Origin of the sequence: Tropicimonas sp. S265A, assembly GCF_049800835.1 — a bacterium.
Taxonomy (GTDB): domain Bacteria; phylum Pseudomonadota; class Alphaproteobacteria; order Rhodobacterales; family Rhodobacteraceae; genus Dinoroseobacter.
Genome location: NZ_JBNAFU010000001.1, coordinates 1,347,417 through 1,462,017 on the forward strand (window position 1 = coordinate 1,347,417; position 114,601 = coordinate 1,462,017).

The 114,601-nt window shown below is 60.7% G+C and carries 103 protein-coding genes, 5 tRNA genes, 3 rRNA genes and 1 other RNA gene (1 of these 112 running past the window's edge); 34 read left to right on the top strand and 78 right to left on the bottom strand.

The features are described from left to right. Window positions 1-963: the 5' portion of a cytochrome-c oxidase, cbb3-type subunit I gene (ccoN, locus tag ACP15N_RS06705; protein WP_425091446.1), read on the bottom strand. The gene continues 639 nt to the left of window position 1, outside the view; only the first 963 of its 1,602 coding nucleotides appear in the window; the start codon lies at window positions 961-963; its stop codon lies off the left edge, out of view. A gap of 313 nt (window positions 964-1,276) precedes the next feature. After that, a complete protein-coding gene (gene fnrL / locus ACP15N_RS06710; protein WP_425091447.1) occupies window positions 1,277-2,026 on the bottom strand; it encodes a transcriptional regulator FnrL in 750 nt (249 codons plus the stop codon). Between the two features lie 51 nt (window positions 2,027-2,077). Here fnrL and hemN point away from each other — a divergent pair, with 51 nt between their 5' ends. After that, complete coding sequence (gene hemN, locus ACP15N_RS06715) at window positions 2,078-3,439, top strand: oxygen-independent coproporphyrinogen III oxidase (protein WP_425091448.1); 1,362 nt, start codon at window positions 2,078-2,080, stop codon at window positions 3,437-3,439. Here hemN and ACP15N_RS06720 read toward each other — a convergent pair whose 3' ends face one another. The 5 genes from ACP15N_RS06720 to ACP15N_RS06740 all read right to left on the bottom strand — a co-directional run bounded on the left by ACP15N_RS06720 (window position 3,440) and on the right by ACP15N_RS06740 (window position 9,929). Continuing rightward, window positions 3,440-5,041, bottom strand: coding sequence for an ABC transporter ATP-binding protein (locus ACP15N_RS06720; RefSeq protein ID WP_425091449.1), 1,602 nt, complete (start codon window positions 5,039-5,041; stop codon window positions 3,440-3,442). It abuts the gene before it with no gap. Then, a complete protein-coding gene (locus ACP15N_RS06725; RefSeq protein ID WP_425091450.1) occupies window positions 5,038-6,216 on the bottom strand; it encodes an ABC transporter permease in 1,179 nt (392 codons plus the stop codon). The genes ACP15N_RS06720 and ACP15N_RS06725 overlap by 4 nt, the downstream gene beginning before the upstream one ends. Before the next feature lies 1 nt (window position 6,217). Next, a complete protein-coding gene (locus ACP15N_RS06730) occupies window positions 6,218-7,312 on the bottom strand; it encodes a microcin C ABC transporter permease YejB (protein ID WP_425091451.1) in 1,095 nt (364 codons plus the stop codon). A gap of 6 nt (window positions 7,313-7,318) precedes the next feature. Further along, on the bottom strand, window positions 7,319-9,217 hold the full coding sequence (locus ACP15N_RS06735; RefSeq protein WP_425091452.1) for an extracellular solute-binding protein: 1,899 nt from the start codon (window positions 9,215-9,217) through the stop codon (window positions 7,319-7,321). Between the two features lie 199 nt (window positions 9,218-9,416). After that, complete coding sequence (locus ACP15N_RS06740) at window positions 9,417-9,929, bottom strand: c-type cytochrome (RefSeq protein ID WP_425091453.1); 513 nt, start codon at window positions 9,927-9,929, stop codon at window positions 9,417-9,419. 161 nt (window positions 9,930-10,090) lie between these two features. Here ACP15N_RS06740 and ACP15N_RS06745 point away from each other — a divergent pair, with 161 nt between their 5' ends. After that, entirely contained in the window at window positions 10,091-10,921 is an 831-nt protein-coding gene (locus ACP15N_RS06745) for a prephenate dehydratase (RefSeq protein WP_425091454.1), read from the top strand. A gap of 7 nt (window positions 10,922-10,928) precedes the next feature. Here ACP15N_RS06745 and ACP15N_RS06750 read toward each other — a convergent pair whose 3' ends face one another. Together ACP15N_RS06750 and nudC are read right to left on the bottom strand one after the other, a co-directional pair. Next, the gene (locus ACP15N_RS06750) at window positions 10,929-11,399 is read right to left on the bottom strand and encodes a hypothetical protein (protein ID WP_425091455.1); all 471 of its coding nucleotides are present in this window, start codon (window positions 11,397-11,399) and stop codon (window positions 10,929-10,931) included. After that, window positions 11,399-12,349 (bottom strand): NAD(+) diphosphatase, encoded by a 951-nt coding sequence (gene nudC / locus ACP15N_RS06755; RefSeq protein ID WP_425091456.1) that lies wholly within the window; start codon window positions 12,347-12,349, stop codon window positions 11,399-11,401. The genes ACP15N_RS06750 and nudC overlap by 1 nt, the downstream gene beginning before the upstream one ends. A 125-nt stretch (window positions 12,350-12,474) precedes the next feature. Between nudC and ffs the strand changes: the two genes are divergently transcribed. From ffs to ACP15N_RS06780, 5 genes are all read left to right on the top strand, one after another. Beyond that, an RNA gene (gene ffs, locus ACP15N_RS06760) (signal recognition particle sRNA small type) lies at window positions 12,475-12,571 on the top strand. 142 nt (window positions 12,572-12,713) lie between these two features. Next, on the top strand, window positions 12,714-14,489 hold the full coding sequence (locus ACP15N_RS06765) for a DNA polymerase III subunit gamma/tau (RefSeq protein ID WP_425091457.1): 1,776 nt from the start codon (window positions 12,714-12,716) through the stop codon (window positions 14,487-14,489). Window positions 14,490-14,539: 50 nt separating this feature from the next. Further along, window positions 14,540-14,884 (top strand): YbaB/EbfC family nucleoid-associated protein, encoded by a 345-nt coding sequence (locus ACP15N_RS06770; RefSeq protein WP_425091458.1) that lies wholly within the window; start codon window positions 14,540-14,542, stop codon window positions 14,882-14,884. A 1-nt stretch (window position 14,885) separates the two neighbouring features. Further along, complete coding sequence (gene recR, locus ACP15N_RS06775) at window positions 14,886-15,488, top strand: recombination mediator RecR (RefSeq protein WP_425091459.1); 603 nt, start codon at window positions 14,886-14,888, stop codon at window positions 15,486-15,488. A 212-nt stretch (window positions 15,489-15,700) separates the two neighbouring features. Further along, complete coding sequence (locus tag ACP15N_RS06780; RefSeq protein WP_425091460.1) at window positions 15,701-16,234, top strand: putative adhesin; 534 nt, start codon at window positions 15,701-15,703, stop codon at window positions 16,232-16,234. A 72-nt stretch (window positions 16,235-16,306) separates the two neighbouring features. Here the strand turns inward: ACP15N_RS06780 and ACP15N_RS06785 are convergent, their stop codons facing one another. After that, on the bottom strand, window positions 16,307-16,852 hold the full coding sequence (locus ACP15N_RS06785) for a hypothetical protein (RefSeq protein ID WP_425091461.1): 546 nt from the start codon (window positions 16,850-16,852) through the stop codon (window positions 16,307-16,309). 311 nt (window positions 16,853-17,163) lie between these two features. Between ACP15N_RS06785 and ACP15N_RS06790 the strand changes: the two genes are divergently transcribed. Next, a complete protein-coding gene (locus tag ACP15N_RS06790; RefSeq protein WP_425091462.1) occupies window positions 17,164-17,988 on the top strand; it encodes a cobalamin B12-binding domain-containing protein in 825 nt (274 codons plus the stop codon). On the opposite strand, the gene uvrC is transcribed toward ACP15N_RS06790, so the two are convergent. The 7 genes from uvrC to ACP15N_RS06825 all read right to left on the bottom strand — a co-directional run bounded on the left by uvrC (window position 17,961) and on the right by ACP15N_RS06825 (window position 24,631). Further along, window positions 17,961-19,823 carry an excinuclease ABC subunit UvrC gene (gene uvrC, locus ACP15N_RS06795; protein WP_425091463.1) on the bottom strand — a complete coding sequence of 621 codons (1,863 nt, stop codon included), beginning with the start codon at window positions 19,821-19,823 and terminating at the stop codon, window positions 17,961-17,963. The two genes, ACP15N_RS06790 and uvrC, sit on opposite strands and share 28 nt — an antisense overlap. Before the next feature lie 286 nt (window positions 19,824-20,109). Further along, complete coding sequence (locus ACP15N_RS06800; RefSeq protein WP_425091464.1) at window positions 20,110-20,904, bottom strand: SDR family oxidoreductase; 795 nt, start codon at window positions 20,902-20,904, stop codon at window positions 20,110-20,112. 10 nt (window positions 20,905-20,914) lie between these two features. After that, a complete protein-coding gene (locus tag ACP15N_RS06805) occupies window positions 20,915-21,871 on the bottom strand; it encodes a calcium/sodium antiporter (RefSeq protein WP_425091612.1) in 957 nt (318 codons plus the stop codon). Beyond that, complete coding sequence (locus tag ACP15N_RS06810) at window positions 21,872-22,048, bottom strand: hypothetical protein (protein ID WP_425091465.1); 177 nt, start codon at window positions 22,046-22,048, stop codon at window positions 21,872-21,874. Continuing rightward, a complete protein-coding gene (locus tag ACP15N_RS06815; RefSeq protein WP_425091466.1) occupies window positions 22,049-22,846 on the bottom strand; it encodes a S49 family peptidase in 798 nt (265 codons plus the stop codon). It abuts the gene before it with no gap. Between the two features lie 91 nt (window positions 22,847-22,937). Continuing rightward, window positions 22,938-23,699 (bottom strand): ABC transporter permease, encoded by a 762-nt coding sequence (locus tag ACP15N_RS06820; RefSeq protein ID WP_425091467.1) that lies wholly within the window; start codon window positions 23,697-23,699, stop codon window positions 22,938-22,940. Continuing rightward, window positions 23,696-24,631 (bottom strand): ABC transporter ATP-binding protein, encoded by a 936-nt coding sequence (locus tag ACP15N_RS06825; RefSeq protein ID WP_425091468.1) that lies wholly within the window; start codon window positions 24,629-24,631, stop codon window positions 23,696-23,698. The genes ACP15N_RS06820 and ACP15N_RS06825 overlap by 4 nt, the downstream gene beginning before the upstream one ends. A 195-nt stretch (window positions 24,632-24,826) precedes the next feature. On the opposite strand from ACP15N_RS06825, the gene ACP15N_RS06830 reads away from it, so the two are divergent. Then, window positions 24,827-25,750 carry a ring-cleaving dioxygenase gene (locus ACP15N_RS06830; protein WP_425091469.1) on the top strand — a complete coding sequence of 308 codons (924 nt, stop codon included), beginning with the start codon at window positions 24,827-24,829 and terminating at the stop codon, window positions 25,748-25,750. Further along, window positions 25,747-26,412 (top strand): alpha/beta hydrolase, encoded by a 666-nt coding sequence (locus ACP15N_RS06835; RefSeq protein ID WP_425091470.1) that lies wholly within the window; start codon window positions 25,747-25,749, stop codon window positions 26,410-26,412. Before ACP15N_RS06830 ends, ACP15N_RS06835 begins: the two co-directional genes overlap by 4 nt. Window positions 26,413-26,446: 34 nt before the next feature. Here ACP15N_RS06835 and ACP15N_RS06840 read toward each other — a convergent pair whose 3' ends face one another. The 3 genes from ACP15N_RS06840 to ACP15N_RS06850 all read right to left on the bottom strand — a co-directional run bounded on the left by ACP15N_RS06840 (window position 26,447) and on the right by ACP15N_RS06850 (window position 28,868). Continuing rightward, window positions 26,447-27,031, bottom strand: coding sequence for a hypothetical protein (locus ACP15N_RS06840; protein ID WP_425091471.1), 585 nt, complete (start codon window positions 27,029-27,031; stop codon window positions 26,447-26,449). 325 nt (window positions 27,032-27,356) lie between these two features. Further along, on the bottom strand, window positions 27,357-28,280 hold the full coding sequence (locus ACP15N_RS06845) for a jacalin-like lectin (RefSeq protein WP_425091472.1): 924 nt from the start codon (window positions 28,278-28,280) through the stop codon (window positions 27,357-27,359). Window positions 28,281-28,592: 312 nt separating this feature from the next. Further along, entirely contained in the window at window positions 28,593-28,868 is a 276-nt protein-coding gene (locus tag ACP15N_RS06850; protein WP_425091473.1) for a hypothetical protein, read from the bottom strand. Between the two features lie 162 nt (window positions 28,869-29,030). Here ACP15N_RS06850 and ACP15N_RS06855 point away from each other — a divergent pair, with 162 nt between their 5' ends. After that, window positions 29,031-29,648, top strand: coding sequence for an RNA polymerase sigma factor (locus ACP15N_RS06855; RefSeq protein ID WP_425091474.1), 618 nt, complete (start codon window positions 29,031-29,033; stop codon window positions 29,646-29,648). Beyond that, the gene (locus tag ACP15N_RS06860; RefSeq protein WP_425091475.1) at window positions 29,645-30,418 is read left to right on the top strand and encodes an anti-sigma factor family protein; all 774 of its coding nucleotides are present in this window, start codon (window positions 29,645-29,647) and stop codon (window positions 30,416-30,418) included. Before ACP15N_RS06855 ends, ACP15N_RS06860 begins: the two co-directional genes overlap by 4 nt. 61 nt (window positions 30,419-30,479) lie before the next feature. On the opposite strand, the gene ACP15N_RS06865 is transcribed toward ACP15N_RS06860, so the two are convergent. The 10 genes from ACP15N_RS06865 to ACP15N_RS06910 all read right to left on the bottom strand — a co-directional run bounded on the left by ACP15N_RS06865 (window position 30,480) and on the right by ACP15N_RS06910 (window position 40,427). Then, window positions 30,480-32,591, bottom strand: coding sequence for a molybdopterin cofactor-binding domain-containing protein (locus ACP15N_RS06865; RefSeq protein WP_425091476.1), 2,112 nt, complete (start codon window positions 32,589-32,591; stop codon window positions 30,480-30,482). Beyond that, the gene (locus ACP15N_RS06870; RefSeq protein WP_425091477.1) at window positions 32,588-33,046 is read right to left on the bottom strand and encodes a (2Fe-2S)-binding protein; all 459 of its coding nucleotides are present in this window, start codon (window positions 33,044-33,046) and stop codon (window positions 32,588-32,590) included. The genes ACP15N_RS06865 and ACP15N_RS06870 overlap by 4 nt, the downstream gene beginning before the upstream one ends. Next, window positions 33,043-33,519: an OsmC family protein gene (locus ACP15N_RS06875; protein WP_425091478.1), complete on the bottom strand. Its 477-nt coding sequence runs from the start codon at window positions 33,517-33,519 to the stop codon at window positions 33,043-33,045. The genes ACP15N_RS06870 and ACP15N_RS06875 overlap by 4 nt, the downstream gene beginning before the upstream one ends. After that, a complete protein-coding gene (locus tag ACP15N_RS06880) occupies window positions 33,516-34,775 on the bottom strand; it encodes an LVIVD repeat-containing protein (protein WP_425091479.1) in 1,260 nt (419 codons plus the stop codon). The genes ACP15N_RS06875 and ACP15N_RS06880 overlap by 4 nt, the downstream gene beginning before the upstream one ends. Then, on the bottom strand, window positions 34,772-36,286 hold the full coding sequence (locus ACP15N_RS06885) for a tripartite tricarboxylate transporter permease (RefSeq protein WP_425091480.1): 1,515 nt from the start codon (window positions 36,284-36,286) through the stop codon (window positions 34,772-34,774). The genes ACP15N_RS06880 and ACP15N_RS06885 overlap by 4 nt, the downstream gene beginning before the upstream one ends. Beyond that, on the bottom strand, window positions 36,279-36,806 hold the full coding sequence (locus ACP15N_RS06890; protein ID WP_425091481.1) for a tripartite tricarboxylate transporter TctB family protein: 528 nt from the start codon (window positions 36,804-36,806) through the stop codon (window positions 36,279-36,281). The genes ACP15N_RS06885 and ACP15N_RS06890 overlap by 8 nt, the downstream gene beginning before the upstream one ends. A gap of 52 nt (window positions 36,807-36,858) precedes the next feature. Next, the gene (locus ACP15N_RS06895) at window positions 36,859-37,851 is read right to left on the bottom strand and encodes a tripartite tricarboxylate transporter substrate-binding protein (RefSeq protein ID WP_425091482.1); all 993 of its coding nucleotides are present in this window, start codon (window positions 37,849-37,851) and stop codon (window positions 36,859-36,861) included. Window positions 37,852-37,930: 79 nt separating this feature from the next. Further along, the gene (locus ACP15N_RS06900; RefSeq protein WP_425091483.1) at window positions 37,931-38,686 is read right to left on the bottom strand and encodes a sulfite exporter TauE/SafE family protein; all 756 of its coding nucleotides are present in this window, start codon (window positions 38,684-38,686) and stop codon (window positions 37,931-37,933) included. Between the two features lies 1 nt (window position 38,687). Further along, window positions 38,688-39,722, bottom strand: coding sequence for an ABC transporter substrate-binding protein (locus ACP15N_RS06905; RefSeq protein ID WP_425091484.1), 1,035 nt, complete (start codon window positions 39,720-39,722; stop codon window positions 38,688-38,690). Window positions 39,723-39,728: 6 nt separating this feature from the next. Continuing rightward, complete coding sequence (locus ACP15N_RS06910) at window positions 39,729-40,427, bottom strand: fumarylacetoacetate hydrolase family protein (RefSeq protein ID WP_425091485.1); 699 nt, start codon at window positions 40,425-40,427, stop codon at window positions 39,729-39,731. Window positions 40,428-40,563: 136 nt separating this feature from the next. On the opposite strand from ACP15N_RS06910, the gene ACP15N_RS06915 reads away from it, so the two are divergent. Together ACP15N_RS06915 and ACP15N_RS06920 are read left to right on the top strand one after the other, a co-directional pair. After that, on the top strand, window positions 40,564-41,265 hold the full coding sequence (locus ACP15N_RS06915; protein ID WP_425091486.1) for a FadR/GntR family transcriptional regulator: 702 nt from the start codon (window positions 40,564-40,566) through the stop codon (window positions 41,263-41,265). A gap of 55 nt (window positions 41,266-41,320) precedes the next feature. Continuing rightward, the gene (locus ACP15N_RS06920; protein WP_425091487.1) at window positions 41,321-42,028 is read left to right on the top strand and encodes a substrate-binding domain-containing protein; all 708 of its coding nucleotides are present in this window, start codon (window positions 41,321-41,323) and stop codon (window positions 42,026-42,028) included. A gap of 52 nt (window positions 42,029-42,080) precedes the next feature. Here the strand turns inward: ACP15N_RS06920 and ACP15N_RS06925 are convergent, their stop codons facing one another. The 8 genes from ACP15N_RS06925 to ACP15N_RS06960 form a co-directional block, all read right to left on the bottom strand. After that, window positions 42,081-42,965: an MBL fold metallo-hydrolase gene (locus tag ACP15N_RS06925; protein WP_425091488.1), complete on the bottom strand. Its 885-nt coding sequence runs from the start codon at window positions 42,963-42,965 to the stop codon at window positions 42,081-42,083. Window positions 42,966-42,991: 26 nt separating this feature from the next. Beyond that, a complete protein-coding gene (locus ACP15N_RS06930; RefSeq protein ID WP_425091489.1) occupies window positions 42,992-43,429 on the bottom strand; it encodes a DUF6691 family protein in 438 nt (145 codons plus the stop codon). 3 nt (window positions 43,430-43,432) lie between these two features. Then, window positions 43,433-43,867 carry a YeeE/YedE family protein gene (locus ACP15N_RS06935; RefSeq protein ID WP_425091490.1) on the bottom strand — a complete coding sequence of 145 codons (435 nt, stop codon included), beginning with the start codon at window positions 43,865-43,867 and terminating at the stop codon, window positions 43,433-43,435. Further along, window positions 43,867-44,076: a YgaP family membrane protein gene (locus ACP15N_RS06940; RefSeq protein WP_425091491.1), complete on the bottom strand. Its 210-nt coding sequence runs from the start codon at window positions 44,074-44,076 to the stop codon at window positions 43,867-43,869. The genes ACP15N_RS06935 and ACP15N_RS06940 overlap by 1 nt, the downstream gene beginning before the upstream one ends. 103 nt (window positions 44,077-44,179) lie before the next feature. After that, the gene (locus ACP15N_RS06945) at window positions 44,180-44,854 is read right to left on the bottom strand and encodes a Crp/Fnr family transcriptional regulator (RefSeq protein ID WP_425091492.1); all 675 of its coding nucleotides are present in this window, start codon (window positions 44,852-44,854) and stop codon (window positions 44,180-44,182) included. Between the two features lie 80 nt (window positions 44,855-44,934). Then, a complete protein-coding gene (locus tag ACP15N_RS06950; RefSeq protein ID WP_425091493.1) occupies window positions 44,935-46,059 on the bottom strand; it encodes an ABC transporter permease in 1,125 nt (374 codons plus the stop codon). Then, complete coding sequence (rbbA, locus tag ACP15N_RS06955) at window positions 46,060-48,756, bottom strand: ribosome-associated ATPase/putative transporter RbbA (protein ID WP_425091494.1); 2,697 nt, start codon at window positions 48,754-48,756, stop codon at window positions 46,060-46,062. Beyond that, window positions 48,753-49,745 (bottom strand): HlyD family secretion protein, encoded by a 993-nt coding sequence (locus ACP15N_RS06960; protein ID WP_425091495.1) that lies wholly within the window; start codon window positions 49,743-49,745, stop codon window positions 48,753-48,755. Before ACP15N_RS06960 ends, rbbA begins: the two co-directional genes overlap by 4 nt. A 909-nt stretch (window positions 49,746-50,654) precedes the next feature. On the opposite strand from ACP15N_RS06960, the gene ACP15N_RS06965 reads away from it, so the two are divergent. Beyond that, window positions 50,655-55,778 (top strand): RecQ family ATP-dependent DNA helicase, encoded by a 5,124-nt coding sequence (locus ACP15N_RS06965; RefSeq protein ID WP_425091496.1) that lies wholly within the window; start codon window positions 50,655-50,657, stop codon window positions 55,776-55,778. A 10-nt stretch (window positions 55,779-55,788) separates the two neighbouring features. On the opposite strand, the gene ACP15N_RS06970 is transcribed toward ACP15N_RS06965, so the two are convergent. From ACP15N_RS06970 to ACP15N_RS07025, 12 genes are all read right to left on the bottom strand, one after another. After that, window positions 55,789-55,944, bottom strand: coding sequence for an integrase arm-type DNA-binding domain-containing protein (locus tag ACP15N_RS06970; protein ID WP_425091498.1), 156 nt, complete (start codon window positions 55,942-55,944; stop codon window positions 55,789-55,791). Window positions 55,945-56,121: 177 nt separating this feature from the next. Next, window positions 56,122-56,196 (bottom strand) — tRNA-Phe (locus tag ACP15N_RS06975). Window positions 56,197-56,294: 98 nt separating this feature from the next. Further along, window positions 56,295-56,477 (bottom strand): DNA gyrase inhibitor YacG, encoded by a 183-nt coding sequence (locus ACP15N_RS06980; protein WP_425091499.1) that lies wholly within the window; start codon window positions 56,475-56,477, stop codon window positions 56,295-56,297. Then, a complete protein-coding gene (locus tag ACP15N_RS06985) occupies window positions 56,474-57,520 on the bottom strand; it encodes a ribonuclease E/G (protein WP_425091500.1) in 1,047 nt (348 codons plus the stop codon). Before ACP15N_RS06985 ends, ACP15N_RS06980 begins: the two co-directional genes overlap by 4 nt. Next, complete coding sequence (locus tag ACP15N_RS06990; RefSeq protein WP_425091501.1) at window positions 57,517-58,101, bottom strand: Maf family protein; 585 nt, start codon at window positions 58,099-58,101, stop codon at window positions 57,517-57,519. The genes ACP15N_RS06985 and ACP15N_RS06990 overlap by 4 nt, the downstream gene beginning before the upstream one ends. A 12-nt stretch (window positions 58,102-58,113) precedes the next feature. After that, window positions 58,114-58,332, bottom strand: a complete 219-nt coding sequence (infA, locus tag ACP15N_RS06995) for a translation initiation factor IF-1 (protein WP_007205486.1) — start codon at window positions 58,330-58,332, stop codon at window positions 58,114-58,116. A 113-nt stretch (window positions 58,333-58,445) separates the two neighbouring features. Next, complete coding sequence (locus ACP15N_RS07000) at window positions 58,446-58,901, bottom strand: low molecular weight phosphatase family protein (RefSeq protein ID WP_425091502.1); 456 nt, start codon at window positions 58,899-58,901, stop codon at window positions 58,446-58,448. A 4-nt stretch (window positions 58,902-58,905) separates the two neighbouring features. Beyond that, entirely contained in the window at window positions 58,906-59,385 is a 480-nt protein-coding gene (locus ACP15N_RS07005; RefSeq protein ID WP_425091503.1) for a UPF0262 family protein, read from the bottom strand. Then, window positions 59,382-60,695 carry a histidinol dehydrogenase gene (hisD, locus tag ACP15N_RS07010; protein ID WP_425091504.1) on the bottom strand — a complete coding sequence of 438 codons (1,314 nt, stop codon included), beginning with the start codon at window positions 60,693-60,695 and terminating at the stop codon, window positions 59,382-59,384. The genes ACP15N_RS07005 and hisD overlap by 4 nt, the downstream gene beginning before the upstream one ends. 62 nt (window positions 60,696-60,757) lie before the next feature. After that, window positions 60,758-61,231, bottom strand: coding sequence for a DUF2948 family protein (locus tag ACP15N_RS07015; protein ID WP_425091505.1), 474 nt, complete (start codon window positions 61,229-61,231; stop codon window positions 60,758-60,760). Then, entirely contained in the window at window positions 61,228-62,496 is a 1,269-nt protein-coding gene (gene murA, locus ACP15N_RS07020; protein WP_425091506.1) for a UDP-N-acetylglucosamine 1-carboxyvinyltransferase, read from the bottom strand. Before murA ends, ACP15N_RS07015 begins: the two co-directional genes overlap by 4 nt. Before the next feature lie 12 nt (window positions 62,497-62,508). Then, a complete protein-coding gene (locus ACP15N_RS07025) occupies window positions 62,509-62,685 on the bottom strand; it encodes a hypothetical protein (RefSeq protein ID WP_425091507.1) in 177 nt (58 codons plus the stop codon). 108 nt (window positions 62,686-62,793) lie between these two features. On the opposite strand from ACP15N_RS07025, the gene ACP15N_RS07030 reads away from it, so the two are divergent. From ACP15N_RS07030 to ACP15N_RS07045, 4 genes are all read left to right on the top strand, one after another. Then, window positions 62,794-62,868: transfer RNA gene (locus tag ACP15N_RS07030), tRNA-Thr, on the top strand. Between the two features lie 170 nt (window positions 62,869-63,038). After that, a complete protein-coding gene (locus ACP15N_RS07035) occupies window positions 63,039-63,512 on the top strand; it encodes a hypothetical protein (RefSeq protein ID WP_425091508.1) in 474 nt (157 codons plus the stop codon). A gap of 27 nt (window positions 63,513-63,539) precedes the next feature. Then, window positions 63,540-65,603: a glycosyltransferase family 2 protein gene (locus ACP15N_RS07040; RefSeq protein ID WP_425091509.1), complete on the top strand. Its 2,064-nt coding sequence runs from the start codon at window positions 63,540-63,542 to the stop codon at window positions 65,601-65,603. Continuing rightward, window positions 65,593-66,186 (top strand): hypothetical protein, encoded by a 594-nt coding sequence (locus ACP15N_RS07045; protein WP_425091510.1) that lies wholly within the window; start codon window positions 65,593-65,595, stop codon window positions 66,184-66,186. The genes ACP15N_RS07040 and ACP15N_RS07045 overlap by 11 nt, the downstream gene beginning before the upstream one ends. 28 nt (window positions 66,187-66,214) lie before the next feature. Here the strand turns inward: ACP15N_RS07045 and ACP15N_RS07050 are convergent, their stop codons facing one another. After that, window positions 66,215-67,657, bottom strand: coding sequence for a hypothetical protein (locus tag ACP15N_RS07050; RefSeq protein WP_425091511.1), 1,443 nt, complete (start codon window positions 67,655-67,657; stop codon window positions 66,215-66,217). A gap of 288 nt (window positions 67,658-67,945) precedes the next feature. Here ACP15N_RS07050 and ACP15N_RS07055 point away from each other — a divergent pair, with 288 nt between their 5' ends. Then, the gene (locus ACP15N_RS07055) at window positions 67,946-69,076 is read left to right on the top strand and encodes an efflux RND transporter periplasmic adaptor subunit (protein ID WP_425091512.1); all 1,131 of its coding nucleotides are present in this window, start codon (window positions 67,946-67,948) and stop codon (window positions 69,074-69,076) included. Window positions 69,077-69,082: 6 nt separating this feature from the next. Further along, window positions 69,083-72,211 (top strand): efflux RND transporter permease subunit, encoded by a 3,129-nt coding sequence (locus ACP15N_RS07060; RefSeq protein ID WP_425091513.1) that lies wholly within the window; start codon window positions 69,083-69,085, stop codon window positions 72,209-72,211. Between the two features lie 64 nt (window positions 72,212-72,275). Here the strand turns inward: ACP15N_RS07060 and ACP15N_RS07065 are convergent, their stop codons facing one another. The 6 genes from ACP15N_RS07065 to ACP15N_RS07090 form a co-directional block, all read right to left on the bottom strand. Then, a complete protein-coding gene (locus tag ACP15N_RS07065) occupies window positions 72,276-73,838 on the bottom strand; it encodes a peroxidase family protein (protein ID WP_425091514.1) in 1,563 nt (520 codons plus the stop codon). A 160-nt stretch (window positions 73,839-73,998) separates the two neighbouring features. Continuing rightward, window positions 73,999-74,469 (bottom strand): cyanase, encoded by a 471-nt coding sequence (cynS, locus tag ACP15N_RS07070; RefSeq protein WP_425091515.1) that lies wholly within the window; start codon window positions 74,467-74,469, stop codon window positions 73,999-74,001. Between the two features lie 22 nt (window positions 74,470-74,491). Further along, the gene (locus tag ACP15N_RS07075; protein WP_425091516.1) at window positions 74,492-74,995 is read right to left on the bottom strand and encodes a DUF1348 family protein; all 504 of its coding nucleotides are present in this window, start codon (window positions 74,993-74,995) and stop codon (window positions 74,492-74,494) included. Next, on the bottom strand, window positions 74,992-75,930 hold the full coding sequence (locus ACP15N_RS07080) for an ABC transporter ATP-binding protein (RefSeq protein ID WP_425091517.1): 939 nt from the start codon (window positions 75,928-75,930) through the stop codon (window positions 74,992-74,994). Before ACP15N_RS07080 ends, ACP15N_RS07075 begins: the two co-directional genes overlap by 4 nt. A gap of 9 nt (window positions 75,931-75,939) precedes the next feature. After that, window positions 75,940-76,773, bottom strand: a complete 834-nt coding sequence (gene ntrB, locus ACP15N_RS07085) for a nitrate ABC transporter permease (protein ID WP_425091518.1) — start codon at window positions 76,771-76,773, stop codon at window positions 75,940-75,942. 3 nt (window positions 76,774-76,776) lie between these two features. Next, window positions 76,777-78,165, bottom strand: coding sequence for a CmpA/NrtA family ABC transporter substrate-binding protein (locus ACP15N_RS07090; protein ID WP_425091519.1), 1,389 nt, complete (start codon window positions 78,163-78,165; stop codon window positions 76,777-76,779). 203 nt (window positions 78,166-78,368) lie between these two features. Between ACP15N_RS07090 and ACP15N_RS07095 the strand changes: the two genes are divergently transcribed. Beyond that, window positions 78,369-80,234 (top strand): sigma 54-interacting transcriptional regulator, encoded by a 1,866-nt coding sequence (locus tag ACP15N_RS07095; protein WP_425091520.1) that lies wholly within the window; start codon window positions 78,369-78,371, stop codon window positions 80,232-80,234. A gap of 61 nt (window positions 80,235-80,295) precedes the next feature. Here ACP15N_RS07095 and katG read toward each other — a convergent pair whose 3' ends face one another. Continuing rightward, window positions 80,296-82,497 (bottom strand): catalase/peroxidase HPI, encoded by a 2,202-nt coding sequence (katG, locus tag ACP15N_RS07100; protein WP_425091521.1) that lies wholly within the window; start codon window positions 82,495-82,497, stop codon window positions 80,296-80,298. A gap of 204 nt (window positions 82,498-82,701) precedes the next feature. Between katG and ACP15N_RS07105 the strand changes: the two genes are divergently transcribed. Continuing rightward, window positions 82,702-83,658 carry a hydrogen peroxide-inducible genes activator gene (locus ACP15N_RS07105; RefSeq protein ID WP_425091522.1) on the top strand — a complete coding sequence of 319 codons (957 nt, stop codon included), beginning with the start codon at window positions 82,702-82,704 and terminating at the stop codon, window positions 83,656-83,658. Here the strand turns inward: ACP15N_RS07105 and ACP15N_RS07110 are convergent. From ACP15N_RS07110 to msrP, 11 genes are all read right to left on the bottom strand, one after another. Further along, window positions 83,637-84,071, bottom strand: a complete 435-nt coding sequence (locus ACP15N_RS07110) for a potassium channel family protein (RefSeq protein ID WP_425091523.1) — start codon at window positions 84,069-84,071, stop codon at window positions 83,637-83,639. The two genes, ACP15N_RS07105 and ACP15N_RS07110, sit on opposite strands and share 22 nt — an antisense overlap. A gap of 117 nt (window positions 84,072-84,188) precedes the next feature. Beyond that, window positions 84,189-85,397, bottom strand: coding sequence for a sodium/glutamate symporter (gene gltS, locus ACP15N_RS07115; protein WP_425091524.1), 1,209 nt, complete (start codon window positions 85,395-85,397; stop codon window positions 84,189-84,191). 141 nt (window positions 85,398-85,538) lie between these two features. Further along, window positions 85,539-86,525: a hypothetical protein gene (locus tag ACP15N_RS07120; RefSeq protein WP_425091525.1), complete on the bottom strand. Its 987-nt coding sequence runs from the start codon at window positions 86,523-86,525 to the stop codon at window positions 85,539-85,541. A 306-nt stretch (window positions 86,526-86,831) separates the two neighbouring features. Then, window positions 86,832-86,908, bottom strand: a tRNA-Met gene (locus tag ACP15N_RS07125). Window positions 86,909-87,000: 92 nt separating this feature from the next. Then, window positions 87,001-87,115, bottom strand: a 5S ribosomal RNA gene (gene rrf, locus ACP15N_RS07130). Between the two features lie 123 nt (window positions 87,116-87,238). After that, window positions 87,239-90,106, bottom strand: a 23S ribosomal RNA gene (locus ACP15N_RS07135). A 478-nt stretch (window positions 90,107-90,584) separates the two neighbouring features. Further along, window positions 90,585-90,660 (bottom strand) — tRNA-Ala (locus ACP15N_RS07140). A gap of 170 nt (window positions 90,661-90,830) precedes the next feature. Beyond that, window positions 90,831-90,907 (bottom strand) — tRNA-Ile (locus tag ACP15N_RS07145). Between the two features lie 288 nt (window positions 90,908-91,195). Beyond that, window positions 91,196-92,659: ribosomal RNA gene (locus ACP15N_RS07150) — 16S ribosomal RNA — on the bottom strand. Together the 16S, 23S and 5S rRNA genes with 3 tRNA genes alongside form the textbook arrangement of a ribosomal RNA operon. A gap of 878 nt (window positions 92,660-93,537) precedes the next feature. Next, window positions 93,538-94,158, bottom strand: a complete 621-nt coding sequence (msrQ, locus tag ACP15N_RS07155) for a protein-methionine-sulfoxide reductase heme-binding subunit MsrQ (protein ID WP_425091526.1) — start codon at window positions 94,156-94,158, stop codon at window positions 93,538-93,540. Then, the gene (msrP, locus tag ACP15N_RS07160) at window positions 94,158-95,069 is read right to left on the bottom strand and encodes a protein-methionine-sulfoxide reductase catalytic subunit MsrP (RefSeq protein ID WP_425091527.1); all 912 of its coding nucleotides are present in this window, start codon (window positions 95,067-95,069) and stop codon (window positions 94,158-94,160) included. The genes msrQ and msrP overlap by 1 nt, the downstream gene beginning before the upstream one ends. A gap of 391 nt (window positions 95,070-95,460) precedes the next feature. Here msrP and ACP15N_RS07165 point away from each other — a divergent pair, with 391 nt between their 5' ends. From ACP15N_RS07165 to ACP15N_RS07175, 3 genes are all read left to right on the top strand, one after another. Further along, window positions 95,461-95,952, top strand: a complete 492-nt coding sequence (locus ACP15N_RS07165) for a fasciclin domain-containing protein (RefSeq protein WP_425091528.1) — start codon at window positions 95,461-95,463, stop codon at window positions 95,950-95,952. An 88-nt stretch (window positions 95,953-96,040) separates the two neighbouring features. Continuing rightward, a complete protein-coding gene (locus ACP15N_RS07170) occupies window positions 96,041-96,538 on the top strand; it encodes a fasciclin domain-containing protein (RefSeq protein ID WP_425091529.1) in 498 nt (165 codons plus the stop codon). 92 nt (window positions 96,539-96,630) lie between these two features. Continuing rightward, the gene (locus ACP15N_RS07175) at window positions 96,631-97,395 is read left to right on the top strand and encodes an SDR family NAD(P)-dependent oxidoreductase (protein ID WP_425091530.1); all 765 of its coding nucleotides are present in this window, start codon (window positions 96,631-96,633) and stop codon (window positions 97,393-97,395) included. Window positions 97,396-97,648: 253 nt separating this feature from the next. On the opposite strand, the gene ACP15N_RS07180 is transcribed toward ACP15N_RS07175, so the two are convergent. Next, complete coding sequence (locus ACP15N_RS07180) at window positions 97,649-98,065, bottom strand: thermonuclease family protein (protein ID WP_425091531.1); 417 nt, start codon at window positions 98,063-98,065, stop codon at window positions 97,649-97,651. Between the two features lie 114 nt (window positions 98,066-98,179). On the opposite strand from ACP15N_RS07180, the gene ACP15N_RS07185 reads away from it, so the two are divergent. Beyond that, window positions 98,180-98,407 carry a helix-turn-helix domain-containing protein gene (locus tag ACP15N_RS07185; RefSeq protein WP_425091532.1) on the top strand — a complete coding sequence of 76 codons (228 nt, stop codon included), beginning with the start codon at window positions 98,180-98,182 and terminating at the stop codon, window positions 98,405-98,407. A 42-nt stretch (window positions 98,408-98,449) separates the two neighbouring features. Here ACP15N_RS07185 and ACP15N_RS07190 read toward each other — a convergent pair whose 3' ends face one another. Beyond that, window positions 98,450-98,974: a hypothetical protein gene (locus ACP15N_RS07190; protein ID WP_425091533.1), complete on the bottom strand. Its 525-nt coding sequence runs from the start codon at window positions 98,972-98,974 to the stop codon at window positions 98,450-98,452. A gap of 112 nt (window positions 98,975-99,086) precedes the next feature. Then, complete coding sequence (clpB, locus tag ACP15N_RS07195; protein WP_425091534.1) at window positions 99,087-101,702, bottom strand: ATP-dependent chaperone ClpB; 2,616 nt, start codon at window positions 101,700-101,702, stop codon at window positions 99,087-99,089. A 218-nt stretch (window positions 101,703-101,920) separates the two neighbouring features. On the opposite strand from clpB, the gene ACP15N_RS07200 reads away from it, so the two are divergent. Next, complete coding sequence (locus tag ACP15N_RS07200) at window positions 101,921-102,922, top strand: endonuclease/exonuclease/phosphatase family protein (protein ID WP_425091535.1); 1,002 nt, start codon at window positions 101,921-101,923, stop codon at window positions 102,920-102,922. 36 nt (window positions 102,923-102,958) lie between these two features. Here ACP15N_RS07200 and ACP15N_RS07205 read toward each other — a convergent pair whose 3' ends face one another. Next, entirely contained in the window at window positions 102,959-103,306 is a 348-nt protein-coding gene (locus ACP15N_RS07205) for a hypothetical protein (RefSeq protein WP_425091536.1), read from the bottom strand. A 328-nt stretch (window positions 103,307-103,634) separates the two neighbouring features. Here ACP15N_RS07205 and pyrF point away from each other — a divergent pair, with 328 nt between their 5' ends. Beyond that, a complete protein-coding gene (pyrF, locus tag ACP15N_RS07210) occupies window positions 103,635-104,336 on the top strand; it encodes an orotidine-5'-phosphate decarboxylase (protein ID WP_425091537.1) in 702 nt (233 codons plus the stop codon). Between the two features lie 14 nt (window positions 104,337-104,350). Then, entirely contained in the window at window positions 104,351-104,983 is a 633-nt protein-coding gene (locus tag ACP15N_RS07215) for a TIGR02466 family protein (RefSeq protein ID WP_425091538.1), read from the top strand. On the opposite strand, the gene ACP15N_RS07220 is transcribed toward ACP15N_RS07215, so the two are convergent. Beyond that, window positions 104,980-105,264, bottom strand: coding sequence for an NfeD family protein (locus ACP15N_RS07220; protein ID WP_425091539.1), 285 nt, complete (start codon window positions 105,262-105,264; stop codon window positions 104,980-104,982). The two genes, ACP15N_RS07215 and ACP15N_RS07220, sit on opposite strands and share 4 nt — an antisense overlap. After that, entirely contained in the window at window positions 105,264-106,151 is an 888-nt protein-coding gene (locus ACP15N_RS07225; RefSeq protein WP_425091540.1) for an SPFH domain-containing protein, read from the bottom strand. The genes ACP15N_RS07220 and ACP15N_RS07225 overlap by 1 nt, the downstream gene beginning before the upstream one ends. Before the next feature lie 222 nt (window positions 106,152-106,373). Between ACP15N_RS07225 and ACP15N_RS07230 the strand changes: the two genes are divergently transcribed. Continuing rightward, window positions 106,374-107,291 (top strand): MBL fold metallo-hydrolase, encoded by a 918-nt coding sequence (locus ACP15N_RS07230; protein WP_425091541.1) that lies wholly within the window; start codon window positions 106,374-106,376, stop codon window positions 107,289-107,291. Window positions 107,292-107,636: 345 nt separating this feature from the next. Then, complete coding sequence (locus tag ACP15N_RS07235) at window positions 107,637-108,026, top strand: metallopeptidase family protein (RefSeq protein ID WP_425091542.1); 390 nt, start codon at window positions 107,637-107,639, stop codon at window positions 108,024-108,026. 5 nt (window positions 108,027-108,031) lie between these two features. Here the strand turns inward: ACP15N_RS07235 and ACP15N_RS07240 are convergent, their stop codons facing one another. Beyond that, on the bottom strand, window positions 108,032-109,705 hold the full coding sequence (locus ACP15N_RS07240; RefSeq protein WP_425091543.1) for an NAD+ synthase: 1,674 nt from the start codon (window positions 109,703-109,705) through the stop codon (window positions 108,032-108,034). 180 nt (window positions 109,706-109,885) lie between these two features. On the opposite strand from ACP15N_RS07240, the gene ACP15N_RS07245 reads away from it, so the two are divergent. Then, window positions 109,886-111,322 (top strand): 2-isopropylmalate synthase, encoded by a 1,437-nt coding sequence (locus ACP15N_RS07245; protein WP_425091544.1) that lies wholly within the window; start codon window positions 109,886-109,888, stop codon window positions 111,320-111,322. Between the two features lie 91 nt (window positions 111,323-111,413). Here ACP15N_RS07245 and ACP15N_RS07250 read toward each other — a convergent pair whose 3' ends face one another. Further along, window positions 111,414-112,949, bottom strand: coding sequence for a cryptochrome/photolyase family protein (locus ACP15N_RS07250; protein ID WP_425091545.1), 1,536 nt, complete (start codon window positions 112,947-112,949; stop codon window positions 111,414-111,416). Then, the gene (locus ACP15N_RS07255; protein ID WP_425091546.1) at window positions 112,946-113,608 is read right to left on the bottom strand and encodes a C factor, cell signaling protein; all 663 of its coding nucleotides are present in this window, start codon (window positions 113,606-113,608) and stop codon (window positions 112,946-112,948) included. The genes ACP15N_RS07250 and ACP15N_RS07255 overlap by 4 nt, the downstream gene beginning before the upstream one ends. A gap of 126 nt (window positions 113,609-113,734) precedes the next feature. Between ACP15N_RS07255 and ACP15N_RS07260 the strand changes: the two genes are divergently transcribed. Further along, window positions 113,735-114,532: a hypothetical protein gene (locus ACP15N_RS07260; protein WP_425091547.1), complete on the top strand. Its 798-nt coding sequence runs from the start codon at window positions 113,735-113,737 to the stop codon at window positions 114,530-114,532. The last annotated feature ends 69 nt before the right edge of the window (window positions 114,533-114,601 follow it).

Here is a 114,601-nt window from a genome sequence, read left to right on the forward strand (position 1 = left end):
CAGTGCCGTGTAGTGCAGGTGGTGGGGACCGGCCCAGATATACAGGAAGATCAGGGCCCAGAAGTGGATGATCGACAGCTTGTAGCTGAACACCGGGCGCTCGGCCTGTTTCGGGACGAAGTAGTACATCATGCCGAGGAAGCCCGCCGTCAGGAAGAAGCCCACGGCGTTGTGGCCGTACCACCATTGGGTCATCGCGTCCTGCACACCAGCAAACAACTGCACTGACCGGGAGCCAAAGATCGACACCGGAATGGACAGGTTATTGACGATATGCAGCATCGCTACCGTCACGATGAAGCTCAGAAGGAACCAGTTCGCAACGTAGATGTGCTTTTCCTTGCGGGTCATGATCGTCCCGAGGAACACCATCAGATAGGCGACCCAGACAATGGTCAGCCACAGGTCAACGTACCACTCGGGCTCTGCGTATTCCTTGGACTGGGTTGCCCCAAGCAAATAACCGGTCGCCGCAAGGACGATGAACAGGTTGTAGCCCCAGAACACGAACCACGCGAGGTTTCCGCCCCAAAGCCGCGCAGCGGAGGTCCGCTGGACAATGTAGAAGGACGTGCACAGCAGCGCGTTGCCGCCAAAGGCGAAAATCACTGCGGACGTGTGCAGCGGACGCAATCGGCCAAAGTTCGCGTAGCCTTCGGCCCACGCGAAGTTCAATTCCGGGAAAGCCAACTGGAACGCAATAAACGTACCCGCCAGAAACCCGACAACGCCCCAGAGGGCGGTTGCGATGACGCCGTAGCGTACAACGCCGTCCATGTATTCACTTGTGTCGATGACCTTGGGCTCGTCCACTCGGCGAACTTGCCAGAGGAACATCCCTCCGGCGATGACCATGATCAAGACAGCGTGGATCTGATAGGCCAGGTCATGTGCATAGTTGGCGGCGATTGCCGCGCCCAGTGCGACCAGACCAAGCAGTACGATTTTAACGTAGTCCCACATTGATCGTCCCTTCTTTTGACCGAAGCGACCGACTCAAAACACGGACTCCGGCGTTAATTATGGGGTTTACATGCGGGTTTCGGATTGGGGCCTCCTTGATCCATGTCAAAACTTTCAGTGGACCGCTTCAGAAGCCCCGAGATTTGAGACCAAAGTCGTAACCAATACGCACCTTTGGCCGAGGCAATCCGGCTTTCTTAAAGAAAATCAAGTGGTTCGAATAAGCCGTGTGTCAATCAAACTGGACACTTCGCGCGATTTGCGACAATCGCGCGCAGATGCTCACAAACATGGGGAACCGCAGAGTGCGAGATCAGACGAGGAAACCGCCGTCGCTGTCGTCGCCTGTTTCATCGAGCAAAACAGAGAAATCCGGGATCGTGACTTCGCGCTTGCCCTGCAACTTGATCACACCATCGCGCTTGAGCGCGGAGACCTGTCGCGACACGGTTTCGAGCGTAAGGCCGAGGTAGTCAGCCATGGCCTCGCGGGTCATCGGCAGATCAAAGGTGAAATCGGTCTCGTGATCATGCTGGGCGATCGCTGCCTTGCGGCGGGCGATGATCGCCAGAAGGCTCGCGATCTTCTCGCGCGCGGTCTTACGCCCCAGCAGCAACAGCCATTCCCGCGCCGCATCCAACTCGTCCAGCGTCATCTCAAGCAGGCGCTGTGCAACGTGCGGCGTGGTGTTCATCAACTCTTCGAACGGGCCGCGACGGAAACAGCACAGCGTAACCTTGGTCGATGCCGTGACGTCGTAGGGCGCCACGAGTCGACCGGGCCGGCCAAGGAAATCAGACGGCAAAAGCAAGCCGACCATCTGGCGCCGGCCATCTTCCATCGTCTGGCTGAGCGAGGCGATTCCGTCCACAACGGACGCAACGAAATTCAGTTCGTCACCAGACCAGACGATGGTCTGTCCAGCCTCGAAATCGCGGTAGTATTTCATCGACTCCAGCAATTCCAATTCCTCGGCATCGCAGCGTGCGCACACTGCCCGATGACGGATTGGGCATTCAGAGCAATCTTTATTGAATTGAAGCGTTTGGGTGGCCGTTTGCATGGATTGATCTGGGTCAAGGACATAGGAGATGAGTTGTTCGATGGTAGCCGTATGGATACCAAAACGCAACTTGCACGGCTTGGCCTATTTGACGCGCGTGTGCCCCGCTACACGAGCTATCCGACAGCGACGCATTTCGCTGACGGCATTGGGCCAAGGAACTTTGTGGACTGGATCGGTCAGATCGCTCCGGAAACGGAGATCTCACTGTACGTGCATGTGCCGTTCTGCCGCCGGCTGTGCTGGTTTTGCGCATGTCGGACGCAAGGAACGCAATCGACGGAACCGGTCCGCGCCTATGTGGAAACGCTGAAGACCGAGATAGAAATCCTCCGTCAGGCGCTGCCCGAAGGGGTGAAGCTTTCGCGCCTGCACTGGGGCGGCGGCACACCGACCTTGCTTGCCCCTGACATGATGGCAGACCTGGCCACGGCACTGTTTTCTGTGGCGCCCAAGACAGACAGGACCGAATTCTCGGTCGAGATCGATCCGAACGAGATTGACGACGCGCGGCTTGATGCGCTGGCGTCGGCCGGCATGAACCGTGCCTCGATCGGTGTCCAGGACTTCGACCCTGATATCCAAAAAGCCATTGGCCGGGATCAGAGCTTCGAGATCACGCAAGCCGCTGTGGATGGGCTGCGCGCGCGCGGGATCACCTCGCTCAACGCGGATATCCTGTATGGTCTGCCCTATCAGAACGATCAGAAGATCACGGACTCCGTGCAGAAACTTCTGTCACTCAACCCGGACAGGGTCGCGCTTTACGGATATGCGCACGTGCCCTGGATGGCGCGGCGCCAGAACCTGATCCCGACCGAGGCCTTACCAACGCCGGAACAACGCTTGGCACTCTTCGACATCGCGCGCAGGCTGTTCCGTTGGGACAATTACGCCGAGATCGGGATCGACCATTTCGCCCGGTTCGACGATGGGCTGGCACAGGCTGCTCAGGCCGGCACGCTGCGCAGAAATTTCCAAGGTTACACGGATGACACTGCGCCTGTGCTGATCGGGCTTGGTGCGTCTGCAATCTCGCGCTTCCCTCAGGGATATGCGCAAAACGCCCCGGGCACGGCTCAATATCAAAAGGCCATTCGGGCGGGCCAGTTCTCGGTCGCCAAGGGACACGCGTTCCGCGACGAAGACACTCTGCGGTCACGCATGATCGAGATGATCATGTGCGAGTTCGCAATCAACGGCACAGCACTTCAAACCGAATTCGGCGTGCCCGCAACACGCCTGAAAGAGATGTACCGGGTCGCAGAAGCCGCTTTTCCCGGCATGCTGGAGCTAGTTGATGGTGGGCTGTCGCTGCGCATCAAGCCCGATGGGCGCCCCCTGACACGCATGATCGCGCGCGCATTCGACGGCTACGAAGCGCCTGCGGGAAGCCACTCTATCGCGACGTGATCAAGCCGCTCCGCGGTCCATGAAGGCCGCGGCAAGCAGTTCACGCGTGTAGTCAGAGCTCGGGTTTTCGAAGATCTGCGTCCCTTCGCCCACCTCCACGACATCACCAGCGCGCATGACAATCACCTTGTGGCTCAAAGCGCGCACAACCTTCAGGTCGTGCGATATGAAGATATAGGCGAGGTTGTGCTTGCGTTGCAGGTCACGCAACAGATCCACGATCTGAACCTGCACAGTCATATCGAGCGCGGACGTCGGTTCATCCAGAACGACAAGTTTAGGACGCAGGATCATCGCGCGCGCGATGGCAATACGTTGCCTTTGACCTCCGGAGAATTCATGCGGATAGCGATCCATCATGGACGGATCCAATCCGACCTCGGTCAGGATTTCGGCCACCATCTCGCGCGGGTTGCGCCCGTCTTCGACGCCGTGCACCCCCAGACCCTCGGCGATGATCTGTGCAATGGTCATGCGCGGGCTCAGCGAACCATAGGGGTCCTGAAACACCACCTGCATGTCCTTGCGCAGGCTGCGCAGTTTCTTGGAGGACCAGCCCTGAATATTCTCACTCGCGTACACGATCCGGCCTTCGGACGAAATCAGGCGCAGGATTGCCAGCGCCAGCGTGGTCTTGCCTGATCCGGACTCGCCCACCACCCCCAGTGTCTCGCCCGCGCGGACCGAAATCGACGCCTCATTCACGGCCTTCACGTGACCGACAGTCTTTTTCAGGATCCCGCGCTGGATCGGAAACCAGACCTTGAGGCGATCGGTCGAAACGATTTCTTCCGCGGTTTCCGGCACGGGACCGGGTGTACCGGATGGCTCGGCTGCCAGCAGTTTCTGTGTGTAGGGGTGTTGGGGGTTCGCAAAAATTTCGGCCGTCGGGCCACTCTCCACAATCTCGCCGCCTTGCATGACGCAGACCCGATCTGCGATCCGCCGCACGATGGCGAGGTCATGCGTAATGAACAGAAGGCTCATGCCTTCGGACGCCTTGAGATCGGCAAGCAGGTCAAGGATCTGCGCCTGAATCGTGACATCCAGCGCGGTTGTCGGTTCATCCGCGATCAACAGGTTGGGACCGTTCGCCAGCGCCATCGCGATCATGACCCGCTGGCGTTGCCCGCCCGACAGCTGGTGAGGATAGGATCCCAACCGGCTTTCGGCGTCACGAATGCCCACCTTCTCCAACAGTTCGATGATGCGGGCGCGCGCTGCGTCACCTTGTAGGTTCTGGTGCAGCGCGAGGCTTTCGGCGATCTGCTTTTCTAGAGTGTGAAGCGGGTTGAGGGACGTCATCGGTTCCTGGAAAATGAAGCTGACATCGTTGCCACGGACCCGGCGCAGTTCCGGCTCCGGCGCCCCGATCATCTCGGCCCCCTCGTAGGTCACCGACCCTGCCACCTGTGCTGACTCCGGCAACAGGGACACCGTGGAAAGGGCCGTGACCGACTTGCCTGACCCGGACTCGCCCACAAGTGCGACCGTCTCTCCGCGGTCGACCACGAAGCTCACGCCGCGCACCGCCTGCGAGGTCTTCCCATCCTGCGTGAAACTCACGCGCAGGTCAGTCACCTGAAGGACCGGATCGCTCATGAAAAGGTCTTTCTGGGGTCAAAGGCATCGCGGACCCCTTCGAAGATGAACACCAGCAGCGACAGCATGATCGCGAAGGTGAAGAAAGCGGTAAAGGCCAGCCACGGGGCCTGCAGGTTCTGTTTGGCCTGCAACGTCAACTCCCCCAGGGAGGGGGCCGAGGACGGCAAACCGAACCCGAGGAAATCGAGTGCAGCGAGAGACCCGATCGTTCCGGTGATGATGAAGGGCAGCATCGTCACCGTGGCAACCATGGCATTCGGCAGCACGTGGCGAAACATGATCGTGCCGTTTGAAACACCAAGCGCGCGGGCCGCGCGCACATACTCGAAGTTGCGCGCTCGCAGGAATTCCGCCCGCACCACGCCGACCAGCGCGGTCCAGCCAAACAGCACCATCAAGAACACAAGGAGCCAGAAATCCATCTGAAAGATCGCAGCGACGATGATGATGATGTAAAGGCTGGGTGTGGCCCCCCACAACTCGATGATCCGCTGAAAGATCAGGTCCGTCAGCCCCCCGAAGTAGCCTTGGATTGCGCCTGCCGCGATGCCGATCACGGATGTGATTACCGTAACGACCAGCGCGAAGGCCACCGATAGTCGGAACCCGTAGATGACACGTGCCAACACATCGCGCGCCGTATCGTCCGTGCCCAGAAGGTGGTTGCCGTCGGGGGCGGACGGGGCGGTGCCCTGGATGTCGTTCACAGTGTCGAAGCTGTAGGGAATTGGCGGCCAGAGCACCCAGCCCTTGTTAATCTCCTCTCCATCGACAATGCCGTCCTCGGCGTCCTCGATCACCCCCTCCGGATCATCCCAACACGCCTCGAGACCGCCGGACACGATAAGGCATTCAACTTCCACATCGCGGTAGACAGCCTCCGTCCGGAAATCCCCGCCGAATGCCGTTTCGGGATAAAAGGTCGTAACGGGTGTAAAGTAGTCATCCTGATATTTGACCAGCAGCGGACGATCGTTGGCGATCAGTTCCGCGAACAGCGAAAGTCCGAACAGGATCGAGAATATGATCAGAGACCAGTAAGCCCGCCGGTTCGCCTTGAAGTTCCGCCACCGACGCTGACCCAGCGGTGAAAGCGCGAAGAACCATTTTTTCTCGGGCGGCACAACAACTTCGGGTACGGGATCCGGGTGATGATCTTCGGCAACGGCCATTTCAGGTCTCCCGCGTCTCGAAATCGATCCGGGGGTCAATCCAGACATACATCAGGTCAGACAAGAGCCCGACCACAAGGCCGATGAGACCGAACACGAAGAGGGTCCCGAAAATCACCGGATAGTCGCGCGCAACCGCGGCCTCGAATCCCATCCGCCCCAAGCCATCAAGGCTGAAGATCGTCTCGATGATCAGTGAGCCGCCGAAAAACACGCTGACGAACACGGCCGGAAACCCGGCGATGATGATCAGCATCGCGTTCCTGAAGACATGCCCATACAGGACCTTGTTTTCGGCCAGTCCCTTGGCCTTGGCTGTCATGACGTACTGTTTCTTGATCTCATCGAGGAAAGAGTTCTTGGTCAGCAGCGTCAGGGTGGCAAACGCAGAGATCGTGGATGCCAGAACCGGCAAGGTGATGTGCCAGACATAGTCGATGATCTTACCGAACAGTGTCAGTTGGTCGAAATTGTCGGAGGTCAGGCCGCGCAATGGGAACCACTGGAAGTAAGACCCGCCGGCGAAAAGTACCAGCAGCAGGATCGCGAACAGGAACCCCGGGATCGCATAGGCCACGATTATCAGACCGGATGTCCAGGTATCGAAACTGGTGCCGTCGCGTACCGCCTTTCGGATGCCAAGCGGGATTGACACGAGATAGGCGATCAACGTGGACCAAAGCCCCAGCGTGATGGAGACAGGCAATTTCTCGATCACCAGATCGACGACCGAAATCGACCTGAAGTAGCTTTCCCCGAAATCGAACCGCGCATAGTCCCAGAGCATGTTCAGGAACCGGATATGGGCGGGTTTGTCGAACCCGAACTGGGCCTCCAGTTCTGCGATGAACTCCGGTGGCAAACCGCGCGCGCCCAGGTATCGGTCATCACCACCGCCTGCCCCGACATCGCCGCCACCGCCGCTGTCTCCTCCGCCGGCGATGTTTTCGAACACGTCTCCGCCACCTTCGAGTTGGGCCAGAACCTGCTCGACCGGGCCACCGGGAACGAACTGCGTGAGCGAGAAGTTGATCAGCATGATGCCGATCAGGGTCGGGATGATCAGCGCCAGACGACGCAGGATATACGCGCCCATCTTGGCTTACAAAGCGCCTTTGGCGCGCAAGTTCTCGGCTTTCTCGGCGTTGAACCACCAGAAATCGAGGTTGCCGAGGCTATAGGGCGGCAGTGTTTCCGGGAACTCGTACATATCGTAATAGGCGACCGTGTGCGTGTTCTTGTTCCACTGCGGGATCCAGAACTTCTCAGCCCGCAGAACGCGATCCAATGCGTGAACGGATGTTTTCAACTCTTCCGCACTCTTGGCTGCCAAGACAACCTCGATCAGGCGATCGACCGCTTCGGATTTCAGGCCCATCTTGTTAAAGGTCGACGTATCTGCTGTCTCAGACCCGAAATACTGCCGCAGGGAACTGCCAGGGATGTATTCGGTCGACATGAAGGTTGTGACCAGATCGAAATCGTATTGCGGGGGGCGCTCTCGCGCAGTCGCCTGGGCATTGTCGATCCGTGTATGGCGAGCATCGACCCCAAGCCGTTTGAGATTTTCGACAAACGGGTTGATCACGCGATCAAATGTCTGACTGTCATTCAGGAACTCCACCCTCAAGGTCTGCCCATCCTTGCGGCGCAAACCGTCATCTCCCACGATCCAGCCAGCCTCATCCAGCAGCGCCGAGGCACGACGGAGGTTTCCGCGATCTAACTGGCGGGGCCCGCTTTCGGGGTAGCTGAACGGCTCGGACGTGAGAATGGAGGCATCCAGCAACCCGTCATCCACAAGCGGCTGCAACAGGGCAACTTCCTCCGGGCCGGGCACGCCGGTGGCCTCAAGCTCGGAATTGTCCCAAAGGCTGTCGACCTGGTCATAAATGCCGTAGAACAGCGTCTCGTTCGACCAAGTGAAGTTGAACATGGTGCCAATGGCCTCGCGGACCAACGGGTCCTGTAACTGCGGTCGGCGCAGGTTGAATACCCATGCCTGACCGGTTGCTTTGGCGCCGTTCGGCAGTTCTTTCTTGACGATGGTTCCTTCCTGAATAGCCGGGAAATCGTAGCCGGTTGCCCAGATCTTGGAAGAAGCCTCGTTTCGGAAAGTGTAGGTGCCTCCCTTGAACCCTTCGAAGGCGGCGTTGTAGTCGGCGTAATACTCGATGCGGATCGCATCGAAATTACCGCGCCCGATGTTGATTGGCAGGTCTTTGCCCCAGTAGTCGGGGTTTCGTTCATAGACGACCGTCTGACCGACATCCATGCGCCCAAGAACGTATTCACCGGACCCCAGCAAGGGCTCGAGCGACGTCTCCTCAAAATCGCGGTCATTGGCCTCGTAATGTACCTTCGAAAACACCGGCAAGGCCCCAACATCGGAGATCAGGTCGCGTGTCGGGATATCGGGCTTGAACACGAACCGCACCGTGCGCGGGTCAATCGCCTCGACGGTCTCGACTTTCTGCGCAAGCTGGGCCCTGAAACTCGGCAATCCCTTCTCAAGCAGGATGTTATAGGAGAAGACGATGTCTTCCGTGGTCAGCGGTGAACCGTCGGAAAACTCGATACCCTCGCGCAGGGTAAAGGTGACCTCAGAGCGGTCCTCCGGGTAGGTCAGGCTTTCACACAGCAGACAGTATGACGCGCCGATCTCGTCGGCCGTGCCGGTCATCAGGGATTCGAAAAAGGCGTTCGACAGGCCGGCGGCACGACCTTTGAGCGTATAGGGGTTCATCGAGTCAAACGATCCGAATGCCCAAACCGAAATCTCGCCCCCTGTTGGAGCGTCCGGATTGACATAGTCGAGATGGGCAAAATCCGTTGGGTACTTCAGATCGCCAAAGGTCGATATCCCGTGTGACGTGATCGGCTCAGCCCTGACTTGTGCGGCAGCGAGGCCGGACAGGGCCACCAACACGAAGCCCGCGCATAAGCGCCAGTCAGCGTAGTGGTCTTTCGGGCTGAGTGCTACGGCCTTGGTCGATCGCATTGAAGTCCTCCTGTCCTGAAGCACGCTGTCGCCATCAAGCTAAAGACGGGGGCAGCGGAGTTTCAAGCCTTCACGGCGGCATTTCACGAGGAAGTATGTCAGCGCGAGCAAAAAACGAGGGGGGCGCGCCCGGCCGCATTGGAAACGCACAAAAAAAAGGGCCGCCCGAGGCAGCCCTTATTTTTCGTACAACGCTCGCCTACTGGAACGTGGCGAGATAGGCGATCAGGTTGGCGCGGTCTTCGGCGTCGCCCATACCGCGGTAGGCCATCTTGGTGCCGGGCGCGTATTCTTTGGGGTTCTCGAGGAACCCGCTCAGGTTTTCGGGGGTCCAGGCGCCGGTCGTCGCCAGCAGACCGTCTGAATAGTCATAGCCGTCCGCAGCGTGCTTTTCGCGCCCGACAACACCGTGGAGGTGCGGCCCAACCCCGTTCGCACCCGGATCCAGCTTGTGACATGCTTGACACTGGCGCCACAAACGCTCGCCCGCGCCGGCATCTGCCACGGCATAAAGCTCTTCGAAGGGAACTTCCTCAACCACTTCTTCTACGGCATCTTCGGAGCCGGTATCGATGGTGTATGCCTGCGCATGGTCATCTTTGTGTCCATAGTCGCCATACAGAACCTGGGCTCCCCAAGCGCCCAACAGGAAGATCAGTAATGCGCCGCACAAGCCGCCCACGATCTTCGTCATTGTCATGGTGTCAAACATGTATCTTCCACTCTCTGCGTGATTTGACCGCTAACTATGGCTTCCCCTCTCCGGAGGCAAGGTGTAGGTACCGCGACCAAACGCCCGCAGGGCGGATAATTGGTCACAGTTACCGGTAACGCGCGCAATTGAGACCTGTCGCAGACAGGCAAGGACGAGACATGACCGCGAAAATCGCTTTCCAGGGAGAACCCGGCGCGTACTCCCACCAGGCCTGCCGCACAGCGCGCCCGAACCACGAAGCGGTTCCCTGCCGCACGTTCGAAGACGTGTTTGCAGCCGTCCATGACGGGGTTTGCGAACTTGGGATGCTGCCGGTTGAAAACTCGACCTATGGGCGGGTGGCCGACATTCACCGGTTATTGCCCGAAAGTGGTTTGCACATCATCGACGAAGCTTTCGTACGCGTGCACATCAACCTGCTCGCGTTGCCCGGAACGCACCTAAACCAGATCAAGAGCGCGATGAGCCATACCGTGCTTTTGGGTCAGTGTCGCGATTTCCTGCGAACCCACAACATCCACGCTGTGACCGGTGCAGACACCGCCGGATCTGCGCTGCATGTTGCGCAGGAACGTGACGCGAGCCTTGGTGCGCTCGCCTCCGAACTGGCCGGAGAAATTTACGGCCTCGACGTGTTGGCGCGCCATATCGAGGACCATGACAAGAACACCACACGATTTCTGATCATGGCGCGCGACGAAGACCTGACCCGCCGCGCAGAACGCATGATGACCTCCTTCGTTTTCGAAGTGCGCAACATTCCCGCTGCCTTGTACAAGGGCATGGGCGGGTTTGCGACAAACGGCGTGAACATGACCAAACTCGAAAGCTACATGCTCGACGGCTCGTTCACAGCCACACAGTTCTACGCGGATATCGAAGGACACCCCGACGACCGGGCAGTGCGCCTCGCGCTCGAAGAACTGGACTATTTCACGTCGCACCTGAAAATACTGGGCGTGTATCCTGCCGACCCGCAACGCCCATGATGCCGGATCAACCCGTGGACGTTGTACCGCGGCTTTCCACTTGGTGCAGGAGACGCCTGACCCCCTTGCGGTAGCGTTGCACAACGCGGCCGCGTGCCAATTTCATCGATTGCAGTAGAACTTTGGCCGACATCGACCGCGCGCGGAGTTTGGTTGAAACGGTAACCTCCGTCGAGTTGCTGTCTAGGACGCGACAGGCAACACTTGTTTCAAACAGCAATCCGCCAACATGGCCTTCGTACCGCATGCCAGTGGGACGGGTGTATTTGACAAGCTCGAACTCCGCTTCGCGATCGCGACCGCGCGCAAAAAACGCTACTTTCCACTGCATCCCCTCGCCAGGCGTTCCGAGGGCGTCCCGCCTCTGCACGTCCAACCCCCGCTCCATCGCGGCAGCCTCTGCCGCTGCGAAATCAGACAGGGCCGCGAAAACATCTTCGATGTGACCATGCAGTATTTCGGTGGACCTGAGCTGCATCAGCGTGTCTCCGTTGCGCCATTGACCCAAGCCTCCAGCAGGGAATGCGCGATCGCGCCGCGTCGCGGTTCGCGCATACGGGGATGGGTTCCGGCGAACACATCCTCCATCTCCGAGCGCGAAATCCAGAACCCGTCTTCGACCTCTGCCGGATCCAGCGTAATCCGGGTTGTTTCCGCCTGCCCCCAGCAGCCGAACATGAGAGACGCCGGGTAGGGCCAGGGCTGCGAGGCCAGATAGCCGACCTCGCCAACACGCACGCCGGCCTCCTCGAAGACCTCACGGCGGACAGCGGCTTCCATGGTCTCGCCCGGTTCAATGAACCCGGCCAGCAACGAGTACATCCCTTCGGGCCAGCCGGGCGAGCGGCCCACCAGAACCTCGTCCCCATGGGTGATCAGCATGATCACGACCGGGTCGGTGCGCGGAAAGTGGTGCCGTCCGCAAGCCGCACAATCGCGCTGCCAGCCCGCTTGCGCCGGTGTGCTTTGCGCACCGCAATTGGCGCAGAACCCGTGAATGCGATGCCATTCGATCAGCGCGCGCGCCGTGGCCGCGAGTTCAGCATCGCGCCGCGACAGACGGGTCATTTCTGCCCGCAACTCCGCGAAAACCTGTCCTGCGGGCAAACCGGGATGCTGTTGCTCTGTTCGATCGCGAAAACCATCAAGATCGACGGGCGTACCGGGGTCCCACGCAGAGACATCGCGCGCGAACCGGGGACCGGCCTCGTCAAGGCCCAGAAAGATCGGGTCCGCCACCGCGTCAGCGAACACCCGATGATCCGCGGCCAGTCCGACAAGCCCGTCCGCGTCTACCAGAGGCTTGCCACGCCACACTGGCACAACGCGGGCGTTGGGGTCGTTCAACAGGGCCAAGGCGTCGCCACGCCGATGTGCGGCGCGGTCCAGCCCGGACGTCGCGAAAGTGATCTTGTCCTCAAACGGCATTCCCGCTCCCGTTCCCCGTGTGTGCAGGTGTTCTTGTGTAGGAGTTCTGATGCCACGCCGACCGGAGGCGCGCAACGTCACAAGCCCCCCTTGCGAGTCCCAGAGCCGCGATTTATATGGTCCACGAGAGGTTGGCGCGGGCGAGCGCCTCGCCAACCCGGTCAGATCCGGAAGGAAGCAGCCGTAACGAGCCCCGCTTGGGTCGTTGTCCAGCCTCTCACCTGACCCCCGCAATCCTGTAACGACCCGCGTGGCGCGGTTACGCGATGTGCTTGTGGGTTTTTGGGGCAGGTCGACCCGGCGGCGCTGGACGTCGCTTGCACACGGGCCTACCCTTTGGCCTCGACGAGTCACGTGGGGGCCCATGAGCGACACCGACACCAGCGGCTATCAGGTGCTTGCAAGAAAGTACCGGCCTGCGAATTTCGCCGACCTGATCGGCCAGGATGCCATGGTGCGAACGCTGAAGAACGCCTTCTCGGCAGACCGCATCGCACAGGCTTTCATGATGACCGGCATCCGTGGCACGGGAAAGACGACCACTGCGCGGATCATCGCAAAGGGCATGAATTGCATCGGGCCCGATGGCGAGGGCGGACCGACTACGGATCCATGTGGCATGTGCGAGCATTGCACCGGCATCATGGCAGGGACCCATGTCGACGTGATCGAAATGGATGGCGCCAGTCAGACCAAGATCGACGACATACGGTCGAACATTCTGGACAGCGTGCATTACGCACCCGCCTCCGCCCGTTACAAGATTTACATCATTGACGAGGTTCACATGCTCTCGACCAGTGCGTTCAATGCGCTGCTCAAGACGCTTGAGGAGCCGCCTGCGCATGTGAAGTTCATCTTCGCGACAACTGAAATTCGCAAGGTTCCCGTGACGGTACTGAGCCGCTGCCAGCGGTTCGATCTGCGCCGGATCGAACCGGAGGACATGATTGCCCATTTGGCGAAAGTCGCCGCGCAGGAGAACGCCGAGATCGCAGAGGATGCGCTCGCGCTGATCACGAGGGCCGCCGAAGGGTCCGTGCGCGATGCAATGAGCCTGCTCGATCAGGCGATCAGCCATGGCGCGGGCGAAACCACTGCGGACCAGGTCCGCGCAATGCTGGGGCTTGCCGACCGCGGTCGGGTCATGGATCTGTTTGATCTGGTGATGAAGGGCGATGCCGCCGCGGCCCTGACAGAATTGTCCGCACAATATGCCGATGGCGCGGACCCGATGGCGGTCCTGCGCGATCTGGCCGAAGTTACGCACTGGGTATCGGTCATCAAGATCACCCCGGATGCCGCCGAAGACCCCACCGTCAGCCCGGATGAACGCGCACGCGGGCTCGCTGCCGCCGAGGCGTTGCCGATGCGGGCGCTGACACGGATGTGGCAGATGCTGCTGAAAGCGTTGGAAGATGTCGCCAATGCGCCCAACGCGATGATGGCCGCGGAGATGGCCGTGATCCGGCTGACACATGTCGCCGACCTGCCCAGCCCGGAAGAACTGGTCCGCAAGTTGCAGGACATGCCTGCGCCAGGACCAACGGGCGGTGGCGCCCCGACGAGCGGCCCCGCATCCGGGGGCAGTGTGACGGCGCGCGGCGCCCCTGCGCCAGGCAGTGCCCCTTCGGTCACGCATGCCCCGCGCGCTGCGGGCGGTTCTGCGGCTGTTGCCGTTGCCCCCTCGTCGGAGATTGCCCTTGCGCGGTACGCGCGCTTTGATCAGGTCGTCGATTTGATCCGCAAGCAGCGTGACATGCGGCTTCTGGTCGAGGTTGAAACCGCTCTGCGTCTCGTCAGTTACAGCCCCGGACGGATCGCATTTACGCCAACCGACACAGCACCGCGCGATCTGGCGGCTCGACTGGGCCAGCGCCTGCAAGGCTGGACCGGTGCGCGGTGGGCGGTCAGCGTGGAAAACGGCGGCGAGGCGCCGACGATCGCGGAACTGCGCGATGCCGACCGGCTGGCCGCCGAGGCAAAAGCGAAGGATCACCCCCTGGTTGCCGCCGTTTTCGCCGCCTTCCCGCAGGCTGAGATCAAGGATATCCGAAGCCACGCGGCGCTTGCGCAGGAGGCCGCAATCGAGGCTTTGCCGGAAGTTGAAGACGAATGGGATCCGTTCGAGGACGACTGATCGTATCTCGGGTTCACCCGCACACCCCTCACCGTAAAGGATTGAAAACAATGCTCAAAGGACTTGGACAACTTGGCGACATGGCCAAGGTCATGAAACAGGCACAGGAAATGCAGGCTAAAATGGCCGAGATGCAGGAGAACCTGAAGACCGTTATCGTGGTGGGTGAATCCGGGGCCGGTCTGGTCAAGGCGACTGCAACGGCCAAGGGCGAGTTGACCGGGCTGGAGATCGACCCATCCATCTTCAACCCCGAGGAAAAGGAAGTCGCGGAGGATCTGATCCTCGCGGCAATCAAGGACGCGCAGCAAAAGGCGCTGGCCAAGGGGCAGGAAGAGATGGCCAAAGTGACCGAAGGGCTGAACCTGCCCGAGGGGATGAAACTGCCGTTCTGACGTGAGCCAGACCCCCAAAGACATCGAAGCCTTGATCGGGCTGCTTGCTCGCTTGCCGGGGCTCGGGCCAAGGTCCGCACGCCGCGCCGTCTTGCATTTAATCAATAAACGCAAAGGCTTACTGCAACCGCTGGGGGAGGCGATGCTGGCGGTTGCGGCGAGTGCGCGGGAGTGTGTGCGATGCGGAAACATCGGCACCACCGACATTTGCGAGCTGTGCGCTTCGGAGAAACGCGGGATCGGAGAGATCTGCGTGGTGGAGGATGTCGCCGACCTGTGGGCGATGGAACGCGCCGGTGTGTTCAAGGGGCGCTATCATGTGCTGGGCGGCACCCTGTCCGCACTGGATGCCGTTGGACCGGAAGACCTTGGAATCCCGAAACTTCTCGCCCGACTTGCGCCGGAGAACGTGACGGAAGTGATCCTTGCCGTGGGGGCGACGGTGGATGGCCAGACCACTGCGCATTACATCGCAGACGAATTGGAAAGCATCGCGGGTGTGCGCGTCACGACGCTGGCTCAGGGCGTGCCGATCGGCGGCGAACTGGACTACCTGGATGACGGTACGATCTCTGCCGCGTTAAAGGCGCGTAAAGACTTCTGAGTGAGTTTGTACATTTTGTAGCATCCTCCAGAAGCCGTTTTTACATTTTGCAGCAATCCGCCTGAGACCTTCGTTGGCGAGGGAATCGGGCCCGCAATGGTACGAAAACAGCTTTGGGTTCGCGGGATGCTTGATCGGAAACCCGATCGACTGCACCATCCGCGCGGAGGCGCGCCACTCGGGCATGTCGAGCAAGATAGGACACTGAAAATATGGTTAAAAAAGTCTTTCTGAGTGGTCACGGCGGTTGGAAGCCCGAGAGCGGATACACCCGCCTGCCAAAGGGCTGCAAGATTCACTTCTACACGGATTTCGCGAAAAACCTGATCACGGGGATGGAGTACCAGATCCTGCGCGGTGACTACACCGACATCCAGCACAGCGTCGACGAATACATGCAGTGCCCCGATCTGCGACTGTCGAGCCAGGACGAGAAGTGGACCAAGAGGTCGGAGACGGAGCTTGCCAAACGGAACGATCCCGACTGTTCGATCATGATCGCCCCGGCGGGAGGCGCGACCTTGTCGGAACTTTTCCAAAGCTGGACAAAGGGTAATTCCGGCGAGGTCGAATTTCACTGGATGGCCTGCCAGACCCTTGGGTTGAAACAGGTCGGCGGCAGAAGTCATGGCCTGAATGCGGGCGATTTTTCCCACAGCGACAAGGCCAAGGCGCGCTACCGGATCAAGTCGAACGGCAAGGGCAAGTACATGTGGATGACAGACGACGGAAAAATCGTCGCTTAGAGAACGAGGCAACTGGAACACAGCCACGTCCATTTACAAAACGGCTGCCCGCGCGCGCGGGCAGCGCCTAGGTTACTTGATGCTGACCAGTACCAGGCATTCGATCTCACCAAAGGTTGAGCCCTCTGCCCGCACGAGCGAATTGTCCTGCTTTTGCAAGAAAGGCAGGTAGCTGCCCATCATGAAATCATCTGAGTCCATCAGACCGATCCCCGCCGCCGGATCGAGAATGAGGTACTTTTCACCACCACCGCACTTATTGGTCACAAGCACCGCATGATGGCCCCCATCGCGTTTGACGAACAGTACACCGACAACCAGCCCGTTTATCTTTTCGATGTGCTTGAAGACTTCATTTTCGTCGATCACTTCGTATTTGAAGTATCGCGTCAGACACAAAACGAAGTCGGCGGAGTCGACGCCACCGTCGTCCCAATTGATTTTCCCTTGCGCAGTTGTTTCGATGGTTGCCCGCGCAACCGACTCTTCGTATTTCGGGCGACCAGCGAGTGGCCACATCATCCTGAGACATGCTGCAGCGCAGGACCAATCCTTCTCCTGTTTGAAAAACAGATAGATCTTGCCATCCCCACCTTGTGCGATCGGAATATGTGCCATGTGAAATTCCCCTTTTGAAACACGTGAGACCCGACGCAGCTGGGTCTGGATCACCTTCAAAAATACCTTGCGACCAAATCCTCGCGGTCACACCAAGCCTAGAATGCCGGGAACGGGAAAGGTAGCCTTTTGCAGTCCGAGGGGCTGTTGCATTGCGGGGCGACCCGGTTGGACGGCAGCTTCTGTCACCCTGAAATATATATTTCAATGTCAGCTTTTATTGACACGGCGGGGATAACGCCGCAGGTTGGCCTGACCGCGCGGGGAGATGCGTGCACCTGACACGGGGTTCGCAATGGGGAGTACGGCACTTGGCTTTGAACCTCGATCGCTACCGGGATGCGCAGGCCAGACTTCTTGAGCTGAAATCCCGCCTTCCCGAAGATGCCGTGACAGCCCTGGCGCGCGAGGTCCTTGACCGCGTGGCAGCGCGGGCGGCGGCCGAACGCCTTGCCGCGCCACCCGATGCCGAGATCGCGGCGTTGTGCGCGGCCCTGCTGTCGGAGGACCCGCAGGCCGGCGCGCAGTATATTCGCGCCGTGCGCGCACGGGGCATTTCAGTCGACCGGGTGTACCTGGGCTTTCTGGCCGGTGCGGCCCGCAGATTGGGTGCGCAGTGGGACGAGGACCTGCTGACCTTTGCCGAGGTGACGCTCGGGACCAGTCGGATTTTCGGCATCGTGAATGCGCTGCAAACCGACGACATGACACCGGTTTCCTCCCCCCGTCGAGCCGCCGTTTTTGCCGCGGTTCCGGAAGAGACCCATACGCTCGGTGTGCGCATGGCGGCTGATCTGTTGCGCAAGGACGGGTGGGAGATCGACCTGCTCGTGGACTTGTCGCATGACGACCTTGTGGCAGCGATTGGCGCGAGAGAACCGCCTGTCGTCGGCCTGTCAGCGGCAGGCACGCGTGCGATCAAGGCGCTGTCTAGACTCGTGGTCGCGCTGAAACTGAACGATCCGGCCATTCGGATCGTTGTCAGCGGGGCGGTGGTGGACAGGGATGCAGAGACGCTCAAGCTGCTGGCCCTGGACGGCATGGCGGCGGATTTCGCAGCCGCCAAAGACCTGCTTGAAGACCTGTGCCAGCCCCATGCGCGCGCGGGTCAGCCCCGCGCGTTGAAAAAGTCGTAGATGGTTTGCGCCATCGCTTCGGAGATACCGTCCACCGCCTTTAGGTCCGCAAGGTTGGCGCGGCTGACCGCCTTGGCGGAGCCGAAATGCGCCAGCAGCGCGCGCTTGCGCGTGGCGCCGACGCCCGAGATTTCATCGAGCGGCGTGCGCGAGACGGATTTGGAGCGTTTCGCCCGGTGGGTGCCGATGGCAAAACGGTGTGCCTCATCCCGCAGTCGCTGGACGAAGTAGAGCACCGGGTCGTTGTGTTTGAGGGCAGTGGGCCGGGCGCCGGGGCGATAGAACTCCTCCTTGCCGGCGTCGCGGTCCACGCCCTTGGCGACGCCGATGAAGGGGACATCCTCAACCCCCAGATCGCCAAGGATATCGGCCACGGCAGACACCTGCCCCGCCCCGCCATCGATCAGCAGAAGGTCAGGCCATGTGCCGCCCTCTCGGTCCGGGTCTTCTTTGAGCAAACGCTTGAAACGGCGGCTGAGCACCTCTTTCATCATGCCGAAGTCATCGCCCGGGGTCAGGTCATCGCCGCGGATGTTGAACTTGCGGTATTGCGATTTCACGAAGCCCTCCGGCCCGGCCACGATCATCGCGCCCACGGCGTCGGTGCCCTGGATATGAGAGTTGTCGTATACCTCGATCCGGGCGGGTGGCCCGTCAAGGTCGAAGGTATCAGCAAGGCCCCGCAGCAATTTGGTCTGTGCCGCGGATTCCGACATGCGCCGGGCAAGACTTTCCCGGGCATTGCGTGCAGCACCAGCGATCAATTCCGCCTTCTCGCCGCGCTGGGGAACGAGGATGTCCACCTTGCGCCCGCGTTTCTCGCATAGCGCCTCGGCCATCAGGTCGGCGTTTTCGATCCCGTGGCTGAGCAGGATCTGGCGCGGTGGATCCTTGTCGTCGTAGAACTGCCCCAGGAAGGCTTCGAGGATCTCGGCCTCCGCCGCGCCAGACCCGGTGCGCGGATAGAAGTCGCGGTTGCCCCAGTTCTGGTTGGCGCGGATGAAAAAGACCTGCACGCAAGCCTGCCCGGCCTCCAGGTGCAGGGCGATCACATCGGCCTCCGACACGGTGCGCGGGTTGATGCCCTGGGCCGTCTGCACCTGCGTCATGGCGCGGATACGGTCGCGCAGGGCGGCGGCGCGTTCGAACTCCATCGCCTCGGACGCGGCGGCCATGTCCTTGGCCAGTTTTTCCTGCACATCGGTCGATTTGCCTGACAGGAACCGTTCGGCATCGCGGACCGAGGCGGCATAGTCGGCTTCGGAGATGTACCCGGTGCAGGGGGCCGAGCAGCGCTTGATCTGATACAGCAGGCACGGGCGCGTGCGGCTTTCGAACATCGCGTCCGAGCAGTTGCGCAGCAGAAACGCCTTTTGCAGCTGGTTCAGCGTGCGGTTTACCGCCCCCGCAGACGCGAAGGGGCCGTAATACGCCCCCTTGGACGCCTTGCGCCCACGGTGCTTGCGGATCTGAGGATAGGCGTGGTCCTTGGCGACGAGGATGTTGGGGAAGCTCTTGTCGTCGCGCAGCAGCACGTTGTAGCGCGGCTTGAGTTGCTTGATGAGGTTCTGTTCTAGCAACAGGGCTTCGGTTTCGGTGCGCGTTGTAAGGAACATCATCGACGCGGTTTCCGAAATCATCCGCGCAATGCGACCCGAATGCCCCGAAGGCCGCGCGTAATTGGACACACGCGCCTTGAGGTTGCGTGCCTTGCCCACATAGAGCACGCGCGACTGGTCATCGAGCATCCGGTACACCCCCGGCGACGCATCCAGCGTTCGCAGGTAGGACTGGATCACATCGTGTCCCTTGGGTGGTGCTGCGGTTTCGGTCATGGGTTCGACAATAAAGGCTGGAGCGGCAGAGAAAAGACGCCAAACCGGGGCTGTGGATAAGTCTGTGCAGAACTTGGCGGCAAGTGGAATTTCCCTTTGTAGGCCGGGGACTTCTTAAATTTGCCTAAAAAACAGTCAACTCCTTAAGTCATTGAAATCGCATGCATTCCTAAATCCAAGCGCGCTTAACAGTCTCAACGTCACAGAATCATTACACATTTGTGACCCCTAGCAAAGCGGTGGACAAGTCAACCGCAAAGCGACTGATTTCTACAGAAACCGCGGGTTATTCCACACCGACGACATCCGGTGTTTCCCACGCAAGATGCTGGCCGCCATCGACACACAAAAGCTGTCCGGTGATCGCAGGTGCGTCGAGGAAATAGCCCAGTGCGGCGCAGATGCCGTCTGGATCGGCCCCACGCTGCAGGAGGGTGGCAGCGCGCTGCTTGGCGAAGTGTTCCTCGGACTGGCGGCCGCCACGCAAGGTCGGTCCGGGACCGATCGCGTTGACGCGGATCTGCGGCGCCAGCGCCTGTGCGGCGGTCTGGGTAAAGGCCCAGAGCCCCATCTTGGCGATGGTGTAGGTCATGAACTCGGGCGTCAATTTGCGGACCCGCTGGTCCACCATGTTGATCACCAGCCCCGAGGCCAGCGGCTCGTCATTCGCATCCGTCCTTGTTGCAGGTGCCTGCGCGGCAAAAGCCTGGGTCAGCAGAAACGGCGCGCGCAGGTTGGACTGCATGTGCCGGTCCCAGCTGTCGCGGGTGGCGGTGGCGAGCGTGTCATACTCGAAGATCGACGCGTTGTTGACCAGCACCGCCAGCGGGCCCAGCGCGCCCGCGGCGCGTTCCACCAGCGTCTCTGTCTGCGCGTCATCCAGAAGATCGGCCTGCACGGCAACTGCGTTGCGGCCCATCGCGCGCACCTGTGCGGCAACATCTTCGGCGTCCTGCGCAGAGCTGGCGTAATGCACGGCCACATCATGGCCCCGCCCGGCCAGATACAGCGCCATGGCGGCCCCCAGCCGTTTGCCGGCACCGGTGACGAGTGCGGCCCCTTCGATCTTCAAAGCTGTCATGAACGCCCCTCTAGTTCAGGAGCATCACGAGATAGACCCCGTAGAGCGCGGTCAAGACCACACCGACCATGCGGGTGATATTCGCCTTCTGAAAGGCGAAGGGCAGCAACAGGACCGACGCGCCCAGCATGACCCACAGGTCGAAATGCAGGAACTCATCCGCAACGGGGATCGGGCCGACGAAACTGGCAATGCCAATGATGGCCAGCAGGTTGAACATGTTGGAGCCGATCACGTTTCCAAGCGCCACATCCGCCTGATTGCGCAACGAGGCCATGACCACGGTCGCCAGTTCCGGAAGGGACGTTCCGAACGCGACGAGGGTCAGGCCGATCACCTCTTCGGAGATGCCGAAGGCCCGGGCGATATTCACCGCGCTGTCGACCAGCAGGTCGGCCCCGAGCGGCAGGCCCACGAGACCCAACACCAGAAACAGGATGATCTTCCACCACGGCATGTCCGGGTCTGCGCCTTCGAGGTCCTCTTCCTCCTCGATCATCGCCCCGTTGGCGGCTGCGCGATGGGCCTTAGCCTCCCGAAAGGCATCAAAGAGCATGAAGGCGAGCGCGCCGAGCAGCACGAGACCATGCATCCACGTGATCGGGCCGAAGAAGCACAGCGCGATGAAAAGCGCCGTGGCGGCCATCATTTGCAAGTAACTTCGGCGCGTATCGCAATTGTTGGTGTGGATGGTGGCGATCAGGACCGGCACGCCGATCACCAACAGGATATTGGCGATGTTCGAACCGACCACGTTGCCGAGTGCGAGACCCGGCGCGCCATCCTCGATCGCCGCGATCGAAACCAGCAGTTCCGGCGCAGAGGTGCCAAAGGCCACCACTGTCAGCGACACGATGAGGGCGGGAATGCCGATCCGCAAGGCAAGGTTGACTGCACCTTTGACAAGGCTGTCCCCGGCCAGCACCAGAATGACGAGGCCGAGGGCCGCAAAGACGAAATCCATCAGTTACCCTTTGCGGCTCTTGCAACTGCAGGGATCGTTCGAAAACAGATACCGCCCACAGGACTTGCACTTCGTGGGCTTTTTCAACGCCACTTTTCCGACCCCCGGTACACGCAGTTTCCCGAACATGGCCAGAACGGCCATGAACACCAGAAACAGCATCACGATCTTGAGGATCATTCAGAGGCCGTAGCGGGCCCAGAGGCTCCGCTCCTCAAGCGTGGATATCGCATCTTCGAAGAGGCGCAGGCCAAACCGGCTGAGCATGCTGCGGCGCGCGCCGTAGGTGCGGAATTTCACCTTGTCGCCGAACTTGTCCTTCATGACCGGCACGACATGGCCAATCCCGTCGGCCAGTCCGACGTCGATGGCGGTTTGCCCGATCCAGACTTCGCCTGTGAAAAGATCCTGGTCGGCGGGCAGTTTGGCCCCGCGCCGCGACGTGATCTGGGTCTTGAAGGTTTCATGCAGCTGAGCTTGCAGCGCTTTCAGCCGCTCCACATCCTCGGCGCGTTCGGGACGGAACGGGTCAAGCATGCTCTTGTCCTTGCCGGCGGTGTAGACGCGCCGTTCGATACCCTGTCTTGCCATCAGTTCGTGGAAGCCGAAGCTGGCAGAGATGACGCCGATGGACCCGACGATGGATGTGGCATCCACCCAGATCTCATCCGCAGCCGAGGCGATCCAGTACCCGCCCGAGGCTGCGACGTCTTCGACGAAGGCGTAGACGGGCACCTCTTTTTCCTCGGCCAGACGGCGGATGCGGGCCCCGATCAACGAGGATTGCGCCGGGCTGCCCCCCGGGGAGTTGATGACAAGGGCCACGGCCTGCGGTTTGCCCCTGCGAAAGGCGCGTTCCAGCAGCGGTGCGGCCGTCTGGTCATTCAGCGTGCCGCGCGTGCCGCTGGCGATCGCGCCGGTCAGGCGGACAACGGCGACAGACGGGTCGTTTTTGACGAAGGGGAGCCAGCGTTTCATGGTGCGCCATGTAAGCCCCGCCATAGGGGGCGACAAGGCGCGTCTGACCCGCGCGGAAAATAAGTGTTGCGGGCCTGCCGCGCCCGGCGGATCACGACCGGATGCGGTAGCCGGAGCGGAAAATCCACCAGATCGCGCCAAAGGCGAGTGCCGTGAAGGCGGCTATCGCCAACAGGCTGGTCAACACCGGCACATCCGCCGTCCCGAAGAACGACCACCGAAAGCCGGAAACCAGGTAAACCACGGGGTTGAACAGGCTGATGGTTTGCCAGACCGGCGGCAACATGGTGATCGAATAGAAGCTGCCGCCAAGAAACACGAGCGGCGTGATGACCAGCAGCGGGACGAGTTGCAACTGTTCGAAGCTTTTGGCGAGAATACCGATGATGAACCCCAGCATCGAGAACGACACACAGGTCAGCACCAGAAAGGCCAGCATCCACACCGGATGGGCGATGGTCAGCGGCACGAACAGGAACGAGGTCGCGAGGATAATCAGCCCGATCATCAGCGCCTTGGTGGCCGCCGCCCCGACATAGCCGATCACGATCTCGGCCGAAGAGACCGGGGCCGACAGGATTTCGTAGATCGTGCCGATGAACTTCGGGAAATAGATGCCGAAAGACGCGTTGGACACGGCCTGCGTCAGCACCGTCAGCATGATCAGACCGGGCACGATAAACGCGCCATATGCGGTGCCGTCGATGCTCTCCATCCGGGACCCGATGGCCGCGCCGAACACCACGAAATACAGCGAGGTCGAGATGATCGGCGAGATCAGGGATTGCAGGATCGTGCGAAAGAACCGTTTCATCTCGTAGCGGAAGATGACCCGGATGGCGATGAGGTTCATGGCGCGTCCCCCTCGTGGACCAGTTGGACGAACACCTCTTCCAACGAACTCTGCCGGGTCGACAGGTCGCGCATGGCGATGCCTGCGGCGTCCAGATCATTCAGCAGTCGGCGGATACCCGTGCGCTCGGCGCTCGTGTCATAGGCGTAGATCAACTGGCAGCCATCCGCGTTGAGGCTCAGGTCGTAGGGCTTCAGCGCATCGGGAATGGCGCTGAGCGGGGCGGCAAGGTCGATCAGCGCCTCCTTCCGGCCCATGCGCGCCATCAGGCTGGCGGTGTCTTCAACCAGCATGATCTGACCCTTGTTGATCACGGCAATGCGGTCGGCGATGGCTTCGGCCTCTTCGATGTAGTGGGTGGTCAGGATGATGGTTGTGCCGCCGTCTTTCAGCTTCTCGACGACCCGCCACATGTCGCGGCGCAATTCCACATCCACCCCGGCGGTGGGTTCATCCAGAAACAGGACCTGTGGCGCGTGGCTGAGCGCCTTGGCGATCAGGACGCGGCGCTTCATGCCCCCCGACAGCTCGATGATCTTGCTGTCGCGTTTGTCCCACAGCGACAGGTCGCGCAGGATGGTCTCGATATAGGCGTCGTCGCGCGGCTGTCCGAACAGCCCACGGGAAAACCGTACCGTGTCGCCCACCGTCTCGAACGGCTCCAGCGTCAGTTCCTGCGGGACGAGGCCGATCATCCGCCGCGCGGCGCGAAACCCGTCGACCACGTCATGGCCGCCCACCCGGATCGTGCCGGAGGTCGGGATGGCGATGCCACAAACGGTGGAGATCAACGTGGTCTTGCCCGCCCCGTTGGGACCGAGCAGCGCGAGGATTTCCCCGCGTCTGATCGACAGGTCGACACCGTTGAGGGCGACGAAGCCGTCCGGATAGGACTTTGCGAGATTTGATATCTCGACAATCGGGTCAGTCATGATGCGGCCTTTATGGGGTGTGTGCGGCGCAACCTAAGGTGCATTGAGAGCGCGCAACAGAGAGTTTTCCGCGCGAAGCACCCTGCGTTTTTGCACAGAAACAGCGCGGCGTCACGGAATTGTGTGAATTCTCGAAGGGTTTAAATAGCGGGGCAACGGCAGGACCCCCCTGCCCTTCAAACCCAGGAGGATGAGATGTCCAAGACGCATATTCCCGGCCTTCACCACGTCACCGCCATATCCGGCCCGCCCCAGCCCAATGTCGACTTCTATACCGGCGTGCTGCAACAACGGCTGGTCAAGAAAACGGTGAACTTTGACGACCCGGGCACCTATCACCTGTATTACGGCGACTATGCCGGCACGCCGGGCACGATCCTGACCTTCTTTCCCTTCGCGGATGCCGGGCCGGGTCGCGCAGGGCCGGGTATGGCCAGCGCCTATGCCTATGCTGTTCCCGCAGGCGAGTTTGACGGCTGGATGGAGCGGCTGGCCGAGCAGGCGATCGACTTTGACGGCCCGACCGAGCGCTTCGGCCACCGCGTGATTACCGTGCGCGACCCCGATGGCGCACCGGTGGAACTGGTCGAGACCGACCGCGTCACAGACGATCCGCTGGACGGGTTCCATTCGGTCACCCTGTGGCTGCGCGATCTGGCGCCCACGGCCAAGCTGTTGACAGATGTCATGGGGTACGAGGACCGTGGCTCGGAAACCGTCGACGGGGTCGAGCGGCTGCGGTTGGCCGCCCCCGGTGACGCGAAAGGTACGGTCGTTGACCTGATGCGGTCGGACGCGCCATCCATAGGCCGGCCCGGGGCCGGTACGATCCACCACGTGGCGTTTCGCGCGGAGGACAACGACACGCAGCTTGCGTGGCAGGAGGCCGTTCAGACCGCAGGTCACTCGGTTACGCCGGTGATCGACAGGCAGTATTTCAACGCGATCTACTTCCGCGAGCCCGGAGGCGTGTTGTTCGAGATTGCCACCGATCCGCCAGGCTTCGCCACCGATGAGCCGGTGGAAACCATGGGGCAGTCTCTGATGCTGCCGGCCAAGTACGAAGGCATGCGCGACCGGATCGAGCGGGTTCTGCCACCGCTCAAGGGTGCGGCATGACCCATGCTACCGGCGCGTCCCTGATCCGCGGGGGCGCGCCCGCGGCGCGTGCGACAACCGGGCTCGTGTTGATACACGGGCGCGGCGCATCTGCCGCGGATATACTGGGCCTGGGCGAGGCACTCGCCCTGCCCGACCTCGCCCTGATTGCGCCCGAAGCGCCGGGCCGGTCGTGGTGGCCGACCTCCTTTCTGGCGCCGATGGCCCAGATGGGTCCGCCGCTTGCAGCGGGTCTTGCCGCGGTCGAGGCCGCCGTATCGACGCTGGAGGCTGACGGCCTGCCACGCAACAGGATTGCGGTCGCCGGGTTCAGCCAGGGTGCCTGCCTTGCGCTGGAATACGCCGCGCGGTTCGGGGCCGGATTGCACGCGGTGTTCGGATTGTCCGGCGCGCTGGTGGGCACTGGCGACAGCGGTGCACCGCAAGACGCGCTATACGGATTTGGGGACAAGGCCTTTGCCTATGACACGACGCTGGAGGGACTGCCGGTTTATGTCAGCGTGCACGAGCATGACCCGCATATCCCGTTGAAACGCGCGCGCGACAGTGTGGCGGTGTTCGACAGGCTTGGGGCGGCGACGCGGCTGGAAACGGCGCCCGGGTCCGGACATGGGCTCCTGGCTCCGGATGTCGCGGCCTTGCGAGCGCGGCTCAACACCTGACCAAGGGCGCGGCCCCCCTCCGGAGCCGTGCCCGTCACCCCGACGATCGCCTGACAAGGATCACCGCGATCAGGGCTCCGGCCGCGTTAAAACACAGGTCAAGGGCGGTGTTGTAATAGCCACCCACATTCGTGTCCGGAACGGACAGCACGGCAATGAACTCGATAATCTCGTTGGTGGCGCCCAAGCCGCAGGCCCCGAAAAACGGCAGATAGAAAGCCGTCCATGTGCCGCGCGTGTCCGGGAAGTGGTGGGTCAGCAGGTGCCACAGCACCCAGGCCGAGATGCCGAACCCGTAGGCATGCACGACCTGATCGTATTTCAGGATCTGGATCAGTTCGGTTTGAAATACCGGCACCACCATCCAGTTATACAGGACACTGCCATCAACCGGCACGCCGCCCCCGGCCATGTGCGCGACCCCCCAAAACGACAGCGCCCAGAGCATGGAGATAGGATAGGAGGCGAAACGCAGACTGGCGCCGACCAGCCCAATTAACACCACCATGGTGATCACATAAACGACGAACTCGTAATTGCCGTTGACCAGAAACCAAACGGTCGCCGCGACGACATATCCGACGGTGAAAACCGCGACAGCCCGTTCGCCGTCCGTCATGCTCGCCCACATGTTTTGCCCCTGTCCGACTGATATTCGCGAAAAACTAAGCTGGATCAGACACTCACGCAACGTCTGCGAACTGGCGCTTACTCGAAAACCATCGGCGCGATAGCGCAAACGCGAACGGCTGAGATCACCGATATCAGTCAAGCCACCACTCATGGTGGTCCGGACGCTCTGGCGGACGGACCGGCGCGAAGACCGGAGAGGACCAGTTATTCAAAGGTCTTCGCGCCACCTGCATATGTGCGAAATGCAAACACTGCGTAAACTCGGGCGCTCCTTTCTGCGGGGGCGCCCCTTTTTCTGGTTTGAGCGCCGGTCAGGCCAGCGCAGGCTCTGTTTCGTAGTGGTGATAGCCGTCGCGCAAACGGTGTGCCTTGGCCATGTCCGGAAAAAAGCGTTGGAGCGACCCGGTCAGATCGAAAAGATTTTCCTGCAACGCCGCCCGGCCACCGGCCGGAACCGATACGATGGACGGTCTGGTCACCGGAAAGAACCACAGCGGCCCCTCTGCAGTGTGCGCCTTGAATACATCGACCGCGACAACCTGAAGCCCGAGCATTCCGGGCGGCGGGACATAGAGTTCGCACAGGCCTTGTGCAACCTCCGGTGCCGTCTGTTCGTCAAAGGCAATCTGGCTGGTGACGGACAGCCCGAAGGTGGCGTTGGTCCTGGCCATGAACTCCGCCTTCGCGCCGGACAGGAGCGGCCCGGTTTTATCGCCGGGCGGCGTATCGAAGACTGTTCGGGACAGATGCCGCACTGCCGCGAGATGCGCGATCCGGTTCGACATCGGTGCCTCGAACTTCCGACCCTGCGGGATCACGGCGAGCACGGCGAGCCGCCCTCGGTCCACAAGGCGGGAACCGGTATGCGCCTTGACATACCGGATGCGGATCTTGTCGAGCGCGGAACCGCAGTTCCCACCCAACCCGATGACGCGGATCGCGGTCAGCTTTTTCTCATGCCCGGTGAACGTCCCCGCGCTGAGACCTCTGCCGTGGTTCGTCATCAGTCGGATGCCGTTGACCCGGTCCTCGCTGTAGATGGCCATGTTGGCGATGTACTCATCGGTCTGAAGAACGAGCGTGCTACCCGGGTCTGCGCCTTTCGCACCGTAGAGCATGCCGTTGAGATCCATTGCGGCGATACCGGCACGGGTGCGGAACCCGATGGAGGCGACTGGTTGAATGTCAAAAGGGGCGCCGCCTTCGCCGCCAAAAGCAAGTGTTTCAATTGTCATTTCAAGTCCTCTGTTTCTGCATTTTCAAATCTGAATGAATTCGCAAGGCGGTTCTAAAATTTAGGATTTAAACGCTGCATTATTCCGAATGAATATCGTTATTTCTTCCTCGCGCGGGCCGCAGTGAAAACAAAACGGGCGATCATGTCCAATTTCATGATCGCCCAAAACTCGTTACGCACACGTCCCGGAGACAGCGGGATCAATAATCCGGCGCTCCGTAGACAGAAGAGGTCGAAACTGAATACGGCGCGCTCGGCTCACAGGCGGCAACGGCCAAAATGACACATAAAGCAATGAATTTGCGGGACATTACTGCACCTCCGGCGCGGTAATCTTGCGCAGTTTCGTGCACTTCCCGTGGCGACGCTCAACGCATTCGAGGCCCCTGTAGGCGGTGGCCCGGATGTCGAGCAGAGCATCCCCGAAAGAGGCATGACGCGCACTGCCACGGCGGTGGGCGGTCTCTGTTTGATACCCGGCTGCGATAGCCTTCGTTTCAATGGACTCGCTGGACACCGATTGCGCCCACACGGCTGTTCCCAATACGCCGAAGATGGCAATAGACAAGATAAACTGACGGTTCATTGTATTCGTCCTTTTCAATGTGCGTTACGTGGAGAAATGTCCCTCACTGCCAGTCTCTACGCCCCAGCCCGGCGGGTTATTCACGCAGTGCGAAAAAAAGTTGAAATTTTTTTGCCCCCCGGGGCGTAACCCTTGTGACGTGAGAGTTTGGAGTGCGTAGTGATGAGCGGTTTTCCGTCGGTCCGGGTCGACCAACGACATTGCATGATGGAGCATGGCGGTGCACAAAAGTGGCACGGCGTTCCGATATTCATCCTGACTTTGCGAGAGCTTGCCTTGTCGACCGATCTCAAGCGCGACATGATTGCGCTGCTTCCACGGCTCAGACGTTTTGCGCGCGCGCTGACACGCTCGGTGGCGGAGGCTGACGATCTGGTTCAGGAAGCCTGCCTGCGCGCACTGTCCCGGGCAGATCAGTGGGACCGCAGCCAACCGTTGGACCGCTGGATGTTCCGGATCACGCGCAACCTGTGGATCAGCGAAATGCGCAAGCGCGGCGTACGGTTGGGGCAGGGTCATGTGCCCGCAGAGGAAACCACCGAGTTGGTCAGCCAGGAAACCGGCGAACACGCGCTGGCGGCAACGGAGTTGCGCGGGCGGATCGACGCCTTACCTGAAGACTTGGCCTCGATCCTTCTGACCGTGTCAGTCGAAGGCTACAGTTATGCCGAGGCTGCGGAGTTGTTCGAGATACCGGTCGGGACGGTCATGAGCCGGATCCACCGGGCGCGAAAAGCGCTGGCGCGCGAGATCGCCCTGGCCGCAGGAGAGGACCAGTGACCCAGTACGACGAAAAACTGAGCGCGTTTCTGGACGGAGAGCTGTCCAGGTCCGAGGCGCAGGATATCGAGGACCAACTGGCTCGCGATCCGCAGTTGCAGGCGGATCTGGAGGCGTTGATGGCGGCGGATGCGGAAGCCGAAAAGGCGTTTGGCGAGATGCTGGACGACCCCGTGCCCTTCGATCTGGCCGCAGCCATCCACAGTGCACCGGTCGCAGGCGCGGCGAACGAGGCTGCGGCCCCGGCCCCACACGGCTGGCTGGCGATTGCGGCGACGGTTGCAGCCCTCGCAATCGGTGGTACGGGAGGGTATTTTGCAGGGTCGAGCCAAGTCCCGCAGGTTGCTGCGGCGCCGGGCTGGCTGGACGCGGTGGCCGATTACCACCGGGTGTATGCGGCCCAGACCCGCCACCTGGTAGAGGTTGGCGCGGACGAGGCCACCCATATCGAGACATGGCTTTCCAATACGGTGGGCGCACAGGTGCGCATCCCCGATCTGACGGCGCAGGGTCTTACATTTCGGGGGGCACGCCTGTTGGTGGCAGCGGGCAAGCCGGTCTCGCAACTTGTGTTCACGGACGCCCAGGGCGGTGTTGTGGCGCTGTGTCTGATCCAGTCTGACACCCCGAACGAGGGCTTCGCGAACCGCACGATTGACGGCTTCGACATGGTGACCTGGGGCGGGGCCGATGGAAATTTCGTCCTCGTTGGGGATGAAGGTCGCGGGGACCTGCGCGCGATCGCAGATGTTGCGTCCACCCAGACCTGATAGCGCCCCGGTCTTGCGATGCACGCGGCCCAGACACAAGGTCGCGTGACCCGATGCGGCCTCAACTCTCAAGTGCCGCGCTGGTCAGCGCATCGGGCGTGAAGGGCAACCGCCTGAGGCGAAGGCCGGTTGCATCATGCACCGCGTTGGCGATAGCTGCCAGTGTCGGGCCCGGTGCGGCCTCCCCTGCCCCCACCGATTTTTCGTCCTGCCGATCCAAGACGACCACATCGATCTTCGGCACGTCGGGAAAGCGCAAGACAGGGTAACTGTCCCAGTCGCGCGAGGTGATACCGTCGCGATCCCATGTCACTTCCTCGTAGAGGGCCCAACTTGCGGCCTGAAGAAACCCGCCTTCAAGTTGTGCCACCAGCCCGTCACGGTCCACGACGCGCCCGGCATCGGCGACGATGATCACGTCGCTGAGCCGGATTTGAGCAGTGTCGGTCACCGTCAGGTCCACCGCGACAGCGACTCGCGTCATGGCATTCTTGTATTGCGCATAGGCAATGCCGCGCCCGCCGGCAGCAGGTTTGGGGCGGCTTTCAAGGTCCTTTTCCAGCGCGTCGATCACCGCGATGGCGCGCGCGTCCGACAGGTTGCGTTTGCGATAGTCGAAAGGATCGAGGCCCTTGTCCTGCACGATCTCGTCCACGAAGCTTTCAATGGCAAAAACGTTCAGAGCGGCGCCAAGGCAGCGAAGCGCCGAACTGCGCAGCGGAGCCTCGGGGATCAAGTTTTTGACAAGGCGCATCTGCGGGATGTCGTAGATCGGGGTCAGGTTCCGGTGCAGTCCGCCGTGCCGGTTCATGTTCGGCACAGCTCGGTGCGGCCCGATGGGCGCGGCCTTGAAATGGTTCCCGAGCAGCTTGGCAGGCCCCGCCCGGTCCGGGCCGCTGCGCGGACGCCCGCGAAAGGTGCCGCCGATGGCGTCGGCCGAGAAGGCCTCCGGATCGCCATTCTCCGCAAGTCGGGCCGCCATATCCACGGCACTCGCCGGGCCAAACGGCTCCCACGCATGTTCATCGTCCCGCGTCCATTTCAGAAGGATCGGCTTGCCCGGCAAGGCCCGGGCGATCAGTGCTGCATCGTAGGCCGCATCGTCCGCCCCGTTGTGGCCGTAGCATCCCGAACCGGGCATGTAGGTCAACTCGACCGCCTCGGGTGCCAGATCAAGGCTCTCCGCAATACTGTCCCGCAAGACGTAGACCCCTTGGCTATGCGTGGTGATCCTGAGGAACTTGCCGTCGCACAGGGCCATGGCTGCGGAAGGCGCGAGCGACCCGTGCATGGTGAAGGGGCGCGTGTAGCGTGCGGAGTAATCTGGGTTCGCCAGCGGGTCCGGGATCACACCGCCCATCTGCGGCACCCCGTCTTCGACGTTCAGGCGGATCGCGTTCCCAGGGCGCAACACCTCATCGACATCGCCCGGGTCGAGCCCTTCGCCCATGTCCCAATCGGTGGTGGTGAACAGCCGCGCCGCGGCCCGGATCACCGACCATTCTTCGGGTCCGGCGACCGCAAGGAAGCTGCCGTCGCGGATCACGCGGAGGCCACGGGCTTCGAGCCCGGATACAGCCGCATCGTCCAGGGTCTTAAGCCGCGCCTTGGCATGGGGCGGGCGCACGACGCGGGCGTGCAGCATATCCGGCACGTCGAGGTCCTGAAGAAACCTGTACGCGCCGGTTACAAGGTCGCGCAGACCGCGCATGGGCAGGGCTTCGGCAGCGCCGGGACGCGCGACTTTCGCGTCTTTCCGGATCGGAATATCCAAGTCGACATCCGCTGCCAGATCCAGCAGGGGCAGAGGTCGGTTGGTGCCGGGCCCGGACACCCCCGTTTCGTCAACCTGCCAGTCTTCCGGCGCACCGCCCACGCGTTCGACCACGCGCGCGATGATGGCTTCGCGCAGCGTGGCACAGGCCAATCGCACGGCGCGGCCTGATTGTTCGATCGAGTTGCTGCCAGAGGTCATGCCCTCGTCCGGGCTGGCCCCCGTGCGCACCGGTTCGACATCGATAAGGTCAAGCGGAAGCGCCAGTTCCGACTGCGCGACCCCCACAAGCGCGGTCGATACACGCTGACCGATGTCGACCTTGCCGGTGCGCAGCCACAACTTGCCTGCATCGATGGCGAGCCAGTCGGAAAGTCTGGGGTGCTCTTCGATGCTCATGTCTGATCGCGCGCGATCTCGATGGCTTGCAGAACGCGGGGATGGGAGCCGCATCGGCACAAATGGGGCGCGAGCGCCGCTTTCACCGCCTGCGGGTCTTCGGGCACACCTTTGGCCACCAGCGCGGTGACCGCGACGACAAGTCCGGCTGTGCAATACCCGCACTGTGCCGCGTTCACTTGCACGAACGCGTCCTGCACGCGGCGTCCAACCCTCGTGTCCGAGAGCCCCTCGACGGTGACGATCTCCTGCCCCTCGAAGCTGGCGGTTGGCGCGTTGCACGTCATTTGCGAAACACCGTCGACCAACACGGCGCAGGCCCCGCACTGCTCCAGACCGCAGCCGAGCTTTGACCCCTTGAGCTTCAACTCGTTCCTGAGCACGAACAGGAGCGGTGTGTCCGGGTCCGAGGCAATCTCGTGCTCCGCGCCATTGATGCGAAGCGTCAGGGTCACGGAGCGACCTTCTCCCACGTGACATCAAGTGCGACATCTGCCGACCGGAACAGGTTCATGACCGGGCAGCGATACTCGACATTGCGCGCAAGACGGTCAAAGCGATCCTGCGTTTCCTCGGTATGGACCCGGATGCGCAGCCGGACCGAGTTGAAGTAGGGCCTGACCCCTTGCACACCGCGACTGCCGCGCTGGTCCACCTCGCCATCGGCATCGATATCGACCGCCGAATACTCGAACTTCATCGCCTCCGCACAGCGGTTGATGATGACGCCCTCGCATCCCAGCAAGGATGACAGGCACATCTCAAGCGGGGTCGGCCCGGTGTTGGTGCCTTTCTCGTCGGTGACAAGAACATGGTCACGCACCATCATCACCGTGCGCGTCGAGGCTTCGTTCCGGGCGCTGACGCGCCGGATGCCGATTGCCGATTTGTTGGGGTCCACGCTGGGGGGAAGCAGGTCGTCTTTCATGAGGACATCTCCAGAATGTCAAAACCGCGCACGCGGTCGAGTAAGTAGATCAAGCCGTTTTCGTCCACGTCCACATCGTTTGATTGCGGCGCGCGGCCTTCGGGAAACTCCGGCATGTAGTGGGCCACTTCGACCGGCAATAGCGGGTCTGTCAGGTCCAGAACGCGCAGTCCGCCTGCGAACCAGGTGGCATAAACCAGTGTCCCATCGAGTTTCTCGCGATACTGATGTGCGCCGAACCGCACCCCGGGCTCACCCACCCAGGGGCACGCGCGCTCAGACAGATCCCATGCGGCAACAGGCTCCATGGCCTTCAGGTCGGTAACGTCCATGACCCAGAGAAAGCCATGCAAGCGTCCCGGCTGGTGCGCGTGTTCTTCGTCAATGGCGAGCGCGTAGCGCCGCCCATCCACCCGCCTTTCCATGGGCATAATGGTGTGCGTCGGTTCCGGGATCGCCTTGGGGAAAACGTAGCTGCCAACAGTCTTGAGTTTCGTGATGTCACTTGCGTCCAGCACACGGATCCCGGCATGCCAGACAGCGGCCCAGAACTCATCGCCCACCCGCATCGCGTGGTGGAGCCGGTTGCCATAGCCTGTCCAGGTCGGTGTCTCGCCCCCCGCCAGATGCTGGCCCGGCATGTGCCACCTTGAGACCTCGACCGGGTTGGTGGGGTCCGCGAGATCATAGACCACAAGGATATTGCCCACGTAGCCGTCCATCTCGGTGGAGATGTACGCGTAGTTCTCGTCCATATCGAACCGGTGGACCCCGAACCCGTGCGTTCTGACATAGGACAGAAGCTTCGGCGCGCTCTTGTCGGAAATATCCCAAACCCGGAAGCCGCCGGAATGATACCCGCGCTCCAGAGCGTCTTCGAGAACCGCGATGTCAGACAGCTCTACGCCAAGGGCCTCGGCAATCGCCGCGTCGTCATGGCCTTCGTTGCGAAGACCGGCGATGCGCTGGCCCTTCCTGAGGAAGTGGCGGCGGTCCTGCTCGACATTGGTGATCATGAGATTGCCGGCCACGCGAACCTTGTGGGTGTGCGACCACTCGTCCGGTGGCGCCACATGCGCGACGACTGTGGGGTTGGACGGGTCGCGCACATCGATGATTGATGTGCCCATCGGTGGTTTCATGTGGCCAACAAACGCGTATCCGTCCTGCACGACGACCTGGCCGCCCCCTTCTATTTCGAGCCCCCCGAGGCGCCGCACGTTCCGTGCCAACTGATATTCGATTTCACGCTTCATTCTGTTGCGACCTCCCGGTTCTGACGGTTTCTGCGCCATTGCATTAGGACCGGGAGTGCAAGCGAGGCGACGAGTCCGACCCAGAGGATGTTTCCGATCGTTGACGAAAAGAGCACGGTGACATCCCCGCCCGACTTTCTGAGCGCCAGCAGGAAGTAGCGTTCCAGTAGCGGGCCGAGGATAACCCCGATCAGGATTGCGGCCACGTGGTACCCGGTTCGCCGCGCGATGTAACCGATCACGCCGAAGGCCAGTGCAAGGTAGAGATCGAACATGTATTCGCGCGGCACGAATGCACCCACCAGCGTGAACGAGATGATCAGCGGCGCGAGGTAGATCGTGGGCACGGTCGTCACGTGGCTCATGTAGCGCGACAGCGGCAGGATCGTCAGGAACATGATCAGGTAGCTGATCGCCATGGCCATGAACATGCCGTAGCCGACCTCGGGGTTCCGCTCGAACAGGGTCGGGCCGAAGCTGACGCCGTGGAACTGCATCACCACAAGCATGATCGCCGCCGTGGCACCGCCGGGGATGCCCAGCACGAGCAGCGGCACAAGCGTGCCCGAGGTGACGCCATTGTTGGCGCTTTCGGGCGCGATGAGTCCCTCGGGATGGCCGGTGCCGTAGCGCTCGGGCGTCTTGGAGAATGTGCGCGACTGCTGATAGGCGACGAAACTTGCGATGGACGCCCCCGCCCCCGGCACAACGCCAATGACCAGACCGATGAGCGACGTCCAGATGATGTGCCACCAGCGTTTCAATGCCGTCAGCGCGCCTTCGACGGTATCGTGCCAGTTGGGATGTTTTGGTTCGGCATCCTCGCTGATGATCATCCGCTTTTCGATGATGATGAACGCCTCGCTCACCGCGAAAAGCCCGACCAGCGCGGGGATCAGCGGCACGCCATCATACAATTCCAGAAAGCCCATCGTGCCGCGGGGTGTGGCGTAGACCACATCCGTGCCGATTGACCCGATCATCAATCCGAAGAACCCGGCAATCAGGCCCTTCAGCATGTCGCGCGCTGCGATCGCCGCGATGAGCGAGATGCCAAACAGCATGACCACGATCATCTCGACCGAATGCATGTAGAACCCGACCCGCGCCAGAAGCGGCATGGTTGCAAGGGCGATCAGCGTTGTCAGAAGCCCGCCGATGCAGGAAGCCACGAACGAGATCGACAGTGCCTGCTGGCCTTTGCCCGCCTTGGCCATCGGGTAGCCATCAAGCGGGGTTGCCGCGGCCCCGGCCGTGCCCGGGATATTGACCAGGATCGCGGGGATCCCGGCACCCATGCGCGCCGCACAATAGAGCGAGACCATGAATACGATGCCGGTTTGCAGGTCCATCGCGAGCGTCAGGGGCATGAGGATGATGATCGTGTTGGCGGCCGAGAACCCCGGGATGCCGCCCACGATAAGACCGAGGAAGATGGTGGGTACGATCACCCACCAGTAACCGATGGTCTGAAAGAAGACCTCTGTCAGAAGTGTCGCCGTTTCACCCATTGGACAGCATCGCCTGCATGAAGGTCTCAAAAACGCCACGGGGGAACCGCGTGTCGAAGGCAAGTATGAACACCGCCCACCCGATCAGCGAGATGACCGCGGACAGAAGCACGACAAGCCCCATGCGCCGCGCCTTGCCGAGTACAGTCATGCTGACCAGCAGAAAAAGGAATGTCGTCAGCGTGAACCCGAGCGGTTCAATCAGCAGGCAGAAGCCGATGGTGGTCGCAAAAAGCCCGAGCCTGCCGGTGCGGATATCTTCCTTGTTCACGAGGTTCGCAAACCCCAGCGTGCCTTCACCGCGCGCGAGCCAGAGGACGCAGCGGATCACGAAGATGCCGCAGGTCAGCAACAGTACGCCTCCGACCAGAAACGCGCTGACCTGGGCAGTCCAGGGCGAATTCCAGATCGTCGTGAAGTAGTAGATCGTGAACACGACCGCCAGAACGGGGATCACGAGCTCACCACCGAGTTGCCGGGGGCTTGCGCTTTTTTCGGGTTTCATGGCCAGACCAGTCATTGAAAGGGAACGGACGGCGGCACGATTTGGCCGCCGCCCCGTGTCGGCAGGTTTATGCGCCGGTCAGCAGCGGCCGATAACGCGCACCGAGCTCGAGCATGGCCTGCTTGAACGCTGCACATTCCTCGACACCGCCGAAGTTCAGGTATTCGGGCGTGCCGCGGGCTTCGACATAGGCATCCAGCAACGCCGGATCGTCGAAGGTTTCACGGAATGTCCGCTGCAGGATCTCAAGACGATCTGGATGATCGTCGGCAGCTTTCCTGTGGATGCCGAAGGCACGGGCCGACAGCATCTCAGGCAGGTCCATGCCATAGGCGTCGTTGATGTTGGGCGCGTTGTTGAGCCGCTCGCCCACGCGGTTTTCTCCGAAGATCAGGAGCGTCTTGACCGCGTCGCCAGCCGCGATGACCGATCCGGACGTCAGGACCGAGAAGTCCACCTCGCCGGTGACGGCACCGGCCACGGTGTTTCGGCCACCCGAGAGCGGGATCAGGTTGAACTGTGCGCCGGTCTCGTCACCAAGAGCCAGCAGACCGATAGATGCGGGATGCGCCATCCGGCTCGTCCCGACGTTGAGCACGCGTTTCTTTCCCTCGGCGATGATGTCATCCATCGTCTGGAGCGGGCTTTCGGCACCGACAAACAGACAGCACGGGTCTGTGTCGACGCGACCGAAATAGAAGTAATCATCTATGTCGAAGGTCGGTGGCTGCATTGCCCAGTTCAGAACTTCGGGTCCCATGTTGCCGAAGATCAGGCTGTAGGCATCGGGCTCGTTCTTGCCCATGTAAACCTCGTAGCCCACGCGCCCGGACGCTCCGGGAAAAAAGCCCGGTTCGAAATCGGTGCCCAGCTTTTGCTTCCAGATGCTGGTAAAGGCGCGGTAGTTACGATCCGCCCCGCCGCCTTCGCGCGTCGGAATGATCACGTTGATGTTGCGGTCCGGATAGGCCGACGCCCGGGCAATACCCGGCGCTGCGAGTGCCAACGTGCCGGCAGCGGCGCTGGTTCTCAGGAACCCCCTGCGGTCAAGTCTTTTCATGTTGTCTTCCTCCTCCTAGAGACAAAACTGGTGTCTTTTCCACCCTTTATTTCAATGCGTTGCTCGACTTCCTCTCAGTTCAGGTGATTAAGAAATCCGCTGTTCCCGCGTAAATCAGGCGCGCGGCGAGCAGCGTAAGAATGACGTTCAGGATGAGCCGGAAGCGATGCTCGTCGACCCTGACGAGGACACGCCGACCGACAATGGTGCCGAGAAACCCCGATGCGATCAGCAGACCGATCAGTCCGGCCCAAAGCGAGAACGCAAACCCCAGAAAGCCGAATGCCACGGTCTTCAACGTATGCTGGATGGTCATCAGCGTTGCATGGGTTGCGGTATGGCTCATCTTGCCAAGTCGCAAGGACGTGACGAATGCGGCCACGAACGGGCCGGTGGCTCCGAAAAACATCGTCAGAAAACTGGAGATCGCCCCGGCAATTCCCGCGGATCGGCGCATGAAGGCTGGCGGCTTGAAGAGGATCGACCACAGGATGAAGAGGCCGACGCCGATCTGTATGGCCGCCGGGTTCAACTGCACGAAGAACAGCGTCCCGAGGCCCACGCCAATCAGCGCGCCCACGGCGAAGAGCGATGCGACACCGGTTTTCAGGTGACGATATGTCAGTGCGGTGCGCCCCGCGTTTGACCCGAGTTGGACGAGACCATGGACGGGAATGATGGCGGCTGCCGGAAGAAGCGTCGCGAAGACCGCGAGCATGACCTGGCCGCCACCGATGCCGAAGGCGACGGTGATGAACGAGCCGAGAAAGCTGGCCGCGATCAGGGTCAGTGCGATCGGCCAGCCGAGCCCTGCATGAAACAACTCCGCGGTCATCTCAGGTCTCCAGCACGGATGGGTGGAACAGATCCTCGGGTGTCACCCGTCTCGCCGCCAGATGTTGCTCCACCGAGTAGCGGCAGATCGCGTCGAGTTCGACACGGTTTGCCGAGAATCCGTAGCTCCAGTAGTCGTGGCCAAGTGTTGCAAGGGTGCGTTCCATGCTCGCATTCAGCCACGGCAGCGTCAGGCGGTTCGCGTTGCCCAGCCAGACCTGTCGCAACCTTTCGATGGCGAGGGTCTTTGCATCGACGAACGCATCGTAAAGCTTGCGCGGCAGATCGGGATACTGATCGGCAAGGGTCTTGCGCAGGCCGATCACGTGCATGATCGGAAAGAACCCGGTCCGTGCATGGTAGTCGCGTTCCGCGGCCTCGAAATCAGGGAAGAGCCGGACGAAACGGTCGTCACCCTCAAGGAATGCCCTGGGCGGCTTCGGTGCCAGAAGCCCGTCAATCTTGCCCGCCTGCAGGAGGTCTTGCAGTGTTTCGCCCCCGGCGATCGGCTCGACGATCATGCCATCCGGCAAGGCCAGGTCCAGCCGCTCCCGGCGCACGCCGTGATCGAGCGCGCCCGTGCGCCAATGCACCTTCGCAGGATCGACCCCGTAGTCGTCAGACAGCAACCCGCGCATCCACAGCGCGGCGGTCATCTGGTATTCGGGGACGCCGATGCGCCTGCCGGCGAAATCCGCCGGGCTCCGTATCCCAGCCCCCTTGCGCGCGAAGAACCCGGAATGCCGGAAGGCCCGGCTGACGAAGGCGGGGATGGCAATATACTCCCCAACCCCGCGGGACACCTGCATCACAAAGCTGGAAATCGACATTTCGGTTATGTCGTGCGGGGCCGGGCCAACGGCGGCGGGGAAAAGCCTCGACGTGGGCTCAACAACACTTCGGAACGTCACCTCCGGGAGGGTCACGCGTCCGTCATGAAGCGCCATCACACGGTCATGGTCCCACGTGGCCAGCGTCAGTTCGAGCGCCCCTGCCGCCTGCGACGTTGCCTTTTCTGAGATAACCGCGCCCGGCATCGCGGTTCAGACAACTTTGACCGACATTGCGCCAAGGCCTTCGACGGCGATTTCCATCACGTCGCCCGGCACGACCGGCCCCACGCCCGACGGTGTGCCGGACAGGATAACATCCCCTGGTGCCAGTTCGTAATACTCCGACAGATAGGCGATCTGTTCCTGCACTTTCCAGATCATCTGGTTCAGGTCGCCATCCTGGCGCAATTCACCGTTCACCTTCAGCGTGATCCGCCCTTCGGACAGGTGCCCGACCTCGGCAACGCGGTGGATCGGACCGACCGGGGCCGATGCCTCAAACGCTTTGCCGATTTCCCATGGCCGCCCCATCTTTTTTTGCGCGCCTTGCAGATCACGGCGGGTCATGTCGAGTGACAGCGCGTAACCGAAGACATGTTCAAGTGCATGCGCGACCGGAATATCGCGCCCACCCGATGCGAGCATGACAGCAACCTCGACCTCGTGGTGCACATCGTTGGTCTTGGGCGGGTACGGAAACTCCGCGCTGGGGCTGAGGTTGTCGGGATTCTTCTGAAAGAAGAACGGCGGCTCGCGGTCGGGGTCATGCCCCATTTCGATCGCGTGCGCGGCATAGTTCCGGCCGATGCAGTAGACGCGGCGCACGGGAAAGAGTTGATCCGATCCTGCGATCGGCAACGCCACCACGGGTGGACGCTCGATAGCGAATTGTCTGGCGGTCCCGTCCATAAGTCTCTCCCCTGACTGCGCAACCGACGATTGGGTTCGAACCAATCTGACCAATTTGGCTTATTGTCGCAATTTATGTTGCATTTTGTCGCAGCTTACCGTTATTTTTGACCAATTCAACCAAAATGATCGACCAATGCAAAACATAGCCCTGTCGAAACACGAAACGGCTGACCGCGTCGAGGCGCGGAGTATCCTTGTAGATTTCATTGAAACGCAGGGGTTCAATCCCGGCGACCGCCTGCCCCCGGAACGCGAGTTGATGGTCAGGCTGGGCATGTCGCGGTCCATGCTGCGCAAGGCACTGGATGCCCTGGAACATGACGGACGCATCTGGCGCCATGTCGGCAAGGGGACCTTCATCGCCGCACCGTCCGGCGTTGCGCGCCCCGGTCGGCTGGCGGACCTGGCGTCCAAAGTCACGCCCCATCAGGTGATGCGGGCCCGCCTGTCGCTGGAGCCGGCCATCGCACGGGAGGCCGCGATCAATGCCTCGGAAGCGGATGTTAGAAGGCTCTTCGACGCGCGCGATGGTGCGCGAGAGGCCGTGGATTGGGACGCCTACGAAGCCGCGGACGATCTTCTGCACCGCGCCGTTGCGGAGGCCACGGGCAACGTCCTGCTGCTGGAGCTGTTCGAACAACTCAATCAGGTCCGCCGGGCCGTGGCCTGGAGCGCCGTTGTGCGCACCACCGCAAGACCGCCCCGCGATCATTCCAGTTTTGCCGAGCATGATCGCCTTGCTGCCGCAATCTCCGCGCGCAATCCGGTGGACGCGCACAGCGCGATGAAAGAGCATCTTGGATCGGTCGCCGCGCGGCTCTTCGGCGAGGTGTAGGGATGCGCGCCTTGAGCGCAACCCTTCGCGTGCATGCCGCCACTGACCGCTTCGCATGACACCATGCCCCGGCGACATTCATGTCCTGAGCGCAGGAGCCCTCAGAACCGGTCTTCGCCTTTGTGTCGCGGCATATGCGCAAAGCACCGGTGATGCGTGTCATATTGAGTTCGCCACGGCCCCCGGGATTGAAAAGTGCCTCGGGGACGGCGGGTCTGCCTACGACATTGTGGTCGCGCCCCAGTGCGCATTTGCAAAAGGCCCTGTGGCAGCGGCTTGCATGCGGGAGACGTCGATCCCGCTCGGCTCTATCGCGGTGGGTGTGGCGGTCAGGCACGGATCGGACGCGCCAAACCTGTGTTCGCCGGATACTGTGCGCGCGGCGCTGCGAAGGGCTGACCCGGTCATCTACAATCGCGCGTCCAGCGGAACCTACATCGAGACAATGATCGAGACCCTTGGCCTGAGCAACGAACTCGCGGAGCGTACGGTCAGGCCGGAGACCGGTCGGGCCGTTATGGAAGAGCTCGTCTCCGCCGTTTCAAGTCGCGCGCTCGCCTTCGGACAGGTTACAGAGATAAAGCGTCTTGAGCATCTTGGCCTGCGCCTTGTCGGCCCGCTGCCCGATGGGCTGGCGAACAAGACCGCGTATGGCGCAGCGCGCACGCGCACATCCAGACCGCCTGCCGGAGCGAAACGCCTTATGCAGTTTCTTCAATCAGCTGAGGCGCGGAGCCTCCTGAAGCAAAGCGGCCTGGAGTAAGGGGGCATGCGCGCGAGAGTGGTGGCGCAGAGGCCCCTTGGGTCGGCAGCCGTCAGAGCCGGTTGACCGGCACCTTGAGCATGGGGTTCCCATCCTTGTCAGTCGGGACCTCGCCCGCGCGCATGTTCACCTGCAGCGACGGGATGATAAGCCGCGGCATGTCGAGTTGCGCATCGCGCTCGGTCCGGAACCTCACGAAGTCTTCCTTCGTCTTGCCGCCGCCCACATGGATGTTGTGCGCCTTTTCATCGCCCACCGTGGTTTCCCACTGGATATCGCGCCCGTTCGGGCCGTAGTCATGGCACATGAAGAGCCGCATATCATCCGGAAGGGCCAGAAGCTTCTGGATGCTGTCGTAAAGCGTGCCTGCATCCCCGCCCGGGAAGTCGGCACGGGCAGAGCCGCCATCGGGCATGAACAACGTGTCCCCGACAAAGGCCGCATTGCCCACGACATGAACCATGCAGGCGGGCGTGTGGCCCGGGGTGTAGATGGCGAAAGCCTGCATGTTCCCAATCGAGTAGGTGTCCCCATCCTCGAACAGGCGATCGAACTGCGACCCGTCCCGCTGGAATTCGGTGCCTTCGTTGAACACCTTTCCGAACGTGTCCTGCACAACCATGATCTTCGAACCGATGCCGATCTTGCCGCCCAGTTTCTGCTGAATATACGGAGCAGCACTCAGATGATCGGCATGGACATGGGTCTCGATGATCCATTCGAGCTCAAGGCCCTCGGTCTCGACGTGGCGGATCAGTTCGTCGGCGTGGTCATGGGTGATGCGCCCAGCGGCGTAGTCGATATCCATCACGCTGTCGATAATGGCGCAGGCCTTCGACGATGGATCTTTCACGATGTAGCTGATCGTGTTTGTGGCTTCATCGAAGAAGGCCTGTACGATCGGTTTGACATCCATGTTGACGGGATAATCGGTCATAAGGTGTGCCTCCGCAGGATTCAGGGTCAGCGGGTCGCCTGCGCTGCCCGCGCGGCGGTTGATTGAAGCGCTTTTGCCAGAAGGATGCCTCCGATGAGGGCTCCGGTGAATACAAAAACCTCCCATCGGCCGGTTCCGAGTGCGGGCAACGCCCCGCCCGGACAGAACCCCGCGATGCCCCAGCCTATGCCAAACACGGCCGATCCGCCCACGAGCCTTGCGTCGATGGCCCGGGATGTCGGCAGGCTGAAGCGGGGTTCGAACACTGGTGCGCTCCGTCCGAACACAAGCTTGTAGCCAATGAACGTCGTCACCAATGCACCGCCCATCACGAAGATCAAAGAGGGGTCCCATGTGCCGGCGACATCGAAGAAGTTGAGCACTTTCGATGGGTTGGCCATGCCCGAGACCGCGATGCCGGTACCGAAGATCAGGCCGATGAGATATGTCGCGATGAGTTTCATGTTTCAGCCTCCGATGACGTGGCGGACAACAAACACGGTGGCGAACGTTGTGGCCATGAAGGTCAGAGTTGCCACGATTGACCGCGGACTGAGCCGGGCCATACCGCAGACCCCGTGCCCCGAGGTGCACCCGGACCCATAAGTCACGCCCAGTCCGACGATGAGACCGCCGATGATCAGGGCTGGCACAGAAACGGGTACCTCAACCGCGGGCATTTGCCCCGTCAGGCCCCAAACCAGCAGAGGGCCGGTGACCATGCCCGCCAGCAACGCGGCACGCCAGGCAAACTCGGCCCGCGAAGCTGGCTGCACCAGCCCAGACAGAACACCGGTGGCGCCCATGATGCGCCCGAGCGTGAGCATAAGGAGTGTCGCGGCAAGTCCGATCAGGACGCCGCCCGAAAGCGACGCCCATGGGGTAAAGACGGTCTCTATCATCAGCAATCCCGGCAGGTCTTGAGCCCGATGATGCTATAGAGCGGGCAGTTGCCGACGAAGGATGTCAGCGTGAAGACACCTGCAACGACAAGCGCAAGCCAGAACAACAGGCCGCTGCCAAGCACCCCGGTGCCAAGTGCCAGAAAAAGCAGGACGGCTGCTATCGCAAGACGCCCGCCGCGGTCGAATTTTCCCATATTGGTGATCATGTCTTACTCCTTTGAGATTCCGTAACCCTAACCTCGCACGACGCCGGGGCTTTTCTTGGTGACTTGGTCACCAAACCTTGCCCCTGCCGCAAGGAAACCGCCCTCACCCGTGCGCGCCGGAGGATTTGGCCAAGCGCGCCAGCCCTTCGCGGCCCGTCAGGCGCACCTCTCCGCGGGCCTGTTCAACCCAGCCCCTGCGATGAAATTCCGCAAGCGTCCTCGAGACAACCTCGCGGGCGGTGCCAAGCTCGGTCCCCAGCATAGCGTGCGTGGCGTGAACGATGTTATCCGCATCCGCAAGTTCGAGCAGGCGGGCGGCCAGCCGCACATCCATGCGCTGAAAAACGATGTCGTCGATCAACGTGAACAGGTCGGTAATGCGCCGCGAGTACGCGGTAAAAACGAACTCTCGGAACACCGGCGACTTCGCAACAAGATCGTCAAAGGTCTTGCGCGGGATGGCAACGGCGGTGACATCCGTCTCGGCGGTGCCTTCGGCGGAATAATCCTCGAAGGCCAGCATACAGGCGGTGGTCAGAACGCAGCTTTCCCCCGCATGCACCCGGTAGAGGAACACGTCGCGCCCGGTCTCTGACGTCTGGTGCACGCGCACTGTGCCTGCCAGCAACAATAACAGGCTGTCGGCGGTCTGCCCCGGGGCAAAGACCTGCGTGCCCGCGGGTACGGAAACGATTTGGCTGCCCGCCGCCAGGGCCGCGCGCAAATCGTCCGGCAATCGGCTCAGACCTTTGAAATTGTCGATCCATGTTGCGTCCATGGTGCGCCTCCCACTTCTGTCGCATCGCTCTGATTTTAACGCTGTTCCCGGGGATCAAAACAGTCTGATCCGGTCGCCTCCTAGCTGTCATGCACGACCGATCGGCGGAACAGCAGAAGGCTTGTCGCCAACAAAGCAAGCCCGAGCAACGCCATCCACAGGAATTCGGGCCAGACAGTCTCGACGCCGGCCCCCTTGAAGACGATGGCCTGGCTGGCAGACATGTAATGGCGCGATGGCAGGATCAGCGTCGCGGTCTGAAGCCAGGGCGGTTGCCCTTCGATCGGGGTTTCACCGCCCGACAACATCAGCATCGGCAAGACGATGAGCATGACCAGCAGCGCGAACTGCGCCATGGACCGGGCGATTGTGGCAAGGAACACGCCGAGCGCGGTCGCCGTAAACAGAAACAATGCCGTCCCGAACAGAAAGAGCGCAGTTGATCCCGCAATGACAATGCCCAGGGTGCCCTGCATGACGAAGACAAGCGAAAGCCCCGCCGCGACCAGAACCACGGCGGCGTTCGCCCAGATCTTGGCCATCGCGATGTCGAGGGGGGTCAACGGCATGGCCAGCAGGTGCTCGATCGTGCCGTGTTCACGTTCTCGGATCATGGCCGCCCCGGTCAGGATGGTGGTGAGCCACATGATCTGACCGATCAAGGCCACGATCCCCGCAAAACGCACCGGCTCGCGGTTGGGGTTGAAGGCGCTGCGCAGGATCAGATCAACCTGTGGTGGGTCAACAAGGTCAACCCCAACCGCGAAGCGGTAGATCTCGGCGCTCAGGATGTTGGAAATATAGCTGACACCGATACCTGCCTGTTCCATTGCCGTGGCATCGATCAGCACCTGAATTTCCGGAGCGCGGGCAGCGCGAATATCCTTTTCGAACCCTGGCGGGATCGCGACGACAAACAGATACCGGCCGGCATCCATCTCGGCGGGGCCTGTGCCGGGTACAATCTGCTGCACCGGCTGAAACTCGGGCGGAAAGAAAGCGTTGGCGAGCGCACGTGACAGGGGCGAGTTGTCTTCATCCTCGAACGCGATGGACGCGTTGTTGACCGAACTCGAAACCCCGGTCGCCTCCATCACGGGTGCCAGAGTGAACGACCATGCCAGCAACGCCATCATGACCCAGTCGCGGCGCAGGCTCATCACCTCCTTGAGACCCAGCCAGAAGATACAACGCAACCGTCGCATTCACTTCTCCTGCGCGCGCAGAGACAGCGCCGCGAGCGCGGTCAGCACCGGCCCGAAACATGCCAGCGCCAGGATGTCGGGACCAAGCGCTTCCCAACTGAGCCCCTTGGTGAACGCCCCCACGTTGAGATGCAGGAAATAAGAGGACGGCCAGAGCGATCCGATCATCTGCGCGCCGCCTTCGAGGGTGGAGACGGGCTGCAATAGGCCAGAGAACTGGATTGTCGGGACAACCGACGCAATGGCCGTGGCGAAGGTTGCGGCCACCTGGCTTGAGGTCATCGTCGCGATCAGCAGCCCATAGGACGTGGTCGCCCAGACATAGAGCAGCCCGCCAATGGCCAGTGGCAGCGGATCGCCCTTGAGCGGGACACCAAAGAGGAACACCGTCATTCCGGCCAGCAGCAGGAAATTGGCGAAAGCTATGGCGATATAGGGCAACTGCTTGCCAATCAGGAACTCCAGCCGGGTTGTTGGTGTGACATAGAAATTGGTGACGGAGCCAAGCTCCCGCTCCCGCGCGACGCTGACAGCCGCGAGAACCGCAGGCAGCATGATTAGCAGGATCGCAGGCATTGCCGGGGCCATCGCGGCGATGCTTTCAAAGCTCTGATTGTACCTGAAACGCGGCTCGATGCGGGCGATTTCAGGTTGCGGGATGCCGTTCTGCCGTGCCTGAACCCCGAGAAATGTCTGGTGCAGCCCGGCCATGTAGCCCTCGACCGTTTCTCCCTTGAACGGAATGGCACCGTCCACGGTCGCCAACACTTCGGTCGGCTCGCCGGCGCGCAGCTTTCGCCCGAAATCCGGCGGCAGTTCCACCACCAGCGAAACGTCACCGGCCGTAAGCCGGGCCCGCCCCTCGGCCGCATCGGCAAGGGGGGGCGTGGCCTCGAAATAGCGCGAGCCTGCAACTTCGGAGATATAGGCGCGACTTTCGGGGCCCTGTGACAGATCCAGCACGGCAAATTCGAGGTCTTCGATGTCGAGCGAGATGCCGTAACAGAAAACCAACATCAAAATTGCAGACCCCAGGAATGCAAAGGCCAGCCGCACCCGGTCGCGCAGCACCTCGACCGTTTCGCGCTGCGCATACGCGAGCACGCGCCCCAGCCCGCCGCCAGCGCCCGCGCGCGCGATGTCCGCGGCCCCTTCTGGTGCGGTCACCTGCGGCGGAGTATCAGCGGCCTCAAGGATCGAAATGAACGCCGCTTCTAGGGTTGCCGCCCCTTCCGCCGCCTTCAGCGCATCGGGGGTGCCTTCGGCAAGCACACGCCCGGCATGCATGAACGAGACGCGGTCACAGCGTTCCGCCTCGGCCATGAAATGGGTAGAAACAAAGATCGTCACGCCATCCTTGCGTGACAGTTCGATCAGCAGCTCCCAAAAGGCATCTCGCGCGCCCGGATCAACCCCGGAGGTCGGCTCGTCCAGGATCAAAACGCGCGGGCGATGGATGACCGCGACCGCCAGCGACAGACGTTGCTTGATGCCCAACGGCAGAGCGGTGGCCAGCGTGTTGGAATGGGCCGTCAGCCCGAACCGGTCCATCAGGGTCGCGATACGCTCTTCCGCTGCGTCGATCGCAAAGATGCGGGCATGCAATTGGAGGTTCTGCCGCACCGTCAACTCGCCATAGAGCGAGAATGCCTGGCTCATGTACCCGATGTCACGCCGCATCTTGGGATCGTGCGCGTCCACCTGCGCCCCAAACAGCGATGCATCACCCGAGCTTGCGGGCAGCAGTCCGGTGAGCATTTTCATCGTCGTCGATTTGCCGCAGCCATTGGAACCGAGGAACCCGAAGATCTCGCCACGGTTGATCGAGAAATCGACGTTGTCCACGGCGGTGAAATCACCAAAGCGTCGTGTCAGACCCCGCGCCGTTATGACCGGGTCTGCCGCCACGGTCCGGCGCGCGGATTGCGCGAACAGACCTCGCTCAGCCCCCTGCGCCTGCAAGGTGCGATAGGCCGTTTCAAGCGTGTCGGCTGTGCCCTTGAGCGCGTCGGGCGTTCCTTCGAAAAGGACGCGCCCGGCATCCATCGCGACGATCCAGTCGAACTCTGCGGCCTCTTCCATGTAAGCCGTCGACACGAGCACGGACAGCTTCGGGTTGTCCGCCCGTATTGCTGCAATCAGCGCCCAGAACTGCCGCCGCGACAACGGGTCCACACCTGTTGTCGGCTCGTCCAGAACCAGAAGTTCCGGATCGTGGATCAGGGCGCAACACAGCCCCAGTTTCTGTTTCATGCCCCCGGACAGTTTGCCCATGAGCCGATCCGCGAACGGGGCGAGGCCCGTAGCCCCGAGAAGGGCCGTGATACGGGCTTCCCGCTCTGAATGGCCCTGCCCGAAGAGCCGCGAGAAGAATTCAAGGTTTTCGCGCACCGACAATTCCGCATACAGGTTACGACCGAGGCCTTGCGGCATGAAGGCGATCGCAGGGCACACTGCGCGCCGGTGCGCCGGGTCATCGATTGGTCCGCCCAGCACATCGATCGCGCCGGACTGGAGTTTCTTTGCCCCGGTAATCAACCCCAGAAGGGTGGATTTTCCGACCCCGTCCGGGCCGATGAACCCGACCATCCGGCCTGCAGGCAGGTCCAGAGTCAGCGCATCAAGGGCGCTCTGCCTGCGGTAGAGATGCGTGACCTGCGCGATACGGATCACGGGTGGCGCGGTGTCGGAGATCATTCGAACAACTCTGGCGGGATGCGTTGCTGCAACGCGTCGGGCCAGGGCGTTTCTTCGGCGAGCCTGATGATCGCAACACCACGGAGCCCGGTCTTGACGTGTTCTATCCTTCCTTCAACCAGGTCAGTTGGAATTCGGACGCGCACGCGAAAGACCAACTGCTCGCGCTCGCTGAGCGTCTCGACCTGTTTTGGCGTGAACTGTGCCTCCGGCGAGACGAAACTGACCTTGGCCGGGATCGCGTAATCAGGCAGCGCATCCAGAACGATGCGCGCGTCCGCCCCGATGGGGAGGAGACCGGCATCAAGAGCGGGGAGAAACACCTCCATGTAAACGTCTTCGAGACTGAGCAGAGTGAGGATGGGAGCGCCCGCCGCAACCACCTCGCCCGGTTCTGCCAAACGGTAGAGCACCCGGCCACCCATCGGGGCAAACAACGTACTGTCCTCGATCAGCGACGCGATCCGGCGTGCCTCCGCCTCTGCGGCGGCAATCTGGCTCTCGGCCGTGGCGACCCGCGCCCGCGCGGCACCAAGCACCGCTTCGGCTACCTGAAAGGCGGTTTCCCGGTCCTCGAACATGGTCTCCGAAATGTTCTGTCCGGCGAGCAGGACCCGCGCCCGGTCCAGTTCGTGTTGCGCCCTGCGTGCCTGACTTTCGCGCTGCAGGACAATGGCTTCTGCCTCCGCCCTCGTCTGTCGTGCCAGGGCAACCTCCGCCGTGGCCCGGTCCAGCGAGGCAGCAAGCTCGTCCGTGTCCATCTCCACCAGCATATCGCCTGGCGCGACGAGGCTGCCCTCTGCGGCCAGTACACGGGCAACGCGTCCGGAAATTGTTGGCGCGATATCGACCTGTTCGGCTTCAATCCGCCCGTTTCCCTGAACAAATCCGGCCGGCAGCCCCTCCTCCCCGTCGGAGACGAGAGCGAGCATCACAGCGCCCGCAAGCGCGACAGCCAAAGCCGCGAACAATCCGTTTCTAGATGTCATGTAAAATGCTCCCCCCTCCGCTCGTCCAAGCGTAAAGCCGGAGGCGAAAAACCGCTTTGCGCTGGGTCAAGAGCGCAGGCGTTTTGATCACTCTGGCAGGAAAACGCCCCCGAGGAGCCGACGGCAACCAAGCGTTCCAGAGCGCAGAGAGAAGAGCGTGCCCATAGCAGGTGATAGTTGGCCTGCGGTCAAATCTGGCCGGAAACCGGTACGACCCGGGCCATGACCAGCCGTGACGCAGCCCTTTAGGGAGGCCGCTGTCTCAGATAGCGCTGTTCCCACGGCTGATTAAGCGTCTGAAACAGGCTTCACCATGACCGATGGCTTCAAGCAGTTGCCAAGAGATTGAATGGCATGGATGGGATGGCTGAAATGATGGTGGCGGGGGCGGAGTCGTGTTTTCCAACCAACCCACTCCTTTCAAGCAATTTTTTCCTAATCAACTGAATTTTGATACCCCTGTATGTACCCGCGCGGGGGTATGCTTCTACTCTCAAGTATTTGAAATATTTGTATGATTCCGTGTTTGGGAATCGAATTGAGTTTCCACTGATAGCCAAGATCATCCATTGTTGTCCAGCGTAGTTCGCGTTCTGGGCGCTGTCTACGAGGGCTATCTAAGGCTCCCCAAATCCCTGTCGATTTTGACCACTACTCTGTTGCGAGCTGTGCGCGACCGGCTCTGCGCTTAAGGACTGTCGCCGCAATTTGGAACGAACTAACCGTAGGGAATTACTCGAGACACGCCAAGGCTAAGCCCAGCTTGCTTTCGAGGTCTGTCTCGATACCGCCACGGGAACCAGCTTAGTATTCTCGTCCACTAGACTCACCTTCTCGAGGTCCGCCATACTAGGGTCAAAATAACCTGTATTCTTCGGGGCTTAAGGCAGAACCTGTTGTGCGCTGACAATGAACAAAGTTACGGATATCGCCCGTTCGGAGATCTTGTCTCGATCAGTCTCAATTGATCTCGAGGTAAATCCAGATAAGGCTCAGATCTTTGCGCTTGCAGCGGTCTCGTTAGACGTGAGCGGCCCAAAGGTTGTGGCAAGTGAAAACGTGTCCGAAGCACTTGCAAGCCTCGATACGTTCTGCAGGAACTTTGATCATATCATTGGACACAATATCCTTCGCCACGATCTACCCCATCTCGCCGCTGCATCGCCAAAATTCGCGGCTCTAGCTATGGCACCTATAGATACGCTTTGGCTGAACCCCCTCGCATTTCCGCGCAATCCTTACCATCACCTTGTAAAGCACTATCAGGATGGCCGGCTTCAAACAGGTCAAGTCAATGATCCCGAATTTGATGCGCGGCTCGTCTTCGATGTTCTGCGAAATCAGATTGATGCGTTTGCGGAGCTAAATCAGAAGTCTCCAGATGCGATAGTGGCGTACCACTATCTATGTTGCCAATTGCCAGGAAGCGACGGTTTCGACCACCTCTTTTCTACTGTCAGAGGCAAGAGTATGCCGAGGGCAGAGGACGCAAGAAGCTCGATCGAGCGCCTGCTAGACGGCGCCGCTTGCCTTCCAGCACTAGAAGCAACCCTAGATCGCTTGAGTGATGCAGGTCTTGGCTGGCCTATGGCCTATGCGCTGTCTTGGATCTCGGTTGCGGGTGGAGATTCAGTCATGCCACCTTGGGTGCGCGCACAGTTTCACGAGGCCGCTCGTATCGTTCGCAGTCTAAGAGACACCGATTGTGGTGACTCATCCTGCAAATATTGCCGCGTCAACAACGATCCAAAGCGCGCGCTCAAACGCTGGTTTGACTTCGATGCGTTTCGCCCAGAGCCAACAGATGAGGCAGGTCGCCCACTGCAAGAGGTCATCGTCGCGAGCGCAATGAGGAGAGAGAGCCTGCTTGGCATCTTGCCTACGGGTACCGGAAAGTCAGTCTGCTACCAGATTCCCGCACTCTCTCGGTTTGATAAAACCGGCGCTTTGACCGTGGTGATCTCGCCTTTGGTGGCCCTCATGGCCGACCAAGTGCAAGGTATGGCCCGCGCGGGTATTGCCTCGGCAGTCACCGTAAACGGAATGCTGTCGCTCCCTGAGCGTAGCGATGCCCTCGACAAAGTACGAATGGGCGACGCGGCAATTCTGATTATATCGCCTGAGCAGCTGCGGAGCGTCTCGGTGCGTTCCGTCCTGGCGCAACGTGAGATCGGGCTCTGGGTGCTCGACGAGGCTCACTGTGTCTCGAAGTGGGGTCATGATTTCCGACCAGACTATCGCTACATCGGCCGCTTCATAAAGGAGACCTCAGGCGATGAGATTGCACCTGTTCTCTGCCTCACTGCTACTGCTAAGCCTGACGTAGTTGAAGACATCTGCAATCATTTCAACGCGCGCTTGGGGCTTGAGCTCAAACGGATTGATGGTGGCGCCAGCAGATCGAACCTTAGCTTCGAAGTGTCTTCTACCCAACGCGCAACCAAACACGCGGATATTCTGGAGGCAATCGAAGCGCATCTGCCCGAGGGTGGAGCATCAGGCGCCGTCGTCTACTGCGCAACCCGTAGCAATGCGGAAAGAGTGGCCGAGTTCCTGCAAGCTCAAGGCCTGGCTGCTGACTATTATCACGCAAAACGTACAGCCGAAGAGAAAACGGAGATCCAAGAGGCATTTCGAGTTGGAGAGCTTCGCGTCATCGCAGCGACAAATGCCTTTGGAATGGGCATCGACAAGCCTGATGTACGACTAGTTGTGCACGGCGACGTGCCTGGATCACTCGAGAACTATCTTCAAGAGGCAGGACGAGCAGGCCGTGATCGGGCGCCTGCACGCTGTCTCCTATTATTCAGTGAGGAAGACGTAGACAGGCAATTCAGCCTTAGTGCGCGGTCGAGGCTGGCACGTCACGAAATTAGCGCAATCCTAAAAGCCGTGCGCCGGTTGGATAGTCGCACACGCAAAAACGGCGAAGTCGTCGCAACTTCCGGCGAGATCGTCAAAGAGGAGCGTGACTACGAGTTCCAACGAGACGATGCGACCGATGACACGCGCATCAAGACAGCGGTAGCCTGGTTGGAAGAAGCGAAATTGCTTCGACGCGAAGAAAACCGAGTACAGGTTTTTCCAGCCTCTCTCGCAGTTCGAGGTCTAGAAGAGGCAAAGGTAATACTTGAGAGCGCTGAAATATCTGATGCAAGGCGAGGAGAACTACTTAGGGTCGTTCGGCATATCATTAATGCCCCGAAGGAAGAGGGCATTTCGACCGATGAGTTGAGCGGAGCGAGCGGGTTGTCGGCGCCGGCGCTGCGTAAAGTTCTAACTGATCTTGAGACGCTGGGCATATCAACCGACGACACAAACATCACGATCTTCGTTCACGTTGGCGTGGAAGACCGGTCGAGTGTGCGCTTAGAAGCTTCATCCCATCTAGAGAAAGATTTGATAACGCTGCTCCGGGAGGAGGCACCTGACGCCGAAAATGGTGAACCTTCACCGTTTAACTTAGCGGCGATCTGCCAAGTTCTACGCGAGAATAGTCACGCTGCCGTACGTCCCGACATCGTCGCAGGTTTGCTCTACGGCATTGCGCAGGACGGTCGTGATATGGACGGCGGGCGCGGAAACATCCATGTTCGCCGAGCCTCACATGGGAGCCTCTTTGTCCGCCTGCAACGTTCCTGGAGCGTCGTCGAAAAAACCGCTGAGCTAAGACGACAAGCGGCTGCAAGACTTCTGGCGCATCTGGCCGAGAAGGTTCCGAAAGGCGTTCGCGGCAAGGATATTGCGGTGGAAACCACCTTGGGTGATCTCCTAGCTGGTATTAACGGCGATGCAATATTGCGCGCGTCTGTAAATGACACCAACAAACTTATGGACCGGGCACTTCTCTGGCTGCATGAGCAACATGTTGTGACTCTCGGCAAAGGTTTGTCGGTTTTCCGGCCCGCTATCACGCTGCACTTAAATCCAAAGGGCGGCCAGTTCACTGTCGATGACTTCACACCGCTAGATGAACACTACACCGAGCAAACAATCCAAACCCATGTGATGGCCACTTATGCGCAAAAGGGTTTGGAAAGCATGCAAGATGCGGAAAGGTTGGCACTCGACTACTTTGATCTCGATCGAGACCGCTTCATGCAACGCTGGATGCCAGGTCGCGGAACTGAATTCCGACGGCAAGCGACAGGCGAAACCTGGTCCCGCATCGTCGATGCGTTGGGCAATACCACGCAGGAGCAGATTGTTCGGGACAACCGCGAACAGACAAACGTTCTCGTTTTGGCAGGACCAGGCTCTGGCAAGACGCGCGTGCTCGTCCATCGCATCGCATACCTCGTAAAGATCAAGAGGGAAGATCCGAGGGGCATATTGGTTCTTGCCTACAATCGGCATGCAGTTGCGGAGATCCGGGAAAGGCTTCGTCAGCTCATTGGAGATGAGGCACGCTTTGTAGCCATTTCAACGATCCACTCTCTGGCAATGCGACTTGTCGGGGCCAGCTTCGCCGGTCGCGATAGTGCAGACCGTCATGACTTCGACACGCTCCTTCTCGATGCCGTAAATCTCGTTCGTGGCTATGGATTGGACAAGAATGCGGCAGAAGCTCTGCGCGAGACGTTGGTGCAGGGTTACCGCTGGCTGTTGGTCGATGAATATCAGGATGTAGGCCCAGAGGAGTATGCGCTCATTGCCGCCGTTGCTGGACGCAGTCTAGACGATCCGGACCTTAGAATAAGCCTATTTGCCGTAGGCGACGATGATCAGAACATATACTCGTTCTCCGGTGCATCGGTCCGTCACATTCGGCAATTCGAGGAAGACTACTCCGCGAGACCGGTCTACCTCACAGATAACTATCGTTCCTCGCAACATATCATCACGGCGGCAAATGCTGTGATCGAAGAATCCGGCGACCGAATGAAAGTGGATCATCCAATAATTATCGATGAAGCTCGCCGAAATAGCCCGGCTGGCGGTGTAATGTCTGACCTCGATCCAGTAGCTCAAGGCCGGGTGCAGATCCTGGAATGCCCGACCGGCAATGATGCGCAAGCCATGGCCGCGCTTGACGAATTGCAGCGGCTGTCTCGACTGGTTCCTGACTGGAATTGGTCGCGGACGGCGATTATCTCGCGGGATTGGCAAAAACTAGCACCAGTGCGTGATTATGCTGAGGCTTTGGGTATTCCAGTAGAAGTCGCCAATGAGCGGCTGCCTGGTATTTGGCGAATGCGCGAAATGCAGGACTTCGTCGCGGGGCTGCGCGACGTGCGAGGCGATCTCCTGAGGATTACTGACCTCACTGGACATCTTAACCGGATCCCGTCTTCGAGGTGGACAAACCGGATCGGTGAAGGTCTCGGGCTTCTCGCACGGGAAATCGACAACCGCGCACTTCCCGCGGAGGATATTATCGAATGGCTGGCAGAGTGGGCGGGCGAGGCGTGGGGTGAGCAGCGTGGCCTCAAGCTCGTGACCGCGCATAGTGCAAAGGGCCTAGAGTTCGATGATGTGGTTATTCTTGATGGAGGCTGGGAACGGCCGGGTAAGAATGAGGATCAAGACGCCCCCCGTCGCCTCTTTTACGTTGCAATGACACGTGCGAAACGAAATCTGATCGTAATGAGCAACGACAACCACGAGTATCTGCCAACGAGGTCTCCATCGATTATTAGCCGGATTGTCAAACCAAACACTGATGCATCTCCAAAGCCACGACGTTTCTTTCAGTCAGCCGAAGCGCGTATGGTCGACTTGTCGTTTGCTGGGCGACTTCAGGAGAACAACCCATCTCTAAAGGCGATTTCCGAAGCGCGTACAGGCGATCCGGTCACATTGAAGTTGCAGGAAAACTGTGTCTGGGCGCTCACCGATGCCGCAGGTCGCCTACTGGGGCGTATGGCAAAAAAGAACTACTCAGCTCCTGATGGCGCAACATTCGCCCATGGAGAAGTCGCGGCCATCATCCGGAGATATCGGGAAGACAACGAAGAGGTTTTCCAGCACCTCCTGAGGCGAGATGTCTGGGAAGTCGTCGTCCCCGAGCTGGTGTTTGAAGGAAAGCCGTGAGTTTCGGCGTCTAGCTCTCATGCGCCGTCCCCCTATACCGGTACTTCATGCGCCAGAGTTTCGACCCCGAACGGGTCACCAGAACATGCAGACCGTTGCCGTCGAACATCTTGTAGTCACGATCGCGAGGCTTTGCATTGCGGAGGGCGGTGTCTGTCAGGGGCATCGAGGTGGGAATCGAATTGGAGTTTGCGCCAATGTGATTTTCATTTTATCCCCTGTGATACCCCCAGTTTCGTCGGCTGCCCCCGGATTCCGCTGTTCAACCTTGGACTGTAATTGCAGCAAAATCACGGCGTTACCGGCCATATCGGACACCACTGGAATTCTCTGGAAGAGGTGATGGTGCCCGGGGGCGGAATCGAACCACCGACACGAGGATTTTCAATCCACTGCTCTACCCCTGAGCTACCCGGGCACGGGGCGGCGGACCGCCTCAGGGTGGATGCGTTCTAGTAGGTCGCCGAACTGGTGTCCAGAGGCGCAAATGCAAAAAATCGCGTTTGGTTTCGAACCCTAGTGTGGGCGTTCGCGGGATGGCGTGTCGTGCGGACTGTCTTCGCTGAATGCGTCCTCGTCGGTCACCGGAATTGCGTAACTTCCGGTCATCCATCGACCAAGATCCACGTCTGCACATCGCTTCGAGCAAAATGGCCGGTAGCGCGCCACAGGGGCTTTCTTGCAGATCGGGCAGGTCATGGCAGATCCTGTGCGCTGAGGGGGAGGCGATCGCGTTTGCGCTGCAACTCGAAATGGCCCATCGGGGTCCACCCGACAAGGCTCGTTTCGACAGAATCGGCCCGCAACGCAGCGCGCAGCACCTGTTCGAGTTGCTTACGGTCTTTCTTGGGCATCGGCGCAAAGTCGATGACGATCTGTCCGCCAAGTCCCTTGAGCCGCAGCAACCGGGGCAAGGCGCGGGCCGCCGAAATGTTGGCTTTCAGACCGGCGGCCGGAGAGGTATCGGCGCCGGTATTGACATCGACCGCGACCAGCGCCCGGGTCGGTTCGACAAAGAGCCGTGCCCCGCTGGCGAGAGGCGACCCCGCCCCGCGCAACCCGTCCAGCGCCTCCAGAATACCGTGATCGGCGAAACCGCCGGCCTCCGTGATGATCTGGTCCGGCGTGGGGTCGCCCCAGTCACGCCAGGCAAGATGATGCGGGTCAGGCGCGTCCAGGAGCAGTGCGGGGGCGCCGTGGGAGCCATCCTGCACGACAGCATCGGCAAGGGCGATCTGATCACGCAGATCTTCGCCAACCTCGTCCACATCGGCTTCGGCCGCAGCAGACCGAACGATCACACCATATCCCAACCCGCCAAGCATTTCTTCGGCGAGCGTTTTCAGATCGTGGCGCACCGCCTCGTCCGTCAGTGACTTCGCGACGTTCACACCGGGCGCGCCGGGTGTGATGATGCAATAGCGGCTCTTGAAGAGAACGCGCGCCGTCACGGGAATGGCCTTGCCGGGTTCTGCCACCCCTGTCACCTGCACCAGCAGCGGTTTGCCTGGAACCGGGGGTTTGCCGCCCCCCCGCAGAAAACCATTGAACCCATCGAGCTTCACGATCCCGCCGCCCTGGCCTTTCATTGGCCGGTCTGCGACCGCACGAAAAATCGCCCCCGGCAGCGGTGGCGCGGACTCGGGAGGCTCAATCGCCACATCCTGAAGCACGCCATCCACCAGCAACGCCGCGGCCGGTCGCTCCCCCAGATGGTCGAGGACAATCACGCGGCCTTTCATCGGGCAGGCTCCAATATACCATAGCTGCGCAACAGGGCGCTTGTCTCGGCCAGCGGGAGCCCGACGACGCCGGTGAACGAGCCGCTGAGCCACGGAATGAACGCTCCGGCTGCGCCTTGGATGGCATAACCGCCTGCTTTGCCTTCCCATTCACCACTGGCGACGTAAGTGGCAATCTGATCGGCACTCAGATGGGTCATGCGCAAGGCGGTCGTAACCTGTCGTTCTGACATGCGGTCCGCACTGCGCACCGCGAGGGCTGTGATGACCTTGTGACGGCGCCCGGACATCAGGCGCAGGAAGCCGGCCGCCTCCTCCGCGCCAGCCGGTTTGCCAAGAATACGCAGACCAACGCAAACGGTTGTGTCAGCAGTCAACAGCACCTCACCATCCGCCAGCGACAGCGCTTCGGATTTCTCGCGGGCCAACCGTGTCACGTAGGACAAAGGCCGTTCGCCCGGGCGTGGGTCTTCGTCGATATCCGCCGCGCGAATGTCATCGGGGATTACACCGATCTGCGCCAGCAGGTCACGCCTGCGGGGTGAGCCCGAGCCGAGGATCAGCCGGGGTCGGTCCGCCATCGGAAACGGCGCTTACTTGAAGCGGTAGTTGATCCGACCCTTGGTCAGATCATAGGGGGTCATCTCGACCTGTACCTTGTCGCCGGCCAGAACCCGGATGCGGTTCTTGCGCATCTTGCCTGCCGTATGTGCGATGATCTCATGGCCGTTTTCCAGCTCGACCCGAAACGTCGCATTCGGCAGGAGTTCCTTCACGACGCCTGGAAATTCGAGCAGTTCTTCCTTGGCCATGGTGTCTCCATCATTGTTTCGCTTGCCAAACTGCAAGCGCGCCTTCATATGCGCGCAGTTCGCCCGGTTTTCAAGGTTAAGTTTTAAGCGCGCCCCCCAAACGACAGGTCCGTTTACCTGCCCGGACCCGGTGGGCCGAAGCGGGACATGATCTCGCTGTAGATCTGATCGCGGGTCTGGCGATAGGCGATCAGCTTGGCATCACGAGCCTTGCCAATGCCGACAGGGTTCATGATCGGCCAGTACTCCACCTCCAGATGGAAGACGCGCGTAAGTTCCAATGCCTGCCGCTGGGAGGCTGGCGAAAGGGCAACGATCAGGTCGAAGGAGCTCAGATCATCCCCCCATTCCTGCATCTCTTCGAAGGTGCGCGACCGGTGGCGTTCAAGTTCCACGCCGATCTCGGCGCAGACCGCTACGGCAAACCCGTCAATGTCCAGATCACTTTTGACCCCGGCGGACTGGACGTAAGCGCGTTGCCCGTAGAACCGTTTCATCATCCCTTCGGCCATGGGCGAGCGGATCGCGTTATGATCGCAGCAGAACAGAACCGAAGAGGGAAAGGGCAACGCCTCAGCCCCCGTGATGCAGGACACAGATCAGGGTGAAGAGACGTCGCGCAGTGTCGATGTCGACCTCTGCCTTGCCGTCGAGCCGCTCTTCCAACACCCGGGCACCTTCATTGTGGATGCCGCGTCGGGCCATGTCGATGGCCTCGATCTGAGCGGGGGGCAAGCGTTTGACCGCCTCGAAGTAGTTCTCGCAAATCTGCCAATAGTCCTTGACGATTTGCCTGAACGGGCTGAGCGACAGGTGAAACTCCCCCAACGGGTCGCCATTTTCGGACCCTATATCGAAGACCAGCCGGCGGTCTCGGATTGCCAGTTGCAGCCGATACGGCCCCGGCGGCACCTCTCGGCCTTCGCGGGTCGGAAGACGAAAGGTGTTGTCCTCGAGCAGGTCGAAGATCGCAACCTTGCGCTCCTGCTCGATGGCAGGGGTCGGCGGCGGCAGCGCGCTGTCATCAATGGAAATGTCGATAAGGCTGCTCATGCGGCACCCTCCTGGTTCAGTTTGTCCAGCCGGGCGCGCACGGACAGGCCGTGCGCCTCAAGGCTTTCTGAAATCGCAAGTTGCTCGGCCGCCGGACCTATTGCGGCAAGGCTCTCAGGCGTCATCCGCGCCAGCGTCGTGCGCTTGACGAAATCCATCACCGACAGCCCCGACGAGAACCGCGCCGAACGCGCCGTGGGAAGAACGTGGTTCGGACCACCGACGTAGTCGCCAATGGCCTCCGGTGTCCAGGCACCGAGAAAGATCGCCCCCGCATGGGTGATCTGATCCGACAAGGCTTCGGGATCGGCCACACATAACTCCAGGTGTTCCGGCGCGATGCGGTTCGACAGTTCAGCGGCCTTATCCAGGTCGGCCACAGTGATCACCGCTCCGAAATCGCGCCAGCTCGGACCCGCGATCGCGCGTCGTTCCAGCGTTTCCAGCCGCGCCTCCACGGCGGACGCCACCGCGCGCCCGAAGGCGGCGTCATCCGTGATCAGGATGGATTGCGCGCTTTCATCGTGCTCTGCCTGGCTCAGCAGGTCTATGGCAATCCAGTCCGGGTCGTTATCGGCGTCCGCAATGACCAGGATTTCCGACGGACCCGCGATCATGTCGATACCGACCTTGCCGAACACCCGGCGCTTCGCGGCGGCGACGAACGCGTTGCCCGGCCCGGTGATCTTGTCCACCGGGGCAATGGTTTCGGTACCGTAAGCCATGGCCGCCACTGCTTGTGCGCCGCCAATCCGGTAGACGGTATCCACGCCGGACAGGCGCGCCGCCAACAGGACCAACGGGTTGACGATACCGTCTGGGGTGGGTGCGCAGATCACCAGCCGCTCGACCCCTGCCACCTGCGCCGGAATCGCGTTCATGAGCACCGATGAAGGATAGCTTGCCAACCCGCCGGGCACGTACAACCCGGCCGCCGACACCGGCGTCCAGCGCCAGCCCAGTTCCGCTCCGGTCGGGTCGGTCCAGCGGGCATCCTCGGGCAACTGATGTGCGTGATAGGCGCGGATCCGATCCGCAGCCAGTTCCAGCGCCGCGCGGTCCGCTGCGGGAACCTTCGCGATTTCCGCCGCCATCTCCGCGGGAGTAAAGGCAAGGGTTTCGGGGGTCAGATCGAGCCGGTCGAACTTCGCCGTCAGGTCAAGCACAGCCGCGTCGCCGCGGGCGCGCACATCGGCGATGATACCTGCCACAACGGCATCCACGTCGGGGCTGTCCTCGCGCTTCATCGACAACAGGCGCGTGAACTCGGCCTCGAAGTTGGCCTCGCTGGCATTGAGATACATGGGCATGGGCCAGTGCTCCTTCTTGAGGATGCTACATAGCGGCGCCGCCCAACACCCTCAAGCGCGTGTCACTCGTGGGTGGGCACTTTGCGCGACGGGGCCAGATAGGGGCGGGTCACATCCTGCAGGGTGACGTTCAGACACTCGACATCCAGTCCGATCGCCCCGTCGCCTGCCAATGTTATCTCGACGCGGCCCGTGCCGTCCTCAACCGGGTCGAACGTGATCGCCAGCACCGACAGAACCGTGTCTGCATCGCGGCTGATCCCGGCGGTCTGCACCTTCGAAACGTCGTCGATGGCCAGAACCGATTGCACCCGTTCCAGCGGGCGGCCGCGCTGCGTGGCGCGGTCCTTGTCTTCCCAGCGAAACCGGTTCAGCAGCATGCCAAAGCGCCGCTGACTGGCTTTCCATGTCATCTCGGATCCCGGCAGCACCGCGTCCTGCAGCAACGCCGAGATGACTTGCAAGTCGTCTGTATCTTCGGCCTTCAACCGCAGCGGGCGTTCAGCGCCATCCTCGAAACTGGCATCTTCGCTCATGACGCTTTCACCCGTTCGATCTGAGCTCCGCAGGCGCCCAGCTTTTCTTCGACCCGCTCGTACCCGCGGTCGAGGTGATAGACGCGGCTGACCACTGTCTCGCCCTCTGCCGCAAGCCCGGCAAGGATCAGCGATACGGAGGCCCGCAGATCGGTCGCCATGACCGGCGCGCCTTTCAGTCGGTCCACGCCGGTGACGGTTGCGGTGCCGCCATGCACATCAATCGCAGCCCCCATGCGCATCAGTTCCGGGGCGTGCATGAAGCGGTTTTCAAAGATTTTCTCTTCCAGCACACTTTTGCCCTCCGCCGTGCAGAGCAGCGCCATCATCTGCGCCTGCAGGTCGGTGGGAAAGCCGGGGAAGGGTTCTGTCACCACATCCACGGCGCGCACCCGTCCGTTCTTGCGTGCGACCCGCAAGCCGCCAGGTTCCTCGGTCACCGAAATCCCGGCCTGATCGAGCTTTTCGGCAAAGGCGCCGACCAGATCCATCCGCCCGCCTTCCAGCAATACCTCTCCGCCCGTGATCGCCGGAGCCAGCATATAGGTCCCAAGCTCGATCCGGTCGGTCACCACAGGGTGCGTTGCGCCATGCAAGCGGTCCACGCCCTGAACGGTGATTTCGGAGGTGCCTTCCCCCTCGATCTGTGCGCCCATCGCCCGCAGACACCGTGCCAGATCGACGATCTCGGGCTCGCGCGCGGCGTTCTTGATCACGCTGGTACCCTTGGCCAGCGTCGCCGCCATCAAAACGTTCTCCGTGGCCCCGACCGACACGAACGGAAACTCGACCACTGCGCCCTTCAGCCCGCCGGGGGCCTTGGCATGCACGTATCCTTCGCGCAGATCCAACTCCGCCCCCAGCGCCTCCAGCGCTTTGAGATGCAGGTCAACCGGCCGCGCCCCGATCGCGCAACCGCCTGGCAACGAGACGACCGCATGCCCGTCGCGCGCCAGCATCGGCCCCAGCACAAGGATCGAGGCGCGCATCTTGCGCACGATGTCATACTCGGCGGTGTGGTTGTTGAGATCGTGGCTCGACATGGCCAGGACCTTGCCGTCCTGAAGGCTGCTCACCTCCGCCCCGAGAGATGCCAGGAGCTCCGTCATCGTCGCGATGTCGCTCAGACGCGGCGCATTGGTCAGGGTCAGCGGCTCTTCGCTCAGCAAGGTTGCCGGCATCAGGGCGAGGCACGCGTTCTTCGCCCCGGCAATCGGGATCGCCCCCGACAAGGGTGCGCCGCCCCGTACGATTATCTGATCCATCTGCCCTTGCCCCTAGTCTGTCGCGGTGCTGGTTTTGTCCTGCGCGCCGCCTGCATCCGCCTTGCGTGCCCGTGCCTGAGCCTTGCGACGGCCCATATTCGCCTTGAGCGCCGCCTTCAACCGCGCCTCGCGCGCGGCTTTGGGTGTAAGCTCGGCTGTCCCGTCGCTGCCCTTTGGATTTCTTGCCATGCGGTTGTCTTACCCCAGCGCGGAAAAAGCGTCCAGATTGCGCTTGCGTCACGCCGCGATTGCGTCTAATCAGCCGCCCACATTGGCGCGCGAACCTGCGCCCCGGATGCTGTGGTAGCTCAGTGGTAGAGCACACCCTTGGTAAGGGTGAGGTCGAGAGTTCAATCCTCTCTCACAGCACCACCTCCCCCATCGACCTTTCATTTTGCGAGCGATGAACTGCTGCCGACCCCGTATCGGATGATCCCTCGCCGACGGGATGCCTGTCGCTGTAACGCGGCACAATATGGTTAACATAACTTGAAAAAGGCGGCAGAAACTGCCAAACCACGTTGGGTGGATAGGTATTGATTATGGTCGCTTTTCAGAGACTGAAGACAACATTGGCATATGCGCGGCTTGGCTTGATTTCGCTGACCGCAACGATCGCGCCGATTACCGGCACTGCGCAAGAGCTTTGCGGGACCGACCTTTTTGAAGGCGAGCCGGACGCAGACATCCTGATGAACCTGACGGTGGAGTTTCTCGATGTCCTTGAAAGCAACGGGGTTGTCGCGTTTCAGGGTAGCGATGGGCGCGTGTCGATCGATGCCGCGCGTCAGGCACTTCAGGACGGCGTCGGAAGTGCGAACCTGTTGGCCTGCGTGGTGAACTCTGACGCGATCGAATTTGCGGGAGGCGCGCAAAACCAGGTCATCGGGTGCGGGACCGGCGGGCAACCATCCTTGTTGCAGGCGGGCAGCCCAAGGATCGGAACCGCCACAGGGCAGCTTTTCTGCACGCAGGAGGTTGTGGCCAGATCGCAGTTTTTCGGGTCGGAGTCCTGACGTCCGCCCCGAGTTGGAAAACACTTCATGATCTCGGCAATCGTCCCATTCCGTAACTGGTCACTGGAAAGGCTTGAGGTGTGCATCGGCTCGCTGCGCGACCTGCCTGCGATTTCTGAAATCATTCTCGTGGATTTCGGATCCTCCGAACCGCTGGCTCCGGTACCCGGGTGCCGCGTTGTGCGGGTTGAAGCCGACAGATGGTGCCTGTCTGAGGCCAACAATATCGGCATCGCGGAAGCGACAAACGACGTCATCCTCAAAATCGACGCCGATGTGCGATTGCTGGTCCCAGACGACACACTCCGGCAACTCGCCCAAACCGTCGCTGACGGCGATGTGGCCTTCTACGTCCTTCAGGCGACCGACTTTCAGTTCCAAAACGGACGTCCAAGCCGCAAACGGCTGCGTGCGAATTGGGGCGAAGGATGTTGCAACCTGTTCAGCCGTGCCGACGTGATTGAAATCGGTGGGTTCGATACCCGATTTTTCGACTATGGCGGCGAGGACAACGACCTGTGCCAGCGCTTGCGACGCTATGGCAAGCGGGTAGAGATCTATCTGTCCGACAAGGTGATGCACGAACGCCATCCACCTTCCGAACCGCAAGCCTCGGGCCGGTTCACTGACAGCCACAAGAAGACGCTTCTGGCAGACTGTTCAATCTTTCGTCCGCAACCGTTTCGCTACTCCGATTATCTGGACGAGGGCGTTTTTGGACCTGCGATCACCGTAGCCATCGCGACCATCGATCGCCCCAACAGGGCGGAACACCTGGCCTATTGCCTGAACGGGCTGGCACAGCAGACCTTCAAGAGTTTTGAGGTGCTGATCTGCGAGAACGGGTCGCCCAAGGCAGCGCGCCTGAAGGAAGCGGCGCTGCGCAAATCCTTTCCCACACTCGATATCCATCTGCACGAGCTCGATGATCCGTCGATCCCCAAAGCGCGTAACCTGATCACCGACCGCGCACGCGGCTTCTACATCGCGATCCATGATGACGACGATTTCTCCGTACCGACCCGCTTTGAGGAGCAGATGGCCTGCATGGCGGCAGAGGACGGCGCGCATGGTTGCCACTCCAGCTGGGTCGAGTTCGACGAGGAGTCCGGGCGCCTGACCTCCTTTCTCGGGCAGGCGCGCGACATAAACCAACTGCTGCGCCGCCGTGGGAAAGTGACCTTGCACAGCTCCGGCTTTTACCGCCTAGATGTGCTCGGACGCGTACGCTACGACGAAACGATGACACTCGGTTCTGATTACGACCTCAACATCCGGATGCTTTTGGCAGGGTACGAAATCCCGCATACCGGAAAGTTTCACTGTTTGCGCCGCTGTCACGATTCCAGTGTTTCCAAGCATGGGGTCATTACGCAAAGGGAAGTCTCGGACCGCACCAACGGGGCCTACAAGTACTTTCTCGGGGAACCGTTTTTGGCAGCGGTTCGGGCCGAAGCCGAGGAAGGGTTGTGGGTCACGGGCTTTCCGACAATGCGGGAAATGCTGGCCTTCCTACCCACCGGGTTCGGCGCGTTTCATATCGACCTCGACCTGGAGGCCGCCTTGATCCTTGGTTGCGATCCGATTTTTGGCGCCACGGGGGAAGGCAGACACTGCACGGTGGAAGGGCTCGATTTCCTGCCCGCTTCACAGGGGTATGGCAACAACACCAGGCTCGTCATGCGGGCGCGCCAGGCTTTGACCGCTGGAGAAACGCTGGAAAAACTGCCCGCGTTTTCCGGCCTGCCGGGTGTCAGCGTGGTGTCTGCATCCGAGTTGGAGGCCCATTCAAGTCTGCAAAGCCTCGACGGGCTTCGGGTGGAACGGGGCCAACGGCGTGTGATCTCGCGCTGCTACGCGGATATGACAGAAGCCTTGAGCGCGCTGCCCGCCTCCGTGCTGTCCTTCGGACTGGAGGAGATCGAGTTTTTTGCCGTGAACCATCCCGAGCCTGGGGTTCATGTCCTGCTGGGCGCATTCGAAACCGTGGCAGACCTTAACTATGCTCTGGGCGTGGCGAACGCTGGCACGGTCGGAGATTTCTTTGCCGTAACCAACAAGGGCAAGCGCGGAGGGTTCAATGGAACTTAGCTTCGACTATGCGCCCGACCGGCAATTCTACGTTGTCCGCTTCACGGCGGGCAGCTACGAAAGCGTTCCGATCATTCGCGAGATGCGGTTCTGGGGGGTTGACCGCGCGCCATGCCCACGCCTGAGCACCATGGCCGCGCTTCTGGCGCTGAAACACCACCCGATGGCGACGGTGACTTTAAAAGACGCGGCGGTGAACCCGCCCGTGTGCACGGCGCTCTCCCAATACTTCGACGTTGAAATCCATCCGGACCGATATGACGTCAACCGCAGGGATCTGGCCGGCGGGGAAAAGATCGTCGCCCCCGCGCGCTTCAGTCAGGCGGGAAAACAGAACTTCGTCGAGGGGTCCGAGGCCCTGACATGGATAAGTCTGGAAGACCTGCGTGGACCATTCGGTGGACATGTCAGAACCAACTTGGATGCTTTCGATCTGACCGAAGACGAAAAGAACCTGATCATCGCCCTGTGCTGTGCCGGCAGGGATGTCGGTCATATCGTGATGGACAAGGCGCGGCCCGAGCTTGCCGAGGTTCTTCACCGGATCGGACTGGAACTGGTCGATCTCTCGGACGCGGCCTGACGCGGCAGACGGCTTCCCGCGGCCCGAGCTACCTTTCCAATCGACCGCGCAACTTTGCAATGACGCTGTTCCGCAACCGATCTTCAGCGCTGGGTTGCGGCGCTCGCGCAGGTCGCGATGCCGCGGTGGAACTGCCTGCGAGATAGATTTCCAGCGTCCCGGGTTCAGGGTTCACCCCGGAGCGCGTGAAGTCCCGCGCAATTCCTCCGATCTTGGTGGCGAGCAGACTAGCGGCCGCCGCCGTCGAGGCATCGTAGTACCGAACGTGGTTCTGGGAGATCCGGTAGCCAACCCGCCGGATCGCCACAACCGGAAGCCCGTAGCTTTCCACCACGGTCTGGGTGGTCTCGATCGCGTCGTCTACAACCGTGCCCGCTGCGAAGATAGCCATCGCCATGCTGGTTGCGCCAGGAATGGCCGGAGCCGGTGGGCTCAGGCCAGCCGCAGGCAAGGCCCCGGCAGCGGGTGCCACGCCAAGCGCATCGGGCTGTACGAACGTGGTGAACGCATCATCCAGTGCCGCCACGGCAACATCCGGGCCCGTCTCTCGAGGGCCCGCAAATGTCCCGATAGACAGCGACGCCAGAAGCTCGGGCCTGGTCGGAGTGGCGGTGAAAAGCCCCGCAACACCTGCACGCGGGGCAAAGACGGGCAACGGGCTTGGATCGGCCCGCAACCGCTCAAGACTTGGACGCGTCGCGACCGAAGTACGACCGCTGAGTGCGGCATCGGCACCCGCAGGGGCAAACGAGGTCAAGATCGGAGCGGTATCCTGCAAGCGCGGCGTTGCCGCTATGCCGATCGGCGGCGTCTGTAGCACCGCCCTCGTTGCAGGCTCTCCGACATCCGGCAGGGTATCGGCCTGTGGCGCGTTCGGGAACGGGATGTTCAGAGCTGCAAGCGCAATCCCCGCTTCCTCTACCGCTCGGGGGATAGACGGCGCGGTCGGCTGAGAGAAGGACGCCAAGGGCACAATCTCCGCCGTGAGGTTGTCCAGCACCGAAGGCCCCCTTTCAGGCACCTGCACGGGGTCCGCAGTCGCTACAGCACGGGTAAATTCTGCCGGTGGCGCGGCAGCGGTATCGCGCACCTGTGTCAAAGGCATAGTCTGAGTGCTGGCCACGTCGTCGCGCAAGGACAACTGATCCGGCACCAACATCACACCGACGCCAACGCCGATCCCGGCGCAGAACCCGAGGCTGATTTGAACCAAGCGTTTCCACGGCGCGCGGGTTTCGTTGGCAGCTCGGACCTTGGGGCTGACCGATGCGCTGGTGGCCCCGAACCGCATCTTCTCTGCCATCTCGACGCTTCGAATGCTGGGTTCTCCGAATGGCTTCGTCTTGATCGGCGTGCCTTCCTCCGCACGCGCGCGCAAAACCGCCTCTCGCTGAGCGCGCGCTTTCTCAAGGCGCTCTTCCCAGTTCGTTTCAGCACGAATTCTCTGTTCTTCGGACGAAATGCTTTCCACTCGTCAAACCTCCAACACTGGAGCTTCCTAATTTTCGGTGAGTCTCGAGTCGACCCTAAAAACCAAAGCATTGCATGGGCAGGCACGGCAACGCAATCACAGGTCTGCGATATGAACCGGTCCAGCCGTTCATGGCGAGGCTTCCTTGCGCGGCGCACGCTACAACGTGCTTTCCGCTGTCAAACCGGACCTGCGGGTCAAAAGATGCAACTCCACTATTGTGGGATGCGTGTTGCGGCGGCAGTGTGCGAGGCAGGTTCGCCTCGCTCACGAACGGAGAAGATCTGAATGGTTACCCTACTGACGCGTCACATCGCCGTGTGGGCCTGCTTGGCCACCCTCGGCTCCACGGCACTCGCGCAGGACCCTCCGGCCCCCAAGGTGACCGTCGCGGCGGCGTATACCGAAGAGTTGATCGACGAGGTGCTGTTCATCGGTCGCGGAGAGGCTGTCGACAAGGCCGACCTTGTCGCGCGGGTCAGCGGGTTCGTCGACGAAGTCCTGGTCAAGGACGGCCAATTTGTTCAGCGCGGCGATGTGCTGTTCCGGATCGAGCCGGACATTTACGAAGCAACCCTTGCCGCCCGCGAAGCTGACCTCGGACAGGCAAACGCGAACCTCGATCTCGCAGAACTCGAGCTTGTTCGCAAGGAAGAGTTGCTGGAACGGGATGTGGGCACCGAAGCGGAACGGGATATCGCGTTTGCCAACAACCAGGTCGCGCAAGCACAGGTCAAAATAGCGGAATCCGCAGTACGCATGGCTCAGCTCGATGTCGATTATACCGAAGTTCTGGCCCCCTTTACCGGGCGTATTGGCCGCGTCGGTGTCAGCGTCGGGGAACTCGTGGGCCCCACAACGGAACCGCTGGTCAACATTGTGCGCGTGTCGCCGATCTATGTAGAGTTTTCTCTGACGGAGCGTCAATTCGTGAACGTCCTCGAACAGACCGGCGCAACGCAGAACGAACTTGTCGGCAGCGCAACGACCCCGGATGTCTACGTGATCCTGCCCAACGGAGACGAACTGCCTGAAAAAGGCCGCGTGGTGTTCGTCGACAACCGTGTGGACCCAACGACGGCGACAATCACTGTGCGTGCCGAGTTTCCGAACGAACGCGAACTGATCATCGACGGATCATTTGTCACTGTTCGCATCGAAGAGACAGAACCGACCGAAGCGCTCTTGATCCCGCAGGCAGCTGTGCAGCGGGACCAGCGTGGGGATTTCGTGCTGGTCGTGGGCCAACAGCAAACGGTTGAACAACGTTACATCACCAGCGGACGGCAGGTTGAAACCGCAGTGGTGGTCGAAGATGGCCTGCGCGAAGGGGAAACCGTGATTGTGGAGGGTCTGCAACGCGTCCGCCCGGGCGTACCGGTCGATTCCGTACTCGCCGGCACCCCGGTCGAGGAGTAGGGTCGCGTGTTTTCCTCGATCTTCATCGCCCGCCCGAAAACATCATTCGTCATCTCGATCGTCCTGACGATCATGGGTCTTATAGGTTTCACCGTTCTGCCGGTGGAACAGTTCCCGGATATCACACCGCCTGTCGTCAACGTCAGCGCGACCTACACCGGCGCAAACTCGGAGACGGTTGAAAACACGGTCGCGGCCCCGATCGAGACGCAGGTGAACGGCGTCGACGACATGATCTACATGTCCTCTGACAGCACCGACACCGGGTCCTACAGCCTGTCTGTGACCTTCGAGATCGGAACCGATCCCGACATCGCGTCGGTCAACGTGCAAAACAGGGTTGCACAGGCCACAGCGTCCTTGCCTACGGAGGTGACATCGTCGGGCGTCGTCACGCAGAAATCGTCCACCAACATGCTGATGATCATCACGCTGTCATCGCCAAACGGGACCTATGACGAGGTTTTCCTGTCCAACTACGCATCGATCAACCTCAAGGATGCCCTCGCCCGCGTGCAGGGAGTTGGTCAGGCTGATGTGATGACCAACTTCGAATATTCCATGCGGATGTGGATGGACCCGGATCGCATGGCTGGTCTGGGCTTGACCCCCGCTGACCTGATCGACGCGATCCGCGAACAGAACCTTGAGGTTTCGGCGGGTCAGATCGGCACGCCCCCCATTCCGACCGGGCAGCAGTTCCAGTATACGATCAAGTCGCAAGGTCGCCTGACCACCGTCAACGAGTTCGAGAACATCGTTCTTCGCACCGGGGACGCGGGCAGCATTGTGCGGATCAGGGACGTTGCGCGGGTCGAGCTGGGGTCCAGCAACTACAGCGCTTCGGGCAGGTTTTCCGGCAACGCCGCCACGGTTCTGGCGATCTATCAGGCGCCTGGCGCGAACGCACTGGCGGTGGCCGAGCGCGTAAACGCCGAGCTCGAACGACTCTCGCGCGCGTTTCCAGATGACGTGACATACGACATCCCGTTCGACTCCACGCTGTTTGTCGAACAATCGCTTCGAGATGTGATCACGACACTGGCACAGACGTTCGTGCTGGTTATCGGGGTCGTGTTCATTTTCCTCGGAAGCGTCCGGGCAACGGTGATCCCGGCGATCGCAATCCCCGTTTCATTGATCGGGACATTCGCGTTTCTTCTGCTCTTTGGGATGTCGCTCAACACGATTTCTCTGTTTGCGCTGGTTCTGGCGATCGGGATCGTGGTGGATGATGCAATCGTTGTCGTCGAAAACGTGGAACGGATCATCGCCGAAGAAGGGCTCAGTCCCGCCGAAGCGACGCGCAAGGCCATGGGGCAGATCACGGGACCGGTGATTGCAACGACGCTGGTCCTTCTGGCGGTTTTCGTACCCGTGACCTTCATGCCCGGCATCAGCGGGCGACTTTACTCGCAATTCGCTGTCACGATTTCCACGGCTGTGGTGATTTCATCCATCAACGCACTGACCCTGTCTCCAGCGCTATGCTCGCTGATCCTCAAGCCGCGCTCCGGGCCGCCAAAGGGTATTCTTGCGGGGTTCGAAAAGGGCATCGACGGTGTTCGATCTGGGTATGTCGGGATCGTGCGGCAACTCGTTCGGGTTCCTCTGATCGCGGTTGCCATCCTCGGCGCCGTGATCATGGGGTCCGGTACGTTGCTGAGCACGACCCCGGCGGGGTTCATTCCGCTTGAGGATAACGGCTATCTCTTTGCAGATGTCCAACTGCCCGATGCAGCGTCTCTGGAGCGGACGGAGGCCGTGACCGACCGGGTCAATGCGCAGATCCTCGCCATACCCGGCGTTGCCTCCACCGTCGTGGTCAACGGCTTCAGCCTGCTCAACGGCAGCGGGTCCAATGGCGCGATGATCGTTGCGAACCTGACACCCTGGGACGAGCGCACGACCGAAGACTTGAGCGCCAACGGCGTGCTGCGCAACATCTTGATGATCGGCAATCAGGAAGCCGCAGCGAGTGTGATCGCGTTCAACCCGCCTCCGATCTCAGGCCTGGGAATGAGCGCCGGGGTCGAAATGAAGGTTCAGCAAAGCGGTGGAGGAAACGCCCAGGATCTTGCAGCAGCGGTCGGATCTCTGGTGTACGCAGCCAATCAACGGCCGGAGATGGCGCAGGTCTATTCAACCTTCCGCGCAAATGTGCCCAAGGTCTTTGTCGACTTGGACCGGGAGAAGGCAAAGTCGCTGGATGTCCCGATCTCGGACGTGTTCCTGACCCTGCAATCGTACATGGGGTCGTACTACGTGAATGACTTCAACCTGTTTGGCCGTGTGTACCGCGTCATGATTCAGGCGGATGGCGAGTTCCGCGACACGGTCGATGATCTAAACGCGCTTTACGTGCGATCCCGGCAGGGCGAGATGGTGCCACTCGGCACTTTGATCAGTGTACGCAATGAACTCGGCCCGGTGGCGCTGAACCGCTACAACATGTTCCGCTCCGCCACCGTAACCGCCGTTCCGGCCGAGGGGTTGTCCACCGGTGATGCCATCCGGGTTCTGGAGGAAGAGGCGGCAAACGCCCTCCCCCCGGGATATGCTTATGAATGGACCGGCACTGCCCAACAGCAACAGGCCGCTGGCGGGCTGGTGTTCGTGATCCTCGCGATGGCGGTGATCTTTGGCTACCTCTTCCTTGTCGCGCAATACGAGAGTTGGACAATGCCGTTCGGCATCCTGCTATCAGTCACAGTCGCCTTGTTCGGCGCGATTGCGGCCGTGGCCGTGACCGGTGGGGACGTGAACCTTTACACCCAGATCGGGATGATCATGCTGATCGGGCTGGCCTCAAAGAACGCCATCCTCATTGTCGAATTCGCGATGGAACGGCGTGCGAGCGGGCTCAGCATCCGGGAGGCCGCTATGGAGGCGGCAAGCCAACGCTTCCGCGCGGTGATGATGACAGCGTTGTCGTTCCTTCTGGGGGTTATTCCGCTGGTCTTGGCCAGCGGTGCAGGTGCCGCCAGCCAGCAAGCCATCGGCATCGCAGTCTTTGGCGGGATGCTCGCCGCGACGGTGCTCGGGGTGATCATCGTCCCGGTGCTCTATGTCCTGCTGCAACAGGCACGCGAATGGATGAAAGGCAAGCCCAAGACCGAGACCCCACAAGTCTGATCGAGACGCACGCGTTTGGCGAGGGCCTTGCCCCCTCGCCCGCTGCTTGGTCGGCAGATGCGCCCTATTCGGGCTGCCACTCCGCTCGGGTCATTGCGATGAAGCTGTCACCCACGCCATCCACAAGATTGCGGTCGAGCACATCGCGCAGGGTTTGAGTGCGCGCAATCGCACGCCATCCCGGGGCCGAAAATGTCGAGGGCTTGAACACGTGCTTGGACAACAACGGGTTGGTCAGCGCCTGACTGAACGCATCGAGGGCGACAAAGGACAGAACGAGCGCGGGGAGCGGACTGTTCGGCACACGGTCCTGACAAAACAGGCCGACGAAAAAGTCGACGTCGCGCGGACTATCGTAGAATTCGGACAGCTTCTGCGCCACATCCGGGTCGGACGAGATCGCGGAAAATGACACCGGACGCCGCTGCCCCAAGTAGTCACAATAATCCGAGAAACTCGCGAGTTGACAGAAGTGATCCTGGAGAATCGACGCAACCTCGATATGCAACAAGTCGGGATGCGTGTTGCGCGGACCGATTTCTGCCGCCTGTGTCGCGCTGATATCGACAAAGCTTTGCAGCATCCCGGCGTCCAGAAGCAGTTGATTGTTCATGAAAGTCGTTGGCACCGGACGCGCCGTCCCGCCCCATTTGATCGCATCCGGGATCAGCGCGTGCCAACGGTAGAGAAGACTGAATTCCGTCGTGATCCAGTTGGGCTTGTTCCAAGGCGCCGTCCAGGCCCCCGACGGGTCGGCGCGCAAGTTGAAGGGCATCGGCGAGATGTGGTTGATGTATTCCTCGACCACGATCTTGATGAACATGACGATCACGCAGTTGCGGGCCGTCTCGAACACGCGATCATCATCCCAGTCGGGATTGTCGGCCTCGATCTCTGCTGCCAGACGGTTGTGTTCCCGTAGAAACAGCGTGTTCAGCATCGCGACCTGTGGCACGGAATTCGCCCTGTCTCCGCCGAACGCAAAAAGCTTGGCGCGGCGCGCGTCGTCCAGGTCGCTGCTGCCCAGCGGCGGGTCCAGTATCTCGAATTGCGGGTCGACAATGCCATCCTTGTAGAGGAACGGGGCATAGTCCCCGTCCTTCCCCGGTTGGGTCTTGAGGCGCCCCTTTTTGCCCGCAGTGTCTGACCGCAACCGAAGTGCGTTGGTCTGCGCCTCCGTACGGCCGTAAAGCGGGCAGAGGTCGATCTCATGGTTAGACGTGTTGCGGCGCAAGCGAGTGCTCTGGCTTTCGCCCTCAAGCGTCAGGTCCTCTGTCTCCGTACGAATGAACCCGTCCGTCAGGTATTGCGCAAAAGCCGGGAAAAGACAGGTCGATTTCGGGCACATGCGCTGCGTGCCGGCACGCCTTTCGAACAGGACCTTCAGCTTGTCCGGATCGGGACGTTTCTCAGGGGTCCGCGGTGGCAGGTGACGACCGCTCCAACGGCGGTCGGTCAGGCCCGGCCAACACACATAGTCGCGTTCCGTACTGAGTGGATGCGGGCGGCTTCTCGCGCGCCGGACAATGCGATCGATGGCAAAACGGTTCACCCACGCGGCCAGCGGTTCGATCGCGGAAATGACAGAAAACAGCACTTTCTGAACAGAGTAAGGCAAACTGAACATGACAAAGAACTCCCCAAGGCATCAATGAATGCGCCAGTCTTCCTCATCCCGGTGTTAGTTTCCAGTTATTCGAGCGTTTGCGGCCTGCGTTAAAAGTAAGAACGCCGCGCCCCGGCTTTGGGACGCGGCATCGTGAACTCACGCAAAACACGCGCGAGGTTTACCAGCTGTTATAGGCCAAGTACTTGCCGGACATCTCGATCTTGACCCGGTCACCCTTGGGGTTCGGGACCTTGGTGATCTGCATATCGAAGTCGATGGCCGACATGATGCCGGTGCCGAATTTCTCTTCGATCAGGGCCTTGATGGTGGGGCCGTAGACGCCAACGATTTCATAGAGGCGGTAGATACACGGGTCCGTTGGCACGGCCTGTTCCCAAACCTTTGTCGGACTTTCCTCCAACACGCTCGCCGCTTCTTGCGGCAGTCCGAGAACCGTGCAGAGCGTCTTGGCGTTTTCCAAAGGCAGGGCGTTCATGCCCATCGCGGCGGAATGCGTGTAAACAGGGGACATATCGATCTTTTCAGCGATCTCTTCCCAGCTCATGCCGGAAGTCTTCTTGGCCGAAAGGATCATCATTGTGACGTCCTCTTTTGTCATCATGGCGGGTACCTCGAACGTGTCCTTCATGGGGTCCTCCTCAGTCATTGAATTAGAGGCCGAGCGCGCTCAGACCTGGGTGATCGTCGGGCCGCGGACCGTGCGGCCAGTGAAACAAACGCTGGTCTTCTGAAATCGCGACATCGTTGATCGACGCATGGCGCACGGCCATGTAGCCGTGCGCGTCGAACTCCCAGTTTTCGTTGCCATGGGCCCGAAACCAGTTGCCGTCCGTATCGTGGTACTCGTAGCAGAACCGCACAGCGATGCGGTTCTCCGCATGGGCCCAGATTTCCTTGATCAAACGGTAGCCATTCTCGGTTGCCCACTTGCGGGTGAGAAAGGCCTCGACCTCTGCCCGGCCATTCAGGAACTCGGAGCGATTGCGCCATTTTGTGTCGGGCGTGTAGGCCAACGCGACCTTTTTCGGGTCGCGTGTGTTCCAGGCATTTTCCGCCATACGCACCTTCTGTACGGCCTCGTCATAGGAAAAAGGTGGCACCGGAGGACGTGGTGCGATTGCGGCCTCCGGCGCCAGAGTTGCCTCAGAGGTCATTGGTTCACCGCCCGCAATGTCGGAGCGTCGGGCTTGATCCGCGCAGGCTCGGGGTCCGGAACAGACGCTGCGGCCGGACGAGATGCTTTCTGGCCGGGACGCACGGTTTCAGGCTTGTTGTCGTCAGCACCTGTCGGCGCACCGGACAGCTCCTTGGATCTTTCACCAAGGAAGTGCACGAGATGGTTGCGGATGGCATAATAATTCGGGTCATCGATGACTTCTGTCCGTGACCGCGGACGTGGAAGATTGATCTCGACCGACTCCGCGACCCGTGCATAGGGGCCGTTGGACATCAGCAGAATTCGATCCGCGAGGAAAATAGCCTCGTCGATATCATGGGTGATCATGAAAACGGTCTGCTCGGTCCCGCTCCAGATCTTGACCAGTTCGTCCTGAATGGTGCCGCGCGTCAGCGCGTCCAACGCACCGAAAGGCTCGTCCAACAGCAACAACTTGGGGTGATTGGCAAACGCCCGCGCAATGGATACCCGCTGCCGCATCCCGCCCGAAAGCTGCGCAGGCTTTCGATGGATTGCTTCTCCCTCCAGCCCCACCATCGCAAGGTAGTCTCGGGCGTGTGCCTCGACTTTGTCTTTCGACCAGTCAGGGTAGCGCGCCTTCACACCGAAAATGACGTTCTTGAGGGCGCTGAGCCATGGCAGAAGGGAATAGTTCTGAAACACGACGCCCCGGTCCAAAGACGGACCGGACACCGCAAACCCGTCCATCTTGACGACCCCGGAGCTTGGCTCCGCAAGCCCTGCGAGGATGTTCATGATCGTGGATTTGCCGCACCCAGAGTGGCCCAGGATACAGACAAACTCCCCCTTTTCGATCCCGAAGGTGGCATTCTCGAACACGGTCAATGTGCCGCCACTTCCATCGGGAAACTGTTGGGTCAGGCGTTCGACGCTGACATAGGGTTTAGACATGCGTTTTCCTTATTCGGCATAGGCCACAGCACGGCTGAGGGCGCCGAAACAGGCGTCCAGCAGCATGCCGACAATGCCGATCATGAGGATGGAGAAGATGACAGACGTCAGGTCGAGGTTGTTCCACTCGTTCCAGACATAATATCCGATCCCGGTGCCACCGACGAGCATCTCGGCCGCGACTATCACAAGCCACGCGATCCCGATGGAAATGCGCATCCCTGTGATGATTGTCGGCGCTGCCGCCGGCAGGATCACCGTGAAGGCCGTCTTGAATGGACCCAGCTCATGCGTGCGCGCAACGTTGACCCAGTCTTGTCGGACGCCGGCGACACCAAAGGCAGTGTTGATCAGCATGGGCCAAATGGAACAGATGAAGATCACGAAGATCGCGCTCGCCTCGCTGTCCTGAATGATGAAGAGAGCCAGAGGCATCCACGCCAGCGGAGAGATCGGGCGCAGCACCTGAATGAACGGATTCAGCGCCTTGTAGGCCACCGGTGACATGCCGATCAGGAAGCCCAGCGGAATGGCCACCATCGCCGCCAGCGCGTACCCCGCCAAGACACGGTAGATCGAGTATCCGATCTGTATGCCGATGCCCTTGTCATTGGGGCCAGCGTCATAAAACGGATTGCTCAGCTCTTCCCATGCTTTGGCCAACACCTCGGATGGCGGGGGCACGCCCGCCTTGGGCGCACCACCACCGGTCAGAAGCTCGTACTCGGTCAGCTCGCCCGCTGCCTGCTGCGCTGGAATGGAGAGCTCCCACACAAGGAGCCCTCCGACCAGCAGCAGGACCGACAGCAAGGCAGCCCGTTGGTTGAGCGAGAGCATCCCCATGGGTCAGCCCTGACCAATCGCGAAGCTGGACACGTAACCTTCCGGGTCGGCCGGATCGAAGGTCTTGCCCATGATCGTGTGAGTCTTGTAGGTGACGTCCGGCGCGTCGTAGCCAAGGTCTTCCATGACCTTCTTGGCGTCGGCTGCAAGATAGACCTGTTCTGCCACGCCACGATAGTCGACATCGCCCTCGATGTAGCCCCAGCGCTTCATCTGTGTCAGGATCCAGACGCCCATCGAATGCCACGGGAAAGGATCGAAATCGATCCGGTCCGGCACGCGCTGCACCTCGCCCAGACCATCTGCAAACGTGCCGGTCAGGACCTGCTCGATCACGGGGACCGGCTGGTTGAGATAGTTTGTGGGAGCAATGGCCGCCGAGATTTCCTTGCGGTTGTCCGGGTTGGAGGCGAACTGTGTGGCGTCGATAATCGACTTCAGCAGAGCGCCGTAGGTGTTCGGCAGTTCCTGCGCAAAGCTCAGCGGTGCTGCGAACGCACAGCACGGATGCCCTTCCCAGATGTCCTTGGTCAGCAGGTGGATGTAGCCAATCCCCTCCCAAACCGCGCGCTGGTTGAAAGGATCCGGGCTGAGGTAGCCATCGAGGTTGCCAGCGCGCAAGTTTGCGACCATTTCTGGCGGCGGGACCACGCGGATCTGGATGTCGACATCCGGGTCGAGCCCAAATTCAGCCACGTAGTAGCGCAACAGGAAGTTGTGCATCGAATACTCGAACGGCACGCCGAAGGTGAACCCCTTCCACTGTGTCGGATCGCGCTTGTCGAGGTGTTCGTTGGACAGAACGATTGCCTGACCGTTGATGTTTTCCACCGCAGGCATGATGTACGGCTCGGCCACGGACCCGGCCCCCAAGGTCATGGCCAAGGGCATTGGTGTCAGCATGTGCGACGCGTCGTATTCACCAGACAGCGATTTGTCCCGCGCCACTGCCCAGCCCGCGGTCTTGATGACCTGTGCATTCAGGCCGTAGCGTTCATAAAATCCCATGGGTTGGGCCATGATGATCGGCGTCGCGCAGGTGATCGGCACGAACCCGATGTTCAGGTCGGTTTTCTCTGGCGGTCCGAGGTTATCGAGGATCGCGGCCTTGGCCTTGTCCATCGGAAAGACGGACGCGAGCGCCGCGGCCACCGTGCTACCGCCCAGCATTCCCATGAAGGACCGACGCCCAATGTCATTCTGGCCAAAGACAGAGCGGACAATCGCGCTTTCGACCGCGCGCTCCATCATGTCTTCGGAAGACATCTGGGCGGGTTCGCGATGACCCTCATCATGGCCGTGGCCAGACAGGCATCCGTCGCAGCCGCAGTCGGCACCATGGCGCAGATCAGTCTTTTCGGAGAATGGATTTCCAAGGCTCTTGATGGTCATGCGGACCCCCTGTTGGATGCATTTGCTCCAATGTTCCGCACGGACTGCGCCTTGCACAGCACCCGCCCAACATTTGTGCAGGACAGGAATCCCTCAATTTTTCAGATATTTAAACACACTGTGGCACTAGGTTGAGTTACGAAATCTCGTAACTTACGAAATTTCGTATTGCCGGACACGGCGGCAGCCGCACCATTGTCAATATGCTTGATGAAACGCTTGCGCATGATTCCCTGCTGGACGCGCTGCCGGAACCCGCGCTCGTCTTGGACACGCGGTCGGACCGGATTGTCGCTGCAAACCGACTGGCTACAAAACTGCTTGACCTGCCGAGACACCCGCCGGGCTTTTCAAGCTTCCTGCGCGAAGGTCCGGGCAAGTTCATCGTGTTTCTGGAGGAGGTCGATCATCGCGGCCGCGCTTGGTCGAGAGATGTCGCGCTGGAACGATTTGATGGCGCGCCCTTGACGTGTGAACTGCGCGGCAGTGTCATCGAAGCCGAAGGCGCACCGCGGGTTCTTCTGACATTTCTCGACCTCGACGAATTGGAGCGGCATGCGCAAATCGCTGAGGCTGCGGAGCTGCACCGGGGCGGGCTTGCGGCGTGGGATCGGGCCAAGGCGTTCTTTTCGGAGCTCGAACGCCAAAACCAGTTGATCCTGAACGCTGCCGGCGAAGGCATCTACGGCGTAAACGCCGAAGGAAAGACCACCTTTGTCAATCGCGCAGCTCAGGAGATGCTTGGCTGGACAGCAGAGGATCTGTTGGGCCGCGACATTCATTCGAAAATCCACCATCACCACCTAGACGGAGAGGTCTACCATTCGCACGACTGCCCGATCTATCGTTCCTTCCGGTTCGAGCAGGTGCACCGGATCGAGGATGAGGTGTTCTGGCGCAAGGATGGCAAGCCGATCCGGGTCGAGTACGTATCGACTCCGATTTACGATCAGCAGGTTCTGGCGGGGGCGGTCGTGATCTTCCGCGACATTACCGAACGCAAGGAAAACGAGCGCAAACTGCGAGAAGCATTGGAACAGGTGGCCGCCCTGAGTGATCGTCTGGAGCATGAGAACGCCTATTTGCAGGCTGCCATCACCAGCGAGCGGGCCCATCATGACATTATTGGCGAAAGCCCGGCAATAAAGCAGGTTCTGGCCAAGATCGATGCCGTCGCACAGACCGACGCGACGGTTTTCCTGACCGGGGAAACAGGCACAGGCAAGGCACTGGTCGCTTCCGCGATTCACAAGGACAGCCGCAGAAAGGGCCGCGCGCTGATCCATTTCAAGTGTGGCTCTGTTGCCCCGGAAGCGCTTGAGGCGGAACTGTTCGGTCAGATCAAGGGCGCTCTGCCCGGGGCCGTACGAGACAAGCCCGGCCAGTTGGAACTTGCGCATGGCGGGACACTCTTTCTGGATGATGTGGAGGAATTGCCGATCGAGCAGCAGGGCAAACTGTTGCAGGCGCTGCGCACCGGAACGGTCACGCGCGCGGGCGACACACGTTCCAAATCCGTCGACCTGCGCGTTATCGCAGCTACCACGCAACCGCCCGAGCAGTTGCTGTCCTCCGGAAGGCTGCGCGAGGACCTTCTCTTGTATCTGAACCTTTTCCCGATCTCGTGCGCCCCGCTTCGCGACCGGACCGAAGACATCCCCGCCCTTGCCACGCACCTGTTGCAGATCGCCTGCCGCCGCTTGAACCGCAAGGCCCCGATGATCACCCAAGGCACAATGCACCGCATGGTCAACTATGGCTGGCCCGGCAACGTGCGCGAATTGCGCAACGTGATCGAGCGGGCGGCGATTGTGTCCAAAGGTCCGAAGCTGGAGGTCGAAGTCGGTCAAGCCGACGCATCAATTCCAAAACATGCCAGTGCAGTGAAAACCGACGCGCAAATGCAGCAAATGGTCCGCGCCAACATCCTGGCCTGCCTGCGCGAAACCGAAGGTCGCGTCGCTGGTCCGGACGGGGCTGCGGCGCTTCTGGGGCTTAAACCGACAACTCTCTACTCCCGACTCAAGACGTACGGAATTTCCGAAATGGAATGGCGATCCGGTACCTAACCGCCAACACAGGACAGCCGGGCGCATCTCTGCGCCCGGCTGTCAACTCTGAGCCGTCGGATCAGGCGATATCGAAACGATCCGCGTCCATCACCTTTACCCATGCCGCCACGAAGTCTGTAGCGAATTTGTCCTTCGCATCGTCCTGCGCATAGACCTCGGATACCGCGCGCAGTTGCGAGTTGGAACCAAAGACAAGGTCCGCTCGCGTCGCGGTCCATTTGACGTCGCCAGTGGCCACATCGCGCCCCTCAAACGCATTCGCGCTTTCGGAGACGGGCGTCCACTTGATCCCCATATCGACAATCGTGGTGAAGAAATCGTTGGACAACGTGCCGGGTTTGTCGGTGAACACACCATGAGCGGACCCACCATGGTTGGCCCCTAGCACCCGCAATCCGCCGACCAGCGCGGTCATCTCGGGTGCGCTGAGGGTCAGAAGCTGCGCACGATCTACAAGAAGTTCTTCAGCCGAATAGGTGAAGTCCTTCTTCTGATAGTTGCGGAACCCGTCCGCCTGCGGCTCGAGCACGGCAAAGGAATCGATATCCGTGTCTTCTTCCGTCGCGTCCATGCGCCCTGGCGTAAAGGGCACTTCTATATCTGTTCCACCCGCTTTGGCTGCCGCTTCGACCGCCGCGGAGCCTGCCAGCACGATCAGGTCAGCGAGCGAGATTTTCTTGCCACCGGATTGTGCCGCGTTGAATTCCGACTGGATGCCTTCGAGAACGCCCAGAACCTTGGACAGTTGCGCAGGCTCGTTCACCTCCCAGTCCTTCTGCGGTGCGAGGCGAATGCGCGCCCCGTTTGCACCGCCGCGCAGGTCAGACCCGCGGAAGGTCGAGGCGGACGCCCATGCGGTGGACACCAGTTCAGAGGTGGACAGGCCGCTGTCGAGGATCTTGGCTTTCAGGGCGTCGATGTCGCCTGCGTTGACCAACTCGTGGTCCACAGCCGGGATCGGGTCTTGCCAGATCAGATCCTCGTCCGGCACCTCGCTGCCGACATACCGGACCTTCGGCCCCATGTCGCGGTGGGTCAACTTGAACCACGCCCGCGCGAACGCGTCGGCGAACTCCTCAGGATTGGCGTGGAAATGGCGCGAGATCTTCTCGTAGGCCGGGTCCATCCGCATGGCCATGTCGGCGGTTGTCATCATGATCGACCGGTTCCGCTCCCCGGTGGCGGGGTCTGGTGCGTGGTCTTCGGGCTTCAGATCCTTGGGTTGCCACTGCCACGCGCCAGCCGGGCTTTTCGTCAGTTCCCAGTCGTATCCGAACAGCACATCGAAATAGCCCATGTCCCAAGTTGTCGGGTTCGGCGTCCATGCGCCTTCGATACCACTGGTGATGGTGTCGGCACCCTTGCCGCTGGCATGGGTGGAGAGCCAGCCAAAGCCCATCGCTTCGATCTCGCCGCCCTCGGGGTCTGCTCCGACATGGGCGGCATCGCCTGCACCATGAGCCTTGCCAAAGGTGTGACCACCCGCCGTCAGCGCGACGGTCTCGTAGTCATTCATGGCCATGCGCGCGAAGGTTTCGCGGATGTCGCGACCGGAGGCAACCGGGTCGGGCTTGCCATTGGGGCCTTCGGGATTGACGTAAATCAGGCCCATCTGCACGGCTGCCAGCGGGCTTTCAAGCTCGCGGTCCCCGGTGTAGCGGTTGTCGCCCAGCCATTCCTCTTCCTTGCCCCAGTAAATGTCTTCCTCGGGCTCGAACACATCTTCGCGACCGCCCGCAAACCCGAACGTCTTGAAGCCCATCGACTCCATCGCGACGTTCCCTGCAAGGATCATCAGGTCGGCCCAGGAAATGGCATTCCCGTACTTCTGCTTGATCGGCCAGAGCAGACGGCGCGCCTTGTCTAGGTTGCCGTTGTCGGGCCAACTATTCAGCGGCGCGAACCGCTGCGTACCACTGCGTGCGCCCCCGCGGCCATCTGACGTCCGATAGGTGCCGGCACTGTGCCAAGCCATGCGCACGAAGAGCCCGCCATAGTGGCCATAATCCGCAGGCCACCAGTCCTGACTGTCCGTCATCAACGCGGTGAGGTCTTTCTTCAGGGCAGAGAGATCGAGCACCTTGAACGCCTCGGCATAGTTGAAATCCGATGGCAAGGGGCTTGAGGCGGGTGTATTCTGGTGCAGGATCTTGAGGTTAAGCTGGTTAGGCCACCAGTCTCCGTTCGATCTGACGCTGAAGACCGTGTTGCGCACCGCGCCATGCATCACTGGGCACTTGCCTACGTCGTTACCGTCCATCCTGTCTCTCCATTCTTGAAAAAGAGGGTCAAATTCTGTGCTCGGGTCGCTTTTCCACGCGCGTGGCAACGCCAACCTCAGCGCAGTCTCTGCGCGTTTCGTGTCACGTTTGCGAAAGCCTCCCCAGCCCGCTGACCATGTATCTACACGAGTCGGCCCATCGGTTTAAGTTGCATAAAAATATCGTAGTGATAATTTTTTCCTATGATGAATCTAACTCTCAAGCAACTTCGGTACTTCGAGGCCGTTGCGAAACAAGGTCATTTCGGACGCGCTGCGGCTGTCTGCTCCATATCGCAGCCTGCACTGTCGGTTCAGATCAGGGATATGGAGGAAAGTCTGGGCGTTACGCTGTTTGAACGTGGTCCAAGGGGTGTGACCCTGACAGGGTTCGCGGAAACGCTGGCTCCGCGGGTTCGCGCGATACTGCGCGAGGTGGATGAACTCGGCGAACTTGCCCGTGCAGCCCGCGGCGACCTATCGGGTCGGCTCAGGCTCGGCGTTATTCCAACCATAGCGCCTTATCTGTTACCGCGCTTGATCACGGCCATCACACGTCGATTTGCAGATGTGGACCTGCACGTCCGCGAAAGCCAGACACAGCGCCTCGTAGAGGAGTTGGTAGAAGGGCAGATCGACGCCGCGCTCGTCGCCCTTCCGGTGGAGCATCCGGCTTTGACATCCCTCGAACTGTTCAGCGAAACGCTGGTTTTCGTTCGCCCTGGGAGCGAGGCAGCAAAACCGGCCCCGGCACGATCGGAACTACAAAACATGCGGCTGCTGCTGCTGGAAGAAGGCCACTGTTTTCGGGATCAGGCGCTGTCGTTCTGCGGCCTGCCGAAGACGCAGCCGCGCGACGGGCTGGACGGAAGCTCGCTATCTACGCTGGTGCAGATGGTCGGCAGCGGCATAGGCGTGACCATGATCCCGGAAATGGCGATCGATGTGGAGACAAAGTCCGCGCCGGTCGCTGTCGCCCGGTTTTCCGATACAGAACCCGTGCGACGCATCGGTATGCTGTGGCGACGCACAAGCCCGCTGCATGATCACCTGTCTGAGCTTGCGGAGATGACCAAGGACCTCGCATTGGCGCAGCAAGATGACCTGCGCGAGGCCGCAACCACACTACATGAGCCGCCTCAGCGATCCAAAGGCATCTGAAAAGAAAACAATCGGTTCAGTAACGCGATCAGAAACGCAGTGCTGATCCCGAACGCCAGAAGCCCTGTAATCGCTCCGAATGTCGCGAAAATCCGAAGCGCCGGGCCGAGGACAAGGTCACCGTAGCCAAGCGTCGTGTAGGTTACGGTCGCGAAGTAGAAGCTTGTCGGAAAGTCCTCGAACGCCCCAACACGGTCATACACTCCGGCCCAGAACCAGATTTGAACCGTATGAGCGAAGACAAGGGCGACAAGACCGAAAGAGATAAGGGCGACGTTCCGGAGCACAGAACGCTGCCTTGCAAACGCCTCCGACAAACGGTGAAAGACGGGGATACTGGCCGCGACCACGGCGACATGAAACAGTGTCGACAGCGACAGGTAAAGCGTCCCGAGCACAATTTGCATCGTCATCGTCATGGTGTCGTGGGTTCCCTTCGGACAAGCTCGAACAACTCAACTGACCCTAAGGTCAGGGTGAGAATTAAGGAAGACGGTTGTCTTGCGCCCGCCCTACCGGTCAGCACCAGCCTACAAGCCCACGAAAAACCGGATCACGAAGGCGTTCGCAAGATCGACGAAAAAAGCCGATACCAGTGGCAACACGATGAATGCGAGGGGGGCAGCACCGTATCGCTTCGTCACGGACGTCATGTTTGCAATAGCCGTTGGCGTCGCCCCAAGCGCAAACCCTGCAAAACCGGCGCTGAGAACTGCGGCCGTGTAGGTGCGTCCGATAACCGGGAAAACGATCAACATGATAAACGCCACTGTCATTACCACCTGCAGGGCAAGCACACCGATCAACGGACCGCCCAATTCGTTCAGGCTCCAAAGCTGCATGCTCATCAAGGACATCGCTAGGAAGACAGACAGCGCATAGTCCGACAGAACCGCAAGTGCGCGACTGCCGGAAGGCCATGTGATTCCCCGCAAGACATGAGGTACGGTGTTCGACATCACGATCCCCACCAACAGACAGGGCACGAACAGCGGGAGCTGGAGCCCGAACTCCGCGATGTAAACATTGGCGATGTAGCCGAAGAAAATCGCGACATGCGCGGCCAGCATCGAGCGCATCAGACTGATATGATTGACAACATCTGCGGGCTCGCCTTCGACTTCGTATTCGAGGCCAACAATGGGGGGCGCATCGTGGGGGCCTTCGAGGCCGTAGCGGTCGATAAGGGTCTTGGCAATCGGGCCACCAATCAGAGCGGCCATCACGAGCCCAAGTGTTGCAGTTGCAATCCCGACCTCCGTCGCTCCGGCGAATTCGGTCATGGACGCGATCTGGGGACCCCAGGCAATCGCCGTGCCATGCCCGCCGATCAGAGCGGCCGATCCAAGCAGAACGGACATAGGCCTTGGCAGATCAAACAACAGCGTACCAAGGTAGCCCACCGTGTTTTGCAGGATCATGAAACCTATGGTCAGGCCCAATAGAATGCCCAACAAAGGCCCCCCCTTTATCAAGCTTGAGAGCCTCGCATTCAGGCCGATTGTTGCGAAGAACAGGACCAGCATGTAATCGCGCACCTGCAGATCGAAGACGATCTGGCGCCCGGTCAACGCAAAGAACGCCCATGTCAAAAGCGCGACGGCCAATCCACCCGAGACCGGCTCCGGAATGTTGTAGTTCCTGAGGAATGCGACGCTCCTTGTCAGGAAGGCCCCGACAAAGAAGACAACGAATCCGATGGTCACGGACAGGAACGCGGGGACAAAAAGGTCTTGCATGATCGGCTCTGTACTGGGGCAACTCGATCTTTGTCATGAACCAAGGCAGGTCAGCAACCTGCCGCGCCAGGAAAATCGGACCGTCAACGAGACGCCGGGGTAGCAGGCCCGAAAATCCGCGATACCTCAGACGATCTCGGGCTATCCCTCCTGCTGATCAGCCGAAATCCGTGGGGCCGCTCTGCGCGCTTGCGAGATGTAAACAGAAACAGTGACCAAATCCGCTGTCGGAATATGCGCCTCCCCTTGCAGCAGAGCTTCGAGTGCCTGCGCCTGAGACCAGTCCGCAACTTGCGTGAATTCCCGAGCAATCGTTCCGGCAAGCTCGGAGCGCATGTCGAGGGTTCGCGCCAGAGCCGCATCAATGGCCGCGACCGTGTCCGGCGCAGCATGGCCCCTTTGAAGGGCAAGGGCAGTGATCACCCCACGCACCTTCTCCGGCGGCTGTGTCGGGTCCAGCAGGAAATCGTGCTCCAGGAACCGTACGCCGACCGCGCCCTCCAATTCCACAAGCGCCGCAGCGAAGGCTCCAATATTATTCGCCCAATCCCACCCATGCACGCGCTCAAAATAGTCATACATTTCGGCCCGCGCGCGATCATCATTGCTCAGGCCAAGCAACAGAACCCGAATTGGTTGATAAGGGTATCCCGCACGGGTCCACAGATCGGACAACAACTCTTCAACAGGAATCTTCAGTTCGATCGACCGCAGCAAGCCGTAGGGCGCCTTGTCCAACTCCCGTATGGCCAGCTCGCGCAGCCGTGCGTCCGAACTGTCGAGGAGTGCCTCGAAAACGGCCAGCCTGGATGCGGGGTACTGCCCTGCCCAGACCTCCCGATGCGCGAGGGCCGTGTCCAGCACCGCCCTGTATTCCGAGTCTACATAGGCGACCTGTGACCAGCCGCTCTCCTCTGTCCATCGGAAAAGGACAGCATCCTCGATCCGGCGGGCCATGCTCTGGCGTGCTCGAGCGTTCACAAGGAAGGGTATGCGGGTTGGTCCGGTCTGCCCCCGCAGAACTTCACTCACCTTGTAGGAAAACTCTTTGTCTGGATCGGGACGCGCCAGCACGAGGGTCTCGGCACTCAGCACCCAGTCGATGACGGTCCGCTTCGGCTTTGTCATGTCGAACGCGCATGCATGCAATGCGCCCGCAAACGGAGCGGACGCAATGGCGGCTGAAAGCGCCAAACCACCCAGCACGCGTCTCAATTGCGTCTTAGGTCGTTCAAGCCCTGTCATTTCCACAAAGAAGAGCACCACACGCCTTCACTCCAACACGTCCGGGGAGGAAAAGGTCTCACGGTGCACTTGATTTGTCTAGGCGACGCCGCAGTCCAAACTCGCCGAAAAACAACCGCGGGGCCTTTCCGAGGCCAAACGATGGCTTGCGGCTCTCATCGGTATCCCGGGTTTTCTGCGCGTTATTTTTGGTTGCGGGAGTAGGATTTGAACCTACGACCTTCAGGTTATGAGCCTGACGAGCTACCGGGCTGCTCCATCCCGCGCCATTTTTTGCGGATTTTTGTCCGCATTGGTGCGTTTGTTTCGAGATCGTATCGAGAGGTAAACGAGACTATTTTTATTGGCTTTTTTCTAGGTTTGGCGGTGACCTACTCTCCCACGCCTTAAGACGCAGTACCATTGGCGCTACGGCACTTAACGACCGAGTTCGGGATGGGATCGGGTGTTTTGCTCGCGCTATGACCACCAAACCGAGGAAAAAGCCGTTTCCGGTCGATTTTGCGATGCAGTCGCCGGTTTTGTGTCAATCAGAGGATGTTCCAAGCCAAGGGGGGCTTTGCAGCAGGGGTCGCGTTTTGCGCCTTCTACTGGATCAAATCAAGCCTATCGAACCATTAGTACCGGTCAACTGAATGCATTACTGCACTTACATCTCCGGCCTATCGACGTCGTGGTCTACGACGGTTCTCAGGGATACCTTGTTTTGAGGGGGGCTTCCCGCTTAGATGCCTTCAGCGGTTATCCTTTCCGATCATAGCTACCCAGCACTGCCATTGGCATGACAACTGGTCCACCAGTGGATCGTTCACCCCGGTCCTCTCGTACTAGGGGCAACTCCTCTCAAGTATCCTACACCCACGGCAGATAGGGACCGAACTGTCTCACGACGTTCTAAACCCAGCTCACGTACCTCTTTAAACGGCGAACAGCCGTACCCTTGGGACCTGCTCCAGCCCCAGGATGAGATGAGCCGACATCGAGGTGCCAAACGGTGCCGTCGATATGGACTCTTGGGCACCATCAGCCTGTTATCCCCGGCGTACCTTTTATCCGTTGAGCGATGGCCCTTCCACTCGGGACCACCGGATCACTATGGCCGTCTTTCGACTCTGCTCGACTTGTCAGTCTCGCAGTCAGGCTGGCTTCTGCCATTGCACTCAACGAGCGATTTCCGACCGCTCTGAGCCAACCTTCGCGCGCCTCCGTTACGCTTTAGGAGGCGACCGCCCCAGTCAAACTACCCGCCACACAGGGTCCCGGATCCGGATAACGGACCGCGGTTAGACATCAAGCGATGCAAGGGTGGTATCTCAAGGGAGGCTCCACCAAGACTGGCGTCCTGGTTTCAAAGCCCACCACCTATCCTGCACATGCATGGCCTGATGCCAGTGTGAAGCTGTAGTAAAGGTGCACGGGGTCTTTCCGTCTAACCGCGGGAAGCCTGCATCTTGACAGGCAATTCAATTTCGCTGAGTCGATGTTGGAGACAGCGGGGAAGTCGTTACGCCATTCGTGCAGGTCGGAACTTACCCGACAAGGAATTTCGCTACCTTAGGACCGTTATAGTTACGGCCGCCGTTTACCTGGGCTTCAATTCGGAGCTTGCACTCCTCCTTTTAACCTTCAGGCACCGGGCAGGCGTCAGACCCTATACGTCGTCTTGCGACTTCGCAGAGCCCTGTGTTTTTAGTAAACAGTCGCCACCCCCTGGTTTGTGCCCCCAGCCCTCAGTTGCCTAAGAACCGGGCCTCCTTCTCGCGAACTTACGGAGGTATTTTGCCGAGTTCCTTCAACATCGTTCTCTCAAGCGCCTTGGTATGCTCTACCAGTCCACCTGTGTCGGTTTCGGGTACGATCTCACGGAAGAGCTATTTCCAGGAACCGCTCAGCAGCCCAACCAATCCGATAAGGTTGAACTACACCTGCGATCCGTCACTTCTTCCTGGCTCCGGAATATTAACCGGATTCCCATCGACTACGCCTTTCGGCCTCGCCTTAGGGGTCGGCTTACCCTGCTCAGATTAACTTTAAGCAGGAACCCTTGGACTTTCGGCGACAGGGTCTCTCACCCTGTTTGTCGCTACTCATGTCATCATTCTCACTGGTGATCTCTCCACCGGATGGCTCACGCCCCGGCTTCATCGATAACTCCTTGTTTGCGCTACCGCTTCGCTACTTGAGCGCGGTTGCCCGCACCGCTCGTAGACCGGCGATATAACAAACTAGGAGTTTTTTCACACCACGCTCTGCTACCATGCCTTACGGCATCCTAAGCTTCGGCTCATGGCTTGAGCCCCGTTACATCTTCGCCGCAGGACAACTTGTTTAGACCAGTGAGCTGTTACGCTATCTTTAAAGGATGGCTGCTTCTAAGCCAACCTCCTGGTTGTTTTGGTCGTCCCACCTGCTTTCCCACTTAGCCATGAATTAGGGGCCTTAGCTGTAGGTCAGGGTTGTTTCCCTCTCCACTACGGACGTTAGCATCCGCAGTGTGTCTGCCATCTAGTACTCCCGGGTATTCGGAGTTTGGTTAGGATCAGTAAGCCTGTGGGGCCCCATTACCCATCCAGTGCTCTACCCCCCGGGGTATTCGGATGACGCTCTACCTAAATAGATTTCGCAGAGAACCAGCTATCTCCGAGTTTGATTGGCCTTTCACCCCTAGGCACACCTCATCCCGACCTTTTTCAACAGGTGTGGGTTCGGACCTCCAGTTGGTGTTACCCAACCTTCATCCTGGACATGCCTAGATCACTCGGTTTCGGGTCTGATCCCACGAACTCATGCGCCCTATTAAGACTCGCTTTCGCTGCGCCTACACCTAACGGCTTAAGCTTGCTCGTGAGACCAAGTCGATGACCCATTATACAAAAGGTACGCCGTCACCTCTCAAGGAGGCTCCGACTGCTTGTAAGCGTTCGGTTTCAGGAACTGTTTCACTCCCCTCGTCGGGGTGCTTTTCACCTTTCCCTCACGGTACTGGTTCACTATCGGTCAGCAAGGAGTACTTAGCCTTGGAGGGTGGTCCCCCCATGTTCAGACAGGATTTCACGTGTCCCGCCCTACTTAATACGTCCCTCAAAGCTTCCCATACGGGGCTATCACCCACTATGGCTATGTTTCCCAACATATTCTGGTCACTTATCAGGCTCGGCTGGTCCCCGTTCGCTCGCCGCTACTAGGGGAGTATCTGTTGATGTCCTTTCCTCCGGGTACTTAGATGTTTCAGTTCCCCGGGTTTGCTCTTTGTAACCTATGTATTCAGTCACAAAGTACCTGGTTCAGCCCGTTATTAACCGCACCGAAGTGCAATAATAACAAACTGTCAGGTGGGTTGCCCCATTCGGAGATCCGGGGATCAAAGCCTATTCTCGGCTCCCCCCAGCTTATCGCAGAGTATCACGTCCTTCATCGCCTCTTGCTGCCAAGGCATTCACCAAACGCCCTTTTCGCGCTTGATTTGATCCAGAAGAAGACGCACAGCGCCAACTCCCGGAACAAAGCTTTACTATCCCACCCCCCGCTGGTTCACAGGGGGCTTGGTCCGCAATCCTGTCGGATCGCGGTGGTTAGTGTACTTGACTTGGAACAAAAATTGCCGCGCTGCTCAGCCCCGAAAGACTGTCAGCAGATCAACCCGCACTTGGGAAGATCAGCAATCTCTGATGTTTAACTCTCTATACGATTTCAAAGCAGTCGCGACGCGACTGCGTTGGGCGTGATGTAGCGGGTTCCAGAGGAACCTGCGGGTCACGCACCGTTGTCTGCCGGGCAATGCTTACGCATCCCCCGAGAACAAACATTTCAGAAGTTCCGAAGAACTGCTCAAAAGTGTATTCTTATTTATTCGATCTCTGGCGCCCTACATCGCTAGAACCTGCCCTCTCATCGCTTCTGCGACGCGACTGCCGGGCAACGCCTTTTGCTGCACAAAAGGCTTGGTGGAGCCTAGCGGGATCGAACCGCTGACCTCCTGAATGCAAATCAGGCGCTCTCCCAGCTGAGCTAAGGCCCCATTTGCTCCGCAAATGGGGCCTGGTGTGGGTAAGCGGTTCTTCGAAGAAGAACTGCGGCCACACACCGTCTCCATTCCGGGAGCTGTTCACGCAACCCAAACGGGTCGCACGCAATTGGCAGAGCCAATCGCTTCCGCGACACGTCCAATTTGCGCGGCAAATTGAACGGTGGTGGGTCGAGGAGGACTTGAACCTCCGACCTCACGCTTATCAGGCGTGCGCTCTAACCACCTGAGCTACCGACCCGTAAGCCGGTCCCGGATCGTATCCGGGATGAGATCGTCCGGCGGACGATCACAAGGCGCAGCGCCGAGGAGCGCAAGCTCCGAGGATGACCACTATGGAGACCTTCGGGATCGGCTAGTGAATGCGGCGGTTAACCCGCATTCCGTGTTCTGAAGAGATATGAGGACGGCCTGATCAAGGACGCCTTGAGCAGCGCCCTTTTATGCCCAGCCGTTCCGAAGAACGGGTTACGGGCTGCTAAGTGTTCCACGTTTCCGAGCGAACTCAAAAAGCCAGGAACATCCTTAGAAAGGAGGTGATCCAGCCGCAGGTTCCCCTACGGCTACCTTGTTACGACTTCACCCCAGTCGCTGATCCTACCGTGGTCCGCTGCCTCCCGAAGGTTAGCGCACGGCCGTCAGGTAGAACCAACTCCCATGGTGTGACGGGCGGTGTGTACAAGGCCCGGGAACGTATTCACCGCGTCATGCTGTTACGCGATTACTAGCGATTCCGACTTCATGCCGTCGAGTTGCAGACGACAATCCGAACTGAGACAGTTTTTGGGGATTAACCCATTGTCACTGCCATTGTAGCACGTGTGTAGCCCAACCCGTAAGGGCCATGAGGACTTGACGTCATCCACACCTTCCTCCCGCTTATCACGGGCAGTTTCCCTAGAGTGCCCAGCCGAACTGCTGGCAACTAAGGATGTGGGTTGCGCTCGTTGCCGGACTTAACCGAACATCTCACGACACGAGCTGACGACAGCCATGCAGCACCTGTGTTGAATCCAGCCGAACTGAAGGAAACCGTCTCCGGTAACCGCGATCCACATGTCAAGGGTTGGTAAGGTTCTGCGCGTTGCTTCGAATTAAACCACATGCTCCACCGCTTGTGCGGGCCCCCGTCAATTCCTTTGAGTTTTAATCTTGCGACCGTACTCCCCAGGCGGAATGCTTAATCCGTTAGGTGTGACACCGACAAGCATGCTTGCCGACGTCTGGCATTCATCGTTTACGGTGTGGACTACCAGGGTATCTAATCCTGTTTGCTCCCCACACTTTCGCACCTCAGCGTCAGTATCGAGCCAGTGAGCCGCCTTCGCCACTGGTGTTCCTCCGAATATCTACGAATTTCACCTCTACACTCGGAATTCCACTCACCTCTCTCGAACTCAAGACTAGCAGTATCAAAGGCAGTTCCGGGGTTGAGCCCCGGGATTTCACCTCTGACTGACTAATCCGCCTACGCGCGCTTTACGCCCAGTAATTCCGAACAACGCTAACCCCCTCCGTATTACCGCGGCTGCTGGCACGGAGTTAGCCGGGGTTTCTTTACCTGCTACTGTCATTATCATCACAGGCGAAAGTGCTTTACGACCCTAGGGCCTTCATCACACACGCGGCATGGCTAGATCAGGGTTGCCCCCATTGTCTAAGATTCCCCACTGCTGCCTCCCGTAGGAGTCTGGGCCGTGTCTCAGTCCCAGTGTGGCTGATCATCCTCTCAAACCAGCTATGGATCGTCGGCTTGGTAGGCCGTTACCCCACCAACTACCTAATCCAACGCGGGCCAATCTCTCACCGATAAATCTTTCCCCAAAAGGGCGTATACGGTATTACTCCCAGTTTCCCGGGGCTATTCCGTAGTGAAAGGTATGTTCCCACGCGTTACTCACCCGTCCGCCGCTAACCCGAAGGTTCGCTCGACTTGCATGTGTTAAGCCTGCCGCCAGCGTTCGTTCTGAGCCAGGATCAAACTCTCAAGTTGAAACGCCGCAATCGCGACGTTCTTGACAGAAAGAACCTCTGCACATCATCCCTCGAAGGCTAACCCGAGGGATATCTCTGTTTGCAGTTCATCCTCCAAAGAGAACAAGAACCGACAAACAGTGAAGCTGACACCTTATCATCAGATCGCCGAAGCAACCCTAAAGGCGTAGAGATATACAAAAGTCAGTCAGTCGACATTTTCAACCAAACCGCCCGCATATCCCTTCAGAATATATCACAATGTCAAAGAGCGTGAGGGTCACAAGCACTGGTTGCGCCGTAGAGCGGCGCGCCCGCTTGCTTCCCTCGGAAGTCCCGGTCGGCGTGTCCGCCGCTCGGTGAAGGGGTATTTACGGATCGACTCAGATCTCTGCAAGAGGTTTTTTCACAAAAAGCCCTTTTTTTTAGCCTGCTCTAATTTCATAAATTTTTTCAGATAGTTATCTGCACCTAGATAGCCGAAACAGGCTCTGCCGCAGGTTTTGCCCGGATTGACGAAGCGTCGGCTGGGTGCTGAGAGGCCAGACAGGGATCTTGTACGTTTTGTAGCAGTCTCCAACGACCCTTATTACATTTTGTAACACCCCGGGGACCGCGGACAGGCCGGACTTGCTGCCCCACTTGCGGCGCCCAGAACAGACGTTTGGTCGGCCCCGGGATCGGGGGAGGCGCGACCGGTATGGGCGCGGGAACACCTCGGCGCCCGGGGCCTGATCTCGGCAACCTGCACGCGGGCGCGCACCGCAGAAATACGCCATCGGCTCAACCGCGCTGCGGACGGGTCAGACCATGGATGTGCTTCGCAGGCGGGCAGCATTGGCGAAGTTCACGTCAGGTGCCTCCGGTCTGTGAAGCGGCAACGGCCCGCGCGTGCCGTCAGGCGCGCGTGGCCCCCGGGGCGGGTGCGCGTCTGGGCAGTTTGAGCCGGGCGGCCAGCAAGCCGAGCGTGATCGCAAGGTAGCTCAGCGCCTCGACCTCCCACACCTTCTGGACCATGACGAAATGGACGGCCCCGAGCAGGATCGCCGGATAGACCAGCTTGTGCAGTTTCTGCCAGGCCGCCGCCCCCATCCTGCGCAATGACCGGTTGTTGGAGGTGATCGCCAAGGGCACGAGCAGTACGAAGCCGACCATGCCGATGGTGATGTAGGGGCGCTTGTAGATATCCTTGAGCATCTGGTCCCAATAGAGCTGCATATCCAGAAGCACCCAGGTCGCCAGATGCAGGATGACGTAGACAAACGCCAGAAGGCCGATCGGGCGCCGCCACTTGATCAGGTTGATCCCGGCAAAACGACGCAGCGGTGTGATCGCAAGGCCCGCGATCAGAAGTTGCAGCGCAATGAGGCCGAGTTCATGCTCGATGACCTTCACCGGATCCACGCCGAGGCTGCCGCGCGCGGCCTGAAAGAACAGCCACGCCACCGGCAGGGGCGCCAGCGCATAGAAAGCCCAGTTGGGCACGCGCCGGGCGAAGGAATTGATCGCGTTGCGCATCAGATGAATTTTGTCAGGTCCATACCCGCGTAAAGGCTTGCGACCTCTTCCTCGTAGCCATTGAACATCAGGGTCGGACGGCGTTTGGCGAACAGGCCATCGCCGATGCGGCGTTCGGTGGCTTGCGACCAGCGCGGATGATCCACCGTGGGGTTCACGTTGGAGTAGAAGCCATACTCACGTGGCTGGAGCATGTTCCAAGTTGCAGGCGGCTGCGTATCGGTGAAGCTGATCCGCACGATGGATTTGATCGACTTGAACCCGTATTTCCAGGGCACGACCAGGCGGATCGGTGCGCCGTTCTGCTTCGGCATGGGCTCGCCGTAGATCCCGGTGCCCATCAGGGTCAGGGGGTGCATCGCCTCGTCCATGCGCAGCCCTTCGCGATAGGGCCAGTCGATGTTGCTGCGCGCCAGGCCCGGCATCTCGGACGGACGCTCCAACGTTTCGAAGGCCACATATTTTGCGCCCGGCTGCGGGCTGAACTTGTTCAGTATCTTGCTCAGTTCGATCCCGTTCCACGGGATGACCATCGACCACGCCTCGACGCAGCGGAAGCGGTAGATGCGTTCTTCGACCTCCGCCTCGTCGATCAGATCCGCCAGATCATATGTCCCGGGGCGATCGACAAGGCCGTCGACCTTCACCGACCACGGATCGATCGTCATCTGGCCTGCATACTTCGCAGGATCGTCCTTGCCCGTGCCGAACTCGTAGAAGTTGTTGTACGCCTTGATGTCCTCAAGCGTGTTCGGCGTTTCGCCCCCGGCAAAATCCCGGGCCGCAGCGGGCAGCGGCAGGATCGTGGCTGCACCCATGGCAGCCGCCCCACGCAGCAGGGCGCGGCGGTTCAGGAACACCTCCTTCGGGGTAACATCGGCATAGGTCAGGTCGGTGCGAAAGCGGCGCATGAAACTCTCCGTCTTGGGTCTGGGCAACAGGTAGCGATAAGTGGTCCGGTTTCCAAAGCAAGTTGCCTCACGTTTGAGAGGGTGATTGCAACAATTGGCCGGGCCCGCGACGGACGGACTTGGGCCCGCTTGGGTCGCAGCCACTCACCGGGGTGTGATAATTGCTTCAAATCGCGGCAAAATATCCAGCTCCGCCGCAGCAAATCATCACATCAAATCACCCATAAGTGACTAGAAGCCGAAAATCCGCATGGCTTAGTCAGGTTCTTTTTCCCGTCAAGGTCCGCAGAACAGCTTCGGCGGAAAGCCCCGGTCGAAAACGCGCCTAAATACCGCTCACCAACACTCAAGGGGAGGCATGGTGCCGCCCCGGACATCAGGAGATTGACACATGATCCGCAGAACTTTCCTTGCCGCATCCGCAGCCGTCATGATGGCAGGTTCCGCCTTTGCCATGGATAAGGACGATCCGGCAAAGGACATCGTGGACATCGCGATCGAGGCAGGCAGCTTCACCACGCTGGTCGCCGCCGTGGAAGCCGCAGGTCTGGTCGACACGTTGAAGGGCGAGGGCCCGTTCACGGTGTTCGCGCCGACCGACGAGGCATTCGCCGCCCTGCCCGAGGGCACGGTTGAAGATTTGCTGAAGCCGGAGAACAAGGACCAGTTGACGGCGATCCTGACCTACCACGTGATCCCAGCCAAGGTGATGTCGGGCGATCTGTCCAACAACATGACAGCAGGCACCGTCCAGGGCAGCGATGTGACCATCATGACCGAAGGCGGCGTGACCGTTGAGGGCGCAAGCGTTGTTTCCGCCGACATCGAAGCGTCCAACGGCGTGATCCACGTTATCGACGCCGTGATCTTGCCCTCGAGCTGATCCGGCCCACGTTAGCGATTGGGGACAGCCCGCCATGGGCTGTCCCTTTTTACTTGAACTGCAAAAAAGGAGCGGGAGGACACTCATGATGAACCGACGCACCACACTCAAATCACTTGTTGCCGTAGGGGCGCTGACGGCCCTGACAGCATGCGGAACCAACACCGGCGAAGGGACAGCGTCAATCGCGCGCCTCGTCACGACGAGCCCCGATTTCTCGACGCTACTGGCGGCGGCTTCCGCGGCAGACCTGACTGATGTGCTGGCCAGCGAAGGCCCGCTGACGGTCTTTGCGCCGACCAATGAGGCGTTCGCCGCGCTGCCCGAAGGCACGCTGGAAACGCTGCTGCTGCCCGAGAACAAGGAAACGCTCGCGCAGATCATCTCCTATCACGTGGTTCCCGGCTCCTATCCGGCAGGCTCGCTGGTGGGCAACACCGGCTCGCTGACCACGGCCGAAGGCGGGACCGTGGCCATTGACGGCACCGGCACCAGCGTGAAGGTCAACGACGCGTTCGTGACCCAGGCGAACATCGCCGCATCGAACGGCGTGATCCACGCCATCGATTCTGTCATGCTTCCCTGACGATGCCCCGCCCGGCCGCGTCGCTCACGCGTGGCCGGGCTTGCCGCCCCTGCCCGCCTGCGCCACTGTGCCCGCAACTTGGGGAGGGTTGAATGCAACAGAATTCCGAAAAGAAGACGGCCATTGTCACGGGCGCAGCGCGCGGTATCGGGCTGGCGACGACTCAGTTGTTTCTGGAGAATGGCTACAGGGTCGCGATGGTGGACCGCGACGTCCCGGCCCTGTCCGAGGCGGCGGCTGGTTTGGACGAGGTTCTGACCATCGACTGCGACGTGTCGAACCCGCAGGCCGTCCCCCGCATGATTTCCGACACGCTGGACCGGTTCGGACGGATCGACGCGTTGGTCAACAATGCAGGCGTCGCCGATTTCGGGCCCATCGAGGAGACCGGGTTCGACCGTTGGAGAACGGTGATGGCCACCAATCTGGACGGGGTGTTTTTGTGCACGCATCACGCCACGCCCGCGCTGAAGGAGACACGCGGTGCGATCGTGAACATCGGGTCGATCTCCGGCCTGCGCGCGTCCACCCTGCGCGTGGCCTACGGGACGTCGAAGGGCGCGGTCATCCACCTGACCAAGCAACATGCGGCGGAACTTGGGGAGTACGGGATTCGGGCGAACTGCGTCTGCCCGGGGCCAGTGCGCACGAAGCTGGCGATGGCCGTTCATTCACAGGACATCATCGATGCCTATCACGACGCGATCCCACTGAACCGCTACGGGTCGGAGCGCGAAATCGCGGAAGTGATCGTGTTCCTGTGTTCAGACAAGGCCAGCTACGTTACCGGCCAGGTCATCGCCGCAGACGGCGGCTTTGACTCAACGGGCATCGGCTTGCCCGCCTTGCGCGCCTGACGCGCGCGGGCAGCCTCAGACAAACAGGGCAGCAGCCACCGACAGGCCGGAGATGGTGACAAACAGCATATAGGCAATCTTTGCCGTGTCGTGGTCCGGCTTTGCAACGGTCTGATTTGCGGTCTCAATCTGCATTTCGGGTACTCCCTTCACACACTCTACTGCGTTGGTTACGACGCGGATACGCGCGCCGCAGACCGGTCTAATGTCGGCCCGTGACCGCCATTGGTCCGCAAGAAGACCATTCCAAGACTTATTGCGGCACCCCTGTGGCGAGGTCTTCGATCTGGCAGGTCGCGCTGGCCTTCAGGTGCGCGCGGGCTTCGGGCGCTTCGTAGCGGCGGTACCGTCCGTCGGAGTTTGCCGGACAATCGAGCGCCAGTCCGGCAGAGACCAGCGCCTGTCCGATATCCTCCCCATCGGCAAAGCAGGTGCCCGACCAATAGCTGAGCAGACCGCTGCCCTGCATCCGGCACGTCACCATCTTTCCGGCCACGAAATCCTCGACCAGACGCTTGGCCTGCGCGCCCTGGTCCGAGTTCGCGTGCGGCAGGTCGATACCGTCGAGCCGTACAGCCGTTCCGGACATAACAAGCGTTCCGGCATCCGCAACATAGACGTCGCCCTGGGGGGCCGCGAGCAACAATACAAATGCAACCAGTGGGATCATAAGACCCTCCTTGCTTCGTCATGAAAACGTTACAATGATAGCACGTTGTACCTTGCGTATCAAAAATAAACTTTTTGTTTCTTTTTTTGAGATTTCGGGTTTAGAAATGTCGACGTGAAAATCGGAACGATCATATCGCGTGCGCGCCGAGCCACTGGCCTGAAGCAAAAGGAGCTTGCCGAAGCGGCGGGTGTGCATGTTCAGACGCTGAAACGTCTGGAGGGGGGATCAGGTGCCGGGTATGAAACGGTCAAAGCTCTTGAGAAAGCGTTAAGAAAGAACGGCGCCCGCTGGGAAGAGACAGACAAGGGCGTGCGGCTGACCGTGGAACTTGGGGATTAGCACCACGCGCCGACGGCGGCGCGTGGCTGGCGTTGGGGCGCGTTAGCCGCCCTGGGCCGCGGTGCATTCCCGCGCGGCTTCGATGGCCTTCATGGTACCATCCAGACTGATCGCAAAGGAAAATTCCGAATTCGGCAGGACCACGGCCGTGTATTGCTGCATGATGTCCGTAACGAATTGCGGATCATCCGTGACCACGTAACCGCCGGTGTACCCGTCCCGCAGGCTGGTGGTCAGCGTGCGCGCCGTGCCCACGTACAGGTTCTCGCCAATCAGCACCGCAACCGGGTCCTCCCCGGACGTCAGGCCAATGTCCGCCTTGGTGAACACGCCCAGATAGCCGACACCGCGATCTGCTGTCAGGCCCATCTGCACGACGTTCTCATTGGCATCAACGCTTTCGATCATGCAGGTCTTGCGGTCTTCGTTGACGAAGATGCTCCAGCCTTCGACGCTGCCGTACGGTGTGAAGGTCGTGCTCTCGGATGGCAGGACATCAGTGTTTGCGGAAGCCACAGATGCCGTGCCTGTGATGAAAAGGGCGGCCAAGAGGGTCTTGAAGGTCATGTATCGTCTCCTGAGTGTGGATCGTCAGCTTGAAAATGCCCTTCGAGTTAGCCGCGTGCCCTTACGACATGCAATGCAAAAAGGGCCCCATCGGGGGCCCTTTTGATGAGATTTAATGCACGACCGCGTCGCTTGGCGGCTCCCGCCGCGAGCTTGAGATACGGTCGCCGACGATCAGGCCGTCGGCCCCCGCACTGACGGGCACCGTGTCGCCATCAGCCACGTCACCGGCGAGGATCATCTCTGCCAGCTGATCCTGCAACGCGCGCTGGATCACCCGCTTGAGAGGACGCGCCCCGAAGACCGGGTCGTAGCCCTCGTCCGCCAGCCATGTCCGCGCTCCCGCGTCCAGATCGAGCGCGATCTCGCGCCCGGCGAGGCGTTTTTCGAGACGGGCCAGCTGGATATCTACGATCCCGTCCATATCCGCGCGGCTGAGGCGGTCGAAGATGATCGTCTCGTCCAGGCGGTTCAGGAACTCGGGCCGGAAATGCGCGCGCACCGCATCCATGACATCGCGCTTGGCATCCGAGGCATCGGCGTCCTCGGGGAGTTGGCTAAGTGCCTGCGCGCCGAGGTTCGAGGTCAGGATGATCAGCGTCTGCTTGAAGTCGACCGTACGGCCCTGGCCATCGGTCAGCACCCCGTCATCGAGCACCTGCAAGAGCACGTTGAAGACATCCGGATGCGCCTTTTCGACCTCGTCGAACAGCACGACCTGATACGGCCGCCGACGGACAGCTTCGGTCAGAACGCCGCCTTCATCATAGCCGACATACCCCGGAGGCGCGCCGATCAGACGGGCCACCGCATGCTTTTCCATGAACTCCGACATGTCGATGCGCACCATTGCGCTGTCATCGTCGAACAGGAACTCGGCCACGGCCTTCGTGAGTTCGGTCTTGCCCACACCTGTCGGGCCAAGAAACAGGAACGATCCCAACGGTCGGTTCTCGTCATTGAGCCCGGCGCGCGCACGACGTACGGCGTTGGACAGGGCGTGCACGGCAGATTTCTGGCCGATGACACGCGCACCCAGCGCCTCTTCCATGCGCAAGAGCTTCTCGCGGTCGCCTTCGAGCATCTTGGAGGTCGGAATACCCGTCCAGCGTTCCACCACGGACGCGATCTGCTCGGGGCGCACGGCCTCTTCTACCATGACGTCGTCTTCGGTGTTCTCGGCCTCGGCCAGTTCCTTCTCCAGCTTGGGGATGACGCCATAGGACAACTCTCCGGCGGCAGCCAGATCGCCCTGCCGCTTGGCCGCGTCCAGATCGGCGCGCGCGCGGTCGAGCTTTTCCTTGATGTCGCGCGCGGAGGCGAGCTTGTCCCGCTCCGACTGCCACTTGGCGGTCATCTCGGAGGATTTCTCCTGCAACTCCGCTAACTCTTTCTCCAGCTTTTCGAGCCGCGAGACAGAAGCATCGTCATCCTCTTTCTTGAGCGCTTCGGCCTCGATCTGCTTTTGCAGGATCTCACGATCCAGCGCGTCGAGTTCCTCGGGTTTGCTGTCCACTTCCATGCGCAGGCGCGAGGCGGCCTCGTCCACAAGGTCGATGGCCTTGTCGGGCAGAAACCGGTCGGTGATGTAGCGATGCGACAGGGTCGCCGCTGCCACAAGGGCGCTGTCGGAGATGCGCACGCCGTGGTGCACCTCGTACTTTTCCTTGATGCCACGCAGGATGGAAACGGTGTCTTCCACCGTCGGTTCCTCGATGATCACGGGCTGGAAGCGGCGCGCGAGGGCTGCGTCTTTTTCGACATACTTGCGGTATTCGTCGAGTGTGGTCGCGCCCACGCAATGCAACTCCCCGCGCGCAAGAGCAGGCTTGATCAGGTTGGCGGCATCCATCGCGCCATCGGTTTTGCCCGCGCCGACAAGCGTGTGCATTTCGTCGATGAACAGGATGATTTCACCTGCCGCGGCTGTAATCTCCGAAAGAATGGCTTTCAGTCGTTCTTCGAACTCGCCGCGATACTTCGCGCCCGCAATCAGCGCGCCCATATCAAGGGCCATCAGGGTCTTGTTCTTGAGGCTTTCGGGCACATCGCCATTGATGATCCGCAACGCGAGACCTTCGGCAATCGCGGTTTTACCCACGCCCGGTTCCCCGATCAGCACCGGGTTGTTCTTGGTCCGGCGGCTGAGAACCTGCATCGTACGGCGGATTTCCTCGTCCCGTCCGATGATCGGGTCGATCTTGCCGTCGCGGGCCGCTGCGGTCAGGTCGCGCGCGTATTTCTTCAGCGCGTCATACCCTTCCTCGGCAGATGCGGTATCGGCCGTGCGGCCCTTGCGAATGTCGTTGATCGCGGAGTTCAGACCCATCGCAGTCACGGCCCCCGCCTCCAGCGCCTTTTTCGCGCCCGAGTTCACCACCGCCAACGCGGTCAGGATGCGTTCGACCGGTACGAAGCTGTCGCCGGCCTTGGTTGCGATCTTGTCGGCTTCGTCCAGCACCTTGGCGGTCTGCTGATCCATGTAGGTTTGCGCGCCATCGCCCGATACCTTGGGCAATTTGGACAGGGCCAGATCATTGGCCTCCACCACGCGGGCCGGATCGCCGCCCGCACTCTTGATCAGGTTGGCGGCAAGCCCCTGATCATCATCCATCAATGCTTTCAGCAAATGCTCGGGCACCATGCGCTGGTGATTGTCCCGCATCGCGATGGTCTGGGCGGCCTGAAGGAAGCCGCGCGACCGTTCCGTGAACTTCTCTAGGTTCATCGGTCTCTCCTTTTTTCCAAGCGCTTGCCCGGTTCGACGCCCGCCCGGCGGCACGTCGTATCGCAAGCCTCCCATCTCAAATGGGCGTGAAGAAAGCGTTGCGCAAGGGCAACAGAGTGGGAATGGGAGCAGTTTTTTCCACACCTGAACGAAGGCCACAGACCTGTTACAGTGGTGGCGCAGTCTTTGGCTCATTTTTCAGACGGAGGAATTTTCAGATGTTCCGATTGGCAACCTATAATCTTGAGAACCTTGAGGAGGATCAGGACGGCGGGAGCGATCCAACCTTTGCCGCCCGTGCCGCCGTGATCCGCCCTGCGCTAGAGCGGCTGCGTGCGGATATCATCTGCTTTCAGGAGATCAACGGACAGGAACGCCCAGGTGCGAAGCGCGATATCCTAGCCCTGCGAGAGTTGCTGACCACGACCCGGTACGCGGATCATCAGTTGATAACCACCAAGACCGAAAGCGGAAACGAGGCCTATAACGAGCGCAACCTCGTCACCGCGCTGCCGCCGGGTTGGGAGGTTCTGGACACCCAGCAGATCAACCAGGACCGGATGGAGGCGCCAGTATTCAAGCGCACCGTCCTGCCGGGAGAGGAAGCCAAGCCCCAACGCTGGGAACGTCCGCTTCTGTATGTGCAGGCGCGCCCGCCGGGGGGAACGGTCCTGCATATCCTGAACGTGCATTTCAAGTCGAAGCTGGCCACGCGGTTTGCCCCGCTGATGGAGGACCGGTTCACCTGGAACAGCGCGTCCGGGTGGGCGGAGGGGTTTTTCCTGTCATCGGTCAAGCGCGTGGGGGCGGCCCTGGAGGCGCGGCTGGTCATCGACGACATCTTCGACACTGACCCAGACGCCCGTATCGTGATCGCGGGTGACTTCAATGCGCTGTCGGACGAGGTGCCGGTGATGGCCGTGCGCGGCCGTGTGGAGGAGACCGGCAATGGCGCGCTGGCCGGCCGCGTGATGATCCCGCTGGAGGACAACGTGCCGGAATCGTCGCGGTTCACCCTCTATCACCATGGGCACGGCGAGATGATCGACCACATTCTGGCGTCACGTAACATGCTGGCAGCCTTCAGCCATACCGAGATCCACAACGAAATCCTGCCCGACGAATCCATCGCGTTTCGCGGCGATGCGGATTTCCCGGAGCCCGACCACGCCCCGGTCGTGGCCGCGTTCCATGACGATCTATGGCAGGCAGTGAGCTAAAAACGCGAGCCTTTGCCGCCTGCGCCGCAGAAATGCCTACAAGCAAAGCTCATAATCGGAGGCTTCGACACTCACTACGTTCCCGTCCTCCGCGTGCCACCTGACTGAATAGCCATACCCACATAGTGGAACGGGGAAAAACCTGTCCTGCGCTACCCTCGGGCGTTCAAGATAGGTTTCCGGAAGGGAAGCTTGAAACCTAGCATGGGCTTCAACAAATTCCGTGTAGTCGGCGTACTGCTTGCTGGAGTCGTAGTAAGTGATCGCTGCGATCCTGCCATCCTCAGTGTATCTCACGCCATTGTCTTTCGGGATCAACACCTTGAAGCCTTTGTTTTGCAAGATTTCGATAAATTCTTCTTCTGAGCCTACCTTCTCAGCCAAGCGCTCGACGTTATTTTGAAAGTCCAAGCGCCAGGTGAACGGGTGATCTCTCGCCAAATGCGGAGGACCCCAGAAAAGAAACAAAGCGAGAGGAATACCACCCCAAATAAGGATGTTCCAAACCAGTAGTTTATCGGGCCGCCTGACTCTCATTCACTGGACGTAAAACCCCTCCAACGCTGTTTCAAGAAATCGACTCACAATCGATAAACCGGCAACTACATCATGGCATGCTGAGCTTTCCTCGCGGAAAGACGATCTGCTTGCCTCTATTGCCGAAAAGTCTCTGATCAGGCATCACGCGCCGAACTGCGCAAAGGAACGCTTAATGACCAAAGCAGATGACCGCCTGATCGTGGCCCTGGACGTGCCGAACGCACTGGCCGGGTTGGAGCTTGCAGGCAGACTTGGGGGTACGGTCGGGTTCTACAAGATCGGGTTGGGCATGCTGACAGGCGGTGGGCTGGCGCTGGCCAACGAGTTGAAGCTCGATCACGGCAAGCGGATCTTCCTCGACATAAAACTCTTTGACATCGGCAACACGGTGGAGGCTGCTGTGCGCGGACTGGCGCAGTTCGATCTGGATTTCCTGACCGTGCACGGCGACCCGCATGTGGTGGCGGCCGCCAAGCAAGGGGCCGCGGGGTCGAACATGAAGATCCTTGCAGTGACGATTCTGACCTCGCTCAACCGCGATGATCTGGACGCGAGCCTGATCAAGCCGGGTGCGATTTCCGATCTGGTGCCGGAGCGCGCGGGCCGGGCATTCGACGCGGGCGCCGACGGGGTCATCGCCTCGCCGCAGGAAGCCGCCGTGATCCGCGCCTTGCCGGAGGCAGCGGGGCGGTTGATCGTGACGCCCGGGGTACGCCCGACGGGGGCGGCACTGGGCGATCAGAAACGCGTGGCCACGCCGGCGGCGGCTATCGCAGACGGGGCCGATCACATCGTGGTCGGGCGTCCGATCTATCAGGCGGCGGACCCGCGCGGTGCGGCGGAGGCCGTTCTGGCCGAATTGGCGGGCGTCTGACGGGAGGAGCGATCATGCAGCAAGGCGCACCGGAATTCGCGCAGCTTTGGCCAACGACCCTGATGCGCCATGCCTTGCCCGGCGCGGCGCAGGCCAACCCGGTTCTGGCGGATGTGATCGGCCAGATGGATGCTGCAAAGTCAGACATGACGACCGATTACCTGTCGGGAGATTTCCTGTCCCATCCGCACCCTGCCATTGCCTGGCTGAAGGCCTGTCTGGATCGCGCGATCCTCGATTACGCGCGGGGGACGGGGGTAACCTATGATCTGGACTGGCACGTTCAGGCGTGGCCGAACGTCAACGGGTTCGGGGATGATCACAACCTGCACAATCACCCCCACAGCTGGCTGTCGGGGACGTATTACGTGCAGGTGCCCGAAGGGGATGAGGCGCCGAAGGGCCGGTCGGATCGCACGCCCAACGCGATCAGCTTCTTCGATCCGCGCCCGCAGGCCAACATGCTGGCCATCAAGGGCGACCCGCAGGTGGATCCCGAACACCGGATGCAGCCGAGGGGCGGAGATGTGCTGATCTGGCCGGGGTTCCTGCACCATCTGGTGCATGTGAACCTGAGCCGGACCGCACGGATCAGCGTGTCTTTCAACGTGATCCTGCGGATGAAACCGGACTACGTGCCCGACTAATCCTCGTTGATGTCCCGGTCGAACGTCTTGACCTGTCCGGCGCGGATGCCCAGCACTCGACGCAAGCCCAGCCAGGCAAAAAGCGACAGGATCGCGAAGGACAGGATCAGCAGCGGCAGCGACTGCGCGAACCCGGCTTCCGCCCCGCCGACGATCAGCGCCAGCCCGACAAGACCCGCGCCGATCCCGAAGCCGAGAAAAATGTAGCCCGGCACGACGACCTCGAGAATGGCGAGGATCAGCCCGGCGGCCAGCCAGACCCAGGGTTCCTGCCACAGCATCAGCCGCGCCCCTTGAGCATCTTGAAGGCATTGCCGAACGCCTCTACCGCGTCGGCGGGCAGAATAACTGTCTGGGTGCCCTGCCCGTTCGCCACGCCGGTGATCGCCTCGACCTGCTTGAGCGCGACCTGATATTGCGCGGCCTCCATCCCGTTGGCCTGAATGGCCGCGGCGACGACCGAAGTGGCGTAAGCTTCGGCGTCCGCCTCCACCCGGCGGGCCTTGGCGGCCTGTTCGGCGGCATAAAGCTCGGCATCTGCGGCCAGTTCCACGGCGCGTTTTTCGCCCTCCGCAGACGTTACCGCCGCTCGGCGGGCCCGCTCGGCATTGAGCTGCTGAAGCATGGCATCGCGCGTGGCCTGATCGAGATTGACATCGAGGATCTCGGCTCGTGTCACCTCGATCCCCCAGCTGTCCACCGCGTCTGCCACGGATTCCTTGATGCGCTCGATCAGGACGTTGCGATTGGCCTGCACCTCGTCGAGTTCCATCTTGCCGATCTCGGCCCGGACGATGCCGGCGACCGTGGTCTGAATGGCGGCGTCCACGTCGCGGATGCGGTAAACCGTGCGCTCGGGTTCCAGAATGCGGTAGAAAACGGAGGTGTCGATCTGCACGAGCACGTTGTCAGAAGTAATCGCATCCTGCGAATTGTTCGGCAGCTGCCGCTCGAGGATGGAGACCTGATGCGCAACCCGGTCCAGAAACGGCACGATGAAGTTGATGCCCGGTCCGAGAACGGAGCGCAGGCGCCCGAAGCGTTCCACCACGTGTTTTTCCGACTGAGGCACGATCCGAATGCCCAGAAACAGGCTGAGCAGCACCAGACCCGCCAACAGCAGGATCACGATGTTGTCGCCGACAAGACCGATCAGAATGTCTTCCATGGAAATGCTCCGAACCTCTTTTTTTGGAATCAGAATGGGCGTCAGCCCCCATGTGTGCAAGGGCGCAGACCGGTCTGTCACCTACAGGGCAAGATTGGGGCGGCGACGTGGTTTCTGTGCACGTCGCCACCCCGGCTGTGCGGCAATGTTCCCGCGATTGCAGTGGATTTGTAGCATCCGACCGCTACCTGCGCGTAAGGGGAGAAACACGGAGGGATTCCCATGTCCACACTCACACGCCGCCAAGCGCTTGCCGCAGGGGCCGCCATGCCGCTCGTGGCCGCCACCGGTGCGCCCGGCTTTGCCATGACCGAAAAGAAGGGCGCATCGAACGCGATCCACCGCCGGATCACATTGGGCGACTTCGAGATCACCACGCTTCTGGCCGGTACCGCCGTCCGTGACGAAATCCAGACGATTTTCGGCATGAATGTCAGCCCCGAGGAGTTCCAGCAGGTCAGCGACGCGAACTTCATTCCCGCTGACAAGGCGCAATTCTTCTTCACCCCGACGCTTGTGAATACCGGGTCGGAAGTTATCCTGTTCGACACCGGCCTGAACCAGGCCGGCATCACCGCCGCTCTGGCAGAGGCGGGCTACGCGCCCTCCGACATCGACACGGTCGTGATCACCCACATGCATGGCGACCATATCGGTGGCCTGATGGACGGTGATGACGAGACATTCGCCGGTGCCAGCTACGTCACAGGCGCGATTGAGCACAACCACTGGGCGGCTGCCGGAAACGAGCGGTTCGACCAGAAGGTTGCACCGCTGAACGACAAGTTCACGTTCCTCGACGATGGCGGCTCAGTCGCCTCGGGTGTCACCGCAACAGCGGCCTTCGGGCATACGCCGGGGCACATGACTTACCGCATCGAAAGCGGTGGGCAATCCATGATGCTGATCGCTGACCTGGCCAACCATCCGGTCTGGTCGCTGGCGCGTCCCGACTGGGAAGTGCGCTTTGACATGGACAAGGCCGGCGCCGCCGCAAGCCGCCGCAACATTCTGGCGACCATCGCTGATGAACGGATGCCGATGATCGGCTATCACATGCCCTTCCCGGCGATAGGGTATGTCGCGACACGCGGAGACGGCTTCGAGTTCGTGCCCCATTCCTACCAACTGGCGTTGTAACACCGTCGCCCCCTCTCTGCTGTACGCGCAGCGGAGAGGGGGCGTCCGGGACCCGTGAGTGGGCGATAGAGTGTCCCGCGCGGCGCACGTCTTCCGCATGCCGGTCCGCGCGGGTCCGTGCCGAGCGTTCAGAGCATCAGCACGTCTGGGCGGCGCCGCGCGAAGGAGGAGGGAGCGCGCGACTGTGTTCCCGCTAATGGCGCATAAATGAACTCCGTCGTTCAGTTTCGCCATACCGTAGTTACGTGACAGGGACGATCGGCAGAAATCCGCTCTTTCAAGGTGTATTTGTTTCAGGTTACTCGCCTAAAAGATGTTTTTTCTGTCTTTCCCGGAATGCACCAGATGACCGATCAAAGCCTCGACGCCTTTCTTTCCACGGCCCACGAGACAGTCGCCACCTTTCCCGAACCATTCCGAGAGATGGCCGCAGAGGTCGCAGTGGTGGTCAAAGACTGGCCTGCAGAGTGGATGTTGCAGGACCTCGACATCGGCGATGCCCGCGATCTGACCGGACTGTATGACGGCATCCCGTTGACCGAGAAATCCACCTTCGATCAACCGACACAGCCCGACACCGTATGGCTGTTCCGCGAACCGATCCTGCTGGAATGGCGCGAGCGCGGGGATGTGGCGCTGCGCGACCTGATCGCCCACGTCACGGTGCACGAGTTTGCCCACCACTTCGGCTGGTCAGATGACGACATCGCTGAAATCGACCGCTGGTGGGAATAGCCCGCCTAGTGGTTGAGCGTGCCTGACGGGTCGCGCCAGCGGTTCACGATCGGATAGCGCCGGTCCAGCCAGAAGGCACGCTTGGTCAGGCGCGCCCCGGGGGCGGACTGATAGCGTTTGTATTCGCTGATGTAGATCAGGTGTTCCACCTTCTTGACCGTGTCCAGGTCGAACCCATCCGAGACCAGATCGGCCACCGACATCTCGTTGTCGATCAACCCTTCGAGAATGGCGTCCAGCACCTCGTAAGGCGGGAGGCTGTCTTCGTCCTTCTGATCCTCGCGCAGTTCGGCCGAGGGCGGCTTGTCGATCACGCGCGGCGGGATCACCTCGCCGGCCGGACCCATCATCCAATCGCGATGGTTGGCGTTGCGCCAGCGGCAGGTCTCGAAAACGCGGGTCTTGTAGAGGTCCTTGATCGGATTGTAGCCGCCGGCCATATCGCCATAGATCGTCGCGTACCCGACCGCGACCTCGGACTTGTTGCCGGTGGTCAGCAGCATTTCTCCGAACTTGTTGCTGAGCGCCATCAGAAGCAGCCCGCGCAACCGCGATTGCACGTTTTCCTCGGCAATTCCGGGATCGGTGCCGTTGAAGAATGGTGAAAGCGCCTCTGACACGGCAGCGCGTGGCCCCGAGATCGGCAGCGTATCCAGCTGACATCCCAGGTTGCGCGCGACGGCGGCGGCATCCTCCAGCGAGTGGTCGGAGGTGTATTCCGAGGGCAGCATCACGCAGCGCACGTTCTCGGGACCGATCGCATCGGCGGCGATAGCTGCCACGATCGCACTGTCGATCCCGCCCGACAGCCCCAACAGCACCTTGCCGAAACCCGATTTCCCCAGATAGTCGCGCAGAGACTGGACCATCACGCGGTAATCGGCTTCCCATTCGCCGGGCAAGCCTGCTTTGTCGGTCTCCGCAATTTCCCAACCCTGTGCGCCTTCGGTCAGGGTCAGGTGGGCAATCGCCTCCTCCATCGCGGGCATTTGCAAAGCCAGCCTGCCATGGCGATTGAGCGCGAAGGATGCGCCATCAAAAACCTGATCATCCTGCGCGCCCACCATGTTCAGATAGATCAACGGCAAGTCGGTCTCGACCACGCGCGCGACCATCAGGTTCAGCCGGGTTTCGTGCTTGTTGCGGTGATAGGGCGACCCGTTCGGCACCAGCAGGATCTCTGCGGCGCTTTCGGCCAGTGTCTCTGTCACATCATCGAACCACGCATCCTCGCAGATCGGTGAGCCGATGCGCAGCGGCCCGATCCGGTAAGGGCCCGACACGGCACCCGAAGAGAACACCCGTTTCTCGTCGAACACCTCGGCATTGGGCAGGTGGTGCTTGTAAGGGCGCGCCACAACCTTGCCGTCCTTAAGGATCGCGTAGGTGTTGTAGAGCGCGTCCCCGTCGATATGCGGGCACCCGATGGCGAGCGCGGGACCATCGGCACAATCGGTCGCCAGCTGGTCGAGGACCCGCTCCGCATCCGCGACGAAGGCAGGCTTCATGACCAGATCCTGTGTCTGGTATCCAGTCAGAAACATCTCCGGCAGGGCCACAAGGTCAGCCCCCGCCGCCTTGCCGGACGCCCAGGCGGCACGCGCTTTCTCGGCGTTTTGCCGCAACGCGCCCAGGGTCGGGTTCAGCTGTGCCAGGGTCAGACGAAAAATATCGCTCATAAACGGTGCCTCATCGTTCTGTTGGCTATGTAACTCCCACATGGGCAGGAGGAAAGCGTGATCGGTCGGCGTCTGCCCGTGGGACCATCCGCGCGCCTTGCCCATTGCCCCCTTTGCCACCGTGATTTAGCTTGCGACCAAAGCCGGGTGGGCAAATGGGCTAGAAACAAGGAGATCGTGGTGCATCGCAAGTCACGGGCAATCAGGATCGGCGCGGCAACCCTGCTGGCCGCAGCGCTGGCGACGGGCGCGCTTGCGCAGGAAGGCAACCGGATCGTCAAGCAGTTTGACGGCGGAGGCATCTACGAGGGCACCTTCCGCGATGGCAAGCAGCATGGCACGGGCACCTACACGCTGCCAAACGGCTATACCTATACCGGCGACTGGGTCGATGGCGAAATCCTCGGCCAGGGCGAGGCGCGCTTTCCAAACGGCTCGGTCTATGTGGGGGCGTTCGTCGCGGGCAAGCCCGAAGGACAGGGCCGGATCACCTTTGCCGACGGCGCGACCTATGAGGGCCAGTGGGCCGATGGCAAGATGAGCGGCGCGGGCGTGGCCAGCTATGCGGACGGGTCCCTGTATGATGGCAGCTTCGCCAATTCGCGCCACAATGGCAAAGGCGTGCTCGAAACGCCGGATGGCTACACCTATGACGGCGATTGGGTGGACGGTGCCAAGACCGGAACCGCGCGCATCACCTATGCAGACGGTTCGATCTACGAGGGCTCGGTCATCGACGGTGTGCGCGAAGGCGAAGGCACCCTGATCATGCCCGATGGCCTGGAGTATTCAGGACAGTGGGCTGCGGGCCAGTTCACCGGTGCGGGGCGACTGGTCCAGCCCAACGGCGATGTCTACGAAGGTGAGCTGGTCGATGGCCGCCGGCAGGGTACGGGCGTGATGACCTACGCCAACGGTTGGACCTATACCGGCAGCTTCGACGACGACCTCCGCCACGGGCTCGGCACGTTCGAAGGACCGGACGGATACCGTTACGAGGGCACCTGGATCAAGGGCAAGATCGAGGGCGACGGCACGGTCAGCTACCCTGACGGGTCGGTCTACACCGGCAGCTTTGTCGACGGCACCCCCGAGGGACAGGGCAAGATCACCTATCCGGATGGCTCCACCTACGAAGGCGGCTGGGTCGCGGGCGTGATTGAGGGCGAAGGCACCGCCACCTATGCCAACGGCATCGTTTACCAGGGCAGCTTTCAGGACGCGCAGACCCACGGGCAAGGCACGATCACCTACCCCGGCGGCTATACCTACACCGGCACATGGGAGTTGGGAGAAAAGCAGGGGCAAGGCACTGCCACCTACGCCGATGGGTCAACCTATAGCGGCGGCTTCGTCGCGGGCCTGCGCGAGGGCGAAGGCACGCTCGTGCGCTCGGACGGCTTCCGCTACGAGGGTACCTGGACCGCTGGGGAGATGAATGGCATGGGCCGCGCGGTCTACACCAATGGCGATGTCTACGAGGGTATGTTCGAGAACGGACGCCGCTCTGGCCAGGGCACCCTCAGCTATATCGGGGGGCAGGTCGAAACCGGCCAGTGGGAAAACGGAGTGCTCGTCACACCGCCCGCAGCGGAGCCCGGCACACAGACCCAGTAACGCCGATCAAGTGAGGTGCCCCGCCGCAGGCCGCGGCACCCCTCTGGCGTCGTCAGGGATCAGAGCGCGCGCGTCAGCGCGTGCCGCTTGTCTAGACCCGCGCGCCAGAGCGCAGCCGCGCAAGAAACTGCTCTGCCTCGGCCAGAACGATTTCGCGGCGATCCCCGTCCATGCGGTCGAAGGTTCGGTACATCTGCGCCATGCGTGGATTTTTATCGAACCGGTCCCGGTGCCGGATCAGGAAATGCCAGTAAAGCAGGTTGAACGGGCACGCCCCCTCCCCGGTCTTCTGCTTGACCTTGTAGGCACAGGTTTTGCAGTGGTTCGACATGCGGTCGATGTATGCGCCCGAAGACACATAGGGCTTTGACCCAAGCACCCCGCCATCGGCGAACTGGCTCATCCCGATCACGTTCGGAGCCTCCACCCACTCATATGCATCTGCATAGACCGCGAGGTACCACTCGTGCACCTGATGCGGATCGACCCCGGCCAGCAAGGCAAAGTTGCCGGTGACCATCAGGCGCTGGATGTGGTGGGCATAGGCCTCGTCGCGCGTCTGCCCGATGGCCTTGGACAGACACAGCATGTCCGTATCGGCATCCCAATAGAACGACGGCAGGTCTGCGTCATGGTCCAGAAAGTTCCGCTGCGTGTATTCGGGCCCTTCGTGGAAATAGATGCCGCGCATGTATTCGCGCCACCCGATGATCTGACGAATAAACCCCTCCACCGCGTTCAGTGGCGCATCGCCCGCGCGGTAGGCGGCTTCTGCGGCGTCGCAGGCCTCGCGCCAGTCCAGAAGTCCGGCATTGACGTACATTGAGATCACCGCGTGATAGAGAAACCGGTTCTCCGACAGCATCGCATCCTGATAATCGCCAAACTTCGGCAGGGCGTTCTGGATGAAATGCGTGAGCGCCCGGCGCGCCTGCGCAGGCTCGGTGGCAAACCAGAACGGGCGCAGCGTGCCGAAATTGCCTCCAAACCGCTCCTCGACAAGGTTCAGGACCTCTTCGACCGTTTCATCCGGCGTGAACTGCATCGGCCCGCCGAAAGCGATGTCATCGGGGGCCGGTTTGCGGTTGTCATGGTCGTAGTTCCATTTCCCGCCCTCGGGCTTGTCGCCATCCATCAGGTAGCCAGTCTTGCGCCGCATCTCGCGGTAGAAATACTCCATCCGCAATTGTTTGCGCCCTTCGGCCCAGGTTTCGAATTCGGCGTGGCTTGCCAGGAACCGCGTGTCCGGCATCTGGTGAACGGGCACGGGGCAGTCCTCCAGCGCCGCGATAAGACGCCATTCTCCGGGCTCGGTCGCGATGACTTCCTCGGCGCCGGTGTCTTCCGCGCGGCGCAGCAACTCCCCCACGATCGAGCCGGTGTTCTGGGGATCGTCGAGGGTCGTATAGGCCACGGTCCAGCCCGCATCCCGCAGCCGTGCCGCGAATTTGCGCATGGCCGCGAACAAGAACGCGATCTTCTTGGGGTGATGCGGAACATAGGACGCCTCGTCCGCAACCTCGGCCATGACCACCGTATCTCTGCCCTTGTCGGCATGGGCAAGCGCAGCGATCTGGTCGGACAGCTGGTCCCCCAACACCAGTACGAGGCGCGGTGCCGCACTCACCACGGAACCTCCGCGCCGGACCAGTCAAAGAATTTGCCGGTATCCTCGGGGGTCAGGCCCTCGATCACATGGACAAGGTGCCCTGCTGCTTTCGCCGGAGGCACTGCCGGGTGACGGCCCAGATACTTCTCGGTGAATTTCGTCGCAACGGTTCCGGGATGCAGCGAAACGATGATCGAATCCTTGTGCGTGCGTGTCATCTCGATCGAGGCGGTGTGCACGATCTGGTTCACTGCCGCCTTGGCCGCGCGGTAGGAGTACCAGCCGCCCAGGCGGTTGTCGCCGATGGACCCGACGCGGGCCGAGAGAACGGCAAAGACACTCCGGCGATCCTTGGGAAGCAGACGCGGCGCATGACGAAGGACCAGTGCGGGGCCCATGGCATTGAGTAAAAACTGTGCAGTCAGCCCTTCTGCGCGCACCTGTCGCAGGGATTTTTCCGGCTCCAGACCGTCGATTTCCAGAGCACCGGTCGCCACGATAACCAGATCGAAAGGTGCTTGCAGCGGCGCAAGCGTGGCTTCGACACTGTCCGGCGACGTGATGTCAAAACCGTCCTTTGATCTGGAAATCTGCGTAATATCAAAGTTTTGTGACAGCTTGGCCACCAAGGCCGCACCAATCCCACCGCTACTGCCCAGCACGAGTGCCCGTTGCATGCCTGCTCCGTCGTTGTCCCTGTGTGGCACTTAGGTCGCAGCGGCAATCTGCCGAGGCAGAAAATTAACCATCTGCGGTTAGCGTGAAGTCAGTCGAGGGAGGACAAAAAAGAAAGAGACGGACGTATGACCAAGATCTTTTCTGCCCTCTGCGCGACCCTGCTGCTTTGCGGACCGGCGGCCGCCCTTGAACTGAACCTCATTCGTACATTTGAAGCCGAGGGTCCTTCCGGACTGACCTACGACCGCACCTATTGCGGGCTCTGGATCGCGAACGAGACCCGGACCGTGCGCATGACCGACCCCTGGGGCAACGAGGTGCGCAGCTTCGAGGCGCCGCTGCATCGCGTTGATGCCATCGCGGTGACCACGGACGGGCTGTTGCTGTCGGACGGGTCCGGCCTTTACCAGAACGTGGACCGGGACGGTCGTCCGCTCGGCGAACCCTTCCGCCTGTCCGCCGCGCTGCGGGACACGGACGGTCTGTATTATGACGGGCAGACGCGGGATTACTGGGTTGCCGATGACACGGCGGCGGAAATCGTCCAGATCGGTGAGGACGGCGTGACGCGCCGTCGGCTGATCGGGTACATGCAGCAACCCCAGTTGATGGAACCGCAGGGCGTCACCGTTGATCCGGTGCATGGCACGGTCCTGGTGGTGGACGATGCAGATGCCTCCGACAGCCTGTTCGAGTTTTCGCCCGAAGGCACGCTTTTGTCGGTCACCAGCCTTGAGTTCGCAGGTTACGATGCCGAGGGCATCACCGTGAACGCCGAAGGCAGTCAGGTCTACGTGGCCTTCGACGATGGCCACACTGTTGCGGTATTCGATTACAAACCCTCCGCCATGGCCCGTCTTGGGGAGCCCCTGCCCTCGGCCTGCGTGATTTCGGCCTTGGAATTCGAGCGTTCGCCCGTATAAAGGGCGCATGACGTTCACGGTTTCACATAAAACCCCGCTGCAGCGCGCCGCCTTCGGTGCGCTTTCGGC

Bases quoted from the DNA above. Each gene is read 5' to 3' on its own strand.
- ACP15N_RS06880 (WP_425091479.1), bottom strand. From the start codon at position 34,775: ATGAAGCGTGAAATCGAATATCAGTTGGCACGGAACGTGCGGCGCCTC.
- gltS (WP_425091524.1), bottom strand. From the start codon at position 85,397: ATGCAAGACCTTTTTGTCCCCGCGTTCCTGTCCGTGACCATCGGATTC.
- ACP15N_RS06820 (WP_425091467.1), bottom strand. From the start codon at position 23,699: ATGAACCTCATCGCCATCCGGGTCATCTTCCGCTACGAGATGAAACGG.
- ACP15N_RS06890 (WP_425091481.1), bottom strand. From the start codon at position 36,806: ATGACTGGTCTGGCCATGAAACCCGAAAAAAGCGCAAGCCCCCGGCAA.
- ACP15N_RS07175 (WP_425091530.1), top strand. From the start codon at position 96,631: ATGCAACAGAATTCCGAAAAGAAGACGGCCATTGTCACGGGCGCAGCG.
- ACP15N_RS06725 (WP_425091450.1), bottom strand. From the start codon at position 6,216: ATGGCCGTTGCCGAAGATCATCACCCGGATCCCGTACCCGAAGTTGTT.
- cynS (WP_425091515.1), bottom strand. From the start codon at position 74,469: ATGAAGGACACGTTCGAGGTACCCGCCATGATGACAAAAGAGGACGTC.
- ACP15N_RS06935 (WP_425091490.1), bottom strand. From the start codon at position 43,867: ATGATAGAGACCGTCTTTACCCCATGGGCGTCGCTTTCGGGCGGCGTC.
- ACP15N_RS06900 (WP_425091483.1), bottom strand. From the start codon at position 38,686: ATGACCGCGGAGTTGTTTCATGCAGGGCTCGGCTGGCCGATCGCACTG.
- ACP15N_RS07045 (WP_425091510.1), top strand. From the start codon at position 65,593: ATGGAACTTAGCTTCGACTATGCGCCCGACCGGCAATTCTACGTTGTC.
- ACP15N_RS06895 (WP_425091482.1), bottom strand. From the start codon at position 37,851: ATGAAAAGACTTGACCGCAGGGGGTTCCTGAGAACCAGCGCCGCTGCC.
- ACP15N_RS06735 (WP_425091452.1), bottom strand. From the start codon at position 9,217: ATGCGATCGACCAAGGCCGTAGCACTCAGCCCGAAAGACCACTACGCT.
- ACP15N_RS06950 (WP_425091493.1), bottom strand. From the start codon at position 46,059: ATGCGACGGTTGCGTTGTATCTTCTGGCTGGGTCTCAAGGAGGTGATG.
- clpB (WP_425091534.1), bottom strand. From the start codon at position 101,702: ATGAACCTAGAGAAGTTCACGGAACGGTCGCGCGGCTTCCTTCAGGCC.
- uvrC (WP_425091463.1), bottom strand. From the start codon at position 19,823: ATGACCGAAACCGCAGCACCACCCAAGGGACACGATGTGATCCAGTCC.
- ntrB (WP_425091518.1), bottom strand. From the start codon at position 76,773: ATGGGGATGCTCTCGCTCAACCAACGGGCTGCCTTGCTGTCGGTCCTG.
- ACP15N_RS06965 (WP_425091496.1), top strand. From the start codon at position 50,655: ATGAACAAAGTTACGGATATCGCCCGTTCGGAGATCTTGTCTCGATCA.
- ACP15N_RS06835 (WP_425091470.1), top strand. From the start codon at position 25,747: ATGACCCATGCTACCGGCGCGTCCCTGATCCGCGGGGGCGCGCCCGCG.
- ACP15N_RS06945 (WP_425091492.1), bottom strand. From the start codon at position 44,854: ATGGACGCAACATGGATCGACAATTTCAAAGGTCTGAGCCGATTGCCG.
- ACP15N_RS06800 (WP_425091464.1), bottom strand. From the start codon at position 20,904: ATGACAGCTTTGAAGATCGAAGGGGCCGCACTCGTCACCGGTGCCGGC.
- ACP15N_RS06855 (WP_425091474.1), top strand. From the start codon at position 29,031: ATGAGCGGTTTTCCGTCGGTCCGGGTCGACCAACGACATTGCATGATG.
- ACP15N_RS06905 (WP_425091484.1), bottom strand. From the start codon at position 39,722: ATGCCGGGCGCGGTTATCTCAGAAAAGGCAACGTCGCAGGCGGCAGGG.
- ACP15N_RS07090 (WP_425091519.1), bottom strand. From the start codon at position 78,165: ATGACCATCAAGAGCCTTGGAAATCCATTCTCCGAAAAGACTGATCTG.
- ACP15N_RS07065 (WP_425091514.1), bottom strand. From the start codon at position 73,838: ATGTTCAGTTTGCCTTACTCTGTTCAGAAAGTGCTGTTTTCTGTCATT.
- ACP15N_RS07095 (WP_425091520.1), top strand. From the start codon at position 78,369: ATGCTTGATGAAACGCTTGCGCATGATTCCCTGCTGGACGCGCTGCCG.
- ACP15N_RS06885 (WP_425091480.1), bottom strand. From the start codon at position 36,286: ATGGGTGAAACGGCGACACTTCTGACAGAGGTCTTCTTTCAGACCATC.
- ACP15N_RS06750 (WP_425091455.1), bottom strand. From the start codon at position 11,399: ATGCAGCTCAGGTCCACCGAAATACTGCATGGTCACATCGAAGATGTT.
- ACP15N_RS06970 (WP_425091498.1), bottom strand. From the start codon at position 55,944: ATGCCCCTGACAGACACCGCCCTCCGCAATGCAAAGCCTCGCGATCGT.
- msrP (WP_425091527.1), bottom strand. From the start codon at position 95,069: ATGCGCCGCTTTCGCACCGACCTGACCTATGCCGATGTTACCCCGAAG.
- ACP15N_RS07190 (WP_425091533.1), bottom strand. From the start codon at position 98,974: ATGACCTTCAAGACCCTCTTGGCCGCCCTTTTCATCACAGGCACGGCA.
- ACP15N_RS07220 (WP_425091539.1), bottom strand. From the start codon at position 105,264: ATGCTGTGGCAGGAACCCTGGGTCTGGCTGGCCGCCGGGCTGATCCTC.
- ACP15N_RS06720 (WP_425091449.1), bottom strand. From the start codon at position 5,041: ATGAGCGATCCGGTCCTTCAGGTGACTGACCTGCGCGTGAGTTTCACG.
- ACP15N_RS07170 (WP_425091529.1), top strand. From the start codon at position 96,041: ATGAACCGACGCACCACACTCAAATCACTTGTTGCCGTAGGGGCGCTG.
- ACP15N_RS06845 (WP_425091472.1), bottom strand. From the start codon at position 28,280: ATGACAATTGAAACACTTGCTTTTGGCGGCGAAGGCGGCGCCCCTTTT.
- ACP15N_RS07075 (WP_425091516.1), bottom strand. From the start codon at position 74,995: ATGACCTCTGAGGCAACTCTGGCGCCGGAGGCCGCAATCGCACCACGT.
- msrQ (WP_425091526.1), bottom strand. From the start codon at position 94,158: ATGCGCAACGCGATCAATTCCTTCGCCCGGCGCGTGCCCAACTGGGCT.
- ACP15N_RS06850 (WP_425091473.1), bottom strand. From the start codon at position 28,868: ATGAACCGTCAGTTTATCTTGTCTATTGCCATCTTCGGCGTATTGGGA.
- rbbA (WP_425091494.1), bottom strand. From the start codon at position 48,756: ATGATCTCCGACACCGCGCCACCCGTGATCCGTATCGCGCAGGTCACG.
- ACP15N_RS06810 (WP_425091465.1), bottom strand. From the start codon at position 22,048: ATGATCCTCAAGATCGTGATGCTGTTTCTGGTGTTCATGGCCGTTCTG.
- ACP15N_RS07165 (WP_425091528.1), top strand. From the start codon at position 95,461: ATGATCCGCAGAACTTTCCTTGCCGCATCCGCAGCCGTCATGATGGCA.
- ACP15N_RS07225 (WP_425091540.1), bottom strand. From the start codon at position 106,151: ATGGAAGACATTCTGATCGGTCTTGTCGGCGACAACATCGTGATCCTG.
- hemN (WP_425091448.1), top strand. From the start codon at position 2,078: ATGGATACCAAAACGCAACTTGCACGGCTTGGCCTATTTGACGCGCGT.
- ACP15N_RS06920 (WP_425091487.1), top strand. From the start codon at position 41,321: ATGACACCATGCCCCGGCGACATTCATGTCCTGAGCGCAGGAGCCCTC.
- ACP15N_RS06940 (WP_425091491.1), bottom strand. From the start codon at position 44,076: ATGATCACCAATATGGGAAAATTCGACCGCGGCGGGCGTCTTGCGATA.
- ACP15N_RS07215 (WP_425091538.1), top strand. From the start codon at position 104,351: ATGCAGCAAGGCGCACCGGAATTCGCGCAGCTTTGGCCAACGACCCTG.
- ACP15N_RS07110 (WP_425091523.1), bottom strand. From the start codon at position 84,071: ATGACGATGCAAATTGTGCTCGGGACGCTTTACCTGTCGCTGTCGACA.
- hisD (WP_425091504.1), bottom strand. From the start codon at position 60,695: ATGCCCATGTATCTCAATGCCAGCGAGGCCAACTTCGAGGCCGAGTTC.
- ACP15N_RS07230 (WP_425091541.1), top strand. From the start codon at position 106,374: ATGTCCACACTCACACGCCGCCAAGCGCTTGCCGCAGGGGCCGCCATG.
- ACP15N_RS06770 (WP_425091458.1), top strand. From the start codon at position 14,540: ATGCTCAAAGGACTTGGACAACTTGGCGACATGGCCAAGGTCATGAAA.
- ACP15N_RS06930 (WP_425091489.1), bottom strand. From the start codon at position 43,429: ATGAAACTCATCGCGACATATCTCATCGGCCTGATCTTCGGTACCGGC.
- ACP15N_RS06960 (WP_425091495.1), bottom strand. From the start codon at position 49,745: ATGACATCTAGAAACGGATTGTTCGCGGCTTTGGCTGTCGCGCTTGCG.
- ACP15N_RS07080 (WP_425091517.1), bottom strand. From the start codon at position 75,930: ATGTCTAAACCCTATGTCAGCGTCGAACGCCTGACCCAACAGTTTCCC.
- ACP15N_RS06780 (WP_425091460.1), top strand. From the start codon at position 15,701: ATGGTTAAAAAAGTCTTTCTGAGTGGTCACGGCGGTTGGAAGCCCGAG.
- ACP15N_RS07255 (WP_425091546.1), bottom strand. From the start codon at position 113,608: ATGCAACGGGCACTCGTGCTGGGCAGTAGCGGTGGGATTGGTGCGGCC.
- ACP15N_RS07235 (WP_425091542.1), top strand. From the start codon at position 107,637: ATGACCGATCAAAGCCTCGACGCCTTTCTTTCCACGGCCCACGAGACA.
- ACP15N_RS06990 (WP_425091501.1), bottom strand. From the start codon at position 58,101: ATGGCGGACCGACCCCGGCTGATCCTCGGCTCGGGCTCACCCCGCAGG.
- ACP15N_RS06745 (WP_425091454.1), top strand. From the start codon at position 10,091: ATGACCGCGAAAATCGCTTTCCAGGGAGAACCCGGCGCGTACTCCCAC.
- ACP15N_RS06825 (WP_425091468.1), bottom strand. From the start codon at position 24,631: ATGACTGACCCGATTGTCGAGATATCAAATCTCGCAAAGTCCTATCCG.
- ACP15N_RS07040 (WP_425091509.1), top strand. From the start codon at position 63,540: ATGATCTCGGCAATCGTCCCATTCCGTAACTGGTCACTGGAAAGGCTT.
- ACP15N_RS06730 (WP_425091451.1), bottom strand. From the start codon at position 7,312: ATGGGCGCGTATATCCTGCGTCGTCTGGCGCTGATCATCCCGACCCTG.
- ACP15N_RS06765 (WP_425091457.1), top strand. From the start codon at position 12,714: ATGAGCGACACCGACACCAGCGGCTATCAGGTGCTTGCAAGAAAGTAC.
- murA (WP_425091506.1), bottom strand. From the start codon at position 62,496: ATGGATCAGATAATCGTACGGGGCGGCGCACCCTTGTCGGGGGCGATC.
- ACP15N_RS06740 (WP_425091453.1), bottom strand. From the start codon at position 9,929: ATGTTTGACACCATGACAATGACGAAGATCGTGGGCGGCTTGTGCGGC.
- ACP15N_RS06875 (WP_425091478.1), bottom strand. From the start codon at position 33,519: ATGAAAGACGACCTGCTTCCCCCCAGCGTGGACCCCAACAAATCGGCA.
- ACP15N_RS07260 (WP_425091547.1), top strand. From the start codon at position 113,735: ATGACCAAGATCTTTTCTGCCCTCTGCGCGACCCTGCTGCTTTGCGGA.
- pyrF (WP_425091537.1), top strand. From the start codon at position 103,635: ATGACCAAAGCAGATGACCGCCTGATCGTGGCCCTGGACGTGCCGAAC.
- ACP15N_RS06785 (WP_425091461.1), bottom strand. From the start codon at position 16,852: ATGGCACATATTCCGATCGCACAAGGTGGGGATGGCAAGATCTATCTG.
- ACP15N_RS06840 (WP_425091471.1), bottom strand. From the start codon at position 27,031: ATGACGGACGGCGAACGGGCTGTCGCGGTTTTCACCGTCGGATATGTC.
- ACP15N_RS07055 (WP_425091512.1), top strand. From the start codon at position 67,946: ATGGTTACCCTACTGACGCGTCACATCGCCGTGTGGGCCTGCTTGGCC.
- fnrL (WP_425091447.1), bottom strand. From the start codon at position 2,026: ATGCAAACGGCCACCCAAACGCTTCAATTCAATAAAGATTGCTCTGAA.
- ACP15N_RS07015 (WP_425091505.1), bottom strand. From the start codon at position 61,231: ATGAGCGAAGATGCCAGTTTCGAGGATGGCGCTGAACGCCCGCTGCGG.
- ACP15N_RS06910 (WP_425091485.1), bottom strand. From the start codon at position 40,427: ATGGACGGGACCGCCAGACAATTCGCTATCGAGCGTCCACCCGTGGTG.
- ACP15N_RS06865 (WP_425091476.1), bottom strand. From the start codon at position 32,591: ATGAGCATCGAAGAGCACCCCAGACTTTCCGACTGGCTCGCCATCGAT.
- ACP15N_RS07105 (WP_425091522.1), top strand. From the start codon at position 82,702: ATGATGAATCTAACTCTCAAGCAACTTCGGTACTTCGAGGCCGTTGCG.
- ACP15N_RS07035 (WP_425091508.1), top strand. From the start codon at position 63,039: ATGGTCGCTTTTCAGAGACTGAAGACAACATTGGCATATGCGCGGCTT.
- ACP15N_RS06915 (WP_425091486.1), top strand. From the start codon at position 40,564: ATGCAAAACATAGCCCTGTCGAAACACGAAACGGCTGACCGCGTCGAG.
- ACP15N_RS06980 (WP_425091499.1), bottom strand. From the start codon at position 56,477: ATGACCTGCCCGATCTGCAAGAAAGCCCCTGTGGCGCGCTACCGGCCA.
- nudC (WP_425091456.1), bottom strand. From the start codon at position 12,349: ATGCCGTTTGAGGACAAGATCACTTTCGCGACGTCCGGGCTGGACCGC.
- infA (WP_007205486.1), bottom strand. From the start codon at position 58,332: ATGGCCAAGGAAGAACTGCTCGAATTTCCAGGCGTCGTGAAGGAACTC.
- ACP15N_RS07240 (WP_425091543.1), bottom strand. From the start codon at position 109,705: ATGAGCGATATTTTTCGTCTGACCCTGGCACAGCTGAACCCGACCCTG.
- ACP15N_RS07200 (WP_425091535.1), top strand. From the start codon at position 101,921: ATGTTCCGATTGGCAACCTATAATCTTGAGAACCTTGAGGAGGATCAG.
- ACP15N_RS07120 (WP_425091525.1), bottom strand. From the start codon at position 86,525: ATGACAAAGCCGAAGCGGACCGTCATCGACTGGGTGCTGAGTGCCGAG.
- ACP15N_RS06830 (WP_425091469.1), top strand. From the start codon at position 24,827: ATGTCCAAGACGCATATTCCCGGCCTTCACCACGTCACCGCCATATCC.
- ACP15N_RS07025 (WP_425091507.1), bottom strand. From the start codon at position 62,685: ATGGCAAGAAATCCAAAGGGCAGCGACGGGACAGCCGAGCTTACACCC.
- ACP15N_RS07005 (WP_425091503.1), bottom strand. From the start codon at position 59,385: ATGAGCAGCCTTATCGACATTTCCATTGATGACAGCGCGCTGCCGCCG.
- ACP15N_RS07180 (WP_425091531.1), bottom strand. From the start codon at position 98,065: ATGATCCCACTGGTTGCATTTGTATTGTTGCTCGCGGCCCCCCAGGGC.
- ACP15N_RS06985 (WP_425091500.1), bottom strand. From the start codon at position 57,520: ATGAAAGGCCGCGTGATTGTCCTCGACCATCTGGGGGAGCGACCGGCC.
- ACP15N_RS06815 (WP_425091466.1), bottom strand. From the start codon at position 22,846: ATGAAACGCTGGCTCCCCTTCGTCAAAAACGACCCGTCTGTCGCCGTT.
- katG (WP_425091521.1), bottom strand. From the start codon at position 82,497: ATGGACGGTAACGACGTAGGCAAGTGCCCAGTGATGCATGGCGCGGTG.
- ACP15N_RS06925 (WP_425091488.1), bottom strand. From the start codon at position 42,965: ATGACCGATTATCCCGTCAACATGGATGTCAAACCGATCGTACAGGCC.